General features: G+C 69.8%; 101 protein-coding genes, 1 tRNA gene and 1 pseudogene (1 of these 103 running past the window's edge). 45 read left to right on the forward strand and 58 right to left on the reverse strand.

Going from position 1 to position 102532, the window contains the following annotated elements:
- The 5 genes from BLQ61_RS10235 to BLQ61_RS10255 form a co-directional block, all read left to right on the forward strand.
- Positions 1-542 carry the 3' end of a response regulator gene (locus BLQ61_RS10235; protein ID WP_139182742.1) on the forward strand. 3130 nt of this gene lie to the left of the window's left edge, so only the last 542 of its 3672 coding nucleotides appear in the window; the start codon falls outside the window, past its left edge; its stop codon occupies positions 540-542.
- Positions 532-1515 (forward strand): diguanylate cyclase domain-containing protein, encoded by a 984-nt coding sequence (locus BLQ61_RS10240; protein WP_091569559.1) that lies wholly within the window; start codon positions 532-534, stop codon positions 1513-1515. The genes BLQ61_RS10235 and BLQ61_RS10240 overlap by 11 nt, the downstream gene beginning before the upstream one ends.
- A gap of 54 nt (positions 1516-1569) precedes the next feature.
- Positions 1570-2745, forward strand: a complete 1176-nt coding sequence (locus BLQ61_RS10245; RefSeq protein ID WP_091569562.1) for a metallophosphoesterase — start codon at positions 1570-1572, stop codon at positions 2743-2745.
- A 14-nt stretch (positions 2746-2759) separates the two neighbouring features.
- The gene (locus BLQ61_RS10250) at positions 2760-3974 is read left to right on the forward strand and encodes an MFS transporter (protein WP_091569565.1); all 1215 of its coding nucleotides are present in this window, start codon (positions 2760-2762) and stop codon (positions 3972-3974) included.
- 125 nt (positions 3975-4099) lie between these two features.
- Positions 4100-4705: a class I SAM-dependent methyltransferase gene (locus tag BLQ61_RS10255; protein ID WP_091569569.1), complete on the forward strand. Its 606-nt coding sequence runs from the start codon at positions 4100-4102 to the stop codon at positions 4703-4705.
- Between the two features lie 15 nt (positions 4706-4720).
- Here BLQ61_RS10255 and BLQ61_RS10260 read toward each other — a convergent pair whose 3' ends face one another.
- The 3 genes from BLQ61_RS10260 to betT all read right to left on the reverse strand — a co-directional run bounded on the left by BLQ61_RS10260 (position 4721) and on the right by betT (position 10916).
- Positions 4721-7387 (reverse strand): excinuclease ABC subunit UvrA, encoded by a 2667-nt coding sequence (locus BLQ61_RS10260; RefSeq protein ID WP_217629396.1) that lies wholly within the window; start codon positions 7385-7387, stop codon positions 4721-4723.
- A 103-nt stretch (positions 7388-7490) separates the two neighbouring features.
- Positions 7491-8498, reverse strand: coding sequence for a D-2-hydroxyacid dehydrogenase family protein (locus tag BLQ61_RS10265; RefSeq protein ID WP_091569574.1), 1008 nt, complete (start codon positions 8496-8498; stop codon positions 7491-7493).
- Between the two features lie 177 nt (positions 8499-8675).
- The gene (gene betT, locus BLQ61_RS10270) at positions 8676-10916 is read right to left on the reverse strand and encodes a choline BCCT transporter BetT (protein ID WP_091569576.1); all 2241 of its coding nucleotides are present in this window, start codon (positions 10914-10916) and stop codon (positions 8676-8678) included.
- A gap of 298 nt (positions 10917-11214) precedes the next feature.
- Here betT and BLQ61_RS10275 point away from each other — a divergent pair, with 298 nt between their 5' ends.
- Entirely contained in the window at positions 11215-12486 is a 1272-nt protein-coding gene (locus tag BLQ61_RS10275) for a YihY/virulence factor BrkB family protein (RefSeq protein ID WP_245703963.1), read from the forward strand.
- On the opposite strand, the gene BLQ61_RS10280 is transcribed toward BLQ61_RS10275, so the two are convergent.
- The 6 genes from BLQ61_RS10280 to cysS form a co-directional block, all read right to left on the reverse strand.
- Positions 12457-12549: transfer RNA gene (locus tag BLQ61_RS10280), tRNA-Ser, on the reverse strand. The two genes, BLQ61_RS10275 and BLQ61_RS10280, sit on opposite strands and share 30 nt — an antisense overlap.
- A gap of 43 nt (positions 12550-12592) precedes the next feature.
- A complete protein-coding gene (locus BLQ61_RS10285; RefSeq protein ID WP_091569580.1) occupies positions 12593-13867 on the reverse strand; it encodes an aspartate kinase in 1275 nt (424 codons plus the stop codon).
- A 44-nt stretch (positions 13868-13911) separates the two neighbouring features.
- Positions 13912-14994 carry a tRNA lysidine(34) synthetase TilS gene (tilS, locus tag BLQ61_RS10290; protein ID WP_091569582.1) on the reverse strand — a complete coding sequence of 361 codons (1083 nt, stop codon included), beginning with the start codon at positions 14992-14994 and terminating at the stop codon, positions 13912-13914.
- Positions 14995-15041: 47 nt separating this feature from the next.
- Entirely contained in the window at positions 15042-16019 is a 978-nt protein-coding gene (locus BLQ61_RS10295; RefSeq protein WP_091569585.1) for an acetyl-CoA carboxylase carboxyltransferase subunit alpha, read from the reverse strand.
- 125 nt (positions 16020-16144) lie between these two features.
- Positions 16145-16801, reverse strand: coding sequence for a DNA-3-methyladenine glycosylase family protein (locus BLQ61_RS10300; protein ID WP_425415616.1), 657 nt, complete (start codon positions 16799-16801; stop codon positions 16145-16147).
- Positions 16802-16849: 48 nt separating this feature from the next.
- Positions 16850-18232 (reverse strand): cysteine--tRNA ligase, encoded by a 1383-nt coding sequence (gene cysS, locus BLQ61_RS10305; protein WP_091569588.1) that lies wholly within the window; start codon positions 18230-18232, stop codon positions 16850-16852.
- 190 nt (positions 18233-18422) lie between these two features.
- On the opposite strand from cysS, the gene BLQ61_RS10310 reads away from it, so the two are divergent.
- The 5 genes from BLQ61_RS10310 (at position 18423) to BLQ61_RS10330 (ending at position 21892) form a co-directional block, all read left to right on the forward strand.
- On the forward strand, positions 18423-18983 hold the full coding sequence (locus BLQ61_RS10310) for a tetratricopeptide repeat protein (protein WP_091569590.1): 561 nt from the start codon (positions 18423-18425) through the stop codon (positions 18981-18983).
- A 67-nt stretch (positions 18984-19050) separates the two neighbouring features.
- Positions 19051-19647, forward strand: a complete 597-nt coding sequence (locus tag BLQ61_RS10315) for a peptidylprolyl isomerase (RefSeq protein ID WP_091569592.1) — start codon at positions 19051-19053, stop codon at positions 19645-19647.
- A 55-nt stretch (positions 19648-19702) separates the two neighbouring features.
- Positions 19703-20245 carry a peptidylprolyl isomerase gene (locus BLQ61_RS10320; RefSeq protein ID WP_091569595.1) on the forward strand — a complete coding sequence of 181 codons (543 nt, stop codon included), beginning with the start codon at positions 19703-19705 and terminating at the stop codon, positions 20243-20245.
- A gap of 20 nt (positions 20246-20265) precedes the next feature.
- Complete coding sequence (locus BLQ61_RS10325) at positions 20266-21048, forward strand: UDP-2,3-diacylglucosamine diphosphatase (RefSeq protein WP_091569598.1); 783 nt, start codon at positions 20266-20268, stop codon at positions 21046-21048.
- Positions 21049-21052: 4 nt separating this feature from the next.
- Entirely contained in the window at positions 21053-21892 is an 840-nt protein-coding gene (locus BLQ61_RS10330) for a M90 family metallopeptidase (RefSeq protein WP_091569881.1), read from the forward strand.
- Here BLQ61_RS10330 and BLQ61_RS10335 read toward each other — a convergent pair.
- The 5 genes from BLQ61_RS10335 to BLQ61_RS10355 all read right to left on the reverse strand — a co-directional run bounded on the left by BLQ61_RS10335 (position 21876) and on the right by BLQ61_RS10355 (position 25127).
- Positions 21876-22766 carry a DUF3014 domain-containing protein gene (locus BLQ61_RS10335; RefSeq protein ID WP_091569601.1) on the reverse strand — a complete coding sequence of 297 codons (891 nt, stop codon included), beginning with the start codon at positions 22764-22766 and terminating at the stop codon, positions 21876-21878. The genes BLQ61_RS10330 and BLQ61_RS10335 overlap by 17 nt on opposite strands.
- Before the next feature lie 167 nt (positions 22767-22933).
- The gene (arfB, locus tag BLQ61_RS10340) at positions 22934-23356 is read right to left on the reverse strand and encodes an alternative ribosome rescue aminoacyl-tRNA hydrolase ArfB (RefSeq protein WP_091569604.1); all 423 of its coding nucleotides are present in this window, start codon (positions 23354-23356) and stop codon (positions 22934-22936) included.
- Positions 23353-24231 carry an alpha/beta fold hydrolase gene (locus BLQ61_RS10345; protein ID WP_245703964.1) on the reverse strand — a complete coding sequence of 293 codons (879 nt, stop codon included), beginning with the start codon at positions 24229-24231 and terminating at the stop codon, positions 23353-23355. The genes arfB and BLQ61_RS10345 overlap by 4 nt, the downstream gene beginning before the upstream one ends.
- The gene (gene aroQ / locus BLQ61_RS10350; protein WP_091569607.1) at positions 24225-24674 is read right to left on the reverse strand and encodes a type II 3-dehydroquinate dehydratase; all 450 of its coding nucleotides are present in this window, start codon (positions 24672-24674) and stop codon (positions 24225-24227) included. The genes BLQ61_RS10345 and aroQ overlap by 7 nt, the downstream gene beginning before the upstream one ends.
- A gap of 108 nt (positions 24675-24782) precedes the next feature.
- Complete coding sequence (locus BLQ61_RS10355; RefSeq protein ID WP_091569610.1) at positions 24783-25127, reverse strand: hypothetical protein; 345 nt, start codon at positions 25125-25127, stop codon at positions 24783-24785.
- Positions 25128-25308: 181 nt separating this feature from the next.
- Here BLQ61_RS10355 and BLQ61_RS10360 point away from each other — a divergent pair, with 181 nt between their 5' ends.
- Together BLQ61_RS10360 and BLQ61_RS10365 are read left to right on the forward strand one after the other, a co-directional pair.
- Positions 25309-27105 carry a glutamine--tRNA ligase/YqeY domain fusion protein gene (locus BLQ61_RS10360; protein WP_091569612.1) on the forward strand — a complete coding sequence of 599 codons (1797 nt, stop codon included), beginning with the start codon at positions 25309-25311 and terminating at the stop codon, positions 27103-27105.
- A 162-nt stretch (positions 27106-27267) separates the two neighbouring features.
- Entirely contained in the window at positions 27268-28125 is an 858-nt protein-coding gene (locus BLQ61_RS10365) for a DUF4377 domain-containing protein (RefSeq protein ID WP_091569615.1), read from the forward strand.
- An 86-nt stretch (positions 28126-28211) separates the two neighbouring features.
- Here the strand turns inward: BLQ61_RS10365 and BLQ61_RS10370 are convergent, their stop codons facing one another.
- The gene (locus tag BLQ61_RS10370; RefSeq protein ID WP_091569617.1) at positions 28212-29615 is read right to left on the reverse strand and encodes an aspartate ammonia-lyase; all 1404 of its coding nucleotides are present in this window, start codon (positions 29613-29615) and stop codon (positions 28212-28214) included.
- Positions 29616-30009: 394 nt separating this feature from the next.
- Between BLQ61_RS10370 and BLQ61_RS10375 the strand changes: the two genes are divergently transcribed.
- Complete coding sequence (locus BLQ61_RS10375; protein ID WP_091569620.1) at positions 30010-30648, forward strand: pseudouridine synthase; 639 nt, start codon at positions 30010-30012, stop codon at positions 30646-30648.
- Between the two features lie 22 nt (positions 30649-30670).
- Here the strand turns inward: BLQ61_RS10375 and BLQ61_RS10380 are convergent, their stop codons facing one another.
- Genes BLQ61_RS10380 through BLQ61_RS10390 form a run of 3 tightly spaced genes read right to left on the reverse strand, consistent with a single transcriptional unit; the run spans position 30671 to position 31803 of the window.
- Positions 30671-30868 carry a YgaP family membrane protein gene (locus tag BLQ61_RS10380; RefSeq protein ID WP_091569623.1) on the reverse strand — a complete coding sequence of 66 codons (198 nt, stop codon included), beginning with the start codon at positions 30866-30868 and terminating at the stop codon, positions 30671-30673.
- Positions 30869-30910: 42 nt separating this feature from the next.
- Entirely contained in the window at positions 30911-31453 is a 543-nt protein-coding gene (locus BLQ61_RS10385) for a rhodanese family protein (protein WP_091569626.1), read from the reverse strand.
- A gap of 29 nt (positions 31454-31482) precedes the next feature.
- Entirely contained in the window at positions 31483-31803 is a 321-nt protein-coding gene (locus tag BLQ61_RS10390) for an ArsR/SmtB family transcription factor (RefSeq protein ID WP_091569628.1), read from the reverse strand.
- Positions 31804-31925: 122 nt separating this feature from the next.
- Here BLQ61_RS10390 and BLQ61_RS10395 point away from each other — a divergent pair, with 122 nt between their 5' ends.
- A complete protein-coding gene (locus BLQ61_RS10395; protein ID WP_091569631.1) occupies positions 31926-32276 on the forward strand; it encodes a carboxymuconolactone decarboxylase family protein in 351 nt (116 codons plus the stop codon).
- Positions 32277-32310: 34 nt separating this feature from the next.
- Here the strand turns inward: BLQ61_RS10395 and rarD are convergent, their stop codons facing one another.
- Positions 32311-33189, reverse strand: a complete 879-nt coding sequence (gene rarD, locus BLQ61_RS10400; protein ID WP_091569633.1) for an EamA family transporter RarD — start codon at positions 33187-33189, stop codon at positions 32311-32313.
- A gap of 314 nt (positions 33190-33503) precedes the next feature.
- Between rarD and BLQ61_RS10405 the strand changes: the two genes are divergently transcribed.
- Together BLQ61_RS10405 and BLQ61_RS10410 are read left to right on the forward strand one after the other, a co-directional pair.
- Entirely contained in the window at positions 33504-33935 is a 432-nt protein-coding gene (locus BLQ61_RS10405) for a thermonuclease family protein (protein WP_091569636.1), read from the forward strand.
- A gap of 35 nt (positions 33936-33970) precedes the next feature.
- Positions 33971-35272: an MFS transporter gene (locus BLQ61_RS10410; RefSeq protein WP_425415618.1), complete on the forward strand. Its 1302-nt coding sequence runs from the start codon at positions 33971-33973 to the stop codon at positions 35270-35272.
- A 165-nt stretch (positions 35273-35437) separates the two neighbouring features.
- Here the strand turns inward: BLQ61_RS10410 and BLQ61_RS10415 are convergent, their stop codons facing one another.
- The 3 genes from BLQ61_RS10415 to BLQ61_RS10425 all read right to left on the reverse strand — a co-directional run bounded on the left by BLQ61_RS10415 (position 35438) and on the right by BLQ61_RS10425 (position 38021).
- Positions 35438-36445: a diaminopimelate dehydrogenase gene (locus BLQ61_RS10415; protein ID WP_091569641.1), complete on the reverse strand. Its 1008-nt coding sequence runs from the start codon at positions 36443-36445 to the stop codon at positions 35438-35440.
- 130 nt (positions 36446-36575) lie between these two features.
- The gene (locus BLQ61_RS10420) at positions 36576-37505 is read right to left on the reverse strand and encodes a DHH family phosphoesterase (RefSeq protein WP_091569643.1); all 930 of its coding nucleotides are present in this window, start codon (positions 37503-37505) and stop codon (positions 36576-36578) included.
- Positions 37506-37748: 243 nt separating this feature from the next.
- On the reverse strand, positions 37749-38021 hold the full coding sequence (locus tag BLQ61_RS10425) for a hypothetical protein (protein ID WP_091569646.1): 273 nt from the start codon (positions 38019-38021) through the stop codon (positions 37749-37751).
- 203 nt (positions 38022-38224) lie between these two features.
- Between BLQ61_RS10425 and BLQ61_RS10430 the strand changes: the two genes are divergently transcribed.
- The 5 genes from BLQ61_RS10430 to BLQ61_RS10450 all read left to right on the forward strand — a co-directional run bounded on the left by BLQ61_RS10430 (position 38225) and on the right by BLQ61_RS10450 (position 42217).
- Positions 38225-38518, forward strand: coding sequence for a hypothetical protein (locus BLQ61_RS10430; protein WP_091569886.1), 294 nt, complete (start codon positions 38225-38227; stop codon positions 38516-38518).
- On the forward strand, positions 38519-39304 hold the full coding sequence (locus BLQ61_RS10435; protein WP_091569649.1) for a pseudouridine synthase: 786 nt from the start codon (positions 38519-38521) through the stop codon (positions 39302-39304).
- 258 nt (positions 39305-39562) lie between these two features.
- Positions 39563-40135 carry an MgtC/SapB family protein gene (locus BLQ61_RS10440; protein WP_091569653.1) on the forward strand — a complete coding sequence of 191 codons (573 nt, stop codon included), beginning with the start codon at positions 39563-39565 and terminating at the stop codon, positions 40133-40135.
- Positions 40132-40380 carry a hypothetical protein gene (locus BLQ61_RS10445; RefSeq protein ID WP_091569656.1) on the forward strand — a complete coding sequence of 83 codons (249 nt, stop codon included), beginning with the start codon at positions 40132-40134 and terminating at the stop codon, positions 40378-40380. Before BLQ61_RS10440 ends, BLQ61_RS10445 begins: the two co-directional genes overlap by 4 nt.
- A 31-nt stretch (positions 40381-40411) precedes the next feature.
- Entirely contained in the window at positions 40412-42217 is a 1806-nt protein-coding gene (locus BLQ61_RS10450) for a hypothetical protein (protein WP_245703966.1), read from the forward strand.
- A gap of 21 nt (positions 42218-42238) precedes the next feature.
- Here the strand turns inward: BLQ61_RS10450 and ylqF are convergent, their stop codons facing one another.
- Both ylqF and BLQ61_RS10460 read right to left on the reverse strand, forming a co-directional pair.
- Entirely contained in the window at positions 42239-43189 is a 951-nt protein-coding gene (gene ylqF, locus BLQ61_RS10455; protein WP_091569661.1) for a ribosome biogenesis GTPase YlqF, read from the reverse strand.
- Positions 43190-43258: 69 nt separating this feature from the next.
- Positions 43259-44164 carry a LysR family transcriptional regulator gene (locus BLQ61_RS10460; RefSeq protein ID WP_175488268.1) on the reverse strand — a complete coding sequence of 302 codons (906 nt, stop codon included), beginning with the start codon at positions 44162-44164 and terminating at the stop codon, positions 43259-43261.
- A 216-nt stretch (positions 44165-44380) separates the two neighbouring features.
- Between BLQ61_RS10460 and BLQ61_RS10465 the strand changes: the two genes are divergently transcribed.
- Positions 44381-45295 (forward strand): amino acid ABC transporter substrate-binding protein, encoded by a 915-nt coding sequence (locus tag BLQ61_RS10465; RefSeq protein WP_091569663.1) that lies wholly within the window; start codon positions 44381-44383, stop codon positions 45293-45295.
- 88 nt (positions 45296-45383) lie between these two features.
- Positions 45384-47108 carry a thiamine pyrophosphate-binding protein gene (locus BLQ61_RS10470; protein WP_091569666.1) on the forward strand — a complete coding sequence of 575 codons (1725 nt, stop codon included), beginning with the start codon at positions 45384-45386 and terminating at the stop codon, positions 47106-47108.
- A 15-nt stretch (positions 47109-47123) separates the two neighbouring features.
- On the opposite strand, the gene BLQ61_RS10475 is transcribed toward BLQ61_RS10470, so the two are convergent.
- The 5 genes from BLQ61_RS10475 to BLQ61_RS10495 all read right to left on the reverse strand — a co-directional run bounded on the left by BLQ61_RS10475 (position 47124) and on the right by BLQ61_RS10495 (position 51069).
- Positions 47124-48032 (reverse strand): SDR family oxidoreductase, encoded by a 909-nt coding sequence (locus BLQ61_RS10475; RefSeq protein ID WP_091569668.1) that lies wholly within the window; start codon positions 48030-48032, stop codon positions 47124-47126.
- A gap of 79 nt (positions 48033-48111) precedes the next feature.
- Positions 48112-48591, reverse strand: a complete 480-nt coding sequence (locus BLQ61_RS10480) for a GNAT family N-acetyltransferase (protein ID WP_091569672.1) — start codon at positions 48589-48591, stop codon at positions 48112-48114.
- Positions 48591-49607 (reverse strand): NADP-dependent oxidoreductase, encoded by a 1017-nt coding sequence (locus tag BLQ61_RS10485; RefSeq protein WP_091569891.1) that lies wholly within the window; start codon positions 49605-49607, stop codon positions 48591-48593. Before BLQ61_RS10485 ends, BLQ61_RS10480 begins: the two co-directional genes overlap by 1 nt.
- A gap of 102 nt (positions 49608-49709) precedes the next feature.
- On the reverse strand, positions 49710-50120 hold the full coding sequence (locus BLQ61_RS10490; RefSeq protein WP_091569675.1) for a PaaI family thioesterase: 411 nt from the start codon (positions 50118-50120) through the stop codon (positions 49710-49712).
- 160 nt (positions 50121-50280) lie between these two features.
- Positions 50281-51069 (reverse strand): SDR family oxidoreductase, encoded by a 789-nt coding sequence (locus BLQ61_RS10495; protein ID WP_091569678.1) that lies wholly within the window; start codon positions 51067-51069, stop codon positions 50281-50283.
- Between the two features lie 242 nt (positions 51070-51311).
- Between BLQ61_RS10495 and BLQ61_RS10500 the strand changes: the two genes are divergently transcribed.
- The 3 genes from BLQ61_RS10500 (at position 51312) to BLQ61_RS10510 (ending at position 54503) form a co-directional block, all read left to right on the forward strand.
- Positions 51312-52577 (forward strand): MFS transporter, encoded by a 1266-nt coding sequence (locus BLQ61_RS10500; protein WP_091569686.1) that lies wholly within the window; start codon positions 51312-51314, stop codon positions 52575-52577.
- Positions 52578-52798: 221 nt separating this feature from the next.
- Positions 52799-53269: a nucleoside deaminase gene (locus BLQ61_RS10505; protein WP_091569692.1), complete on the forward strand. Its 471-nt coding sequence runs from the start codon at positions 52799-52801 to the stop codon at positions 53267-53269.
- The gene (locus tag BLQ61_RS10510) at positions 53256-54503 is read left to right on the forward strand and encodes an MFS transporter (RefSeq protein WP_245703968.1); all 1248 of its coding nucleotides are present in this window, start codon (positions 53256-53258) and stop codon (positions 54501-54503) included. Before BLQ61_RS10505 ends, BLQ61_RS10510 begins: the two co-directional genes overlap by 14 nt.
- 102 nt (positions 54504-54605) lie before the next feature.
- Here BLQ61_RS10510 and BLQ61_RS10515 read toward each other — a convergent pair whose 3' ends face one another.
- Positions 54606-56444 carry an acyl-CoA dehydrogenase gene (locus BLQ61_RS10515; RefSeq protein WP_091569696.1) on the reverse strand — a complete coding sequence of 613 codons (1839 nt, stop codon included), beginning with the start codon at positions 56442-56444 and terminating at the stop codon, positions 54606-54608.
- Positions 56445-56960: 516 nt separating this feature from the next.
- Here BLQ61_RS10515 and BLQ61_RS10520 point away from each other — a divergent pair.
- Complete coding sequence (locus BLQ61_RS10520) at positions 56961-57374, forward strand: VOC family protein (protein WP_091569701.1); 414 nt, start codon at positions 56961-56963, stop codon at positions 57372-57374.
- A 190-nt stretch (positions 57375-57564) separates the two neighbouring features.
- Here BLQ61_RS10520 and BLQ61_RS10525 read toward each other — a convergent pair whose 3' ends face one another.
- The 11 genes from BLQ61_RS10525 to BLQ61_RS10575 all read right to left on the reverse strand — a co-directional run bounded on the left by BLQ61_RS10525 (position 57565) and on the right by BLQ61_RS10575 (position 69500).
- Positions 57565-58740: an acetyl-CoA C-acyltransferase gene (locus BLQ61_RS10525; protein WP_091569707.1), complete on the reverse strand. Its 1176-nt coding sequence runs from the start codon at positions 58738-58740 to the stop codon at positions 57565-57567.
- An 84-nt stretch (positions 58741-58824) separates the two neighbouring features.
- The gene (locus BLQ61_RS10530; RefSeq protein ID WP_091569712.1) at positions 58825-60924 is read right to left on the reverse strand and encodes a 3-hydroxyacyl-CoA dehydrogenase NAD-binding domain-containing protein; all 2100 of its coding nucleotides are present in this window, start codon (positions 60922-60924) and stop codon (positions 58825-58827) included.
- A 127-nt stretch (positions 60925-61051) separates the two neighbouring features.
- A complete protein-coding gene (gene maiA, locus BLQ61_RS10535) occupies positions 61052-61705 on the reverse strand; it encodes a maleylacetoacetate isomerase (protein ID WP_091569715.1) in 654 nt (217 codons plus the stop codon).
- Positions 61706-61746: 41 nt separating this feature from the next.
- Entirely contained in the window at positions 61747-63078 is a 1332-nt protein-coding gene (locus BLQ61_RS10540) for a TRAP transporter large permease (protein ID WP_175488269.1), read from the reverse strand.
- Positions 63075-63617, reverse strand: a complete 543-nt coding sequence (locus tag BLQ61_RS10545) for a TRAP transporter small permease (RefSeq protein WP_091569718.1) — start codon at positions 63615-63617, stop codon at positions 63075-63077. The genes BLQ61_RS10540 and BLQ61_RS10545 overlap by 4 nt, the downstream gene beginning before the upstream one ends.
- A 125-nt stretch (positions 63618-63742) precedes the next feature.
- Positions 63743-64759, reverse strand: a complete 1017-nt coding sequence (locus BLQ61_RS10550; protein WP_245703970.1) for a TRAP transporter substrate-binding protein — start codon at positions 64757-64759, stop codon at positions 63743-63745.
- Positions 64760-64798: 39 nt separating this feature from the next.
- The gene (locus tag BLQ61_RS10555; RefSeq protein ID WP_091569720.1) at positions 64799-65812 is read right to left on the reverse strand and encodes a fumarylacetoacetate hydrolase family protein; all 1014 of its coding nucleotides are present in this window, start codon (positions 65810-65812) and stop codon (positions 64799-64801) included.
- 88 nt (positions 65813-65900) lie between these two features.
- Positions 65901-66449 (reverse strand): VOC family protein, encoded by a 549-nt coding sequence (locus tag BLQ61_RS10560; protein ID WP_091569723.1) that lies wholly within the window; start codon positions 66447-66449, stop codon positions 65901-65903.
- A gap of 47 nt (positions 66450-66496) precedes the next feature.
- Positions 66497-66721, reverse strand: a complete 225-nt coding sequence (locus BLQ61_RS10565; protein WP_091569726.1) for a DUF2783 domain-containing protein — start codon at positions 66719-66721, stop codon at positions 66497-66499.
- A gap of 18 nt (positions 66722-66739) precedes the next feature.
- On the reverse strand, positions 66740-68455 hold the full coding sequence (locus tag BLQ61_RS10570) for an FAD-dependent oxidoreductase (protein ID WP_091569729.1): 1716 nt from the start codon (positions 68453-68455) through the stop codon (positions 66740-66742).
- A gap of 79 nt (positions 68456-68534) precedes the next feature.
- Positions 68535-69500, reverse strand: coding sequence for an MBL fold metallo-hydrolase (locus BLQ61_RS10575; protein ID WP_091569732.1), 966 nt, complete (start codon positions 69498-69500; stop codon positions 68535-68537).
- Between the two features lie 116 nt (positions 69501-69616).
- On the opposite strand from BLQ61_RS10575, the gene BLQ61_RS10580 reads away from it, so the two are divergent.
- Positions 69617-70522: a LysR family transcriptional regulator gene (locus BLQ61_RS10580; protein WP_091569734.1), complete on the forward strand. Its 906-nt coding sequence runs from the start codon at positions 69617-69619 to the stop codon at positions 70520-70522.
- Between the two features lie 32 nt (positions 70523-70554).
- On the opposite strand, the gene BLQ61_RS10585 is transcribed toward BLQ61_RS10580, so the two are convergent.
- The 6 genes from BLQ61_RS10585 to BLQ61_RS10610 all read right to left on the reverse strand — a co-directional run bounded on the left by BLQ61_RS10585 (position 70555) and on the right by BLQ61_RS10610 (position 77447).
- Positions 70555-71250 carry an ABC transporter ATP-binding protein gene (locus BLQ61_RS10585; protein WP_091569737.1) on the reverse strand — a complete coding sequence of 232 codons (696 nt, stop codon included), beginning with the start codon at positions 71248-71250 and terminating at the stop codon, positions 70555-70557.
- 1 nt (position 71251) lies between these two features.
- Entirely contained in the window at positions 71252-72040 is a 789-nt protein-coding gene (locus tag BLQ61_RS10590) for an ABC transporter ATP-binding protein (RefSeq protein WP_091569739.1), read from the reverse strand.
- A complete protein-coding gene (locus tag BLQ61_RS10595; RefSeq protein WP_091569742.1) occupies positions 72037-73377 on the reverse strand; it encodes a branched-chain amino acid ABC transporter permease in 1341 nt (446 codons plus the stop codon). Before BLQ61_RS10595 ends, BLQ61_RS10590 begins: the two co-directional genes overlap by 4 nt.
- Before the next feature lie 4 nt (positions 73378-73381).
- Positions 73382-74335, reverse strand: coding sequence for a branched-chain amino acid ABC transporter permease (locus BLQ61_RS10600; protein WP_091569744.1), 954 nt, complete (start codon positions 74333-74335; stop codon positions 73382-73384).
- 100 nt (positions 74336-74435) lie between these two features.
- Positions 74436-75677: a branched-chain amino acid ABC transporter substrate-binding protein gene (locus BLQ61_RS10605; protein ID WP_091569747.1), complete on the reverse strand. Its 1242-nt coding sequence runs from the start codon at positions 75675-75677 to the stop codon at positions 74436-74438.
- A gap of 132 nt (positions 75678-75809) precedes the next feature.
- Positions 75810-77447: a 3-(methylthio)propionyl-CoA ligase gene (locus BLQ61_RS10610; protein WP_091569750.1), complete on the reverse strand. Its 1638-nt coding sequence runs from the start codon at positions 77445-77447 to the stop codon at positions 75810-75812.
- Positions 77448-77611: 164 nt separating this feature from the next.
- Here BLQ61_RS10610 and BLQ61_RS10615 point away from each other — a divergent pair, with 164 nt between their 5' ends.
- From BLQ61_RS10615 to BLQ61_RS10635, 5 genes are all read left to right on the forward strand, one after another.
- Entirely contained in the window at positions 77612-79096 is a 1485-nt protein-coding gene (locus tag BLQ61_RS10615; protein WP_091569902.1) for a protein adenylyltransferase SelO, read from the forward strand.
- Complete coding sequence (gene msrB / locus BLQ61_RS10620; RefSeq protein WP_091569753.1) at positions 79093-79506, forward strand: peptide-methionine (R)-S-oxide reductase MsrB; 414 nt, start codon at positions 79093-79095, stop codon at positions 79504-79506. The genes BLQ61_RS10615 and msrB overlap by 4 nt, the downstream gene beginning before the upstream one ends.
- 16 nt (positions 79507-79522) lie before the next feature.
- A complete protein-coding gene (locus BLQ61_RS10625; RefSeq protein WP_091569755.1) occupies positions 79523-80092 on the forward strand; it encodes a septation protein A in 570 nt (189 codons plus the stop codon).
- A complete protein-coding gene (locus tag BLQ61_RS10630) occupies positions 80089-80367 on the forward strand; it encodes a BolA family protein (protein WP_091569758.1) in 279 nt (92 codons plus the stop codon). The genes BLQ61_RS10625 and BLQ61_RS10630 overlap by 4 nt, the downstream gene beginning before the upstream one ends.
- 64 nt (positions 80368-80431) lie before the next feature.
- Entirely contained in the window at positions 80432-81217 is a 786-nt protein-coding gene (locus BLQ61_RS10635) for a peptidylprolyl isomerase (protein ID WP_091569761.1), read from the forward strand.
- An 84-nt stretch (positions 81218-81301) separates the two neighbouring features.
- On the opposite strand, the gene BLQ61_RS10640 is transcribed toward BLQ61_RS10635, so the two are convergent.
- From BLQ61_RS10640 to BLQ61_RS10665, 6 genes are all read right to left on the reverse strand, one after another.
- Positions 81302-82066 carry a heparan-alpha-glucosaminide N-acetyltransferase gene (locus tag BLQ61_RS10640; RefSeq protein ID WP_281218502.1) on the reverse strand — a complete coding sequence of 255 codons (765 nt, stop codon included), beginning with the start codon at positions 82064-82066 and terminating at the stop codon, positions 81302-81304.
- A complete protein-coding gene (locus tag BLQ61_RS10645) occupies positions 82059-82691 on the reverse strand; it encodes a LysE family translocator (RefSeq protein WP_091569763.1) in 633 nt (210 codons plus the stop codon). Before BLQ61_RS10645 ends, BLQ61_RS10640 begins: the two co-directional genes overlap by 8 nt.
- Positions 82692-82716: 25 nt before the next feature.
- On the reverse strand, positions 82717-85320 hold the full coding sequence (gene acnB, locus BLQ61_RS10650; RefSeq protein WP_091569766.1) for a bifunctional aconitate hydratase 2/2-methylisocitrate dehydratase: 2604 nt from the start codon (positions 85318-85320) through the stop codon (positions 82717-82719).
- 152 nt (positions 85321-85472) lie between these two features.
- Entirely contained in the window at positions 85473-86093 is a 621-nt protein-coding gene (locus BLQ61_RS10655; protein WP_091569768.1) for a hypothetical protein, read from the reverse strand.
- 50 nt (positions 86094-86143) lie between these two features.
- Entirely contained in the window at positions 86144-87160 is a 1017-nt protein-coding gene (locus BLQ61_RS10660; RefSeq protein WP_091569770.1) for an HpcH/HpaI aldolase/citrate lyase family protein, read from the reverse strand.
- 97 nt (positions 87161-87257) lie between these two features.
- Positions 87258-88244: a malate dehydrogenase gene (locus BLQ61_RS10665; RefSeq protein WP_091569772.1), complete on the reverse strand. Its 987-nt coding sequence runs from the start codon at positions 88242-88244 to the stop codon at positions 87258-87260.
- Between the two features lie 208 nt (positions 88245-88452).
- On the opposite strand from BLQ61_RS10665, the gene BLQ61_RS10670 reads away from it, so the two are divergent.
- From BLQ61_RS10670 to fghA, 10 genes are all read left to right on the forward strand, one after another.
- The gene (locus BLQ61_RS10670; protein WP_091569774.1) at positions 88453-89235 is read left to right on the forward strand and encodes a GntR family transcriptional regulator; all 783 of its coding nucleotides are present in this window, start codon (positions 88453-88455) and stop codon (positions 89233-89235) included.
- A 150-nt stretch (positions 89236-89385) separates the two neighbouring features.
- A complete protein-coding gene (sdhC, locus tag BLQ61_RS10675; RefSeq protein WP_091569777.1) occupies positions 89386-89817 on the forward strand; it encodes a succinate dehydrogenase, cytochrome b556 subunit in 432 nt (143 codons plus the stop codon).
- Positions 89818-89843: 26 nt separating this feature from the next.
- Positions 89844-90209 carry a succinate dehydrogenase, hydrophobic membrane anchor protein gene (gene sdhD, locus BLQ61_RS10680; RefSeq protein ID WP_091569779.1) on the forward strand — a complete coding sequence of 122 codons (366 nt, stop codon included), beginning with the start codon at positions 89844-89846 and terminating at the stop codon, positions 90207-90209.
- Positions 90210-90258: 49 nt separating this feature from the next.
- Complete coding sequence (gene sdhA, locus BLQ61_RS10685; protein ID WP_091569782.1) at positions 90259-92064, forward strand: succinate dehydrogenase flavoprotein subunit; 1806 nt, start codon at positions 90259-90261, stop codon at positions 92062-92064.
- Positions 92065-92098: 34 nt separating this feature from the next.
- Entirely contained in the window at positions 92099-92803 is a 705-nt protein-coding gene (locus BLQ61_RS10690) for a succinate dehydrogenase iron-sulfur subunit (protein WP_091569784.1), read from the forward strand.
- 5 nt (positions 92804-92808) lie between these two features.
- Positions 92809-93087: an FAD assembly factor SdhE gene (locus BLQ61_RS10695; RefSeq protein ID WP_091569787.1), complete on the forward strand. Its 279-nt coding sequence runs from the start codon at positions 92809-92811 to the stop codon at positions 93085-93087.
- A 62-nt stretch (positions 93088-93149) separates the two neighbouring features.
- Positions 93150-94454 carry a citrate synthase gene (locus BLQ61_RS10700; protein ID WP_091569788.1) on the forward strand — a complete coding sequence of 435 codons (1305 nt, stop codon included), beginning with the start codon at positions 93150-93152 and terminating at the stop codon, positions 94452-94454.
- A 306-nt stretch (positions 94455-94760) separates the two neighbouring features.
- On the forward strand, positions 94761-95027 hold the full coding sequence (locus BLQ61_RS10705; RefSeq protein ID WP_091569791.1) for a metal/formaldehyde-sensitive transcriptional repressor: 267 nt from the start codon (positions 94761-94763) through the stop codon (positions 95025-95027).
- A gap of 37 nt (positions 95028-95064) precedes the next feature.
- On the forward strand, positions 95065-96180 hold the full coding sequence (locus tag BLQ61_RS10710; protein WP_091569793.1) for an S-(hydroxymethyl)glutathione dehydrogenase/class III alcohol dehydrogenase: 1116 nt from the start codon (positions 95065-95067) through the stop codon (positions 96178-96180).
- Between the two features lie 119 nt (positions 96181-96299).
- Positions 96300-97160, forward strand: a complete 861-nt coding sequence (gene fghA / locus BLQ61_RS10715; RefSeq protein ID WP_091569796.1) for an S-formylglutathione hydrolase — start codon at positions 96300-96302, stop codon at positions 97158-97160.
- A gap of 7 nt (positions 97161-97167) precedes the next feature.
- On the opposite strand, the gene BLQ61_RS10720 is transcribed toward fghA, so the two are convergent.
- A complete protein-coding gene (locus BLQ61_RS10720; RefSeq protein ID WP_091569799.1) occupies positions 97168-97467 on the reverse strand; it encodes a putative quinol monooxygenase in 300 nt (99 codons plus the stop codon).
- A 314-nt stretch (positions 97468-97781) separates the two neighbouring features.
- On the opposite strand from BLQ61_RS10720, the gene rnk reads away from it, so the two are divergent.
- Positions 97782-98189: a nucleoside diphosphate kinase regulator gene (gene rnk / locus BLQ61_RS10725; protein WP_091569802.1), complete on the forward strand. Its 408-nt coding sequence runs from the start codon at positions 97782-97784 to the stop codon at positions 98187-98189.
- A gap of 66 nt (positions 98190-98255) precedes the next feature.
- Here the strand turns inward: rnk and BLQ61_RS10730 are convergent, their stop codons facing one another.
- From BLQ61_RS10730 to BLQ61_RS17605, 4 genes and pseudogenes are all read right to left on the reverse strand, one after another.
- A complete protein-coding gene (locus BLQ61_RS10730) occupies positions 98256-99386 on the reverse strand; it encodes an acyltransferase family protein (RefSeq protein ID WP_091569804.1) in 1131 nt (376 codons plus the stop codon).
- Positions 99387-99498: 112 nt separating this feature from the next.
- Positions 99499-100452 carry an NAD(P)H-dependent flavin oxidoreductase gene (locus BLQ61_RS10735; RefSeq protein WP_091569807.1) on the reverse strand — a complete coding sequence of 318 codons (954 nt, stop codon included), beginning with the start codon at positions 100450-100452 and terminating at the stop codon, positions 99499-99501.
- Between the two features lie 97 nt (positions 100453-100549).
- Positions 100550-102340, reverse strand: a complete 1791-nt coding sequence (locus tag BLQ61_RS10740) for an acyl-CoA dehydrogenase C-terminal domain-containing protein (RefSeq protein ID WP_091569810.1) — start codon at positions 102338-102340, stop codon at positions 100550-100552.
- Between the two features lie 79 nt (positions 102341-102419).
- Positions 102420-102532 (reverse strand): annotated as a pseudogene (locus BLQ61_RS17605) (electron transfer flavoprotein subunit alpha/FixB family protein); the annotation flags it as partial.

Raw genomic sequence — 102532 nt, forward strand, 5'->3', positions numbered from 1 at the left:
TGTACACGCGGCTGCTGCACGACTTCGCGCACGGGCATGGCGACGCCGTGGTCCAGGTGCGCCAGCTGCTGGAGGCCGGCGAGCGCAACGGCGCGCGCCGCGGCCTGCACACGCTCAAGGGCCTGTGCGCGACCCTGGGCGCCACGGCGCTGGCGCAGCAGTGCGCGCAGCTGCAGGCGCAGGTCGAGCAGGACGCGCCAGCGCAGGCCCTGCACGCGCCGCTGCAGCGGCTGGATGCCGCCCTGGCCGAGGCTCTGGCGCTGCTGCAGCAGGCCGGCACGCAGCTGGTTACAGCGCAAGCGGCGCCGCCAGCCGATACTCCACGGCCCGCCGACACCGCCGTGCTGCGCCGCCGCCTGCAGGCGCTGGACGCGCTGCTGGCGGGGCACAGCATGGACGCGCTGGACGCGGCGCAGCAGTTGGCGACGCACGCCGGCGGCGATGCCCGCCTGGCCACGCTGCAGCAGCAGGTGCAACACCTGGACTTCGCCCAGGCGCGCAGCCTGGTTTCTTCCTGGCTTTCCGCCCTTCATGACGACTGACGCTAAGCAAGACGCATCCCCTTCCCCGCCGCAGGCGCGTCCGCGCCTGCTGGTGGTGGATGATCAGCCCATCAACATCCAGGCGCTGCACCGCGTGTTCCAGGCCGACTATGAGGTCTGCATGGCCACCAGCGGCGCGCAGGCGCTGGAGTTCTGCCGCCACCATCGCCTGCCGGACGTGATCCTGCTGGACGTGCTGATGCCGGGCATGGACGGGCTGCAGGTGTGCCGCCGGCTCAAGGCCGACCCGCTGACCGCCGACATTCCGGTCATCTTCGTCACCGGCCTGACCAGCCCGGAAGAGGAAACCGCCGCGCTGGAAGCCGGTGGCGTGGACTTCATCTCCAAGCCGGTGAACCCGGCCGTGGTGCGCGCGCGCGTGCGCACCCAGCTCACCATCAAGGCACAAAGCGACCACCTGCGCTCGCTCGCCTTCCTGGACGGGCTCACCGGCATCGCCAACCGCCGGCGCTTCGACGAGGCCCTGGCCACCGAATGGCGCAGCGCGCTGCGCTGCGGCGAGCCGCTGGCGCTGCTGATGATCGACATCGACCATTTCAAGCGCTACAACGACCACTACGGCCACCAGGCCGGCGATGCCTGCCTGCAGGCCGTGGCGCGCACCATCGAACGCCATGCTGCGCGCCCGCATGACCTGGCGGCGCGCTACGGTGGCGAGGAATTCGTTTGCCTGCTGGCCGGCAGCACTCTGGCCGGCGCTCAGGCCAAGGCCGAGGCCCTGCGCCAGGCCGTGGCCGACCTGCGCCAGGCGCACGCCGACTCGCCCGTGGCGCCGCACGTCACCGTCAGTGTCGGCGTCGCGGTGCAACTGCCGGCGCCGGGTGGCGAGGCCGACGCGCTGCTGGCCGCGGCCGACGCCGCGCTTTACCAGGCCAAGCACGCCGGGCGCGACCGCTGCATCACTGCCCCGCCGCCCGAGCGCTACCTGGCCTGGGAGCGCTCGCGCGCCTGACGCGCCAGCCCCTTCCGCTCCCCGTTTTCCGCCACCTCCGCAACGCCCTTCTCCATGCTCCAGCGCGCCGTCCTGCTCATCGTGGTTTTCAGCATCTGGCTGTGGGCGCCCGTCCACGGCCTGCCGCCGTGGCTGCGCGTGCTGGCGGCGCTGCTGACGGCGGCGGCCGGCTGCGCCCCGGTGCTGCTGCTGCAGGCGCTGCAGGGCGGACAGTGGGACTACGCCACTATCGCCCGGCTGCAGGTGCCCAGCGGCGGCGTGCTAGCGCTGCTGGGACTGCTGCTGCCGCTGGTGGCACTGCGCGACGTGCTGTGGCTGGGCGCGCGGCTTTCGGGCGCCGGCGGCGCGGCCGCCTGGCTGCACGGCGCCGCGCCGACGCTGGGCGCGCTGCTGGCCGCCGCGGCACTGGCCGGCTGGGGCGTGTGGACTGCGCTGCAGCCGGCCCGGGTACACGAGCAGGAAGTCGCCCTGCCCACCCTGCCCGCGGCGCTGGACGGCCTGCGCGTGGCGGTGCTGGCCGACATCCACGCCACGCCGGTGAACGACGCGCGCTTCGTGCGGACCGTGGTGCAACGCACCCTGGCCGCCCGACCCGACCTGATCGTGCTGCCGGGCGACCTGGTCGACGGCGACGTGGCCACCACCGGCCCGCACGTGGCACCGCTGGCCGAACTGCAGGCGCCGCTGGGCGTGTGGGTGACGCCGGGCAACCACGAGTACTACAGCGGCTATGGTGCATGGATGGAGCGCTTTCGCGGCCTGGGCCTGAACGTGCTGGAAAACCGCACCGCGCTGCTGGACGTGCGCGGCGCGCGCCTGGCGCTGTCAGGCATCGGCGACCCGGCGCACGCGCAGATGGCGCACCGGGGCGATGCCTCGCGACCGGCGGGCATCGCGCCCGACGTGGCCGCCGTGGCGCGCGCGGCACGTGCCGGCGGCGCCGATTTCCACCTGCTGCTGGCGCACCAGCCCAAGCTGGCGCGCGAGAACGCGGCACACGGCATCGGCCTGCAGATCTCCGGGCATACGCACGGCGGGCAGATCCTGGGGCTGGACCGCTGGCTGATCGCGCCGTTCAACCACGGCTTCGTGCGCGGGCTGTACGACGTGGGGGCGATGCGGCTGTTCGTCGCCAACGGCGCCGGGCTGTGGGCCGGCTTCGCGGTGCGCCTGGGCGTGCCGCCGCGCATCGACCTGCTGGTGCTGCGCCGCGCGGCTGCCGCTTCGTGAAACACGGCCCCGCCATGACCGACTCCGCCGCCACCCCCTCCACCAGCCTGCAACGGCGCAACCTGGGCCTGCTGGTGGCCACCCAATCGCTGGGTGGCGCGTCGCCGCCGATCATCATCTCGCTGGGCGGACTGGTCGGGCAGATGCTCTCCTCCACGCCCAGCGCCGCCACGCTCCCCGTCAGCCTCTACCAGCTGGGACTGGCGCTGTCCACGCTGCCTGCGGCGTGGCTGATGCAGCGCATCGGCCGGCGCCGGGCCTATCTGCTGGGGGCGCTGCTGGGCGTGCTGTCCGGGATGGTAGCGGCCTGGGGCATCTCGCGCTCGGACTTCGTGCTGTTCTGCCTGGGCACCTCACTGGCCGGCTTCTATGGCGCCTGCGTGCAGAGCTACCGCTTCGCCGCCATCGACACGGTGGCCGAGCCGGCGCAGCATGCCAGCGCCATCTCGCGCGTGATGGTCGGCGGGCTGGTAGCGGCCGTCATCGGCCCGCAGGTGGTGATCTGGACGCGCGACCTGCTGCCGGCCACGCCGTTCGCCGGCAGCTTCTACAGCCAAGCGCTGCTGGCCCTGCTGGCGCTGCCGCTGATCGCGCTGCTGCGCCTGCCGCCGCCGGCGCCGCGCACAGCGGGCGCCGGCGCGCGGCCGCTGGCCGAGATCGCGCGCTCGCCGCAGTTTCGCGTGGCGGCGCTGGCCGGCGTGGTCAGCTACGGGCTGATGGCTTTCCTGATGACCGCTGCGCCCATGGCCATGGTCGGCTGCGGGCACAGCGTGGGCGAGGCGGCGCTGGGCATCCAGTGGCACGTGCTGGCGATGTTCGCGCCCAGCTTCTTCACCGGCCGGCTGATCGCGCGCTTCGGCAAGCGCACCATCACCGGGCTGGGTCTGCTGCTCATCGCCGCCTCGGGCGCGCTGGCGCTGATGGGGCTGGCTCTGACGCATTTCTGGGGCGCACTGGTGCTGCTGGGGCTGGGCTGGAACTTCGGCTTCATCGGCGCCACCGCCCTGCTGACCGAGTGCCACCAGCCGGCGGAGCGCGCCAAGGTGCAGGCGCTGAACGACTTCCTGGTGTTCGGCACCGTGGCGCTGGCCTCGTTCGGCTCGGGCCAGCTGCTGTACAGCGTGGGCTGGGCCGGCATCAACGCCGGCATGCTGCCGCTGGTCGCGCTGGTGCTGGCGCTGCTGGCCTGGAGCGGCCGGCGCCCGCGCCAGACCGTGGCCCTGCCCTGAGCTGGATTGCTATTTTATTGATAGCTTTAGCCCCTTGATACACAAGGGCTAGAGGCCTAAAACACTTAAAATGGAGCGCCGCCGGCCGTACCGCTGGCGTTTTCCCCTTCAGGAGCCCGGCACCCATGCAATCCGCCAGCGAACACTGGTTCGACGAAGCCTATTACCGGCGCTACTACCTGGACCCAAAAACCAGCGTCGCCGACCCGCAGCACCTGGAGCGCCTGGCGGCCTTCGTCTGCCATTACCTGCGCTACCTGCGCCTGCCGGTGGAGCGGGTGCTGGACGTAGGCTGCGGCATCGGCCTGTGGCAACCACTGCTGGCGCGCCACCTGCCCGGCGCGCAGTACCAGGGCGTGGAGTTCAGCGAGCACCTGTGCGCGCGCCATGGCTGGCAGCAGGGCTCGGCGGTCGACTACGCGGCGCCCGAGCCGTTCGACTTCGTCATCTGCCAAGGCGTGCTGCCCTACCTGAACCCGCGCGACCTGCAGGCCGCGCTGGCCAACCTGGCGCGCTTGACACGCGGCGCGCTGTACCTGGAGGCCGTGACGCGCGAGGACTACGAGGCCGGCACCATCGACGAGGAGCTGACCGACCCGCGCCTGCACCGCCACCGCGCGCAGCTGTACCGGCGCGGTCTGGCGCCGCACTTCATCAACCTGGGCGGCGGCCTGTGGCTCAGGCGCGACGCCCAGGTGCCGCTGTTCGCGCTGGAGACGCTGGACGGCTGAGCCGCGCCGGAGTCATCACGGGCCGGCTGACAGCGCCCGCGCCAAGTACGGCGCGGTGCGGCTGCCTGGGGCCTGCGCCACCTGCGCCGGCGTGCCCGCCGCCACGATGCGCCCGCCCTCGGCGCCGGGGCCCGGGCCGATGTCGATCACCCAGTCGCAAGCCGCCACCACGCGCATGTCGTGCTCGACCAGCACCACGGTATTGCCGGCAGCGACCAGGCCATCGAGCTGCAGCACCAGCCGGTCCACGTCGGCCGGGTGCAGGCCGGTGGTCGGCTCGTCCAACACGTACAGCGTACCGCCGCGCGCATTCGGGCGCTGCAGCTCGGTGGCCAGCTTGATGCGCTGCGCCTCGCCGCCGCTGAGCTGCGTGGCCGGCTGGCCCAGACGCAGGTAGCCCAGGCCGATATCGCGCAGCACCGCCAGCGGGCGCAGCACCGGCGGCTCGTCCGCGAAGACCTGGCAGGCCGTGTCCACCGTCAGCTGCAGCACATCGGCGATGGACAGGCCATGCCACAGCACCTGCAGCGTCTCGGGGCTGTAGCGCGCGCCGTGGCAGGCAGGGCACGGCGCGTGGACGCTGGGCATGAACAGCAGCTCGACGCTGACGCTGCCCTCGCCCTCGCAGACCGGGCAGCGGCCCTTGGGCACGTTGAAGGAAAACTGCCCCGCGTCGTAGCCTCGCGCCTGCGCCTCGGGCGTGGCGGCGAATAGCTTGCGCACGGCATCGAACAGGCCGGTATAAGTTGCCAAGTTGGAGCGCGGCGTGCGGCCGATGGGTTTCTGGTCGATGGGCACCAGGCGGCGGATGTGTTCGCCCCCGGCGGCGATGTGGCCGGCGACGGGCGTCTCCAGTTCGTCGGCGTCGGACTCGTCGCCGGGCAGGGATTCCACCGGCGCTTCGTCCGCCACCGGCAGCGGCTGGCCCAGCCGCGCCGCCAGCAGCTCCAACAGCGCTTGGCTGACCAGGCTGGACTTGCCCGAGCCGGAAACGCCGGTCACCGCGTTCATGCAGCCCAGGGCAAACGCAGCGTCCACGCCCTGCAGGTTGTGGCGCACCACGCCCGCCACCCGCAGCCAGTCCAGCGGCTCGCGCGGCGCATGCGCCAGCGGCACACGCGGCGTGGCGCCTGCTGCAAGGTAGCGCCGCGTGACCGAGCGCGGCACCCCGGCCAGACCGGCCGGCGGGCCGCTGTAGAGCACTTCGCCGCCATGCTCGCCCGCGCCCGGGCCCACGTCCACCAGCCAGTCGGCACGCTGCATGGTGGCCAGGTCGTGCTCGACCACGAACAGCGAGTTGCCGGCAGCCTTCAGCCCCTGCAGCGCCGCCAGCAGCGCCTCGCCGTCGGCCGGGTGCAGGCCGGCGGACGGCTCGTCCAGCACGTACACCACGCCGAACAAATGCGACGCCAACTGGCCTGCCAGGCGCAGGCGCTGCAGCTCGCCGGGCGACAGCGTGGGCGTGCTGCGCTCCAGCGACAGATAGCCCAGGCCGAGGCCGATCAGCGCCAGCACGCGCCGGTGCAGCTCATCCGCCAGACGCTGCGCGGCCAGCACCTTTTCTTCGGACAGCCAGGCAGTGCGGTGCACGTCGGGGGCGGCCTCATGGTGCGTGCTGCCGGGCTCGCGCCGACGGCCTGGCCCGGCATCGGGCACGCCCTCCTCGCCAGCGCCCAGCCGACCCTCGGCGGCCGGACGCAGCAGTTCTGCCAGAGTGCTGAGCGGCAGGCGCGACAGGCTGGTGATGTCATGGCCGGCGAAGGTCACCGACAGCGCCTCTGGCTTGAGCCGCTTGCCGTGGCACACCGGGCAGACGGTGGCCACCAGGTACTGCGCGGCGCGCTTCTTCATCAGCGCGCTCGGGCTGTTGGCGAAGGTGTGCAGCACGTGTCGGCGCGCACTGCTGAAGGTGCCCATGTAGCCCGGTGGCTGGCCGCGCGCGATGGCGTCCTGTGCCTCGGCGACGTTCAGGCCAGGGTAGACAGGCACGGTGGGCTGCTCGTCGGTGAACAGGATCCAGTCGCGCAGTGCCTGCGGCAGCTCGCGCCAGGGGCGGTCCACGTCGTGGCCCAGCGTGGTCAGGATGTCGCGCAGGTTCTGCCCCTGCCAGGCGCCCGGCCACGCGGCCACGGCGCGCTGGCGGATGCTCAAGGAGTTGTCGGGCACCATCGAGGCTTCCGTGACCTCGTAGGTCCGGCCCTGGCCCTGGCAGTGCGGGCAGGCGCCCTGCAGGGTGTGGGGCGAGAAGTCCTCCGCGTACAGCATGGGCTGGCCCGCGGGATAGCGCCCAGCGCGCGAATACAGCATGCGCAGCGGCGTGGACAGCGCGGCGACGCTGGCCACCGACGAGCGCGTGCCCGGCGTGCCGCGCTGCTGCTGCAGCGCCACGGCCGGGGGCAGGCCCTCGAGGCTGTCCACCTGCGGCGTGCCGACCTGGGCGATCAGCCGGCGCGCGTACGGCGCGACCGATTCCAGATAGCGCCGCTGCGCCTCGGCGAACAGCGTGCCGAAGGCGAGCGACGACTTGCCCGAGCCGGAGATGCCGGTGAACACCACCAGCGCATTGCGCGGAATGTCCACATCGACGTTCTTCAGGTTGTGCTCGCGCGCGCCGCGCACGCGCACCATCGCGTGCGGGCCGTTCGGGTGGGAAGGCAAGGCAGAAGGATCGTCATTCGGCATCGCGCCAGCCTAGCCACACTGACGAAGTGCGCCAGTAGGCGGCGTGCGACCGGGCATGCCAGCGCGGCGCGCACGGCCCGCCCAGGCGCGGCCAGCCGCAACGTCAGCGGCGCACCTGCAGCGCGCCGGGGTTAACGATGTTGGTCGGTGTGCCGCGGATAAAGTTCACCACGTTCTCGAAGGCGGCGCCGAAATAGAGCTCGTAGCTGTCCTGCTCCACATAGCCGATGTGCGGCGTGCACACGCAGTTCTCCAGCCGCAGCAGCGCATGGCCCTGCAGCGTCGGCTCGGCCTCGAACACGTCCACGGCGGCCATGCCGGGGCGTCCCCGGTTCAGCGCGGCGATCAGCGCATCGGGCTGCAGCAGCTCGGCACGCGAGGTGTTCACGAACAGCGCCGTGGGCTTCATGGCCGACAGGTCGTCCAGCGTGATCAGGCCGCGCGTGGCGTCCGACAGGCGCAGGTGCACCGTCAGCACGTCGCATTCGGCGAAAAACTCGGCGCGCGTACGCGCCACCTGCAGCCCGTCGCCCAGCGCCTGCGCGCGCGAGGCCTCGCTGCCCCACACGCGCACGTTCATGCCGAAGGCGCGCGCGTAGCCAGCGACGATCTGGCCGATGCGGCCATAGCCCCAGATGCCCAGCGTCTTGCCGCGCAGCACCATGCCGACGCCGAAATTGGGCGGCATGGACGCGGCGCGCAGGCCCGACTGCTGCCAGGCGCCGTGCTTCAGGTTGGCGATGTACTGCGGCAGCCGGCGCATGGCGGCCATGATCAGCGCCCAGGTCAGCTCGGCGGGCGCCACCGGCGAGCTCACGCCCTCGGCCACGGCGATGCCGCGCTCGGTGCAGGCGGCCACGTCCACGTGCTCGCCGACGCGGCCGGTCTGGGCGATGAGCTTCAGGCGCGGCAGCTTGTCCACCAGCTGGCGCGTGATCTGCGTGCGGTCGCGAATCAGGACGATGACGTCGGCGTCGCGCAGGCGCACCGACAGCTGGCCGATGCCCTTGACGTTGTTGGTATAGACCTTGGCCACATAGCCGTCGAGCCGCGAGGCGCAGTGCAGCTTGCGCACTGCGTCCTGGTAGTCGTCAAGGATGACGATGTTCATGGTCTTCAAGAATCCCCTTTCCGCGCCAGGCCCGCGCCCCGCGCGCGGCCGCCGGCGCGGCGCCGGCACACGAAAAGAGCGGATTGTCGGCCATGCGCGGCCCATGGCCATGCGCCTCGGCGCCGCCGTCACACCTTGTTGCCCCGAAGGCCCGCCCGCGCCTGCCGGCCACGGCGGTCATTCCTGCGCCGGTGGGCGCGGCTGCAGCGGCGGGGTCAGCACCGAGGCGGTGTCGGTCTGGGTGGAGAAGGTCAGAAACGCCAGGTGTGCCTCGTAGCGCTCCAGCACGTCGTCGATGACCTGCTGGCGCGTCAGGCCCATCAGATCGTAGCCGCCCGAGCCGGTCTGCGTGAATACCTCCAGGCGGCAGTACACGTCGGTGTCGCGCGACATGCGGCCGCTGAAGGTGGGTACCGGAGCCTCCACGATGGCCACCTGGTACAGGAAGGCGCGCAGCGCCTCCATCGACACGCGCAGCAGCGGCCCTTGCACACCGTTGACGCTGGCGTCGTCGCTGCGCTCGACCTCGTAGCCCTGGCGACGGAACTCGGCGGCCACGTCGTCCAGCGCCGGGCGCACAGTGCGCTGCAGGAACTGCGTGACCTCGCGCCGCGACGGAAAGGTGACTAGCTGCTCCATGCGCTGCTTCCACGAGCGCTCGGGCAGGTGTCCGCCGCTGGGCGCGATGGAGGCCCGGCGCAGCACCTGGCCTTCGCGCTCGGCGCGCTCCATGCGCAGCACCTTGTGGAACGAGGCCATGACCAGATAGGCGATGGCGGTCACGGGCAGCGCGAAGATCAGCGTGGCATATTCCATGGTCACCACGCCGCCGGCCAGCAGCATGGCTACCGTGAGCACCGCCGTCAGGATCGCCCAGAAGATGCGCAGCCACTTCGGCCCGTCCTGTGCCGGATCGGGGATGTGGGCGGAGAAGTTGGACATGACCATGGCGCCCGAGTTGGCGCTGGTGATGTAGAACAGCAGGCCCGACAGCGTCGCCAGCCCGATCAGGAAGGTGGCACCGGGGAACAGCTCCAGGAGCGCATACCAGCCGCGCTCCGGGCTGTCGATGGCCAGCTGGGCGAACTCGGTGTTGCCCTGCAGCACCTGGAACAGCGCCGAGTTGCCGAACAGCGAGACGATGATGAAGTCGCACAGCACTGGCACGGTGATGGCGGCGATCACGAACTCGCGCAGCGTGCGCCCGCGCGAGATACGCGCCAGGAACACGCCGACGAACGGCCCCCAGGCGAGCCAGAAGGCCCAGAAGAACAGCGTCCAGCTGCCCATCCACTCGGCGCCATCGCCGCCCTGGTAGGCAAACGTCTGGAACATGCGCGACGGCAGCGTGACCAGGAAGCGCCCGACGTTCTCCACCAGCGCGTTCAGCAGGAACGCTGTCTCGCCCGCCACCAGGATGTACAGCATCATGGCCACGGCGCTCCACAGGTTCAGCTCCGAGATCAGCCGGATGCCCTTGTCCACGCCCGAGGTGGTGGCCGCCACGGTGATCAGCACCGCGCCCGCCACCAGCGCGATCTGCAGCGCCAGACCGTCCGGCAGGCCGAACAGGCGCGCGAAGCCCACGCTGAGCAGCACCACGCCGATGCCCATGGACGTGGCCACGCCGAACACCGTGCCGACCAGGGCGATGGTGCTGATGCCGTCGCCCACTGGCCCGCGCATGCGCCGGCCCAGCAGCGGGTACAGCGCCGCGCGGATCGACAGCGGCATGCCCCAGCGGTAGGCGAAGTAGCCCATGGCCATGCCGAGCAGCGCATACACCGACCAGCCGGCGATGCCGTAATGGAACATCGTCCAGACCACCGCGTCCTGCAGCGCGGCGGCGCTGGCGCCCGTGCCCGACGGCGGATGCAGGTACTGCACGATCGGGCCGGTGACGGAGAAGAACAGCAGATCGATGCCGACCCCGGCGGCGAACAGCATCGCCACCCAGGTGGCCAGACCGTACTGCGGGCGCGACTGGTCTGGCCCTAAGCGCACGTTGCCTTCTTTCGACAGCGCCACCCAGACGACGAAGCCAATGACCAGCGTCATGGTCAGCACGTAGAACCAGCCCAGGTTGGTGGCGATCCAGTCCACCGCCTGCTTCATGGACGCGCGTGCCAGGGACGGCGTGGCGATGGCCCACAGCGAGAACGCCAGGATGATCACCGACGCCACCAGCAGCACGCTCCAGCTGATGCGCGCCGTGGGCTGCTGGGCGCGCAGCTCCTGCGAGCCGCGGCTCAGCTCGCTGCGCGTGGCCGGGGCCTCGTCCTCATCGGCACGCGTGTGGCGGCGCTCGGTGCCGCCGAAGCGGCTGCGCTCGATGTGCCGCGGCAGCGGCGCCTGCGCAGCGGGATCGGGGCTGTCCGCGGCAGCGGAAGAATCAGGCTCGCGGGGCTCGGTGGGCATGGAAACGGTCCTTTTTCGTGCAACGCCGGTGCGGCGGGCGCTGGCGGGGGCAGCGTTGCGCTGCGCACCGCGGCTGCCAGCACTCTAGCCCGAGCCGGGCCGGACGACGGCGTCGGGTGCGCGCCAGCCACTGTAGGACGGCCGGGCCGCGGCTCTCGCCGCGCCCCCACGACTGGCATGCGGCCACCGTCCTGCCTCGGCTTTCCTACGCACGCTTGGTCTGGCTCCTGACGGCGCCCGACGGCCGCCGCATTCATGCTCGGGCCAGTTTTCGCACGCGGGCTTGCCCGGAATCGCCATGAAATTCGCGCATGTTTTCCAGCTCGGTAAGAAAGCAGTCACGGCCTGGATAGATGATTTCGCACCCAGCATGGGCGCGGCCATTTCGTACTACACGGTGTTCTCGCTGGCGCCACTGTTGGTGATCGTCATCGCTATCGCCGGGGCGCTGTTCGGCCGCGACGCGGTCATGGGACAGATCACCGGCCAGCTGACGGGGCTGATCGGGCGCGACGGCGCGCACTTGGTGCAGGGCTTGGTGGCCAACGCCAGCGACACCGACCGTGGCCTGGTGGCGGGCAGCATCAGCGTGGTGGTGCTGCTGGTCGGCGCGACGACGGTGTTTTCCGAATTGCAGAGCGCGCTGGACCGCATCTGGCACGTGCCCGAGCGCGAAAAGCCCCAGGGCATCTGGGCAGTGGTGCGCGCGCGGCTGCTGTCCTTCGGGCTCATCCTGGGCCTGGCCTTCATGCTGATGGTGTCGCTGGTGGTGGGTGCTGCCACGGCCGCGCTGGGCCACTGGGTGGGTGGATTGCTGCCGCAGTCCGAGATGCTGCTGTACGTGGTCAACATCGCCGTGTCGCTGGGCTTCACCACGGTGCTGTTCGCGATGATCTTCAAGCTCATGCCGACCACGCCGGTGGCCTGGCGCGACGTGTGGACGGGCGCCGTGGTGACCGCAGTGCTGTTCGAAGCTGGCAAGGTGCTGATCGGCCTGTACATCGGCAAGAGCGGCATCACCGAGTCATTCCAGGCGGCAGGCTCGCTGGTGGTGCTGCTGGCCTGGGTGTACTACGCGGCGCAAATCTTCCTGCTGGGCGCTGAGTTCACCAAGGTGTATGCCAACGAGCATGGCTCGGCCTCGGCCGCCCGCGCCGCCGATGCCACACAGGCCACGGCGGATGCCGGCACGCCACAGGAAGGCACCGGCACCGCCGGGAACGCGGATGAGGACGACGCCGAGCTGGCGCGTCTGCGGCCGCTGATCACCGCCTCGCACGCGGCGCAGGGTCTGCCGTCGGCGCCCATTACCGCGCCGCCGCAACCGGAACTGCAGCGCGCAGTGCTGGGCGCACAGTGGGGCGCTGCCGTCAGCCGCATCGCTTTCGAGGTCGGTGCGATTGCTGCCCTGCATCTGGCGGCTGGCCTGCTGGCGCGCCGGCGCCGTGCGGCACAGCAACAGGTCGGCCAGCTGTGGGCAGCGAAAGGCCAACCGCGAAAAGAAAAAAGCCCAAGTGAAAAATCACTTGGGCTTTCGTTCTGGCGGAGACGAAGGGATTCGAACCCTTGATGAGGCTCTACACCCCATACTCCCTTAGCAGGGGAGCACCTTCGGCCACTCGGTCACGTCTCCAGACCCACGATTATGCCCCAGTTTCAGGGCACAAAAAGAAAACTCAGGCGCCAGCGCCCGCCTGATCCAGGCCGAAGGCCTTGTGCAGCGCGCGCACGGCGAGTTCCACGTACTTATCGTCGATGACCACCGAGGTCTTGATTTCGGAGGTGGAGATCATCTTGATGTTGATGTTCTCCTCGGCCAGCGCACGGAACATGGTGCTGGCCACGCCGGCGTGGCTGCGCATGCCGATACCGACGATACTGACCTTGGCGATCTTGTCGTCGCCCACCACCTCTTCCGCTCCCAGCTTCGGCACCACCTGCTCGTTGAGCAGGTCCAGCGTGCGCTGGTAGTCGCCGCGGTTCACGGTGAAGCTGAAGTCGGTACGGCCTTCCTTACCGACGTTCTGGATGATCACGTCCACGTCGATGTTGGCCTGCGCCACGGCGCCCAGGATCTGGTGCGCGATACCCGGGGTGTCGGGCACGCCCAGCACGGAGACCTTGGCTTCGTCGCGCGCGAACGCGATGCCCGATACGACGGCTTTTTCCATTTGTTCGTCTTCCTCGAAGGTGATCAGGGTGCCGGACTTGGCTTCCTCGTTGATGTCGATGTCCCAAGGCGTGAAGCTGGACAGCACGCGCATGGGCACCTTGTACTTGCCGGCGAATTCCACCGAGCGGATCTGCAGCACCTTGCTGCCCAGGCTGGCCATCTCCAGCATCTCCTCGAAGCTGAGCGAGTGCAGGCGACGCGCCTCGGGCACCACGCGCGGATCGGTGGTGTAGACCCCGTCCACGTCGGTGTAGATCAGCACCTCGGCCGCCTTCATCGCCGCGGCGATGGCCACTGCGGACGTGTCCGACCCGCCCCGGCCCAGAGTGGTGATGTGGCCGTCACCGTCGATGCCCTGAAAGCCGGTCACGATAACCACGCGCCCGGCGTCCAGGTCGGCACGCACGCGCTTATCGTCAATGGACTCGATGCGCGCCTTGGTGTAGCTGGAATCGGTGCGCACCGGTACCTGCCAGCCGGTGTAGCTGATAGACGGCATGCCCTCGGCCTGCAGCGCCAGCGCCAGCAGCGCCGAAGAGGCCTGCTCGCCGGTGGCGGCCAGCATGTCCAGCTCACGGTGGTAAGCGGAATCCTTGCGCGAGGGGGCAAGCTCTTTGGCCAGGCCCAGCAGGCGATTGGTCTCGCCGCTCATGGCGCTGGGCACCACCACCATCTGGTGGCCGGCGCGCGCCCACTTGGCGACGCGCTTGGCGACGTTGCGGATGCGCTCGGGCGAGCCCATCGACGTACCGCCGTACTTGTGAACGATCAGTGCCATGTTCGTGTCTGTTCAGGCCCGCGAAGGGGCGAATCGGGAAGGGATCACTCCGGCTTGCATCCCTTGCCTCGGGCAAGTGGCGCACCACCGGCGCTTTGCCTGCCGCTGCCGCCCACGGGCGGCGCTGCATCGTGCCGCAGCGCAGGCATTGCGCCTGCGGGACCGGGCGGCAAAACCGCCGAATTGTAGCAACCGAGCAGCACGCCTTCGCGCACCACCAGCCCCTGCCCGACCTTGATGCGGATGCGGTGTCCGCGCGTGGTGCATGCCGCCAGCTGCGACTGCAGCTCGGCCAGTTGCGCGGCGCTGGGCGTGGTGCCGTGGCAGGTTTTCAGCCAGTGACGCAGCACGTTGGCCTGGCGCGCGTGGCTCAAGGCGCGCAGTGCATCGATGCGCGGCGGCGTGCCGACCGCAGCCAGATCGGCCTGTGCCAGCTCGCGCAGCAGTTCGTCGGCCTGCGCCGCGTGCGCCGCGCTGCGCGCCAGGGCGTCGCGGAAATGCGGGAAGGTCTCGGCCCAGGCCGGCAGCAGCCGCGCACGGATGCGGTTGCGCGTGTAGCGCTGGTCCTGATTGGTCGGGTCCTCGACCCAGCCCTCGCCCTGCGCCTGCAGCCAGGCGCGTACCTCGGCACACGCCACGCGCAGCAGCGGCCGGTGCCAGTCCAGGCCGGCGCGCTGCCAGTGCATTGGCATGGCCGCCAGCCCGGCGACCCCGGCGCCGCGCGACAGCGCCAGCAGCACCGTCTCCGCCTGGTCTTCGGCGTGCTGCGCTATCGCTACGCTTTTTATAGCTGCAGGCCCTGTATCCACATGGGCCAGGGCCGCCAAAGACCTGTAGCGGGCTTGCCGCGCGGCATCCTCCGGGCTTTGCCCGGGAGCCGGCCGGGCATCGACGTGGCGCACCGCCAGCGGCACGCGCAGCCGGTCACACAGGGCGCGGCAGTGGCGCTCGAAATCGTCGCCCGCCGCCTGCAGGCCGTGGTGCACGTGCAGCGCCTGCACCTGGCCGGGAAAGCGCCGCGCACAGGCCAGCAGCAACGCGCTGGAGTCGGCCCCGCCGCTGAGCGCCACGGCCAGCGGCAGGCGTGGCGCGAAGGCGGCGATGGCGGCGTCGAAGGCTTGCGTCATGCCGGCAGGCCGGGGCTGCGGCAGGCCGTGCGCCGCAGCCGGGGCGTTCAGCGCGCCTCGGCCTTGGTGTCGGTGAAGCGACCGTAGCTCTGCAGCCGCTCGTAGCGGCGCTCCAGCAGCTCCTTGGATTTCAGGTCGGCCAGCTGGCGCCAGGCGTCGCCCAGGGCGCGCTTGAGCAGCGTGGCCATCTGCTTGGGGTCGCGGTGCGCGCCGCCCACCGGCTCGCTGACGATCTTGTCCACCAGGCCCAGGGCCTTCAGCCGGTGCGCGGTGATGCCCATGGCCTCGGCCGCGTCCTGCGCGCGGTCGCTGGTCTTCCACAGGATGGAGGCGCAGCCCTCGGGGCTGATGACCGAGTACACCGAGTACTGCAGCATGATGACCTGGTCGGCCACCGAGATCGCCAGCGCGCCGCCCGAGCCACCCTCGCCGATCACCGTGGTGATGATCGGCACCTCCAGCTGCGCCATCTCGTAGATGTTGCGGCCGATCGCCTCGGACTGCCCGCGTTCCTCGGCGTCGATGCCTGGAAAAGCGCCGGGCGTGTCCACGAAGGTGAACACCGGCAGCTTGAATTTCTCGGCGGTCTTCATCAGGCGCAACGCCTTGCGGTAGCCCTCGGGGCGCGTCATGCCGAAGTTGCGCGCGGCGCGCTCCTTGGTGCCGCGGCCCTTCTGGTGGCCCACGATCATGCAGGCGTTGCCATTGAAACGCGCCAGCCCGCCGACGATGGACTGGTCGTCGGCGAAGTGCCGGTCGCCGTGCAGTTCGATGAAGTCGGTGAAGATCTCGCGCACGTAGTCCATGGTGTATGGACGTTCGGGATGACGGGCGATCTTCGTGATCTGCCAGGGCGACAGGTCGCTGTAGATGTCCTTGGTGAGCTGGTGACTCTTCTTGCTGAGCTGCTCGATCTCTTCGGAGATGTCGACGGCGCTTTCGCTTTGCACGTAGCGCAGCTCGTCGATTTTGCCTTCGAGCTCCGCGATGGGCTGCTCGAAGTCCAGGAAGGTTTTCTTTGCCAAGATGGGTTCTCCTCGTCTGGCCGTTTTCTTGAGGCCCCGGCGCGCTGCGGGAAGGGGGCAGCGGGCGCCGGGACTGTGGGCCACTTCAGTGGCCACCAGAAGCTGTACGCGGTCCAAGAGCTGTTTCAATAGCTGACCGGCAGGGGGTCCAGAGACCGCCAAATATACCAAGTGGCCACGCTGCACCAGGGTCGCCAGGCCTGCGCCACCTCGCGCGCGTCGCTGCGGCTGACGGGCTCGCCGGAGAAATAGTTGTGGCTGATGCCGCGGATCAGCCCCACGTCGTCCAGCGGCAGCACGTTGGGCCGCAGCAGGTGGAAGATCAGGAACATCTCCGCCGTCCAGCGACCGATGCCGCGGATCGCCACCAGCTCGGCGATGATGGCCTCGTCGTCCATGTCCTGCCAGCGCGCGGGCTCGAGCTTGCCGCCGTCGAAGTGCAGCGCCAGGTCGACCAGGTACTCCACCTTGCGCGCCGACAGGCCGGCCGCGCGCATGTCGTCCACGCGCAGGCGCAGCACCTCGGCCGGCGTCATGCTGGCGGGCAGCGCGGCAAAGCGGTCCCAGACGCTTTGCGCGGCCTTCACCGAGATCTGCTGGCCGACCACGCTGCGCGCCAGCGTCACGAAGGCGTCGCCGCGCGAGCTGAGCATGGCGTCGCCGTACTGCGGGATCAGCCGCTTCATCACCCGGTCCTTGCGCGCCAGGTGGCGGCAGGCCTCATGCCAATAGCCGGGCTGGCCGGGCAGCAGCGCCGGCGCTTCTTTTTTGATAGCTGCCACCGCTTATTCCACCAGGGCCAGCGGCCGATTTGACTGCAAACACCGCATTTACTGCGCTGCCTCCCAGGTAGTGCCTGCGGCGGAGTCCTTCAGCACGATGCCGCGCGCCGCCAGCTCGGCGCGGATACGGTCGGCCTCGGCGAAGTCCTTTGCTGCCTTGGCGGCGGCGCGGGCGGCGATGCGCTCCTGGATCGCCGCCTCATCCAGTTCGGCGCCGGCCTGCAGGAAGGCCTGCGGGTCGGCCTGCAGCAGCCCCAGCTGGCCGCCCAGGGCTTTCAGCAGACCCGCCAGGGCGCCCGAGCGGCCGCGGTTGACCTCGCCGGCCACCTCGAACAGCACGGCCACGGCCTCGGGCGTGCCGAAATCCTCGTCCATCGCCGCCTTGAAGCGCGCGGCGTGGGGATCGGACCAGTCGATCTGCTGCACGGGCGCCGGCGCCACCAGGCTCAGCGCGGTGTACAGCCGGCGCAGCGCGGCGCGGGCGTCGTCCAGGTGCACGTCGCTGTAGTTCAGCGGGCTGCGGTAGTGGCTGCGCACGACGAAGAAGCGCACCACCTCGGCGTCGTAGCGCTTGAGCACGTCACGGATGGTGAAGAAGTTGCCCAGCGACTTGGACATCTTCTCGTTGTCCACGTTGATGAAGCCGTTGTGCATCCACACCTGCGCGAACGGCTGGCCGGTGGCGCCCTCGCTCTGGGCGATCTCATTCTCGTGGTGCGGAAAGGCCAGGTCGGCACCGCCGCCGTGGATGTCGAAACTCTCGCCCAGCAGCTCGCAGCCCATGGCCGAGCACTCGATGTGCCAGCCCGGACGGCCCGTGCCCCAGGGGCTGGCCCATTTCACTTCGTCGGGCTCGGCGGGCTTGGCGCTCTTCCACAGCACGAAGTCCAGTGGGTCGTGCTTGCCATCCTGCACCGCCACGCGCTCGCCGGCGTTCAATTCGTCCAGCGACTTGCCCGACAGCCGGCCGTAGCCGGGAAACTTGCGCACGGCGAAGTTCACGTCGCCGCTGCCTGCCGCTTGGTAGGCCAGCCCGCGCTCTTGCAGCCGGGCGATCATGGCCTGCATCTGCGGCACGTATTCGGTGGCGCGCGGCTCGTGCGTCGGGCGCTCGATGCCCAAGGCACCGGCGTCCTGGTGCAGCGCGGCGACCATGCGGTCCGTCAGTTGGCGCACGCTCTCGCCGCCCTCGACGGCGCGGCGGATGATCTTGTCGTCGATATCGGTGATGTTGCGCACATAGGTCACGGCGTAGCCACTGGCGCGCAGCCAGCGCTGCACCACGTCGAAGGCGATCATCGAGCGCGCGTGGCCCAGGTGGCACAGGTCGTACACGGTCATGCCGCAGACGTACATGCGCACGTGGCCGGGCTGCAGGGGCGAAAAGTCCACGAGCGCACGCGACAGCGTGTTGTAGATACGCAAGCTCATGCGGAAAAAGGGAAAGGGAAAGGGAAGGCAGGAAGGTCGAATGGCCTGGCGGGCGGGGCCGGCAAGGGGTGGGCGGGTGCGGCCGCCGGGGCCGGCGGGCGGGGGCCCCTCGCTACAATCGCCGGCAGTATAAGCCTGCCCCCGCAGCCCGCGGCGCGCCGGTTTTCCTTTTGCCCGTGACTGGACCTGCATGACGTCTGCCCGCCGCCCCGCCCTGCTTTCCCTCGTCCGGCCGGCCCTGGCGGCGCTGCTGCTGGCCGCCGCCGGCACGCACGCCCAGCAAGCCGCGCCCACCACGTACAACGACGTGCAACAGCTGCTTTCGGCCGGCAAGCACGCGCAGGCGCTGACGCAGCTGGACGCGCGGCTTGAGCAGAACGGGCGCGACCCGCAGCTGCGCTTCCTGCGCGCCGTGGCGCTGACCCAGCTGGGCCGCCAGGACGAGGCCATCGCCGCTCTGGTCGACCTGACCGAGACCTACCCCGAGCTGCCCGAGCCCTACAACAACCTGGCGGTGCTGTACGCCGCCCGCAATGAGCTGGGCAAGGCGCGCGACGCGCTGGAGATGGCTGTGCGCGCCCGCCCCGACTACGCCGTGGCGCACGAGAACCTGGGCGACATCTACCTGCGGCTGGCGCTGCAGAGCTACCAGCGCGCCGGCCAGCTGGCCCCGGCCATGGCCAAGAGTGTGGCGCCGCGCGTGGACGCGCTGCGCGGCCTGCTCGACGCGCAGCCGGCGGCGGCGCGCTGATCCTTCCCTTCGCCTGCGCCGCCGCGCCGCGCCGCGCGGACCCTCTTCTTTCCCGGAGCCTCTTTCCATGTTCCTGAACATCCGACGCAACCTGCTGCTGGCCGGCGCCAGCCTGGCGCTGAGCGCCAGCGTTCTCGCCGCATCGCCCGCAGCCGCCGATGCCGCCCCCCAGGTGCGCCTGGCCACCTCGATGGGCGACATCGTGGTGCAGCTGGACCCGGCGCGCGCGCCGAAAACCGTGGAGAACTTCCTCACCTATGTGAAGGATGGCCACTACGACGGCACGGTGTTCCACCGCGTGATCGACGGCTTCATGATCCAGGGCGGCGGTTTCACCCCCGAGATGCAGCAAAAGCCCACCCGCGCGCCGATCGCGCTGGAGGCCGCCAACGGCCTGAAGAACGACAAATACACGATCGCCATGGCGCGCACCGGCAACCCGAACTCGGCCACGTCGCAGTTCTTCATCAACGTGGCCGACAACGCCATGCTGAACGCGCCCAACCCCGACGGCCATGGCTATGCCGTGTTCGGCAAGGTGGTCGAGGGCCAGGCGGTGGTGGACAAGATCAAGAACGTGGCCACCGGCAACCGCGGCGGCCACCAGAACGTGCCGCAGACGCCAGTGCTCATCCAGTCGGCCAAGGTGGTCGCGCCCAAGTAAACGACGGCGCCCCGCGCGCCTTCACCTTCCTCCCAACCCGAAAGGACCCTTTGCCATGAGCGATACCCGCAACCCGGAAGTCGAGCTGCACGTCACCATCACCGAGGGCGACACCGTCAGCCACGGCGTCATCACCCTGGAGCTGGACGCCCAGCGCGCGCCCAAGAGCACGCAGAACTTCATGAACTACGTGAACCAGGGCTTCTACGACGGCACGATCTTCCACCGCGTGATCAAGGGTTTCATGATCCAGGGTGGCGGCTTCACGCCCGACATGAAGCAAAAGACCACCGAGGCGCCGATCGAGAACGAGGCCCAGAACGGACTGCCCAACGCCAAGTACACCGTGGCCATGGCGCGCACCGGCGACCCGCACAGCGCCACCGCGCAGTTCTTCATCAACACCGTGGACAACACCTTCCTGAACCATACCTCGCCCACGCCGCAGGGCTGGGGCTATGCGGTGTTCGGCCGCGTGACCAAGGGCGAGGACGTCGTGGACGCCATCAAGAAGGTGCGCACCACGCGCAAGGGCTACCACGACGACGTGCCGTTCGATTCGGTGGTCATCGACAAGGCCGTGGCCGTCCAGGGCTGATCGCCTTTATCCCCACGCGCATGTCCACCGCCGCCCCGCCCATGGCCGAGCTGCACGCCCCGCCCGGCTGGCGCGCGGTGGACTGCCTGTCCGACCTACACCTGGAGCCGGGCAAGCCCGCCACCCTCGAGCGGCTGTTGGCTCATCTGCACGCCACATCGGCGGACGCGGTGTTCCTGTTGGGCGACCTGTTCGAGGTCTGGGTCGGCGACGACGCGCTGGACGAGCCCGGCAGCTTCGAGGCCGACTGCGCCGAGCGGCTGCGCGCCGCCGCCGCGCTGCGGCCCACCTACTGCATGCACGGCAACCGCGACTTTCTGCTGGGCGAGGGCTTCGCCCGGCGCACCGGCATCGCGCTGCTGGCCGACCCGACGGTGCTGCAGCTGGGTGACCGGCGCTGGCTGCTGACGCACGGCGACGCGCTGTGCCTGGACGACGTCGACTACCAGCGCTTTCGCGCCCAGGCGCGCGACCCGGCCTGGCAGGCGCGGCTGCTGGCTCGCCCGTTGGCTGAGCGCCGCGCCACCGGCCGCGCCGCACGCGAGCACAGCGAATCGCGCAAGCAGGGCGGCACGGCCGTCTATGCCGACGTGGATGCGCAGGCGGTGCAGGACTGGCTGCACGCCGCGCGCGCCGACGCGCTGGTGCATGGCCACACCCATCTGCCGGGCGACCACCGCCTGCCAAGCGGCGCCATGCGCCACGTGCTGACCGACTGGGACCTGGGCGCCACCCCGCCGCGCGCCGGCGTGCTGCGCCTGCATGCCGGCGGCGGCTGCGAGCGCCTGGCGCCGGCTGGCTGACGGCATGGGCTGGCTGGGACGGCTGTCGCAGGGCCTGCGCCGCAGGCTCGCGCCGGTGCCCGAGATCCCGGCCGCGCTGTGGCTGCAGACCATGCGCCGCTACCCGTTCATCGCCGTCCTGAGCCTGGAGGAACAGGCCCGGCTGCGCGCCTTGAGCGCGCAGTTCCTGCGCGCCAAGCAGTTCACCGGCGCGCACGGCCTGAAAGTCACCGACGCCATGGCGCTGGCGATTGCCGCACAGGCCTGCCTGCCCCTGCTGCACTGGGGCGCGCCGCGCCAGGCGCTGGCCTGGTACGACGACTTCGTGACCATCGTGCTGCACCCGGCCGAGGCCGTGGCGCGGCGCAGCGCCGTGGACGAGGCCGGCGTGGTGCACCAGTACGACGAGGTGCTGCTGGGCGAGGCCATGCAGGGCGGCCCGGTGATGCTCAGCTGGCCGGCGGTGGATGCCGCCAGCGGCGCCGGCCGCGAGCACGCCGCCAGCGTGGTGATCCACGAATTCGTGCACAAGATCGACATGTGCGGCGGAGAGGCCGACGGCTGCCCGCCGCTGCCCCCCGGCTTTATGGGGAGCACCAGCGCCCGTGAGGCGCGCGCGGTCTGGCGCGCAGCCTGGCAGCCGGCGTACGAGCAGTTCCGCGAGCAGATCATCATGGCTGAGCGCTTCGGCGGCGCCTGGCCCTGGCTGGACGCCTACGGCGCCACGGCGCCGGCCGAGTTCTTCGCCGTGGCCTGCGAGGCGTACTTCGTGCACCGCGCGCGCTTCCGTGAAGAATTCCCGACTCTGGCGCCGGTGCTGGACGCGTTCTTCCACCCGGCCGGCGCGATCACCCGGGCGCCTTGACGCCGGTGGCCACACGCTGGCGCACCTGGCGCAGCACGGCCTTCAGCCGCCGGGCGTTGTCCGGGCCCATGCGCAGCAGCAGCTTCTGGCCACTGCTCAAGGCCTGCAGCTGCGGGTCGGCGAACTCGTAGCGCACCCAGGGCTGCAGGGAAGGCACCTCGCCCTCCACCGGCGTCAGTTGCACCGCCAGCGGGCCGGCGGGCTCGGGCGTGGCCAGCAGGTGGTCCAGCACCTGCACCAGGCGGTCGTTGAAGTAGCCGTTGGGATAGCCCAGCTCGACGTATTCCGCCTGGAACAGCGGATACAGCCGCGCGTACAGCCGCACCGCCGCGTCCACCGGCACGCCTTCGGCGAAGGCGACAAAGGCACGGTAGCGGCCGGCGTTGTCGGCGGCGATGGTCTGGGTGTGCGCGTCGGCCGGCCCGTCCACGGTGAAGCGCCCGGGTGTGGGCTGCACCGGCCACAGCCGCGCGGAGGCCTGCGGCCGCGCCAGGTTGTCCACGGTGGCCACCGCGCGGCGCGCGAAGCCGTCCAGCTGCAGGAAGGTCGCCACCTGCCGCGCGCCCAGCAGTTGCGCCAGCCCGGCCTGCAGCTGCTGGTCCGCGTCGCCGGGTGCCGCCGGAGCCTCCTGCTCGGCCAGCGGCTCGATCGGGTGGTGCAGCGGCGGTTCGGGCACGGCGGGTGGCGCCGCCACGTCGGCGGCCGGCGTGCTGGCCACGGCCGGGGGCGGCGCCATGTGGGCCGGGCGCCACCAGAACCACCAGCCGGCGACACCCGCTGCCACCAGCGCCAGCGCGGCCAGCCAGCCGAACGCGGCCGAAGACGAGGCGCGCGGCGGCGCGAAGCGGTCACCTTGCGGGGCGGGGCGGGGCATGGTCGGTCCTTTCATGGCGGCAGACAGAAGGCGCGGCCGCGGCGCGCGCCACCGTCAGTGCGACAAGGAAACGCCGCCGACGTTCCATCCACTACATCTTTAATAGCTGCACGCCCTGTATCCATGAGGGCTAGAGGCCGATTTGAGCTGAAAACCGGCCAGGGCGCTCAAAAACTGCCCGGCCCGGGCCGCCCGCGCTGCGCCTTGACCTCTGCACGCCGGCTCTTGGCCTGCAGCCGGCGCTGCCTGGAGGCCAGCGTCGGCCGGGTGGCGCGGCGCACGCGCGGGGCGGTGGCCACGCTGTCCACCAGCGCCTGCAGGCGCTGCAGCGCGTCCTGGCGGTTCGCCTCCTGGGTGCGGTACTGCTGCGCCTTGAGCACCAGCACGCCGTCCCGGGTGATGCGCCCGTCGCGCAGTGCCAGCAGGCGCTCCTTCACGTCGGGCGGCAGCGACGAGGCCGCGATGCCAAAGCGCAGGTGCACGGCGCTGGCGACCTTGTTCACGTTCTGCCCGCCGGCTCCTTGCGCGCGCACCGCGCTGCACTCGACCTCGCCCGGATCGACCAGCACCGAGCGGGCGCCGGCCGTCATGGCGCGGGAACCCTACCGGCGCGCAGCGCGGCCAGCAGCGCCTGGTGGAAGGCTTGTGGGCGCTCGAACTGCACCCAGTGGCCGGCATCCTCGATCAGCGCCAGGCCGCGGAAGTCGGGCGCGGCTCGGGCGTAGGCGTCCTGCAGCGCGGTGATCCAGCTGCGGTACAGCGCATCGCCCCGGCCGTAGATGGCGTGCACCGGGCATGGCACGTGCGGCAGCGCGCGCGCCAGGGCATCGGTGTGCGCCAGGCGCCGGCGCGGCATGCGGTCGCGGTGCATGTTCTCCAGGTGCAGCGCCAGCGCCAGGCCGCCCTCGGCGTCGATCAGCGCCGGGTCGGCCAGCATCAGCGCGGCCAGGTTGAAGCGGTGCGCCACCTCCTGCTCGGCTGCCGGGAGATGCCGCCAGGCGCGCAGCTCGAACTGCCGCGCCGGCACCACACCCATCGCCGGCGCGCCTACCAGCACCAGCTGGCGCGCCAGCTGCGGGTGCACCGCCAGCAGCAGCCCGGCGGTGAGGCCGCCGAAGGAAAAACCGACCAGGTCGCAGGCCACATCGCCGAAAAGCTGCCCCATTGCCCGCGCCAGCGGCGCAACCAGTGCGTCGGCGTCCGAGCCGGCGGGCGGCGTGGCGGAGTCGCCAAAGCCCGGCAGGTCCACCGCCCAGACGCTGCGCCCGGCCGCCACCAGCGCGTCGATGTTGCGCACCCAGTGCGTCCAGCTGCCACTGCCGCCGTGCAGCAGCACCAGCGGCACCGGGTCCTGAGCGGTCGGCCCGCCCCAGGCATGCCAGACCATGTCGCCGCCCGGACCGGGCACCGCCACACGCCGCGCCTGGGCGCGCAAGTGCGCCACCAGGGGCGATTCGGTCACCACTGCGCCACCCCGTCGATGGCCAGCGCATAGCCCTGCACGCCAAAGCCGCACAGCACCGCGCGGGCGGCGGCCGACAGATAGGAATGGTGGCGGAAGGATTCGCGTGCGTGCACGTTGCTGATGTGCAACTCGACCAGCGGCACACCGGTGCCCTTGACCGCATCCAGCAGCGCCACGCTGGTGTGGGTGTAGGCGCCGGCGTTCAGGACCAGCCCGGCCAGCGCCCCCTGGCCGTGCAGGCGTCCGGCCTCGTGGATCCAGTCCACCAGCTCGCCCTCGTGGTTGCTCTGGCGAAACACCAGCCCCAGGCCATGGCGCTCGCAGGCCTGATGGCACAGCGCCTCGACGTCGGCCAGGGTGTGCGCGCCATAGATCTGCGGCTCGCGCGTGCCGAGCAGGTTCAGGTTGGGGCCGTTGAGGACAAAAACGGTCTTGTGGGTCATGGCGGGGGTAAAAGGACGTGTGACGAGGTCAAGGCCGCCGATTATCCGGGCGCCACAAGCACCACGGCCCGCGCGAGCGGGCCGTCAAAGGAAGCGGCAGGCGCAGCGTCAGCGCCAGTCGCGCCCGCCGTAGCGATGGTGATGATGGTGGTAATAGCCGCCACCGTAGTACGGCCGCGGCGCCACGTACACCGGCGCCGGCGGGCGGTAGTAGACCGGCGGCGGCGCGTAGTACACCGGCGCCGGCGGACGGTAATACACCGGCGGGGGCGGCGTGTAGTACACCGGCGCCGGCGGGGTGTAGTAGCCAGGCGCGGAAGCGCCGACCACCACGCCGGGCACGCCCACGCCGATCGACCATTGCACATCGCTGCGCGCCTGCGCCGCACCAGCGCCGGCCAGCAACGCCAGCGCCACGCCGGCCGAGGTGATCCAGGTACGGGTTGCAATCATGAGAACTCTCCTATAGCGGCGGCAATCCAGGCCGCGCAGTGGGTCCAGGGACCAGTGGCTGTGTTCACCACAACGCTCGAAGTAGCTGAACGGATGGCAGGAGTGTGCAGGTTTGTTGTTTCGGAACGTACGGCCCGGCGTCACCAGGCGTAACCAGGCGGCCATCCTAGAATCGCCTCCCATGAGCACCCCCGCCGAAAAAGAACCCGTCAAACCCAGCAATTTCCTGCGCCAGATCATCGAATCGGACCTGGACCGCGGCACCCATGCCGGCCTCCACTGGGGCGGCGCCCCAGGCGACGCGGCGCACCACGCGCAGGGCAGCGTGGACCCGGCGCGCATCCGCACGCGCTTCCCGCCCGAGCCCAACGGCTACCTGCACGTCGGCCATGCCAAGAGTATCTGCGTGAACTTCGGCTTGGCGCGCGACTATGGCGGCACCTGCCACCTGCGCTTCGACGACACCAATCCGGAGAAGGAAGACCAGGAGTTTGTGGACGGCATCATCGACGCCGTGCACTGGCTGGGCTTCGACTGGAAGGATGCCGACGGCCGCGAGAACCTGTATTGGGCCAGCAACTACTTCGACTTCATGTACCGCGCCGCCGAGTACCTGATCGAGCAGGGCCTGGCCTACGTGGACGAGCAGACGCCCGAGGAGATGCGCGCCAGCCGCGGCGACTTCACCCGCCCAGGAACCAACAGCCCCTACCGCGACCGCGCCGTGGCCGAGAACCTGGCGCGCTTTCGCGCGATGCGAGACGGCGAGCTGCCCGATGGCGCCGCCGTGCTGCGCGCGAAGATCGACATGGCCTCGCCCAACATCAACCTGCGCGACCCGGCCATCTATCGCATCAAGCATGCCGAGCACCACAACACCGGCAGCCAGTGGTGCATCTATCCGATGTACGCCTACGCGCATCCCATCGAGGACGCGCTGGAGCACATCACGCACTCCATCTGCACGCTGGAGTTCGAGGACCAGCGCCCGTTCTACGACTGGGTGCTGGACCGGCTGAGGGAGGGCGGCCTGATCGCCCCGCCGCAGCCGCGCCAGTACGAGTTCGCCCGGTTGAACCTGACCTACGTCGTCACCAGCAAGCGCAAGCTCAAGCACCTGGTGGACAGCGGCACCCTCACCGGCTGGGACGACCCGCGCATGCCCACGATCGTCGGCCTGCGCCGGCGCGGCTTCACGCCCGAGGCGATCCGTGACTTCTGCGAGCGCATCGGCATCACCAAGGACTACGCCTGGATCGACTACGCGCTGCTCGAAGCCTGCCTGCGCGACGACCTGGAGGGCCGCGCACACCGCGCCATGGTGGTGCTGGACCCGGTCAAGCTGGAGCTGACCAACTGGGCCGAGGTCTTCGGCAGTGCCGAGCACCTGGAAGACTGCACCCTGCCCGCCCTGCCCCACGCGGCCGACGGCGCCGCCGCGCCCGAGCGCCGCTTCACCCTGGGGCGCGAGGTGTGGATCGAGCGCGAGGACTTCGCCGAGGTGCCGCCCAAGGGCTACAAGCGCCTGTTCCCCGGCAACCGCGTCCGCCTCAAGGGCGGCTACGTCATCGAGTGCACCGGCTGCGAGAAGGATGCCGAGGGCCATGTGACGCGCGTGCTGGCCAGCGTCGTGCCCGACACCAAGAGCGGCACGCCCGGCGCCGACAGCGTCAAGGTCAAGGCGGCCATCACCTGGGTCGGCGCGGCGGATGCGCTGCAGGCCGAGGTGCGGCTGTATGACCGCCTGTTCACCGACCCGCAGCCGGACGCCGGCGGCAAGGACTACCTGGCGCTGCTGAACCCGGACAGCCTGAAGGTGGTCAACGCCTATGTCGAGCCGTCGTTGGCGGGGGCGCAGCCGGACGACAAGTTCCAGTTCGAGCGCTTCGGCTACTTCGTCGCCGACCGCGTGGAGCACACGGCGCAGCGCCCGGTGTTCAACCGCATCACCGGGCTGAAGGATTCCTGGGGCAAGTAAGCTGCTCGTCCTCCGCCGCCGCGCTTCCTCCGTGCGGCGGTGCTTCATGGGCCGCCTGCAGCGCGGCCCGTGCCCGATAAAGCGCTGGCTTCCTACTCCTGCCTGGCCCATGCCCGGCTACGCTCGCGCGTTTCTCACATTCCCCTTCACACAGGAGATTCCATGCGTGCGACGACCGCGTACAAGACCCTTTCCACCCTGGCGCTGGCGGCCCTGATGGCGGCCTGTGCCAGCGGCCCCGCGCCGTCCAGCCAGTCGCCGGTCCAGCCCGGCCAGGTGGCCACCACCCCGGCGTCCATGCCCGCAACTCCGCTGACCTCCAGCCAGCCTCCCAGCATCGCGGCCTTCGACTGGGAGCTGGTATCCATGGCCGACCGCCAGGGCAATGCCGACACGCGCTGGCGCATCCCCGGCCAGCGCGCTCCGCGCCTGCACTTCGAGGGCGGGCGCCTGACGGTGCACAACCTGTGCAACGTGGTCAGCAGCGGCTACCAGATCCAGGGCAGCACCATGCTGCTGCTGCCCGGCGCCGCCACCAAGCGCGCCTGCGCCAACCAGCAACTGACGGAGCTGGAGCAGAACATGGCGCTTTACCTGAGCGCGCCTGCCACCTACGAGCTGCGCGGCAACGCCGGCGGCCCGCCGCTGCTGGTACTGCACTTCGGCGACGGCACGCGCTGGGAGATGACCGGCACGGCCACGCCGCAGTCGCGCTACGGTGGCCCGGGCGAGCGGGTGTTTTTGGAAGTGGGGCCGCAGCGCGTGTCCTGCAGCCACCCCTTGATGCCTGGCGCGCAGTGCCTGCAGATACGCGAGGTGCGCTACGGCGACAACGGCGTGCGCCAGAGTACCGGCCAGTGGCAGCCCCTGCAGGGCGAGATCGAGGGCTTCGAATTCCAGCCCGGCATGCGCCAGGTGCTGCGCCTGCACCGTTTCACGCTGCGCCCGCCATTGCCGGCTGACGCAGCTCCCCACGCCTACGTGTTGGACACGGTGATCGAGTCCGAGCAGGTGCGCTGAACGCGCCAAGAATAAAGGGCTGAAGGCCAAAACAGCCTTCAGCCCTTTATTTATATAGGCGCTTAGCTCCTTTTTTTATAGCAAACTCAATGGGACGCGCTCAGCGCCCCGGCCTGCGTCAGGCGCTCGGCCACCAGCAGCTTGGCCATGTCGGCCTGGCTCATGATGCCCAGGTCTTCGGCCACCTGGGCGATGGGCTTGCCGCTGGCGATTGCCGCCTTGGCGATCGCCGCCGCCTTCTCGTAGCCGATCAGCGGGTTCAGCGCCGTCACCAGCGTCACCGACGAGGCGATGCGCTGGGTCAGCAGATCCTGGTTGGCGACGATGCCTTCGACGCAGTGGACCTGCAGCGTGTGACAGGCGCGGCTCAGGTGGTGCAGGCTCTTGTGCAGCGCCCAGGCGATCAGCGGCTCGAAGGCGTTGAGCTGCAGCTGCCCGGCCTCGCAGGCCATGGTGATGGCGGCGTCGTTGCCGATGACCTCGAAGCACACCTGGTTCATGACTTCCGGGATCACCGGGTTGACCTTGCCGGGCATGATGGACGAGCCGGCCTGGCGCGCCGGCAGCTGGATGTCGCCCACGCCGGCCTGCGGGCCCGAGGACAGCAGGCGCAGGTCGTTGCTGATCTTGGACAGCTTGGCGGCGATGCGCTTGAGCACACCGGAGATGTCGACAAAGGCGCCGGTGTCCGAGGTGGCGGCGATCAGGTTGCCGGCGGCCTTCACGGGCACGCCCGACAGCTCGGCCAGCTTCGGCGTGACCACGTCCACGTAGCCCACGGGCGCGTTGATGCCGGTGCCGATGGCCGTGCCGCCCATGTTGATCTCGCACATCAGGTAGGCCGACTCGCGCAGGCGGCGCTCGTCGTCGGCAATCATGGCGGCGAAGGCCTCGAACTCCTGGCCCAGCGTCATGGGCACGGCGTCCTGCAGCTGGGTGCGGCCGACTTTCAAAATCTTGGCGAACTCGCGCGCCTTGGCTTCGAAGGCGCCGCGCAGCGCGGCCAGGGACGACAGCAACGTCTGGATGCCGAAATACGTGGCGATCTTGACGGCGGTCGGATAGGTGTCGTTGGTGCTTTGCGAGGCGTTGACGTGGTCGTTCGGGTGGATCACGTCGTAGCGGCCCTTGTCCAGGCCCAGGTGCTCCAGGGCGCGGTTGGCGATGACCTCGTTGGCGTTCATGTTGGTCGAGGTGCCGGCGCCGCCCTGGATCACGTCGACGGCGAACTGCTCGTGCAGCTGCCCGGCGATCAGGTCGTCGCAGGCGCGCGAGATGGCATCCGCCTGGCGCTGGTCAATGGCGCCCAACTGCAGGTTGGCGTGCGCCGCGGCCTTCTTGACGAAGGCGAAGGCCCGGACCAGCTCGGGCATCTGGGCCACGCTGTGGCCGGTGATGGGGAAGTTCTCCACGGCGCGGGCCGTGTGCACGCCCCAGTAGGCGTCGGGAGGAATGGTCTTGATGCCGAGGAAGTCTTTTTCTTGGCGCATGGTGGTCGGAAGGAAAGAAAACAAGAAGGAAAAAAGGAATGTGGCTGGCACGAACGGCTGCACCGCCGCGGGCGGACGCCGGATCGTGCGGCCGGTGCGGCAACCGCTGCCGGCCGGGTGGCCATGGGACCGGCGCGCACCTTGTGGGCAGCGCATGTACCACGGCCCGGCGGCGCGCAGGCACGCCGGTGCCAAACGTGGCAATGCCCTGTCGGCGAGTCGCGCGGATGGCGCGGCGCCGCACAGGGCATGGCGGTGGATTATGACCCAATGCGCGGAGCGCGCATGGCTTCATCCCCAAACCGCATAACCCGCCCAGGCGGCGCATCCAGGCTGCGGCTTTCCTACACTGCGCACCGGGCGTTCGTGCTCCCTTTGCCTTCGCCCCCACATCATGCCCTCCGCCCCGCCGCCCCTTTTGCCCCCTGCCTCCACGCTCTCCGGCCGGCGCCTGCTGCGCTTCTACAAGCCCTACGGCGTGCTCAGCCAGTTCACCGCCGAGGGCCGCTGGCGTGGCCTGAAGGATTTCATCGACGTGCCGGGTGTGTATGTGGCCGGCCGGCTGGATGCCGACAGCGAGGGCCTGCTGCTGCTGACCAACGACGGGCAGTTGCAGGCGCTCATCAGCGATCCGCGGCACAAGATGCCCAAGACCTACTGGGTGCAGATCGAGGGTGTGCCGGATGATGCGGCGCTGGCGCGCCTGCGCGCCGGCGTGCTGCTGAACGACGGCCCCACCCTGCCCGCCCAGGCGCGCCTGCTGGACACGGCGCCGCCGCTGGCGCCGCGCGAGCCGCCGATCCGCGTGCGCCAGAGCGTGCCCGACAGCTGGATCGAGCTGGTCATCCGCGAGGGGCGCAACCGCCAGGTGCGGCGCATGACCGCCGCCGTCGGCCACCCCACGCTGCGCCTGGTGCGCGCGGCGGTCGGGCCCTACGCGCTGCAGGGCCTGGCGCCAGGCACCTGGGACGACGTGCCGCCGCCCGAGGGATACCGCAGGCGCCCCGCGCCACCCAAGGCGCGCAGGATCTGACCGCGGGCACGGCGGCGCCGGTTCAGCGCGGCTTGCGCAGCCCGCAGGTGTTCATGCCCAGCAGGCCATAGGCCGGGCAGAAGCGGAACATTCCCGTGAGCAGGGGCACCACGCCCAGCCAGCCCCACCAACCCACGGTGCCGGTTGCGGCCAGGGCGATCAGTACCAGTCCGAACACGACGCGCAGGATGCGGTCGATGCCGCCTACGTTGAATTGCATGGTGTTTTCTCCCTCGACGGTTGGATGAACGAATGTGGCCCGTCAGGCCGCGGCAGCCCTGCGGTTCCAGGGCATCCTCAGCAGCAGGCGCGCCATGCCGCAAAAGCCCGACACGCCTGCAAACACCAGCCCGCAGCCGACAAACGCCGGCAGCAGCAAAAACCAGGGCGACAGCCCGGCGCCCAGCGCCGTGCCCAGGGCCACCAGCGTCCCGGCGGTGATCTGCACCTGACGCTGCAACTCCAGCGGTTGCGCGGCGTCGCGCAGCACCGGCAGGCCGGCGCGCTTCCAACCGTCCAGCCCACCCTCCAGCACATACGCCGGGCACGGCGCGCAGCCGGCCAGCCAGGCCGCGTATTGCGCGGTGCGCTGGCCCGAGCGGCAGTGGAAGACCACCGCCGGCGCGCCGGCCAGCAGGCTGCCGGCATCCGGTGCCTGGGCGCGCAGGCGGTCCAGCGGCAGGCTGCGCGCGCCGGCGATGCGCTCGCGCGCATGCTCGTCGGGGCCGCGCACGTCGACGAGCACGGCGCCCCGGGTGTCGATCAGGTGGCGCGCGGCCAGGGCGTCCAGGGGTTGCAGGGTCATGGCGGGTCGGTGCTTTCAGGGCAGAAGGGTCACGGACAGAAGATGTCCTTGAGCGTGGCCACCAGGGTGGCCACGTGCGGGTGGTCGATGCGGTAGTACAGCGTCTGCGCCTCGCGGCGGAAGGCCACCAAGCCTTCGTCGCGCATGCGCGAGAGGTGCTGCGACAGCGCCGAGGGGCTGAGCGCCACGAACTCGTTCAGCGCGCCCACGCTCATCTCGCCATGCTCGATCAACAGGCACAGCACCAGCAGGCGGTTCGGGTTGCCCACCGCCTGCAGCAGCGCGGCCGCCTGCGTGGCGCTGCGCTGCAACTGGGCAAAGCTGTCGGATGGAGCGTGGGAGTCGTTCATGGCGTGCTCGGGATTGTAATTCAGTAATTTCTAAATTAGACTTCGCTAAACAAAGCGCCCGTTTACCGCGTGGCCTTTGTTCTCATCGTCTGTTCCACCGGCATTTTCCAGGGAGTGTTTCCATGACCGTCGCCTCGTACCAGCAACTCACCCAGACCATCTCCGGCAACCTCGCGCCGCTGCGCAAGAGCGTGCCGGGTGTGATGGCCGGCTTTCACGAGATGGGCAAGGCCGCCATCGCCGACGGCGCGCTGGACGCAAAGACCAAGGAGCTGATCGCCCTGGCGGTCGGCGTGGCCGCGCGCTGCGAGGGCTGCATCGGCTTTCACACCAAGGCCCTGGCGCGCCTGGGCGCCACGCAGGCGGAGGTGCACGAGGCGCTGGGCGTGGCGATCTACATGGGCGGCGGTCCGGTGGCGATGTATGCCGCCAGCGCCGTGCAGGCGTTCGACGAGTTCAAGCCGGCGGCCTGACGGGTCGCCGCCTGCGCCGGGCAGCGCCTGTTCGTCAGGCGCGCGCCTGGCGCAGGCGCAGCCCTCCGTCCAGCACCAGCAGCGCCACGGCGGCGAAGATCGGGCCGTAGGTCGCCCACTGCGTATGGTCAATGCTCTCGCCCAGCACCAGCGCCACCAGCGCCAGCAGCACCGGTTCGACATAGCTCAGCAGACCGAACAGCGTCAGCGGCAGCCAGCGGGCGGACATCATGTACAGCGCCAGCGCCACCGCGCTGACCAGGCCCATCAGCGGCACCATCGCCCACAGGTGCGGGCTGCCCGTCACCAGCGGCAGCGACGACGGTGCACGCAGCACGAACCACAGCGCCGCCGGCAGCAGTAGCAGCATGTCCAGCCAGTGCCCGCCCAGGCTGTCGCTGCGCAGCCAGCGGCGCCAGACGAAATAGACCGTGTAGCCCACCGAGACCAGCCAGGTCTCCCACGACAGTCCGCCCGAATGCAGTACCTCGTGCGCCACGCCGGCCGCGGCCAGCAGGGTCGCCACCCACTGCAGCCGCGTCAGGCGCTCGCCATACAGCACCCGCCCGGTCAGCACCATCATCAGCGGCAGCAGAAAGTAGCCCAGCGACACCGGCAGCGCCCGCCCGTGCAGCGGCGCCCACAGGAAGAGCCACAGCTGCACTCCCAGCATCGCCGCGCTGGCCAGCAGGCCCAGCGCCAGCCATGGCGCGCGCCGCATGCGCAGCAGCAGCAGGCGCACGCGCGCGCCCTGGCGCAGGCCGAGCAGCAGCGCGGTGGTGAAGGGCAGCGTGCTGAGCACGCGCCAGCCGAAGATCTGCTCACCGTCCAGCGGCACGAGAAACGGCGCCATGAAATACATGGCGCCAAACAGCACGGATGCGGCGACGGACGCCGCCAGGCCTTTGAACACGAAAGCAACCGGAAAGGATAAGAGGAAGGGAAAGCAAAGCGGCAGGAAGGCGCGGCCCCTGCGCGGTCCTGGATTGTCCGCCATGCGCTGCGCACGGCTGCGGGCGCAGTGCATTGGCGTTGGCCTTGGTGGTGGTGGCGTTGACGGCGGCAGCGGTGGCGTCAGGGCGCCTCGCAGCATGTGGTCGCTCCGGGCGCGTTCTCAGGCATGCGCCGCCGGGGCCATGCAGCCGTGCATCGGCATCACCGCCCTGCTTCCACCCGCCGTCCGGGCGGACATCTTCTATATTCGCCGCTTTTATCCCTGTCCCGCCCATGCCTGCCGCCGTCCTGCTGTGTTTGGTCATCGCCGTCGGCGATGGCGACTCGCTGTCGGCGCGCTGCGACGCCAGCCAGCGGCCGCTGCAGGTGCGCCTTGCCACCATCGACGCCCCCGAGCTGCGCCAGGCCTTTGGCCAGGCAGCGCGCAGCGGCCTGCAGGGCCTGTGCCTGCACCAGCGCGCGCAGATGCACACCCTGGGGCACGACGCCTACGGCCGCACGCTGGCCCATGTGCGCTGCCGTGGCCAGGACGCGGCGGCTGCGCAGGTGGGCGCCGGCCTGGCCTGGGTACCGTCGCGGCAGGCTGCCAGCCAGCCGCAGCTGTACCGGCTGCAGCAGCAGGCGCGCGCCAGCGGTGCCGGCCTGTGGGCGCAAAGGCGTCCGATGCCGCCATGGGACTATCGGCGCCGCCACGGGCAGCCCTGAAGGCCGGGCGCTAGCATCGCGCCTTCTCGCCCTGCCTGCCCGCCGCCGTGGATTCCTCGCCTCCCCCTTCGTCCCCTTCCTCCGCATCGCCCGCTGCCGCGCCGCCGGGCACCAGCACCAGCGTCTATCGCCACGGTGGCTTCCTGTCGTTCCTGACGGCGCGCCTGGTGGCGGTCATCGCCACCCAGGTGCAGGCGGTGGTAGTGGCTTGGCAGGTCTATGACCTGACGCGCCAGCCGCTGGCGCTGGCCTGGGTCGGGCTGGCGCAGTTCTTGCCGATGCTGGTGCTGTTGCTGCCGGCCGGCGATCTGATCGACCGCGTCTCGCGCAAGCCCATCCTGGCGTGCAGCTGGGCCTTGGGTGCGGTGTGCAGCGCACTGCTGTGGTGGTTGTCGGGGCATGGCCACGCGGGGGTGAACGGCATCTACGCGGTGCTGGTGCTGTTCGGCTGCTCGCGCGCGTTCTCCGGCCCGGCGCTGCAAAGCCTGCTGCCGCAGATCGTGCCGCGCGCGCAACTGGCGCAGGCCGTGGCGGCCAACAGCATGCTGATGCGCGGTGCCGCCATCGGGGGGCCATTCGTTGGCGGCGTGCTGTATGCGCTGGGCGGCGGCGAGCTGACCTATGCGCTGTGCGCCGTGTGCTTCGCCCTGGGCACGCTGCTGCTGGCGCGGGTGGCGGTGGCCTACGCCGCGCCGCGGCCGCAGCACCCGGCGCCGATGTGGCAGCGCTTCGGCGCGGGCATCGGCTTCATCCGCTCGCGTCCGATCGTGCTGGGCACCATCTCGCTGGACCTGTTCGCCGTGCTGCTGGGCGGTGTGGTGGCGCTGCTGCCGATCTACGCACAGGAGGTGCTGCACGTCGGCCCGCAGGGCCTGGGCGCGCTGCGCAGCGCCATGGCCATCGGCGAGGTGGGCGCCGGGCTGTACCTGAGCCTGCGACCCTTCGACCGGCACGTGGGGCGCACCATGTTCGCGGCGGTGGCGGTGTTCGGCGTGGCCAACCTGGTGTTCTCGCTGTCCACGCTGTTCTGGCTGTCGTTCGCGGCGCTGCTGGTGGCGGGGGCGGCGGACATGGTCAGCGTCTACATCCGCGGCGCGCTGGTGCAGTTCTCGACGCCCGACGAGATGCGCGGGCGGGTGAACGCGGTGAACATGCTGTTCATCGGCTCGTCCAACGAGCTGGGCGAGTTCCGCGCGGGGACCAGCGCTGCGTGGCTGGGGGCGGTGCCGGCGGCGGTGCTGGGCAGTGTGTGCACGCTGGCGGTGGTGGCGGGGTGGATGGCGTGGTTCCGGCCGCTGCGGGAGGTGGATCGGTTCGAGGATGCGACGGGGGGGTAGTTTTTTTGATAGCTGCTCGGCCTTTATTGATATGGGCTTGGGGCTGTTTTGATTAGTGTTCTGGTTTTGAGTGTGGGGGCCGGGACTCGCCCCGGCAATCAAAGCCAAAACAACAATCAAAACAGCCTCAAGCCCATATAAACAAAGGGCCGGAAGCTATCGAAACTACAGCAAATCCGCCCGCAACTCCTGCGCACTGCGGGGCGACAGCAGCCCCGGCGCCACGTCGAACACCGTCTTGCACCCGTACTGCCGCGCCACCCGCATGCGGTGCACCGCCCGCGCATACGCCACCAGCACACTGGCGGTGAACTCTGGGTTGCTGTCCAGCTGCAGCCGGTACTCGACGACCTGCGACACGCCGTCGCTGGTGCTGCCGCTGCGGATGACGAAGCCGCCATGCGGCATCGCCGTGTGGTCGCGCGCCAGTTCCTCGGCGCTGATGAAGTGCACCGTGGTGTCGTACTGGTCAAAGTAGTGCGGCATCTCGACGATGCTGCGGCGCACGGCGTCGGCGTCGGCGCCTTCGGCCAGGACCACATGGCACTCGCGGCGGTGCTTCTGGCGCGTGGTCAGATCAGGCCGGGTGCCGCTGCGCACCTGCTCGACGGCCTCGTCGACAGGAATGGTGTACTGCACGCCGCCGGCCACACCGGGCACGCGGCGGATGGCGTCGGAATGGCCCTGGCTCAGGCCCTTGCCCCAGAAGGTGTAGGTCACGCCATCGGGCAGCAGCGCCTCGCCCATCAGGCGGTTCAGCGAGAACATGCCCGGGTCCCAGCCGGCCGAGATCAGCGCCGTGGTCTGGCCGCCCTGGGCGGCGGCATCGACGGCGGCGAAGTGCTCGGGGATGCGGGCATGGGTGTCGAAGCTGTCCACCAGGCTGAACTGCGCCGCCAGCTGCGGGCTTTGCACGGGCAGGTCGTCCTTGGAGCCGCCGCACAGGATCAGCACGTCCACGCGGTCCTGGTGCTGCGCCAGCGCGTCCATGCGGTGCACGGGCGTGCCGGCGTGCAGCGGCTGCAGCTGCGCCGGGTCGCGCCGGGTGTAGATGCCGACGACCTGCAGGTCGGGGTTCTTGGCGATGGCCGCCTCGACGCCCCGGCCCAGGTTGCCGTAGCCGACGATGCCGATGCGGATCGGGGAAGTGCTGCTGCTGTGTGCTTGTGCCATTGGAGGGTGGTGCCGCTGCCCGGGGGCAGCAGGAAAGAGTGAAACGAAAAAAGAAAACTGCTTGGCCCGGGTCCATCACCAGCCCGACCGCGCAGACAAAAAAATCATAGCTGCATGCCGGCAGCGCGGTTCAGCAGGCCTGGAAGCTGCCCGACAGCAACTCAGGCAGGCGCGCCGCGTCCATACGAAAGCCGCAGGCCTGGGCATGCCCGCCGCCGCCCATGCTGACGGCCAGCGGCGAGCAGTCGTAGCCGCGCTGCGAGCGCAGACCGACCTTGACCTGGCCCTCGCTGCCCACGGCCCACATCAGCGCGAAGCTGCCGCTCTCGCGCGACAGCAGCTCGCCCACCAAGCTATGGAAGGCGCCGGGCGCGTTCACCATCAGCCCGGCCTCGCCGTTGAACACCAGCGGCCGCGCGCCGCGCGCCACGTCCTGCGCCAGGTGGCGAAACTTCTCGTCCATGGCCTGGCCGCGCGCCACGAAGGCCTGCACCTGGGTGGCGTCGAAATCGGCGATGGCGCTCCAGCGGTCGAAGTCGAAAGGCTCCATGTCCAGCGCGGCGACGAAGCCGGCGGTCTCGGGGTGCTGCCAGCGCCACAGGTCGCGGTCCTCGACGAAGCGCACCAAGTCGGGCGGCGGCACATCGGGGAAGAAATAGTCCCAGGCCAGCCGCGCGCCGGACTTGTCCATGTCGAAATGCACCGCGCCGCAGCGGCACTCGAAGCCGGCCAGCTGTGCGGCGGCGCTTTTGTGGTGATCCAGCAACAGCAGCCGCGCGGCCTGGGCGTCGATCTGCGCCAGCAGGTCGGGCGCAAAGGCGAAGTCCAGCACATACACCTGGCGCCCCGTCAGCGGCGGCAGGTCCTGCAGGCCCGACACCTGGCCATGCGACAGGCCGATGCACTCCACCGCCCCGCCATAGAAGCGCCACGCCGCCAGCGCGGCGCCAAAGCCGTCGGCGCAGCGGCCGTGGTACAGCACCAGCGGCTGAGGATCGTCAACGGAAGGGGGGGCCAGCAGGGACAGCGGCAGCAGGGTGGAGCGTGGGGACAGCGTCATGCGCGCGGATTGTGCTGCAGCCCTGGCAGCCCGCGCCGCCGTGGGTGAACGCGGCAATGCGCCCGGCTCCTACAGCCGGTTACACGTCCCGCTCCGAAGATGGCCGGGCCGGTGCACTGCGCGACGGCCCATGACCAGCAGGATCACGATGCGCCATGCCTTCCCATCCAATACTCTGCAGACACCTGCCGGCGCCCGCCGCCGCGCCTTGCGACGACGGGCGGCATTGCAAGCGACCGGCGTTCAGGGCGTCACCACGATGCGGCTGCGCGGCCTGGCCTGCGGCTCGCGCGTCCACTTGCGCAGCCCGTCGCGCCCGGCGGCCGAGCGCGCCAGCAGCGCCCCGCCCACCACCGCGTGCAGCACCGATCGGGTACGCGAGGAGGTGAGGAAGGCACAGGCGATCAGCCCCACCCCCGTCAGCAGGGCGATCTCGTGCTCGAACGGGGCGCTTTCGCGGGCATCGTCGTAGGCGATGACATCCCGCACGGTTTCACGCACATCGGAGGTGTTCATGTCAGAGCTTCCTTTGATTCAGGTGCAGGCCGCGCACCGCGCGCGGCCCGGGGCTGCAAGCCCGGCCCCTGACCGTAGGACCGCGCTCGGCAGCCCCGCGCCATCGGTCAGGCACTGGCGTTGTAGGAATGCCGCGCACTCTTTCATGACTGGATGCATATCCAGTTACCATCCACTCCCATCCTGATTTGGAGGCTTTCATCATGGGAATCGACCAGATCGCCATGGCCTTGCTCGGCGCCTGTGCCGCGTGGCTGTCGCAGGCCCGCACGGTGCGCGCGCGCCGCTGGGCCTGTGTCCTGGGGCTGCTGGGCCAGCCCTTTTGGTTCTACGTCTTCTGGTCTACGCAGCAGTGGGGCCTGCTGGTCGTCGCCGGGCTGTACTTGTGCGCCTGGCTGCGCGGGCTGTGGGTGTACTGGCTGGCGCCGCAGCCCGAGGGCGAGGTGCAAGGCTCGCGCCTGGGCACCATCCAGCTGACGCCGGGCAGCGGCCTGTAAGTGGCAGCGCACGCGCCGCTGCCGCTGCTGTGGCAGGACGAGCACCTGGTGGCTGTGGCCAAGCCCGCTGGCTGGCTGGTGCACCGCACCGGCCTGGACGCGGGCGAGACGCGCTTCGTGCTGCAGGCGCTGCGCGACCAGCTGGGCCGCCATCTCTATCCCGTGCACCGGCTGGACAAGGGCACCTGCGGCGTGCTGGTGATGGCGCTGCACCCGGCGGCGGCGCGCGCGCTGTCCGAGTCCTTCGCCACGCAGGCGGTGGCCAAGCGCTACCTGGCGCTGGTGCGCGGCTGGGCTGCGCCACTGGTCGAGGTGGACCACCCCTTGCGCCCCGACGACGCACCGCCCGATGCTCCGGTGCAGGACGCGCGCACCCGCCTGCGCTGCCTGGCACGGCTGGAGCTGCCGGCGGCCAGCGACGCGCACTTCGCCACCACCCGCGCCTCGCTGGTGCAGGCCGAGCCCGCCACCGGCCGGCGCCACCAGATCCGCCGCCACCTCAAGCATGTCGCCCATCCCATCATCGGCGACGCCACCCACGGCAAGGGGCCGCTGAACCGCTGGTGGGCGCACCAGTTGGGCCAGGCCCGGCTGTGGCTGCATGCCTGGCAGCTGCAGCTGCCGCATCCTGTCGACGGCCGACTGCTAACGCTGGACAGCGGCCTGCGCTGGCCGCCGGACGGCGCTGCACCGGCGCATGTGCAGGACTGGCAGCAAATCCTGAGCCTGCCATGGCAACCCACCGCCAGCGCGAACCCAACCGCGGGCCCCGCCATTTCTGCCTGATCTGCGAGGCGCGCCCGCGCACGGCCTTCAACTATCAAAATAATAGCTGCAGGCCCTTGTATATCATGGGCTGGAGGCATTTTTCTGCCACATCACCGGCGCCTGCCTGCGTGCGCCCCGTCCTACCCATGAATCCGGCCAGGACTGCCGGCACCGGCGCGCATCCGTGGCGAGACTGCGCCGCATGCCGTCAACCGCATCCATCGTCCGCCACATGCGGCGCTTCTTCCCGGCCGCCCGCCGCGCCGGCCGACAGACATGAGCAGCTGGTGGGACCAAGCCCTGGCCACCGCCAGCCAGGAATTCGCCAGCACCACCGACCCGGAGCTGGTCACGCGCGTCGTGCTGCGCCTGGGCGTGGCGGCGGTGCTGGGCGGCCTGCTGGGCTGGGAGCGCGAGCGCGCCGGCAAGGCCGCAGGGCTGCGTACGCACATGCTGGTGTCGATGGGCGCGGCGCTGTTCGTGCTGGCCGCCGAGCAGGCGGGCATCGAACCGGCCGACAACAGCCGGGTGCTGCAGGGCGTGACCGCCGGCGTGGGCTTCCTGGGTGCGGGCACCATCCTCAAGCGCGAGGACCCGGACACCGTCAAGGGTCTGACCACCGCCGCCGGCATCTGGTTCACCGCCGCCATCGGCACCGCCGCCGGGCTGGGCCAGGAAGGCATGGCCCTGCTCAGCGGCCTGATGGGGCTGGTTGTGCTGTGGGCCATACCGCTGGCCCACCAGACGCTGGCGCCTGGCCATACCCCCAGCCCGGCGGCGGCACCGATCCGGCACGATCGCCAAGACCCACCCTTCCTGCCACCCTCTTCACCACCCGCCGACCCATGAGCCAGCACGACACCACGCCTGCCCCGCGCCACGCCACCGTCCACGGCCACGTGACCTACCGCGTGGGCGACGGCCCGGACCTGCCCATCCCTGAAGGCCGGGTCGAGCTGCTGCCAGCACCCGACAGCGTCACGCTGAGCTGGACCGCCGCCAACGGCGCCGCCGGCCGCGCCGCGTTGCCGCGTTCGCAGTACGAGCAGTACGTGCAGCGCGGCGGCATCGTCCCGGACGACGGCCCGCATTGACCGCCCGGCGCGGGCTACCATGCCCGCAGCCATGCCTCAACCCACCGTTCCACCCGCCAGCAGCCCCCCGCGCCCGCCCGACGCCGCGCAGCTGCGGCGCCTGCTGCAGCTGGCGCTGCCCGACAAGGGCCACGGCAAGGCCGCCGGGTGGTGGCAGCAAACCGACTTCCTGCTGACCCGCAGCCATGTGGACGCGGATGGCGACGTGTTCCTGGATGGGGTGTTCCTCAGCATCTGGAAACGCTGGGACTTCTGGCTGGCGCTGCCGGGCAGCGCGCCGCGCGCGCCGGACGAGGGCTGGCTGGCGCGCGCCAGCGCCTGGGCGCGGTCGGTACGTATGCCAGCAGCGGCGCAGGGCGTGGTGCGCCAGTACCGTGCCTGCGACCCGCACGGCGAGCCTGGCGCTTGGCAGCTGCTGGACGCCGCCAGAGCGCCCGCCGCTTGGGCGGCCTTTTCGCGGGCCTGGGAAGCGCTGCTGGCGTATTGGGACGCCGCGGAAGACGAGCGCCGCCAGGGCCGGCCGGCGCGCGCCGCCCTGCACGCCGCACTGCAGCCCACGCACATTGCTGCGCTGGTGGCGCTGCCGCTGTTCACCGAGCAATACAACGACTGGAGCGACCCGGACCGAGCCGGACTGTGGCTGGGCGATGTCTGGGCAGGCGCGCACGCCGGCGGCGTGCAGGGCGGCGCGCGCCACCCGGCCGCGCTCAAGCTGAGCTGGCGCAACGGCCAGGAGATGCCCGGCGACCCCGAGGACGACGCCCACGCCAGCTACCAGATCGAGGTGCTGCCGCCCGGCGCGCCGCCGCCGGCCGGCACCGCGCACCCGCCAGGGCTGGCCGTCAGCTACCGTCAGCGCCAGGGCGACGCGCGCCAGCCGCTGCCGGCGCACGCGGTGGCGCACCTGCGGCGGCTGGCGCAGCTGTTCCTGCAGGTGCAGGCCGCGCTGCTGGCGCTCGATGCGCGCGCGCGCCGCCAGGACGACGAGGTGCTCCTGGACCGCACCCCCGCCCCGGCGCTGGCCCGGCTGCCCCCCTACGCCGCACCGCAGTCCGACGCCGAGGCGCTGGGCGCGGGCGTGCTGGCGCTGTCGCACGCCTGGCAGGACGCCGCGCGCGCCCATGCCGCCGCCCTGCGCGCCCGGTGGGAAACCGATGCCGCGTCAGATACCTCTGCCCCGGCGCGCGACGCCCGCGCGCGCCAGGCTGGCGCCGTGCTGCGGCTGATGCGGCAGGCGCAGCAGCTGGGCGATGCCGGACTGTCCGAGCGCCTGCACCACCGCTTCGCCTTCGCGCCCACGGTGTTCGCGGCGCACGCCGCGCAGCATGGTCAGGCGGTGGCGGCGCTGGCCTGGCAGCCAGACGGCGGGCTGCGCGCCTGGGTGCGCGCGCCGCAGGGCCCGCGCTGCTGGCAGCTGCCCGCCGGCGGCTGGCAGGTCTGGCCTGACGGCGCTGCCTCAGGCCATTCACCAGGCGGCGCTGGCGGCCTCGTTCCGGCGCACGACGGGGCTGGCCCTGCGATCCTTTCCACCCCCGAGCCGAGCCCGGCCCGGGTGTGGCTGCACGGCGTGGATATCGGAGGCGATGTGAACGGGGACCTGCACGGTGTGTCCGAGGATGGCGCGCCGCTGTGGCGCCACCACTTGGGCGGGGCCATCGTGTGCCTGAGGCCGGCGCCGCACGACTCCGACCTGCTGGCCGTGGGCACGGCCGCCGGCTACCTGGTGCTGCTGCGCAAGGGCGCCGCGCCGCTGGCGCACCAGCCCGCTACCTCGCGCTGGCACGAACTGCGCCGCGTGCTGTTCTGGGACGACTTGCCAGCGCCGCTGGTCTGGTGACGCGGCCGGCGCGCGCCAGCGTCAGTCGCCCTGGTTGCGCGCACGGCGCTCGTCGCGCTTCTTCTGCTCGGCGCGGCGCTCGACGCGCTCGGCCTCGCGCAGCTGCGCGGCCGCCGTCCAGGCGGCGTACTCGTCCACGGTCTCCAGCGTCATGCGGCCCATGGCGCCGGCGCGGAAGTCGGTCAACACGATCTCGGCGGCCTTCTGCAGGTTCAGGCGTCCGCCGCTCATCACCGCGCCGCGCTTGCGCGCGATGCGCTCGAGCAGTTCGTCGTCGTGCAGCGCGGCGATGTCGGCTGCCGCCATGCCCAGCTTGTAGCGCGCGTCCAGCAGCGGCGCGTAGTGCTGCCTGCAGTAGCCCAGCAGGGCCAGCGCCACCTCCTCCTCGTCGTAGGCGTTGCGGCCCACCGCGCCGCTGGCAGCCAGGCGCTCGCCGCTTTCGGGCACGACGATGCGCGGCCAGAGCATGCCGGGCGTATCCCACAGGTAGAAGTCGTCCTCCAGCACGATGCGCTGCTCCTGCCGGGTGACACCGGCCTCGTCGCCCGTCTTGGCCTCGCGCTTGGCCGACAGGGTGTTGATCAGCGTGGATTTGCCGACGTTGGGCACGCCGACGATCAGCACCCGCATCGGCCGGGCCATGCCGCGGCGGTTCGGCGCCAGCTGGCGGCAGCCTTCGATCAGCCGGCGCGCCGGCGCGCTGTCCGAGGCATCGAGCGCGATGGCGCGGGTGCCGGCGCGGGCGTTGTACCAGTCCAGCCAGGCAGGCGTGCGGCTCGCGTCGGCCAGGTCCTGCTTGTTCAGCACCTTCAGCGTCGGGCGGTTGCCGGTCAGCTCGGCCAGCAGCGGGTTGGCGCTGGAGGCCGGCAGGCGCGCGTCCAGCAGCTCGATGACCACGTCGATGTCCTTGATGCGCTGCGCTATGGCCTTGCGCGTCAGGTGCATGTGACCGGGGAACCACTGGATGGACATGGGGCGGGCTGCTTTCTCGTCGGGCGCGGGGGAAACGGGGCGCCAAGGATACCGCCCGCCACGGGCGCTTCAGGCGCCGGCGGCGCATTCGCGCACCAGCCAGTCGCGCAGCGCCACCACCAGCGGCGTGTGCGCGCGCGCCTCGGGGTACACCAGGTGGTAGGCGCCAGCGCTGGCCAGGGCCTGCGGCGCCAGCTGCACCAAGCTGCCGGCGGCCAGTTCCTGCTCGATCAGGAAGCGCGGCAGCAGCGCCGCGCCCAGGCCGCTGACCGCCGCCTGCGCCAGCATCGAGAAGTGCTCGCAGCGCGCGCCGCGCAGCGCCACCGTGGTGGCCACGCCGGCCTGCTCGAACCACTCGGACCACTGCGTCGGCCGAGTGCTTTGCTGCAGCAGCGCCACGCGCGTCAGATCGTGGGCGGTGGCGATGTCGTGTGCGGCGCGGAACGCCGGGCTGGCCACCGGCACCACCTCCTCGCGCATCAAGAAGCGGCACACCGCGCCCGGCCAGCTGGGCGCGCCGAAGTGGATCGCCGCGTCGAACGGCGTACCGGCGAAGTCGAAGGGCTCGGTGCGCGCCGCCAGGTTCACCGTCGCCTGCGGATGCAGCGCCAGGAACCTGGGCAGGCGCGGCACCAGCCAGCGCGTGCCCAGGGTGGGCAGCACCGCCAGGTTCAGCAGGCCGCCGGCGTGCGAGAAGGCCATGGCCTGTTGCGTGCTGGCCGACAGCTGCTGCAGCGCGACGCGCACGTCGGCGGCGTAGACCCGGCCGGCGTCGGTCAGCACGATGCGCTGGCGCACGCGGTGGAACAGCGCCATGCCCAGCTGGCGCTCGAGCTGGCGGATCTGGCGCGAGACGGCGCTCTGCGTCAGGTGCAGCTCCTGCGCGGCGCGCGAGATGCTGGCGTGGCGCGCCGCGGCCTCGAAGGCAAGCAGGTCGGAGATGGGCGGCAGGAAGGTCTTGCGCAGCAGGGTCATGCGGTCAGGGAATGAAGCGGGCCATGCGGGTTTTCCCGCTATCGGGCCACGGCCTTTGCTTGGAGCGGGCCAGGGGCCAATGGCGGCTGGAGTCGGCCACCGGCACTTCATTCTCTCCCGACATCAAGTCGTTCCGCTTTTTCGCTATTCACCGCGCCAGCGCGCGGTGATAGTGCGGCGAGGACAGTTCCCACAACGCAGAAAAAGGAGACCCCCATGGCACCCTTCCGTCGCACCCTGGCAGCGCTGGGCGCCGCCCTGGCGCTGTGCTGCGCACTGCCGGCCGCCCAGGCGCAGCCCGCCGCAGCCTCCGGCACGCTGGACAAAATCAAGGCCTCGGGCAAGGCCGTGCTGGGGGTGCGCGAGGCCTCGCCGCCCATGGCCTATGCGCTGGGCGCGCACGACCGCTTCGTCGGCTACCACGTCGAGCTGTGCGAGCGCGTGTTGCGCGAAGTGGCGCCCGGCGCGCAGCTGGAATACATGGCGATCACCGCGCAGAGCACGCTGCCGCTGGTCAGCAACGGGACGGTGGACATCGGCTGCGGCCCGACCACCAACAACCTCGCACGCCAGCAGCAGGTGGCCTTCGCCGTGACCAGCTACGTCAGCGAGGTGCGCATGGCGGTGCGCAAGGACTCCGACCTGAGCTCCATCGCCCAGCTGGGCGGGCGCACGGTGGCCGCCTCCGCCGGCACCACGGCGGTGCAGCTGCTGCGCAAGCAGGAGCGCGCGGTGGGCACGCCCATCAAGACGGTGCTGGGCAAGGACCACCACGAGTCGTTCATGCTGCTGGAGTCGGGCCGCGCCGATGCCTTCGTGCTGGACGACAACCTGCTGGCCGGCCTGATCGCCGCCTCGCGCGATCCGCAGGCCTACCGCATCGTCGGCGAGCCGCTGGGCGCCGAGCCGATCGCGCTGCTGTTCCGCAAGGACGACCCGGCCTTCAAGGCGGCGGTGGACGGCGTGCTCACGCGCTTGATGCAATCGGGCGAGATGGAGAAGATCTACGCCAAATGGTTCGTACAGCCGATCCCGCCCAAGAACGTCAGTCTGAACCTGCCGCTGGGCGGCACGCTGCGCGCGCTGTTCGCCAACCCCAACGACAAGCCGCTGGAAAGCTACCAGCAGTGAGAACGTGTGAATGAACCCGCCGGCGCGCCGCCACCGCGCGGCGCGCCGGCCTTTTCGGCCTGAACCGCAGCCGCGCCCCATGCCCGATATGACTTCTGCCCCCGCTCCTTCCCCTTCTTCTGCCCCCCACGCCGTGCCGTTGCGCACCGGCGGGCGGATCCTGGTCGACCAGCTGCTGCTGCACGGCGTCCAGCAGCTGTTCTGCGTGCCCGGCGAAAGCTACCTCGCGGTGCTGGACGCGCTGCACGACGCCCACATCGCCGTCACCGTCTGCCGGCAGGAGGGCGGCGCGGCCATCATGGCCGAGGCGCAGGGCAAGCTGACCGGGCGCCCGGGCATCTGCTTCGTCACGCGCGGGCCGGGAGTGACGAATGCGTCGGCCGGCATCCACATCGCGCACCAGGACTCGACGCCGCTGATCGTCTTCGTCGGCCAGGTGGCGCGCGGCGCGCTGGGGCGCGAGGCGTTCCAGGAACTGGACTACCGCGCCGTCTTCGGCACCATGGCCAAGTGGGTGGTGCAGATCGACGACGCGCGCCGCCTGCCCGAACTGGTGGCGCGCGCCTTCCAGGTCGCCACTTCGGGCCGCCCCGGCCCGGTGGTGGTGGCCCTGCCCGAGGACATGCTGACCGACACCGTGCAGACGGCCGACGCCCTGCCCTACGCCGCGCCCGAGACCTACCCCGGCGCCCCCGCGCTGCAGGAGCTGGCGGCGCGGCTGCAGGCGGCCGAGCAGCCGGTGGTCATCCTGGGCGGCAGCCGCTGGTCGGCGCAGGCGGTGCAGGACGTGACGGCCTTCGCCAGCGCCTGGCAGCTGCCGGTGTACTGCTCGTTCCGCCGGCAGATGCTATTCCCGGCCAGCCACGACAGCTACGCCGGCGATCTGGGCCTGGGCGCCAATCCGCGGCTGCTGGCGCGCATCCGCGCCAGCGACCTGGTCTTGGTGCTGGGCGGGCGCCTGTCCGAGGTGCCGTCGCAGGGCTACGAGCTGCTGGACATTCCCGTGCCGGCGCAGCCGCTGGTGCACGCCCATGCCGACGCCGACGAGCTGGGCCGCGTCTACCAGCCGGTGCAGGCGCTGCACGCCACGCCCCAGCCGCTGGCCGCCGCGCTGGCGCAGCTGCACCCGCCAGGGCCGGTGCGCTGGGCCGCGCACACCCGGGCGGCGCGCGCCGAATACTTGGCCTGGAGCGACCCCTCGCCGATCCGCATCCCCGGCCCGCTGCAGATGGGCCAGGTGATGCAGCACCTGCGCCAGGTGCTGCCAGCCGACACCATCTTCTGCAACGGCGCCGGCAACTTCGCCACCTGGGTGCACCGCTTCTGGCCGTTCACCGCCTACGGCAGCCAGCTGGCGCCGACCAGCGGCTCGATGGGCTACGGCCTGCCGGCGGCGGTGGGCGCCAAGCGGCTGTGGCCGCAGCGCGAGGTGGTGGTGGTCTCGGGCGACGGCGACTTCCTGATGCACGGGCAGGAATTCGCCACCGCCGTGCAGTACGGTCTGCCGCTGGTGGTGGTGCTGCTGGACAACGCCATGTACGGCACCATCCGCATGCACCAGGAGCGCGAGTACCCCGGCCGCATCAGCGCCACGCATCTGCAGAACCCCGACTTCCGTGCCTACGCCCAGGCCTTCGGCGGGCACGGCGAGCGGGTGGAGCGCACCGAAGACTTCGCGCCGGCCATGGCACGCGCGCGCGCCAGCGGCCTGCCCAGCGTGCTGCACTGCCTGATCGACCCGCAGGCCATCACGCCCACCGGGACGCTGGACGGCATCCGCCAGGCGGCGCTGGCGCGCGGCGTCGGCGCCTGAAGGGCAGCTGCCGGATCAGCCCGCCGCGCGCAGCGCCGCGCGCAATTGCTCGCCCAGCTGGGGTCGCTCGGCGAATGGGTCGGGCGGGTTGCCGCCGGCGGCGATGCCCTCCAGCCGGCTGCGCACGCCGCCCAGCGCCTGCGGGTGGCTGAAGACATAGAAGCGGCCGCAGGCCACCGCATCGAAGACCTGGCGCGCCACCTCGGCGGCACTGACCCGGCCGCTGTCCACGGCCTTGGCGGTCATGGCCTGGCTGATGCGCTGGCTGGCGGTGGGCGCCACGCCGGTCGCGGCCGGCGGACGGTTGCGCTCGCTGGCGCCAATGCCGGTGGGCACGAAGTACGGGCACAGCACGCTGGCGCCGACCTGGGTGGTGACCAGCGACAGGTCGTGGTACAGGGTTTCGCTCAAGGCGACCACGGCGTGCTTGCTGACGTTGTACACGCCCATGTTGGGCGCGTTCACCAGCCCGGCCATGCTGGCCGTGTTGACGATGTGGCCGCGCCAGGCCGGGTCGGCGCGCGCTGCCTCCAGCATCAACGGCGTGAACAGGCGCACGCCGTGGACCACGCCCCACAGGTTCACGCCCAGCACCCACTGCCAGTCGGCCACGCTGTTTTCCCAGATCAGCCCACCGGCGCCCACGCCGGCGTTGTTGAAGACGAAGTGCGGCGCGCCAAACTGCGCGTACACGTCGCGTGCCAGCTGCTCCATCTGCGCGGCGTCGGCCACGTCCACATGCCGCGCCAGCACCTCGCAGCCGGCAGCGCGGGCCTCGGCGGCGGCCGCGTCCAGCGCTCCCGGCTGCACGTCCACCAACACCAGGCGCATGCCGCGCTGCGCGGCGATGCGCGCGCATTCCCGGCCGAAGCCCGATCCGGCGCCCGTCAGCACCGCCGTTTTGCCGTGGAAGTCTTCGATCATGGTGGCTCCTGGGAGGTAGGGGCGGTCTGCCGCGCGGGTCGCATGCCGCCGGCGGACCGCGGGAAAGGAGGAAGGTTGCTCAGCGCCCCGCGCCTGGCCAACGCCAGAGCATGTCCACGTGGGGGATGCCATCCTCCACGTACGCCTGGGAAACGGCCACGAAGCCCAGCGCGCCGTAGAAGCGCTGCAGGTGCGCCTGCGCGCTGATGCGGATGTCCTGCCCCGGCCAGGCCGTCTGGCAGCGCGCCAGGCCCTCGCGCATGAGGGCCTGGCCCGTGCCGCCGCCGCGTGCCTGCGGCGCGATGACGACGCGGCCGATGGACGGCCCGGCGCCCTTGCCGTCCGGGTCCACCACGCGCAGCGTGGCCAGCAGCGGCCCGCCGGGCGCGGCGCGGCCCAGCAGGTGCCAGGCGCGGGTGTCGGCCTCGTCCACTTCCTGGTAGGCGCAGGCCTGTTCGACCACGAACACGCGGCAGCGCAGCACCAGGGCTTCGTGCAGCGCGTGCACGCCCAAGTCGTCGAACCGGGCCCAGGTCCAGTGCAGCGGGACTGTCGCCATCAGACCAGCCGGACCAGCTGCTTGCCGAAGTTCTGGCCCTTGAGCATGCCCAGGAAGGCCGCCGGCGCGGCGGCCAGGCCCTGGGCAATGCTCTCGCGCGGGCGCAACTTGCCCTGGGCGACCAGGCCGCCGAGCTCCTTGAGCGCCGGCGGCCAGGCGTCCATGTGCTCGCTGACGATGAAGCCTTCGATGCGCATGCGGTTGACGAGCAGCAGCGCCGGGTTTTGCAGCGGCAGCGGCTGGCCGTCGTAGCCGGCGATCATCCCGCACAGCGCCACGCGCGCAAACGTGTTGGCGCGCAGCAGCACCGCGTCCAGGATGTGCCCGCCGACGTTCTCGAAGTGCCCGTCGATGCCCTGCGGGCAGGCGGCCTTGAGCGCCGCCGACATGGATTTCAGATCGGTGTGCTGGCGGTGGTCGATGCAGGCGTCGAAGCCCAGTTCCTCGACCGCATAGCGGCATTTCTCCGGCCCGCCGGCGATGCCCACCACGCGGCAGCCGCGCGCCTTGGCCAGCGCGACGAAGGCGCTGCCCACCGCGCCGGTGGCGGCGCTGACGGTGACCGTCTGGCCGGGCTTGGGATCGATGATGCGCACCAGCCCATACCAAGCGGTGACGCCCGGCATGCCCACCGCGCCCAGGTAGTAGGACAGCGGCACGTGCGTCGTGTCCACTTTGCGCAGCAGGCCGGGCTGGCGGGCGTCGACCACGCTCCATTCCTGCCAGCCGCCCATGCCGACGACCTGGTCGCCCGGCTGGTAGTCCGGGTGGCGGCTTTCCACCACCTCGCCCACGGTGCCGCCGATCATCACCTCGCCCAGCGGCTGGGCGGCGGCGTAGCTCTTGCTGTCGTTCATGCGCCCGCGCATGTAGGGGTCCAGGCTGAGGTAGTGGTGGCGCACCAGCACCTGGCCGTCCTGCAGCGGCGGGGTGTCGGTGGTGACCAGGCGGAAGTTGGCCTCGGTGGCCTCGCCCTCGGGGCGGTTGTCGAGCAGGATCTGCTGGTTGCGTGGCATGGCGGGCTCCTTCATCAGTGAACGTTGGACTCTGTTTTTGATAGCTGCCGGCCCTTGCATATCAAGGGCCAGGGGCCGTTTTTATCTAAAAACCGGCCGGCTTCAATCGGTGGCGATGGGCGCGATGCTGTCGGCGCGCGGCACGTAGCGGAAGGTGCCGCTGGCCTGGCTGCACAGCCGGCCCTCGGCATCGTGCACCGTCGCCTCGGCGAAGGCCATGGAGCGCGTGCGGTGCAGCAGCCGCCCGTGCGCCGTCAGCGCGCCGCGCGCGGGCTGCATGAAGCTGGTCTTCATCTCGATGGTGACCACCCCCAGGTCGAAGGCCACGCTGCGCGCCGCGGTGGCCATGGCCACATCCAGCAGCGTCATGCTGACGCCGCCGTGCGCCACGGCGTAGGAATTGGTGTGGCGTGGCTGCACCTCGTAGAACAGCTCGGACTGGCCATCGGCCATGCGGCGCAGCTGCAGGCCGAGTTCCCGGAAGAACGGCACGTCGGCGCCCAGGTCGGGCACGTCGGCGGCGGGGCTGAAAAGGTCGTGTGGAGTGGGTTGCATGTGGCTTGTCGGTTGGCCCTGATCGCCGGGCACGGGGCGCATGGAACTGGCGCTGCCCTGCCCGCGGGGCGCGGCCGTGCGGGAGCGGGCGCAGGCCGCACGGGCGGCAGGGTGCGTTTCAGCCTACCAGCGCGCTCACGCCGCCGTCCACCGCCAGCCACTGGCCGGTGATGTGCTTGCCGGCGTCGCTGGCGTACAGCAGGGTGATGCCCTTCAGGTCTTCGTCGTCGCCCAGGCGGCGCAGCGGCGCCTGGGCGGCCATCTTTTCCTCGCCCAGCGTCTCGATCAGCACGCTGGCCATCTTGGTCTTGAAGAAGCCCGGGCAGATGGCGTTGACGGTGATGCCGTGCACGCCCCACTCGCCGGCCAGCGCGCGCGTGAAGTTCAGCACCGCGCCCTTGGAGGTGTTGTAGGCGATGGTGCGCATCTCCACCGGGTTGCCGCCCAGACCGGCGATGGAGGCGATGTTGAGGATGCGCCCGCTGCCGCGCGGGATCATGTCGGCGCGGGCGACGGCCTGCGACAGCAGAAAGTAGCCGCGCACGTTCAGGTTCATGACCTTGTCCCAGGCGGCGACGGGGTGCTCCTCGGCCGGCGCGCCCCAGCTGGCGCCGGCGTTGTTCACCAGGATGTCCACGCGGCCCAGGCGCGCCAGCGCGTCCGAGGCCAGGCGCTGGATGTCGGCCTCGTGCGCGCAGTCGGCGGCGATCCACTGCGCGTCGATGCCCGCGGCCTGCAGCTGCGCGGCCGCCTGCTCCAGGTCGGCCGCTTTGCGCGAGCTGATCAGCACGCGCGCACCGGCCTCGCCCAGCGCCTGCGCCATTTGCAGCCCCAGGCCGCGCGAGCCGCCGGTGACGAGGGCGGTCCTGCCCGAGAGGTCGAAGAGTTGCTGCACGCTGCGCGCCATGGGGTGGGATCTCCTGTCGAAAAGGGCTTGGGGCGGCGACCGGCACCGCACGGGCGCGGCCGGCCGCGATGGTGGATTGTGTGCAGCAGCTGGCGCCGCCCGCTGTCACGCGCGCGATTGGCACCCGGCGGCAGCGGGTGCGCGCCGCCGCAGCGCCGGCGCGCGGCCGATGCCCGACGCGCGCGCTCGGCCAGCGCCCACCTGGCCAGCGCGGCCTTGGCGCATCGCTTACAACCGGGCCCATGCACCCGCCCTCCACCTCCCCGTCCCGCTGGTACTTCGGCTGGAACATCGTCGCCGCCGCCACCGTCGTCACCCTGCTCACCGTCGGCATGCGCCTGGGGATCGGCCCGCTGTTCCTGCCGATGGCCGAGGACCTGGGCTTTTCGCGCAGCCTGCTGTCGTCCATCGTCGCCGTGGGCATGCTGTGCTATGGCCTGGCGATGCCGCTGGCCGGCTGGCTGGTGGCGCGGCGCGGCACGCGCTTCGTGCTGCTGGCGGGCACCGCCATCCTGGTGCTGGCGACGCTGTGGGCGGTGAACACGCGCACGCCCGCAGGGCTGCTGCTGAGCTTCGGCATCCTGATGAGCATCGGCGCGGGCTTCACCAGCCCGATCGCGCTTACCCCGGTCATCAGCCGCTGGTTCCAGCGCCGGCGCGGCATGGCGCTGTTCTTCCTGTCCACCGGCTCGATGGCCGGCATCGCCTTCATGACGCCGGCGCTGGGCCTGGCGCTGCAGCACCTGTCGTGGCAGACCACGCTGCTGGCCTTCGCCGCGCTGTTCACGCTGGTCACCGTGCCGGTGGCGCTGTGGGTGGTGCGCGACCAGGCGCCCGACGGCGGCGACGCGCCCCTGCCCGGCGCGCGCGCCGGCAGCGCGCCGACGGTGGCGCCGTGCGCGCACTTCAGCATCGCGCAGGCGATGCGCACCGCCACCTTCGCCAAGGTGTCGCTGGGCCTGTTCGCCTGCGGCTTCAGCATGAACCTGCTGGGCACGCACGGCATGCCGATGCTGATGGACCACGGCTTCGACGCCACCACCAGCGCGCTGGGCATCGGGCTGATCGGCCTGGTGGCGATTCCCAGCACCGTGTTCCTCGGCCGGCTGGCCGACCGGCTGCCGCGGCGACTGCTGCTGGCCGCCATCTACTGCGTGCGCGGCATCGGCTTCTTCGCGCTGCTGCTGGCGGGCGACCGGCTGCAGCTGTACGGCACCTCGGTGGTCGGCGGTATCGTCTGGGCCGGCAGCATCGCGCTGTCCTCGGCCATCCTGGCCGACGTGTACGGCGTGCGGCTGGTGGGCGTGCTCTACGGCTGGGCCTATCTGTCGCACCAGGTGGGCGCCATGGCCAGCGCCTGGCTGGGCGGCTGGGGCTACGAGCACCTGGGCACGCACTGGCTGGCCTTCGGGCTGGCGGGGGCGCTGCTGCTGGTGGCCTCGGGCGTTGCGCTGGCGCTGCCGGGGCGCGTCGTGGCGGGCGGCGCGCGGGCGGCGTCCGGCGCCTGAAATGGCTGTTTTCAGATGAAAAACGCCTCCAACCCATATGCGCTATGGGCCCCCAGCTATTGAAAACATAGCAATTGCAGAAAGGCGCTCCCGCCCGGCGGCGGCGCCATGACCCCAATGCAGGGTTCTCCCGGGGGCCTGCCTAGAATCGCCGGCTTCGCCCGCGCCCCGGCCCTGCCCTGCCGCGCGGCCCGTGCGCCCCACAACCAGGAGACATTGCCATGACCGATCTTGAACTCTTGCGCCAGGCCGTGGAGCTGGCGCGCGACAACCGCGCGCGCGGCTTCCACCCCTACGGCGCCGTGCTCGCCAGGGACGGCCAGGTGGTCGCCACCGGCGTGAACGAGATGGTGCAGACCTGCGACCCCAGCACCCACGCCGAGATGCAGGCGATTCGCGCCGGCACGCGCGCGCAGGGCAGCGCCAGCCTGGCCGGCCACACGATGTATGCCAGCGGCATGCCCTGCCCGATGTGCCTGGCGGCGCTGCTGAACGCCGGCACCGCGCGCGTGGTGTATGCCTTCGACAACCAGGATGCCGAGCCGTACGGCGAATCCAGCGAGGGCACCTACCGCCGCCTGGGCATCACGCTGCAGCCGCCGCCGCTGCCGATGGACAAGCTCGATACCGGCATCACCCCCGCGCAGATGTACGGCGACGCCCCCTGGCCGCACGACCGTGCCGGTGGCTGAGGCGCACGCCTCGGCCGCGCAGCCCGCGGGCGGCACCGCACTGCTGTGGATTGCCACGGTGGTGCTGGTTACCCTGAACCTGCGCCCCTTCATCACCGCCATCGGCCCGCTCGCGCCCACCCTGGAGGCGCAGACCGGCATGGGCCTGGAGGCGCTGTCCGGCCTGACGCTGCTGCCCATGGTGCTGATGGGCGTCGGCACCTGGGCCGCGCCCACGGCGCTGCGCCGCCTGGGCGCGCGCCGGTGCATCGCCGCGGCGCTGGCGACCATCGCCCTGGGCAACCTGCTGCGCCTGGGCGCGCACGGCGCGCCACTGCTGCTGGCCAGCGCGGCGCTGTGCGGCGCCGGCGTGGCGCTGGTGCAGGGCGTGCTGCCGGGGCTGATCAAGCAGCGCTCGCCCGGCGGCGTGGCGCGGATGATGGGCATCTACTCGGCCTCGCTGATGGGCGGCGGCGCTTTGGGCGCACAGCTGTCGCCGCTGGCGCTGCAGTGGGGCGCATCGTGGCAGATGGCGCTGGGGTTGTGGGCCGTGCCGGTGCTGCCGGCGCTGGCGCTGGCTTGGCACACGCTGCGCGAACGCCGGCCGGCAGTCGTAGCCGCCTCTGGTGCGGTGCACGACCAGAACACCGGCTGGCTGGTGCACCGCGCGCGCACCTGGCTGCTGATCCTGACCTTCGGACTGCTCAACGGCGGCTACGCGTCGATGGTGGCCTGGCTGGCGCCGTTCTACCAGTCGCTGGGCTGGAGCGCGCCGGCCAGCGGGTTGCTGGTGGCGGTGCTGTCGGTGGCGCAGGCGGCGGCGGCGCTGGGCCTGCCGGCGCTGATCGGCCACCGGCCCGACCGCCGGCCCTGGATCTGGCTGACGCTGGCGCTGCAGGTGCTGGGCTTTGCCAGCCTGGCCTGGTGGCCCGAGGTCTCGCCGATGGGCACCGTCATCGTGCTGGGCATGGGCCTGGGCGGGTGCTTCGCGATGATCATGGTGGTGCCGCTGGACCACCTGCGCTCGCCCGTGCAGGCCGGCGCCTTGAGCGCGCTGATGCAGGGCGGAGGCTTCATCCTGGCCGCCATGGCGCCGTGGGTGGTAGCGCTGCTGCACGAGAGCTCGGGCGGTTTTCGCGCCGGCTGGCTGGCGCAGCTGCTGGCGGTGCTGGCGGTGGCGCTGCTGGTGACGCGGCTGGCGCCGCAGCACTATGCGCGGGCCATGCGCGCGCCGGGCGCGGCGGCGCACGGCTGACACCCGCGCGAGCGCGGGCGTGAGCTACGCGCTGCTGGACTACTGCAAGCGCTTCGGCTGACACCCGCGCGGGCGCGGGCGTGAGCGACCCGGCCCGCGCGGTCAGAACGCCTCGGGCGGCGTGTCGGCGCAGGTCATGTCGCGCCGCGCCACCACTGCCAGCCAGGGTCCGATGCGCGGCAGCTCATAGTGATAGAAATAGGCTGCAGCCCTTGTTCTTCCACGGTTTGCAGCTCCTGAAAGCATAGCATCGGCACGCCGCACGGCACAGGCCACGTCCAGCCACTTCCAGGCCAGCACCACGTGCCCGAAGGCCTGCAGGTACGGCACGGCGTTGGCCAGCGCCTGCTGCGCATCGCCCGTCGCCCAGGTGGCCTGCGTGGCGGCCTGCAGTTGCTGCAGCGCCTGCGCCAGCGCATCGGCCCAGGCGGCCAGCTCGGCATGGCCCGAATCCTGCGCGCGCTGGATGGTCTGGCCCACGGTGCGCCCCAGCAGCCGCAGCCCGGCGCCCTCCTGCATCACCACCTTGCGCCCCAGCAGGTCCTGCGCCTGGATGCCGTGCGTGCCCTCGTGGATCATGTTCAGGCGGTTGTCGCGCCAGTACTGCTCGACAGGAAAGTCGCGCGTGTAGCCGTAGCCGCCGTGGATCTGGATGGCCAGGCTGTTGGCCTCCAGGCAGTTCTCGCTCGGCCAGCTTTTGGCGATGGGGGTCAGCACCTCCAGCAGCAGGCGCGCGTCGGCGGCCGCCTGGGCGCCGCCCGTGCGCGCCTCGTCCACCAGCCGCGCGCAGTACAGGTTCAGCGCCAGCGCGCCTTCGCAATAACTCTTTTGCGCCAGCAGCATGCGCTTGATGTCGGCGTGCTCGATCAGCGGCACGGGCGGCTGCGCGGCTTCCTTGCCGCCGGCGCCCACCGGCCGGCCCTGCAGACGCGTGCGGGCGTAGTCCAGGCTGGCGTAGTAGCCGGCCAGGCCCAGCATGGTCGCGGCCATGCCGATGGCGATGCGCGCCTCGTTCATCATGTGGAACATGCACCGCAGGCCCTCGCCCGGCTGGCCCACCAGGTAGCCGATGGCGCCCGCGTCGCCACGCACCGGGTAACGCCCCTCGCCGAAGTTCAGCAGCGTGTTCACCGTGCCGCACCAGCCCAGCTTGTGGTTCAGCCCGGCCAGGGCGATGTCGTTGTGCTCACCGGTCAGGCGGCCGCCCTCGTCCACCAGATGCTTCGGGCAGATGAACAGCGAAATGCCCTTGACGCCCGGCACCAGCCGCCCATCCGGCCCAGGAATCTTGGCCAGCACCAGGTGCACGATGTTCTCGGCCAGTTCGTGGTCGCCGCCGCTGATCCACATCTTGTGGCCGGTGAGGCGGTAGCGCGGCCCCAGCGGGTCGGCCTCGAAACCCGCGCCATCGGGCACGGCGCGCGTGGCGATGTCCGACAGCGACGAGCCCGCCTGCGGCTCGGACAGGCACATGGTGCCGGTCCAGCGGCCGTTGAACTCGTTGGCGGCGAACACCTGCTGCTGCACGGCCGTGCCGTGCGCCAGGATGGCGTTGCCGGTGGTCAGCAGGTTGGCGCCGATGCCGATCGAGGCCACGCCGAAGAAGGCGTTGGCCGCCGACTCGACCACGTAGGGCAGCTGCATGCCGCCCATCTCGTAGTCCTGCGCGGCGGCCAGCATGCCGCTGTGCGCGTAGGCCAGCCGGGCGTCGTGGGTGCACTGCGGCAGGATGACCTTGTCGCCGTCGAACCGGGGCTCTTGCATGTCCACCGTGCGGTTGAAGGGCGCGTATTGCTCGCGCGCGATGCGCTCGCAGGTGTCCAGCACGGCATCGAAGGTCTCGCGCGAGTGGTCGCTGAAGCGCTCGCGCGCGGTGAGCGAACCGGCCTGCAGCCAGTCGTGCAGCAGGAAGTCGAGGGTGGCGCGCAAGGGACTGGTCATGCGGCAAATTATGAAAGGCCCCGCGCCTGCCGGCCTGTCCGCTGGGTGACGACCGAGCCGTTCGCCTGCTTCCCCACCTCGGCAAACACGACGGCGCTGCACGCCACCCATCGCGCGCCGCGCAGCGCCGAAAGGCGGGCTTGCTGCCGCTGGCCATCGGGCTATTTCGCGGCCTCCAGCGCCACGGCGGTCCGCGCCCGACGGCGGAGTGGCTGCGCGTGGGCGACACCGACGCGGCGGTGTGCGGACACAGGTGATGGGCCCATGGCGGCCGGCACACCGGCCTGAGCAGTCGCCAGAAAGCGCGCCTGCGTGCCGGCGGTGCGTGCAGGGAACGGCCTGTTCGATCGCAACCGGCCTGGACCGGGCGCGCGCCCGCCCCGCCCTGTCACACCGCATACCGTACCTCGCACACCGCGTAGCGGCGCAGCATGCGAAATGCTGCATGCGAATACTGTTGTTATATACAGATTGGCACTATATTCCCGGCCCCCTATCACTACCTCCGAGGAGCCCATGCTCGACCACATGACCTTCCGCGTGACCGACATCCAGCGTGCCAAGGCGTTCTACAGCGCGGCGCTCGAGCCGTTGGGCTACAGCCTCTTTTTCGAGGGCAACTACGGCAGCAACATGCTGGGCTACGCCTACCCCGACCCGGCCGAGCCGGACGGCAAGAAGGCCGACGTGTGGTTCATCGACGGCCCTTCGCCCTATGGCGGGCCAGCAACCAGCACGGGTTGCCACCTGGCATGGCGGGCCAGCAGCCGCGCGCAGGTGGATGCTTTCTACCGGGCCGCCCTGGCCGCCGGCGGCCAGGACAACGGCGCGCCGGGCCTGCGCCCCGACTACCACGCGCACTACTACGGGGCGTTCGTCATCGACCCCGAGGGCAACAACATCGAAGCGGTGTGCCACCTGCCTGAATAAGGGCCGGCGCGCACGGGTGGCTGCCGGGTTGGCCGGCGCGCTTTTGAGGTTTTTTTGGCCTTCCGCCCATACTGGACAAGCGCGGGCAGCTATCAAAAGCAAAGCAAAACAAACGCCCCGCGCAGGCATCCAGCCTGCGCGGGGCGTGGGGAGCGCCGGGCAAGGCGCCCGCCGGTTCAGGCCGGTGTGCTCACAGCACTTCGAACACGCCGGCGGCGCCCATGCCGCCGCCGATGCACATCGTCACGCACACGCGCTTCGCACCGCGGCGCTTGCCTTCGATGAGCGCATGGCCCGTCAGGCGCTGGCCGCTCACGCCATAAGGATGGCCCAGGGCGATGGCGCCGCCGTTGACGTTCAGGCGGTCTGCGGGAATGCCCAGCTTGTCGCGGCAATACAGCACCTGCACCGCGAAGGCCTCGTTCAGCTCCCACAGGTCGATGTCCTGCACCGTCAGGCCCAGCCTTTTCAGCACCTTCGGCACCGCGAACACCGGGCCGATGCCCATCTCGTCCGGCTCGCAGCCGGCCACCGCGAAGCCCAGGAAGCGGCCCAGCGGCTGGAGGTTGTGCTGGCTGGCGTACTCCTCGCTCACCACGACGCAGGCGCCCGCGCCGTCGCTGAACTGGCTGGCGTTGCCCGCGGCGATCACGCCGCCGGGCATGGCGGGCTTGATGCCGGCGATGCCTTCCTTGGTCGTGCCTTCGCGCGTGCCCTCGTCCTTGGTGACTGTCACCTGCTTGGTGATCAGGCCGCGCACCTTGTCCACCACGCCCGCCGTCACGGTGATGGGCACGATCTCGTCGTCGAACAGGCCGGCGGCCTGCGCCGCGCAGGCCTTTTGCTGGCTGGCGGCGCCGTATGCGTCCATGGCGTCGCGGCCGATGCCGTAGCGCTGGGCGACCTGCTCGGCGGTCTGCAGCATGCTCCAGTAGATCTCGGGCTTTTTCTTCCGCAGGTTCGGGTCGTGCAGCATGTGCGTGTTCAGCTCCTGCTGCACGCACGAGATGTTCTCCACCCCGCCGGCCACGTACACCTCGCCCTCGCCGGCAATGATGCGCTGGCTGACGGTGGCGATGGTCTGCAGGCCCGACGAGCAGAAGCGGTTGATGGTCATGCCCGAGGTGGTGATGGGCAGGTCGGCCATCAGCGCGATCTGGCGCGCGATGTTCATGCCGTCCGCGCCCTCGGGGAAGGCGCAGCCCATGACCACATCCTCGACGTGCGCAGGGTCGATGCCGGCGCGCTCGACGGCGGCGCGCACCACGTGGCCGCCGAGGGTGGCGCCATGGGTCATGTTGAAGGCGCCCTTCCAGCTCTTGGCGAGCGGCGTGCGGGCGGTGGAGACGATCACGGCGGAGGTCATGTGCGGATTCCTGTGGTGCGTTGTGCGTTGTGCGTTTAGCGGGCTGGCGTGAAGCGCAAAACGCTCAACGCCGAACGCTCAAGCTCAAAATTGCCGGCCCTCGGCCACCAGGCGCTCGAGCAGCGGCGCCGGCTGCCAGAAGGCGGCATCGTCCAGCGGGTTCTGCGCGAAGCGGCGCATGGCCTGGGCGACGTTGAACAGGCCCACTTCGCTGGCGTAGTGCAGCGGCCCGCCGCGGTGCACCGGAAAGCCGTAGCCGAAGACATAGACCACGTCGATGTCACTGGCCTTGTTGGCGATGCCCTCCTCCAGGATGTGCGCGGCCTCGTTGACCAGCGAATACACCAGGCGCTGCACGATTTCCTCGTCGCTGATCTTGCGCGGCGTGATGCCCAGGCTCTGCCGGTGCTCGGCCACCATCTGCTCGACCTCGGCGTTCGGGATGGCGTCGCGCTTGCCGGGCACGTAGTCGTACCAGCCGGCGCCGGTCTTCTGGCCGAAGCGGCCGCGCTCGCACAGCAGGTCGGCCGTCTTGCTGTACTTCATGCCGGGCTGCTCGACGGCCCGGCGCTTGCGGATGGCCCAGCCGATGTCGTTGCCGGCCAGGTCGCCCATGCGAAACGGGCCCATGGCGAAGCCGAATTTCTCGATCGCCCGGTCCACCTGCTGCGGTGTGCAGCCCTCGTCCAGCAAAAAGCCCGCCTGGCGGCCGTACTGCTCGATCATGCGGTTGCCGATGAAGCCGTCGCACACGCCCGAGACCACCGCCACCTTCTTGATCTTCTTGGCCACGGCCATGACGGTGGCCAGCACCTCGGGCGCCGTTGCGTCGCCGCGCACCACCTCCAGCAGTTTCATGACGTTGGCCGGGCTGAAGAAATGCAGACCCACCACGTCCTGAGGGCGCTGCGTGAAGCCGGCGATGCGGTTCAGGTCCAGCGTCGAGGTGTTGGAGGCCAGGATGGCGCCGGGCTTCATGACCGCGTCGAGCTGTTTGAACACCTGCTCCTTCACGCCCATGTCCTCGAACACCGCCTCGATGACCAGATCGGCGTCGGCCAACGCGGCGTAGTCCAGCGTGGTGGACAGCAGCGCCATGCGCTGCTCGTACTTGTCCTGCTTGAGCTTGCCCTTCTTGACCTGCGCCTCGTAGTTCTTGCGCATCGTGCCCGTTCCGCGGTCCAGCGCCTCCTGCTTCGTCTCCAGCATGACCACGGGGATGCCGGCGTTCAGGAAGTTCATGGCGATGCCGCCGCCCATGGTGCCGGCGCCGATCACGGCGACCTTGCGGATGTCGCGCTTCGGAGTGTCGGCCGGCACGTCCGGGATCTTGCTGGCCGCGCGCTCGGCGAAGAACAGGTGGCGCAGTGCGCGCGACTCCGGGGTCCACATCAGCTGGATGAACAGCTCGCGCTCCACTTTCAGGCCGTCGTCGATGCGGCGGTGCTGGGTCGCGGCCTCGACCGCGTCCACGCACTTGAGCGGCGCCGGAAAGTGCTTCGACATGCCCTTGACCATGTTGCGCGCGAACTGGAAGTAGGCGTCGCCCTGCGGGTGCGCACATGGCAGGTCGCGCACGCGCGGCAGCGGGCGCACGTCCGCCACGCCGCGCGCGAACGCCAAGGCGCCCTCCAGCAGGCCATCCCGTGAATCGACCAGCTTGTCGATCAGCTTCTGGCCGGGCTGGGCGGCGATGAACTCGCTCGGCACCGCTTCGCCACTGACGATCAGGTTCAGCGCCGCCTCCACGCCGAGCACGCGCGGCAGGCGCTGCGTGCCACCGGCGCCGGGCAGCAGGCCCAGCTTGACCTCGGGCAGCGCGATGCTGCAGCCGGGCGCGGCCACACGGTAGTGGCAGCCCAGCGCCAGCTCCAGCCCGCCGCCCATGCACACGCTGTGCAGCGCGGCGACCACCGGCTTGGTCAATTGCTCGGCAGCGGCGATCACGGTGTGCAGGTTGGGCTCGGCCAGGGCCTTGTCGGTGCCGAACTCGGTGATGTCCGCGCCACCCGAGAACGCGGCGCCGGCGCCGGTGATGACGATGGCCCGCACCGCCGCGTCCTGCTGCGCCCGCTGCAGCCCGTCGGTGATGCCGCGCCTTGTGGCCAGCCCCAGGCCGTTGACGGGCGGGTTGTGGAGGGTGATCACGGCCACGTCGCCGTGGACCTGGTAGTCAGCGCTCATGCGGGCTTCCTCGTTGCGGGGTGAAAAAGAACGGTCGTGCGATTTTCCATTCTAGGCAGGCGCCGCGCGGGCGCCAGGGGCGCTTGTCCCAGGCGGGACAAGCGCGGCGGCACGCACCGCCTGCCGGTCAGGCAGCGTCGGGCTGGCGCTCGGGCGCGGCCTGCTGGAATGCCGGCAGCGCGTTGCATGCGGCCACGATGCGGCCGATGGTCGGGTAGGCGTCCAGCGGACAGCCGAAGCGCTGCGCGTTGTAGATCTGCGGCACCAGGCAGCAGTCGGCCAGGCCGGGCGCTTCGCCGTGGCAGAAGCGCCCGGTGTCCGGGCTGCCGGCCAGCATCTGCTCGACCGCGCCCAGGCCCAGCGCCACCCAGTGCGCGTACCAGGCGTTCTTCTGCTCGTCGCTCACGCCCAGGTCGCGCTTGAGGTAGCGCAGCACGCGCAGGTTGTTCAGCGGGTGCAGGTCGCAGGCGACGGCCTGGGCCAGGGCGCGCACGCGGGCGCGCGCCAGGGGCGCGGCAGGCAGCAGCGGCGGGCCGCCGTGCGCCTCGTCCAGGTACTCGATGATGGCCAGCGACTGCGTGAGCAGCGGGCCGCCGTCCTCGGTCTGCAGCGCCGGCACCAGCGCCTGCGGGTTGGCGGCGCGGTAGGCGGCCCCGTGCTGCTCGCCACCGTCCCGCAGCAGGTGCACCGGCACCGTTTCGTAGGGCAGGCCCTTCAGGGCCAGGGCGATGCGCACGCGGTAGGCGGCGGAGCTGCGGAAGTACGAATAGAGCTTGGGCATGGACAGCGCTTGGAAACAAAGAAGGGATGGGAGGTGACCGATCAGTTCAGGGCGTGCACCAGCCACAGCGACAGACCGGGCACCAGCACCAGCACCGCCGTGCGCAGCAGGTCGGACACGATAAAGGGCACCGTGCCGCGGTAGGTCTCCTTCATGGGCACGTCGCGCGCCAGGCTGTTGATGATGAACAGGTTCATGCCCACCGGCGGGGTGATCAGGCCGATCTCCACCACCATCAGCGCCAGCACGCCGAACCAGATGGCCTTATCGGTCTGGTTCAGGCCCCAATACTCCATGCCCATGACGATGGGCAGGAAGATGGGAATGGTCAGCAGGATCATGGACAGGCTGTCCATCACGCAGCCCAGCACCAGGTAGATGGCGATGATGGCCAGCAGCACCAGCATCGGCGGCAGGCCGGCATTCAGCACCCACTGCGCCACGGCGGTGGGCATCTGCGACAGCGCGAAGAAGGCATTCAGCAGGTCGGCGCCCAGCAGGATCAGGAAGATCATCGCCGTGGCCGAGGCGGTGTCGAACGCCGCCTGGAGAAAGCCGCGCCAGGTCAGCTCGCGCGTGACCAGCGCCAGCGCGCCAGTGGCCAGGGTGCCGATGGCCGCCGCCTCGGTGGGCGTGAAGATGCCGCCGTAGATGCCGCCGATAACGGTGACGAACACCGCCACGATGGGCCACACGTCGCGCAGCGTCTTCCAGCGCCCCGGCCAGTCCATGCGCGGCGCGGCCGGGCCGCTGCCGGGCACCACGCGCACGTAGAGGGCGATGGCGGCCATGTAGCCCGCCATGGCCAGCAGGCCGGGCAGCAGCGCGGCCATGAACATGGCGGCGACGTTTTGCTCGGCCAGCACGGCGTAGATGACCAGCACTACCGACGGCGGGATCAGGATGCCCAGCGTGCCGCCGGCGGCCAGCGCCCCGGTGGCCAGCGCGGGCGAGTAGTGGTAGCGGCGCAGCTCGGGCAGCGCCACCTGCCCCATGGTGGCGGCGGTGGCCAGCGACGAGCCGCAGATGGCGCCGAAGCCCGCGCAGGCACCCACCGCGCTCATGGCCACGCCGCCGCGCCAGTGGCCCAAAAACGCGTTGGTCGCCTGGAACAGCCGGCGCGACAGCCCGCCGCGCGAGGCGATATTGCCCATCAGCAGGAACAGCGGCACCACCGACAGGTCATACACCGAGTAGCGCGCGAACGCCATGGTCTTGACGTAGTTGGCCAGCGGCGACCAGCCCGCCACCAGCGCGTAGCCGATGCCCCCGGCCAGCAGCATGGCCATGGCGATGTGCACGCGCAGCACCAACAGCACCAGCACCAGCCCGCCCATCAGGAAGCCGATGGTCTCGGCGCTCACGCCCGTCATGCCGGCCTCCGCGCGCGGCCGAACTGCACCCGGGCCGTGTACAGCGCCGTCAGCGCCAGCAGCGCGAAACCGGGCGCGATGGTGATGTGCGCCCACCACTGCGGCCAGCCCAGGATCATTGAGGTCTCCAGCGTGTGGTAGGTGTCCCAGGCGCCGACGGCGCTGCGCCAGGCCAGCCATGCCGCCACCGCCGCCAGCAGCAGTGCCGCCAGCGCGTCCAGCCAGGCGCGCAGGCGCGGGCCGGCGCTGTGCGTGAAGAAGTCCACGATGACATGGGCGCCGCGCATCTGCGCGTAGGGCAGGAACGAGGCAATGGCCAGCGAGCAGGCCACCTGCACCATCTCCACGTCGCCCAGCACCGGGGCGTCGAAGAACGCGCGCCCGACCACGCTCCAGGTGGACAGCAGGCACACCGCCACCAGCAGCGCCACGCCACCCAGGGCGGACAGCTGTGACCAGGCCAGCAGGAAGCGCCCCACCGCGTCCTGCGGTGCAGCGGGATCGGGCGCGCCGTCCGGCGCGCTGAAAACTTCGGCCATCGTGTCAGCCTTGCAAGGAAAGCAAAAAGAAAGGCACCGCCTGCCCGCTCCTGCACACCGGGAACGAGCAGGCGGCCGGATGGCTGCCGGGCGCGCCAGGGCAGCGCCCGCAGCGCGTCGGCGCCTTATTTGGCCGACAGCGTGCGCGCCATCTCCAGCATGCCCTTGCCGTCGTAGCCCTTGGCCGTGACTTCCTTGACCCAGCGGTCGGCCACCGAGGCCGTGGCCTTCTGGAAGCCCTCGACCTCGGCCGCGCCGATGGTGTTGAACTGGTTGCCGTGCTCGATCGCCTGCTTGCGCGCGGGCGGCGCCGACTCGTCCCAGGCGCGGCCGATGGACGCGGAGAAATCCGCGCCCGAGTTGGCGTCGATCACCTTCTTCAGGTGCGGCGGCAGGCTGTCGTACTTCGCCTGGTTCATGGCGATGGTGAACAGGGTGGTGTACAGGCCCGGCTGCGGCGGATTGATTTCGGAGTGGTACTTGGTCATCTCGTGCAGCTTCATGGTCGGGATGACCTCCCAGGGCAGCACGTAGCCGTCCACCACACCCTTGGAGACCGCGTCGGGCGTCTGCGGCATGGGCATGGCCACGGGCGTGGCACCCAGGGCGGCGACCATCATGTTGGTCAGGCGCGTGGGCGCGCGCATCTTCAGGCCCTTGAGGTCCGAGACCTTGGTGATGGGCCGCTTGTTGTTGTGGATCTGGCCGCGGTCGTGCACGTGGAACGCCAGCGGCTTGACGCCGGCGAAGTCCTTCTGGCCGTATTTTTCATAGATCGCCCAGGCGGCGCGGCTGCCGCCCTCGGCGTCCTTGGTGAGGAACGGCAGCTCCATCACCTCCATGGAAGGGAAGCGCCCGGCGGTGTAGCCGGGCAGCGTCCAGACGATGTCGGCCACGCCGTCGATGGCCTGCTGGATCAGCTGCGCCGGCGTGCCGCCCAGCTGCATGGCCGGGTAGATCTGGCACTGCAGCTCGTTGTTGGACTCCTTGGCGATCTTCGCGCACCACGGCTCCAGCACCTTCTGCTGCGACAGCGCGGTGGGTGGCCAGAAATGCGCCACTTTCAGCACGACGGGCTGCTGCGCCTGGGCTGCCATGGCGCCGGCGGCCAGCGCCAGGGCGGTAAGGATCTTCTTGTGCACGGTGTTGTCTCCTGGTTGTCGTTGTGAAAAAGAGGCGCTTCAGGGCGCGCTGGCGGTGTCCACCCGGTTTTCGATGGTGCCGAAGATGCTGCGCCCCTCGCCGTCGCGCATCTCGATGCGCACCACGTCGCCGTGGCGCATGAAGGGCGTGGCCGGCTGGCCCTGCTCGATGGTCTCGTAGGTGCGCAGCTCCGCCAGACAGGCATAACCCACCCCCCCGTTGGCGACGGTCGAGCCCCACAGGCTGCCCTGCTTGTTGGACACCGTGCCCGAGCCGATGACCGAGCCGGCGCACAGGGTACGCGTCTTGGCCACGTGGGCGATCAGGCGGCCGAAGTCGAACGTCATGTCCACGCCGGCGTTGGGCTGGCCGAACAGCTCGCCGTTCAGGTGCACGACCAGCGGCAGGTGCACCTTGGCGTCCTGCCACGCGTCGCCCAGCTCGTCGGGTGTGACGGCCACCGGGCTGAAGGCGCTGGCCGGCTTGCTCTGGAAGAAGCCGAAGCCCTTGGCGAGTTCGGCCGGGATCAGGTTGCGCAGCGACACGTCATTGACCAGCATTACCAAGCGGATGGCACGCGCGGCTTCCTCCGGCGTGGCACCCATGGGCACGTCGCCGGTGGCCACCGTGACCTCGGCCTCGAAGTCGATGCCCCACTCCTCGCGCGCCACCACCGGTGCGCGCGGCGGGATGAAGCCGTCGCTACCGCCCTGGTACATCAGCGGGTCGCTGTAGAAGCTCTCGGGCACCTCGGCGCCGCGCGCGCGGCGCACCAGCTCGACGTGGTTGATGTAGGCCGAACCGTCGGCCCACTGCCAAGTGCGCGGCAGCGGCGAGTGGCAGGCCGCCTCGTCGAACGGCTCACCCGCGATGGCGCCGCTGTTCAGCGCTTCGTACACCTGGCGCAGCTGCGGCTCGGCGGCCTCCCAGTCGTCCAGCGCCGCCAGCAGGGTGTGGGCGATGGCAGGCACGGCGCGCTGGCGCGTGAGGTCGCGGCTGACGACGACCAAGGTGCCGTCGCGGCCGCCCTGCTGCAGGGTGGCAAGTTTCATGGATCAGGGCTCTTTCAAGGCAAAAATGGCCACGGGCCCATATGGATAAAGGGCCTGCAGCTATCAAATATGAAGCAAAAGGCGCGCCTCAGGTGGGCGTGCCACTGCCGTCGTGCATCCAGCGCGCATGCTGCGGGGCCTGCTTGGTGCGGTCCCACTCGTCGAGCATGTCCCACTTGACCTGCTCCAGCGCCGCGCTCATTTGCGGCGTGGTGGTGTCGGCGGCCAGCTCCAGGCGGTGGCCGGACGGGTCGCGGAAGTAGATCGACTGGAACAGCGTGTGGTCCGTAGGGCCCACGACCTGGATGCCGTCGGCCTCCATGCGCGCCTTGGCGGCCATCATGGCCTCTACCGAGTCCACCTTCAGCGCCAGGTGCTGCGTCCAGGCGGGGGTGTTGGCGTCCGACGGGGCGATCATCTCGGGCTTGGTCGGCAGCTCGAAGAAGGCCAGGATGTTGCCGCCGCCCACGTCCAGGAAGATGTGCATGTAGGGGTCGGGCTCCTTGGTGGAGGGCACCTGGTTTTCGGCGATGGCCAGGATGAAGTCCATGTCGAGGTATTTCTTGTACCACTCGACGGTCTGCTTGGCATTCTTGCAGCGGTAGGCGACATGGTGGACGCCGCGAACGAGGGACATGGCGGTTCTCCTTGAGAGGGTTGCGGACAGACGGGTGGGAGGGACGCTCACAGGCTGCCACGGGCGATGCGCAGCGCCTCGCGCAGCACGCCGATGTCGCCGATGTGGTTGGCCAGCAGCAGTATCAGGCGCGCGTTCACGTGGGCGCTCTGCGCGTCGCTCAGGCCCTGGTGCGTCTCGATCAGGGCTTCGTAGAAATCGTCGCCCGGCGTGTAGGCCTGGAAGTAGCGCCGGCCGGGCTCGTGCAGGTGGGGCTGGGTGATCAGGGGCATGGCGGACCTCTCGGCGCATCAGGCGGTGACGGCGGCCCGGGCCTCAGCGCGGGCCTCGGTGGGGGCGGCATCGGCATTGGCCGTGGCGCGGGCCAGCGCGGCGCGCACCCGGGCGGCGTCGAACGCGCGCCAGCGCGCGGCCACGTGCTGGTCCGGGCGCAGCAAATAGCAGCTACCGGGGCGCAGGTCGTAGCGCTGGCGGATGGCGTCCTGTGCGTCCAGCAGCGTGGCCAGCGGCGCCGGCGCGCGCCCGCGCCGCGCCACCACCAGGGCCTGCACGGGGATGGGGCCCTCGGCCAGCGCCGCCAGCCTGTCGGCCTGGCCGGCATCCAGTGCGTCGGCGTCGTCCACGTAGTGCAGCAGCTGGAACTGCCCGCCCACATGGCCCAGCAGCCAGTCGGTGCGGCCGCCCGCCACCGGCGCGTCGTCCATGGGCGCGCCGGGCAGCATGTCGCCGGCGAAGGCGTCGGCGTCGGGCGTGTTCAGCGGCGAATCCACCAGCCAGGTGGGTACTGACAGCCGGCCCGAATTGACCAGCGCGCGGGCGAACGGGTAGTCCTGCGCCAGCTCCAGCACGGCATCGCGGAACGCCCGGCTGGCGGCGCTCTTGGGCGTGATGAAGTCGGTGGAGCGGGTGGAGTTGCGCAGGTTCTCGTCGGCGGCCGCGCAGCGCTCGCGGCTGTAGCTATCCAGCAGCGCTGGCGGGGCCTTGCCGTCGAGGACCAGCTTGAGCTTCCAGGCCAGGTTGTCGGCGTCCTGGATGCCGCTGTTGGCGCCGCGCGCACCGAACGGCGACACTTGGTGCGCCGCGTCGCCCACGAACAGCACCCGGCGGTGGTTGAAGCTGCCCATGCGCCGGCACTGGAAGGTGTAGACGCTGACCCACTCCAGCGTGAAGTCGCGCCCGTCGCCCAGCATCGCCTGGATGCGCGGGATGACGCGCTCGGGGCGCTTCTCGGCCTCCGGGTCGGCGTCCCAGCCAAGCTGGAAGTCGATGCGCCAGACGTTGTCGGCCTGCTTGTGCAGCAGCACCGACTGGCCGGGGTGAAACGGCGGGTCGAACCAGAACCAGCGCTCGGCCGGGTAGTCAGCGGCCATGACCACGTCGGCGATCAGGAAGCGGTCACGGAAGACCTTGCCGTCGATGTCCAGGCCCAGCATCCGGCGGATGGGCGAGCGCGCACCGTCGGCGGCGACCAGCCAGTCGCAGGTGAGGGTGTAGGCGCCGTCGGGCGTTTCCACGCGCAGCGTGGCGCTTTCGTCGTCCTGGTGGACGGCGGTGACGTTGTTCTTGAAGCGCAGCTCCAGGTGCGGCAGCTGGCGCGCGCGCTCGACCAGGTACTGCTCCAGGTAGTACTGCTGCAGGTTGACCATGCCCGGGCGCCGGTGGCCGTCTTGCGGGCGCAGGTTGAAGCTGAACACCTCGCCTTCGCGGAAGAAAGTGCGCCCGACGTTCCACGACGTGCCCTTGGCCACGCACGGGTCGCCGCAGCCCAGCCGGTCCAGCACCTCGAGCGCGCGCTTGGCGTAGCACACGCCGCGCGAGCCGATGGAGACGGTGTCGTCATTGTCCAGCAGCAGCACGGGCTGGCCCTGCGCGGCCAGGTCGATGGCCATGGCCAGGCCCACCGGCCCGGCGCCGACGACGATCACCGGGTAGTGACCGGCGCCCTGGCCGTCCAGCTCGGGCGGGCGCCGGTACTCGAAGCGCGGGTAGGTATAGGTGCCGAGCATGGCGTCTCCTGCGTCTTTAGATCAAATCGACCTCTAGCCCTTGTTCTTCAACGGCCTACAGCTATCGTTTTTGTAGTTATCAGCCCTGCTGCAGCGCATGCCACATCTGCTGGTCGCGCTCGGCGGTCCAGATGCGCGGGTCGTGGATGCCGCTGGCCTCGTCGTGCGCGCGCGTCACGTCGAAGGGCAGGCAGTGTTCGTAGATGAAGACATGGCCGAACTTCGGGTCCATGGCGCGCCGCGTGTGGGCCATGGTGGCCTTCAGGTCCATGCCCTGGGCCACGGCTTCCTGGGCGCTGGCGTACAGCGTGCTGACGAAGTCGCGCGTGTAGGCCAGGCCCTTACGCACCGCCTCGGGTGTCGTCAGGGCCGGGCCACGCCCAGGCACCAGCTTGTCGAAGTTCATTGCCGCCAGGCGGTCCAGCGTCTGCGGCCAGTCGGCCAGGTAGGCGTCGCCGGTGTAGCACGCGGCGTCGGCCTCCACCAGGTCGCCGGAAAAGCAGATGTTCTGGCCCGGCAGATAAACGATGGTGTCGCCCTTGGTGTGGCCGCGGCCGATCTGCTGGATCTTCACTTCCAACTCGCCCATCCACAGCGTCATCTCGCCCTGGAACGTCATCGTGGGCCAGGTCAGCCCGGGCACGCTTTCCACGGCCTGGAACAGACGCGGGAAGCGGCCGATCTCCGAGTCCATGTCCTGCTGGCCGCGCTCGACGATCAGGTCGTAGGTGTCGTGGCTGGCGATGATCTGCTGCAGGCCCTCGGTGCGGTAGCCGCTGGCGCCCAGCACCCGCACCGCGTGGTAGTGCGTCAGCACCACGTACTTGATCGGCTTGTCGGTGATCTCGCGGATCTTGCGGATGACGCCCTGCGCCGCCACCGGGGTGGCGGTGGCGTCGATGATCATCACGCCGTCGTCGCCGATGATCACGCCGGTGTTCGGATCGCCCTCGGCGGTATACGCGTAGGCGTTGTCGCTGAGCTTGTCCCAGCTGATCTTCTTTTCTTCCAGGTCGGCCTGGGAGGCAAATTGCTTGTCGGTCACGGCGCTTGGGTCTCCGGTGGGGTCGCGGGGCACGGGGCACGGGGCACGGGGGCATTAGACGGCGGGCATATTTATCAGACAAACGATTTTTAGTAATCCATTCACAAATTGAACTTATGAATGTCACGCTGCGCCAGCTCTCGGCCTTTCTGGCGGTGGCCGATACCGGCAGCTTCACGCTGGCGGCCGAGCGGCTGTTCGTCACCCAGTCTGCCCTGAGCGCGCTGATCAAGGAACTGGAGCTGTCCCTGGGACTGCGGCTGTTCGACCGCAGCACGCGGCGGCTGCGCCTGTCGGAGACCGGCCGCGAGCTGTACCCGCAGATCGAGAAGATCCTGAACGACCTGCAGGGCGTGATCAGCGAGGCCGGCAACCTGAAGGCGCTGGCGCGCGGCAGCGTGCGCGTGGCCGTCCCGCAGCTGCTGGCGTGCACGCTGCTGCCGCAGGTGATGGCGGGCTTTCACGCGCTGCACCCGGGCGTGCACCTGCGGTTGGTGGACTGCGCGGTGGAGAGCGTGATGGCGCGCGTGTTCTCAGGCGAGGTGGACATCGGCCTGGGCCCGGAGCGCGAGGCCAACTCTGACATCGACGCCGCGCCGCTGTTCACCCTGCCCTTCATGGCGGTGCTGCCGCCGCAGCATCCGCTGGCGCGGCGCGAGTGCCTGCAGTGGGACGACCTGAGCGGCCAGCCGCTGATCACCCTGCAGGGCCAGTTCACCGACCTGCTGGTCAGCGACGTGGGCGAGGCCGCGCGCGACCTGCCCAAGGAGGCCTTCACCCAGGTCACCTTCATGACCACGGCGCTGGCGCTGGTCGCCGCCGGCCTGGGCCTGACGCTGTGCATGCCCTATGCCAGCGCGCTGGTGCGCCAGTACGGCCTGGTGATGCGGCCCATTGGCGACCCGGTGGTCGAGCGTTCTTTCTGGATCTTCACGCGCCGCGGGCGTTCGCTGTCGCCAGCGGCGCAGGGATTTCTGGAGTATTTGCGCCAGCGGCTGCAGCAGCCGCAGGCGTTTGGCTGAACTGACCGGGCCGGCATGGGCCGGTACGGGGCTTACACCTCCAGCCACTCCTTGCGCACGGCCGCATCGGCCCGCAGCTCGGCGGGCGTGCCCGAGAACACGATGCGCCCATGGCCCATGACCAGCGCCCGGTCGGAGATCGTCAGCGCGATGGTGAGTTTTTGCTCGATCAGCAGCACCGACACGCCGCGGCTTTTCAGCAGCGTCAGGTACTGCGCCACCTGCTCGACGATCTTCGGCGCCAGGCCCTCGGTGGGCTCGTCGACCAGCACCAGCTGCGGGTCGCCCATCAGCGTGCGGCACAGCGTCAGCATCTGCTGCTCGCCGCCCGACAGCACGCCGGCCTGCACGTTGCGCCGCTCGCCCAGGCGCGGGAACAGCGCGTACATGTCGTCCTCGCTCCAGCGCCCGGCGCGGGCGCCGCCCTTGCGGCCCAGCAGCAGGTTCTGCTGCACGGTGAGCTGCGGGAACACGTCGCGGCTCTCGGGCACGTAGCCCAGGCCCAGGTGGGCGATCTCGTAGGCCTTGCGCCCGGCCAGCGGCGTGCCGTTCCAGGCGACGCGGCCCTGCCAGTCGACCATCCCCATGACGGCCTTGGCGGCGGTGGAGCGGCCCGAGCCGTTGCGCCCCAGCAGCGCGACGATCTCGCCGGGATGCACTTCCAGATCCACGCCGTGCAGCACGTGGCTCTTGCCGTACCAGGCGTGCAGGTTCTCGACGTTCAGCATGTCAGCCCTCCCCCGCCTGCTGCGCGGCGATGACCGAGCCCAGGTAAGCCTCCTGCACGCGCGGGTTGGCGCGCACCGCCTCGGGCGTGTCGAAGGCGATGACCTCGCCATACACCACCACGGCGATGCGGTCGGCCAGGCCAAAGACTACGCCCATGTCGTGCTCCACGGTCAGCAGCGTGCGGCCCTCGGTCACCTCGCGGATCAGGCGGATGAAGCGCGCGGTTTCGGTGGTGCTCATGCCGGCCGTGGGCTCGTCCAGCAGGATGACGCTGGCGCCGCCGGCGATGGTGATGCCGATCTCCAGCGCGCGCTGCTCGGCATAGGTCAGGTTCATGGCCAGCTCGTCGCGCTTGGGCGCCAGGTGGATCATCGCCATCAGTTGCGCGGCGCGCTCGTTGGCGTCGCGCAGGCTGGCCAGGCGACGCCAGAAGGCGTAGCCATACCCCAGGCTCCACAGCACGCTGGCGCGCAGGTTCTCGAACACCGACAGGCGCGGGAAGATGTTCGTGATCTGGAAGCTGCGCGACAGGCCCAGGCGGTTGATCTCGAACGGCGCGCGGCCGTCGATGCGCGTGCCGTGCAGCAGCACCTGGCCGCTGGTGGGCGCGAAACGTCCGCTGATCAGGTTGAACAGCGTGGACTTGCCCGCGCCGTTGGGCCCGATGATGGCCACGCGCTCGCCGGCGTGCACCGCCAGGTCGGCGCCGCGGATGATCTCGGTCTTGCCAAAGCTCTTGCGCAGGGCGCGCAGCTCCAGGGCGGCAGGCGTGGCGGGGGGCTGCGTCATGGCGTCGCCCCCTGGCGCTGCAGCTGGCGCTCGATCTCGTCCTGCACCGCGTCCCAGCGGCGCACGAAGTGGCGCCGGCTGCACTCGAACAGCACCGCACCGATGGCGAACACCGCGCCAGCGCCCAGCCACGCCGCCGTGCCGCGCGCGTCCAGCGTCAGGCCGAGGAAGGACAGCTCACCGCCCAGCGCGGCGTTGAGCTGCAGGTGATAGACCATCTCCACCAGGGCCGCCGCACCCAGCAGCGCTGGCAGGCCGCTGGCCAGCAGCGCCGCATACGGCCAGGCCAGCGCGCGCCATTGCCCGAAACGCACCACGCGCAGGTTCATCAGGATCAGGCTGGCGATCCCGCCGGGCGCGAACATGACCATCAACAGAAAGATCAGGCCCAGGTACAGCAACCAGGCCATGGACAGCTCGGACAGCAGCACCGATGCCAGCACCAGCAGGACCGCGCCGATGATCGGCCCGAAGAAAAACCCGGCCCCGCCCAGGAAGGTGAACAGCAGGTAACCGCCCGAGCGCACAGTGCTGACGCTGTCGGCGCCGGTGACGATCTCGAAGTTGATCGCCGCCAGCGCCCCGCCCACCCCGGCGAAGAAGCCGGCGATGGTGAAGGCGAACCAGCGCACGCGCTGGGTGTTGTAGCCGATGAACTCCACCCGCTCGGGGTTGTCGCGCACGGCATTCAGGATGCGCCCCAGGGGCGTACCGGTGAAGGCAAACATCAGCGCCGTGCAGGCGAAACAGTAGGCGGCGATCAGGTAGTACACCTGGATCGCCGGGCCGAAGGTGATGCCCAGGAAGCCGCTGCCATAGACCCGGTCGGTGGTGATGCCGCCCTCGCCGCCGAAGAACTCGGGGAACATCAGCGCCATGGCGGCGACCAGCTCGCCGATGCCCAGGGTGATCATGGCGAACGTGGTGCCGGCCTTGCGCGTGGTCACGAAGCCCAGCAGCAGCGCAAAGAATGCCCCGGCCAGCCCTCCCACTACCGGCATCAGCACCAGCGGAATCGGCAGCACGCCGCGTCCAGCCAGGTTGATGGCATGGATGGTGATGAACGAGCCGAGCCCGGTATAGACCGCGTGGCCGAAGCTCAGCATGCCACCCTGCCCCAGTAGGATGTTGTAGGACAGGCAGATGACGATGACATAGCCCATCTGCGAGAGCATGGTCAGCGCCAGGCTGCTGGTGAAGATGTGCGGCGCGGCCAGCAGCGCCAGCGCGAACAGCGTCCACACGGCGATGCGGCCGACGTTCAGGGGGTGGAAGCGGTAGACAGCAGGCGGGGGCGCGGCCGACGAAGTGGACGGAGACGAGAGTGTGGCGGTCATGGGGTCAATCCTCCCGCGTGCCGAGCAGCCCGCGCGGGCGCAGGATCAGCATCAGCACCAGCAGCAAATACGGCAGGATGGGTGCTACCTGCGAGACAGTGAGCTTCAATACCGGCCAGCCGAAGGTCTGCTCGCCCGTGGCCAGGCCAAAGTGTCCCAGCGCCCCGGCCACCGACCAGTCCAGCGCCACGGCAAAGGTCTGCACGATGCCGATGAGCAGCGATGCGAGGAACGCCCCGGCCAGCGAGCCCATGCCGCCGACCACGACCACCACGAAGATGATCGAGCCGACCGACGCGGCCATGGCCGGCTCGGTGATGTAGGTATTGCCGCCGATCACACCCGCCAGCCCGGCCAGCGCGCAGCCGCCGCCGAACACCAGCATGAACACGCGCGGCACGTTGTGTCCCAGCGCCTCGACCATCTGCGGGTGCTTGAGCGCCGCCTGGATGACCAGCCCGATGCGCGTGCGCGTCAGCACCAGCCACACGCTCAGCAGCATCAGCAGCGCCACCAGCATGATGAACGAGCGCGACTTCGGGAACTGCGTGCCGTACAGCGTGAACAGCGGCCCCTGCAATGCCGGCGGAAGGCCGTAGGGCACCGTCGAGCGCCCCCACACCAGCTGCACCACTTCCAGGATCAGGTAGGACAGGCCGAAGGTGATCAGCAGCTCGGGCACGTGCCCGAAACGGTGCACGCGCCGCAGGCACCAGCGCTCGAACGCCGCGCCCAGGGCGCCCACCAGCAGCGGCGCCAGCACCAGCGCCGGCCAGAAGCCCAGCACGCCCGACAGCGTATAGGCGAAGTAGGCGCCCAGCATGTAGAAACTGGTGTGCGCGAAATTGAGCACACCCATCATGCTGAAGATCAGGGTCAGCCCCGAGCTGAGCATGAACAGCAGCAGCCCGTAGCTGACGCCGTTGAGCAGCGAGATGACGAAGAATTCCAGGTTCATCCGGCAACGCGCGGACAGCCGCGCCTTGTGCAATGGTCAAAAAAAGGGCCCGAGCGTACTCGGGCCCATGCAATGCCCCCTCCAGGCCCCTCAAGAATCGTCAGCTTGGCCGTTTCATCTGGCACGACGTGGGCGTGCTGGCCACATAGGGTTCGTAGTACTTCACCGGCACGAACGTGTAGCCGGTGTTCTCCTGGTCGTACGGGTGCTGGCCGCCGGCCTTTTCCCAACGGGTGATGAACAGGCCCTGCTGCAGCTGGTGGTCGGTTTTGCGCATCTCGACCTCGCCGTTGAAGCTCTTGAACTTCATGCCCTCCATGACCTTGGCGACCTTGGCCGGGTCGGTCGAGCCGGCCTTGGCGAAGGCCGCGTCCAGCAGCGCAAAGCCGTGGTACACGGCCGAGGTGTACATGTCGTCGTTGAACTTCTGCTTGTAGCTGGCCACCAGCTTTTGCATCTCGCCCGGCAGGTTCATGTGGCCGTACGAGACCATGTACACCCGCTTATCGGCGCCCGCACCCATGGCCGTGGGGCTGCCCGTGACGCCGCCGTAGTAGGTGTAGAAGTTGACGTTGTTCAGGCCGGCGTCGTTGGCCGCCTTGATCAAGAGCGCCAGGTCCGAGCCCCAGTTGCCGGTGATCACCGTGTCCGCGCCCGACTGCTTGATCTTGGCGATGTAGGGCGAGAAATCGCGCACCTGGGCCAGCGGCGCGAAGTCGTCGCCGACGATTTCCACATCAGGACGCTTGTGCTTGAGCATCTCCTTGGCGTACTTGGAGACCTGCTGGCCGTGCGAGTAGTTCTGGTTGATCAGGTAGACCTTCTTGACCTCGGGATGGTCCTTCATGAAGGTGGTGATGGCCTCCATCTTCATGGAGGTGTCGGCATCCAGGCGGAAGTGCCAGTAGCTGCACTTGCTGTTGGTGAGATCGGGGTCCACGGCGGCGTAGTTCAGGAACACCACCTCCTTGCCGGGGTTGCGCGCGTTGTGCTTTTCCAGCGCGTCCATGATGGCCAGCGCCGGGCCCGAGCCGTTGCCCTGCGCCACGTAGCGCGCACCCTGGTCGATCGCCGAGCGCAGCGCGCTGGTGGTCTCCTGCGGGCTGAGCTTGTTGTCGATGCCGATGATCTCGAACTTCACGCCCGAGGCGTTCTTCTTGCTGAACTCCTCGGCCAGGAATTGCCAGGTCTTCAGCTGGTTGGTGCCCACCGCCGCCATCAGGCCCGACAGTGGGTCCAGCCAGGCGATCTTCACGGTCTCGCCCTTCTGCGCCAGCGCGCTGGTGGCGCCGCAAGTGAGCAAAACGGCGCCGGCCAATGCCCTGATGGTGCGTGGTTGCATGTCGGGGGTCTCCTTGGATGCAAATGGTTCCTGGAACGTGACCCGTGCAGCGTACAAGCCGCGCTGCGCGGGCCATTCAGGGATTGCCCCTAACGCCTATCGCCCAGGCGACTGGGGCACTGCGCCGCCCTATCACAGGCCCGGCAGGCGGTAGCCCGCCAGCTGCTCGCGCAGCCGCGTCTTGAGCATCTTGCCGGTGGCGCCCAGCGGGATGGCGTCGACGAACACCACGTCGTCCGGGATCTGCCACTTGGCCGTCTTGCCCTCGTAGAAGGCGAGCAGCTCCTCGCGCGTCAGCTCGGCGCCGGGCTTCCTGACCACCGCCACGACGGGCCGCTCGTCCCACTTCGGATGCGGCATGCCCACGCAGGCCGCCATGGCCACGGCCGGGTGCGCCATCGCGATGTTCTCGATGTCGATGGAGCTGATCCATTCGCCGCCGGACTTGATCACGTCCTTGCTGCGGTCGGTGATCTGCATGAAGCCGTCGGCATCGATGGTCGCCACGTCGCCCGTGGGGAACCAGCCGCGGCCCTGCGCGTCGTGCACCAGCGGGTTCTCGCCCTTGTAGTAGCTGTCCACGATCCATGGGCCGCGCACCAGCAGATCGCCGAAGGTCTTGCCGTCCCAGGGCATCTCGCGCCCCTGGCCATCGACGATCTTCATGTCCACGCCGTAAATGGCCCGGCCCTGCTTCTGGCGGATCTTCATCTGCTCCTCGGGCGGCAGGTCCAGCTGCTGGTTCTTCAGCGTGCACAGCGTGCCCAGCGGACTCATTTCGGTCATGCCCCAGGCGTGCAACACCTCCACGCCAAAGTCGTCCTGGAAGGAGGCGATCATGGCCGGAGGGCAGGCCGAGCCGCCGATCACCGTGCGCTTGAGCGTCGAGAATTTCAGGCCCGCCGGCTTGAGGTAGCCCAGCAGCATCTGCCAGACCGTGGGCACGCCGGCAGCGTAGGTGACGTGCTCGGCCTCCATCAGCTCGTACAGTGACTTGCCGTCCAGCGCCGGGCCGGGGAAGACGAGCTTGCAGCCCGTGAGCGCCGCCGAGTACGGGATGCCCCAGGCGTTGACGTGGAACATCGGCACCACCGGCAGCACCGAGTCGCGCGCCGACAGGCACATCACGTCGGGCAGCGCCGCCGCGTAGGCGTGCAGCACGGTGGAGCGGTGGCTGTAGAGCGCCGCCTTCGGGTGGCCCGTGGTGCCACTGGTGTAGCACATGCTGGACGCCGTGTTCTCGTCGAACTGCGGCCAGGCGTACTGGTCGGAGGCGCCACCGATCCACTCCTCGTAGCTGGCCAGGCCCGGAATGCCCGAGTCCTGCGGCAGCCGGTCGGCATCGCACAGCGCCACCCACTTCCGCACCGTCGGGCATTTGCCCTGCACCGCCTGCACCAGCGGCAGGAAAGTGAGGTCGAAGCACAGCACCTGGTCCTCGGCGTGGTTCACGATCCAGGCGATCTGTTCCGGGTGCAGGCGTGGGTTCAGCGTGTGCAGCACCCGGCCCGAGCCCGACACGCCGAAATACGCCTCCATGTGCCGGTAGCCGTTCCAGGCCAGCGTGGCGACGCGATCGCTGAATGCCAATCCCAGCCCGTCCAGCGCGTTGGCCAGCTGGCGCGAGCGCCGTGCCAGATCGCGGTAGGTATAGCGGTGGATGTCGCCCTCGACCCGGCGCGAGACGATCTGTCCGTCTCCATGGTGGCGCTCGGCGAATTCGATCAGCGACGAGATCAGCAGCGGTTGGCTTTGCATCTGGCCCAGCATGGGAGGCATCTCCTTGGAGAAGGGTTGGTCGGGACGATCGCGGCATGGTAGCGGCGCAAGGGCCGGCTGCTGTCGCCCATTCGTCAGGGCAAATCCCAGGGCACCGATGCGGCTCAAGGCCCCGTCCGACCTGGGGGATGGCGGCGGCGCCGACAATGCCGCGCATGCACAGCCCGACCCTGGACCACCCCGCAACCGCGCCCTGGCGCCCCGACTGGCAGCCCGGCTTCGCCGCGCTGGGGCCGGCCTTCGTGCGCGAGGTGCTGCCCACCCCCCTGCCCGCGCCGCACTGGGTCGGCACCAGTCCGGAGGTGGGCGTGCTGCTGGGCCTGCCGCCGGACTGGCAGCAATCGGATGCGCTGCTGCAAGCGTTCACCGGCAACGCGCTGCTGCCGGGCAGCCGGCCGCTGGCCAGCGTCTACAGCGGACACCAGTTCGGCGTGTGGGCCGGGCAGCTGGGCGACGGGCGCGCACTGCTGCTAGGCGAGGTGAATGGCCAGGAAATCCAGCTCAAGGGCAGCGGCCGCACGCCGTACTCGCGCATGGGCGATGGCCGCGCGGTGCTGCGCTCGTCGATCCGTGAGTTCCTGTGCAGCGAGGCCATGCACGCGCTGGGCGTGCCGACCACGCGCGCGCTGTGCGTGACCGGCTCGCCGGCGCTGGTGCCGCGCGAGGAGATCGAGAGCGCCGCCGTGGTCACGCGTGTGGCGCCGAGCTTCATCCGCTTCGGGCATTTCGAGCACTTCGCCGCGCGCCGGCAGTACGACGACCTGCGCCGGCTGGCCGATTTCGCCATCGACTGCTGGTACCCGCAGTGCCGCGTTGCTGGAGACACGACCGGGCGCGCCACCTACGCCGCCTTCCTGCAGGCGGTCAGCCAGCGCACGGCACGGCTGGTGGCGCACTGGCAGGCAGTGGGTTTCTGCCACGGCGTGCTGAACACAGACAACATGAGCATCCTGGGCCTGACGCTGGACTACGGGCCATTCCAGTTCCTGGACGGGTTCGATCCCGGCCACATCTGCAACCACAGCGACAACCAGGGCCGCTACGCCTTCGACCGCCAGCCGGCCGTGTGCTGGTGGAACCTGCACTGCCTGGCGCAGGCGCTGATGCCGCTGATCGACGACGCCCAGGCGGCCGAGGGCGCGTTGGCCGGCTACGAGGCCGATTTCACCGCCGCCTATCTGGAGCTGATGCGCGCCAAGCTGGGCTTGGCGCAACCGCGTGAGGGCGACGCGGCGCTGGTGCAGCGTGTGCTGTCCGTGCTGGCCGACGAGGAGGTGGACTGGACCATCTTCTGGCGCCGCCTGTCGCACGCCACGGCCACGCAGGACTTTGAGCCCGTGCGCGACCTCTTCGTGCAGCGCAGCGGCATAGACGCCTGGTTGCTATCTTTTCAAGAGCTTCATGCCCATATGGATAAAGGGCTGGCGGCCGATTTGATGCTGAAAAGCAACCCAAAATTCGTGCTGCGCAACTACCTGGCCGAGCAGGCCATCGCCGAGGCGAAACTTGGGCGCCTGGGCGAACTCCAAACCCTGCAGACGCTGCTGGCGCGGCCCTTCGACGAGCATCCCGGCTTCGAGGGCCACGCCGGCTTTCCGCCCGACTGGGCTTCCCGCATCTCCATCAGCTGTTCCTCATGACCTACCCCATCCAGAAGTCCGACGAACAATGGCAGGCGCACCTGCAGGAGCGCGGCGCCGAGCCGCGCGCCTTCGAGGTCACGCGCCGCGCCGCCACCGAGCGTCCCTACACCGGCAAGTACGAGCGCCACTGGGCCGACGGCAGCTACCACTGCATCTGCTGCGGCGCCAAGCTGTTCGACTCGGGTACCAAGTTCGACGCCGGCTGCGGCTGGCCGAGCTTCTCACAGGCCGTGCCCGGCGCGATTCGCGAAATCCGCGACACCAGCCATGGCATGGTGCGCACCGAGACGGTGTGTGCACAATGCGGCGCCCACCTGGGCCACGTCTTCCCGGACGGGCCGACCGAGACCGGGCTGCGCTACTGCATGAACTCCGCCTCGCTCGACTTCGAGCCGCCCGCCACCTGATGCCTTTCGCTCCCTCATGAAGCTGCTGATCGACTTCTTCCCCATCATCCTGTTCTTCGCGGCGTTCAAGCTGTGGGGCATCTACGCGGCCACCGGCGTCGCCATGGCGGCCACGGTGGCGCAGATCGCCTGGCTGCGCCTGCGCCACGGCAAGGTCGAGCCCATGCAGTGGCTCAGCCTGGGCGTGATCGTGCTGTTCGGCGGCGCCACGCTGCTGGCGCACAGCGAGACCTTCATCAAGTGGAAACCCACCGTGCTGTACTGGCTGATGGGCAGCGCGCTGATGTTCGGCCAGCTGGTGCTGCGGCGCAACTTCATCAAGAGCCTGATGGGTGCGCAGCTGCAGCTGCCCGACGCCGCCTGGCGCCAGCTGAACTGGGCCTGGACCGGCTTCTTCGCCGCCATGGGCGTGCTGAACCTGTGGGTGGCCTACACCTTCGATACCGACACCTGGGTGAACTTCAAGCTGTTTGGCGGGATCGGACTGATGCTGGCATTTGTCGTCGCCCAGGCGCTGTTCCTGTCGCGGCACATGAAGGACCCCGACCCTGCTTCCCCCACCCTGCCCAAGGACGCCCAGCCATGACCACCGACGCTCCCATCGCCATCACCGCGGAAGCCATGCAGGCGCACCTGCAGGAGCGACTGCAGCCGACTTTCCTGGAAGTTCTGGACGAGAGCTGGCAGCACGAGGGCCACGCCGGCGCCAACGGCACGGGGTTCGGCACGCACTTTCGGGTGCGCGTGGCTTCGCCGCTGTTCGCCGGCAAGCGCCGCGTGGCGCAGCACCGCCTTGTGTATGATGCGCTGCGCATTTTCATCGACCATGGCGCGCACGCCATCGCCATCGAAACCCTCTGATACCGCCCCGCGCGAGGGCGCCGTTTCTTTCTCTTTCCCCTCTTTCCAACCCCCTGGATTTTTCATGAAGCAAAAGCTCCTGTCCGGCCTGGTGGCCGCAGCCATGCTGGGCGCGTTGGCGCTGCCCGCCGTCGCGCAGAACATCGCCGTGGTCAACGGCAAGCCCGTTCCCAAGGAACGCGCCGACGCGCTGAAGCAGCAGCTGGAGCGCTCGGGCCGCCCGGTGACGCCGGAGGTCGAGCAGCAGATCAAGGAAGAGGTCATCGCCCGCGAAGTCTTCATGCAGGAAGCGCAAAAGCGCGGCCTGGAAGCCTCGGCCGACTACAAGGCACAGATGGAACTGGCTCGCCAGGCCATCCTGATCCGCGAGCTGTTCGCCGACTACCAGAAGAAGCACCCGGTCACCGACGAGGAAATCAAGGCCGAGTACGACAAGTTCGCCGCGGCCAACGCCGGCAAGGAATACAAGGCCAGCCACATCCTGGTCGAGAAGGAAGACGAGGCCAAGGCCATCATTGCCCAGCTGAAGAAGGGCGGCAAATTCGACGAGATCGCCAAGAAGCAGTCCAAGGACCCTGGATCCGGCGCCCGCGGCGGCGACCTGGGCTGGGCCAATCCGAGCAGCTATGTGCCCGAGTTCACCGAGGCCCTGATCAAGCTGGACAAGGGCAAGGTCACGCAGACCCCGGTGAAGAGCCAGTTCGGCTGGCACGTCATTCGCCTGGACGACACGCGTGAGGCCGAGCTGCCCAAGCTGGAGGACGTCAAGCCGCAGGTGGCGCAGCAGCTGCAGCAGCAAAAGCTGATGAAGTTCCAGGAAGAACTGCGCGCCAAGGCCAAGGTCGAGTAAACGCTCTCTTGCACGGTGCGGCGGCTGCCGCACCCCTCGCACGCAACGCGGCTTCGGCCGCGTTGTGCGTTGACAGCCAGCCGCTCAGCGCACCAGCCAGGTCACAAGGACCAATGCGCCGATCAGCACCGGCTGGTGCAGCAGGTAGTAACTGAGCGAGTGCCGCCCCAGCCAGGCCAGCGGCACGGCGAAGCCAGCAACCGGGCCGGCCAGCGGCCGCGACGGACGCTGCAGCAGCCAGCGTCCCAGCGCCAGACCCCACCACACCACGCCCAGCCAGGGAAACAGCGGCACATAGTCCTCGGTGAACGGTTTGCGCGTGACCAGGCCCAGCCAGTTCAGCGCTCGCCCATTGAAGGCCGGCGCCAGCTCCGCCAGCGGCCCGCCCAGTGTCCAGCCGGCCAGCCACGGCAGCGCCAGCGCCAGCGCGCCGGCCAGCCACAGCCGCCAAGCGCGCCAGTCCGCAGTGGCACGCGCCACCAGCAGCATCACGGCCACGCCATGCAGCACGCCGAAGTGAATGAAGCTGCGCGGGAACATCAGGTAGGAGCCCGCGCTGACCAGCAACGCGCCGCCGGCAATCTGCGCCCAGCGCCGCGCAAACCGCGTCAGGGGCACGCCCTGCCGCCAGGCCAGCGCCTGCCCCAGGCCGACGCACAACAGGAACAGGCTGACGATGGCCGTGCGCTGCCAGGTCCAGAAAGGGTCGTGCAGGAAGTCCTGGCGCCACCAGCCGAAGTGCGCCAGGTCGAAGCCCAGGTGGAAGGCGGTCATCCAGACCATCGCCACACCGCGCAGCACATCCAGCCGGGCGTGGCGCGTGCCACCCGGCGGCAGCCCTTCAGCCACCCAGCAACTCGTAGGCGGCGTGCCCGAAGCCGCCGATGCCAATCGCGAGCAACAGCACGGCGGAGGTGAGCAGCAGCTGGCGCTCGCGCGCCGGGCTGACCGCGCGGCGCATGGCAAACGCCAGCAGGCCCAGCGTGGCGAAGTCCAGCACGATCCACAGCCCGGTGAGCAGGCCGATGCTCCGGTCGGGCGACGGCAGCACGGCGATGAACTGCGGCAGGAACGAGGCGAAGAACACGATGTCCTTCGGGTTGGAGATCGCCAGCGTGAAGCCGCCCACGAAGCCCGCACGCGCGGTCGTCTGCACGGCCGACGCCGTCCCCGGCGCGGCGCGCGCCTCGCGCACCATGGCCAGGGCGATCCAGGCGATGTACAAGCAGCCCGCCAGGCGCACCAGCGAGAAGACCCGCTCATCGACAACGAGCAGGCCCTTGATCAGCAGCGCCGAGACGAAGATCAGGATCAGCGATGCGGCGTTGCTGCCGCAGATCGTGACGAACGCATGCCGCATGCCGCCGGCCAGGCCGGCGCGCAGCACCAGCAGCGTCACCGGCCCGGGCGTCACCAGCAGCGACACCACGGACGCGGCGTACAGCGCCACGAGGCTCAGGTCGAGGCCGGCCATCGCAGCGCCGTATGGACCGCTCGCGTCAAACGGCCACGGCGTCCGCCGCGCCGCGTGCCACGTCCGCGTACTCCTCGATCTGGTCGAAGTTCATGTAGCGGTAGACGCTGGCCTTGTCCTGGTCGATCACGCCCATTTCGGCCAGGTACTCGTCCTTGGTCGGCAGCTTGCCCAGGCGCGAGGCGATGGCCGCCAGTTCGGCCGAGCCCAGGAACACGTTGGTGTTCTTGCCCAGGCGGTTGGGGAAGTTGCGCGTGCTGGTGGAGATCACCGTCGCGCCTTCGCGCACCTGCGCCTGGTTGCCCATACACAGCGAGCAGCCGGGCATCTCGGTGCGCGCACCGGCGGTGCCGAAGGCGGCATAGTGCCCTTCCTTGATCAGCTCGGCCTCGTCCATCTTGGTCGGCGGCGCGACCCACAGCTTGACCGGGATGTCGCGCTGGCCACCCAGCAGCTTGGCCGCGGCGCGGAAGTGGCCGATGTTGGTCATGCACGATCCGATGAAGGCCTCGTCGATCTTGGTGCCGGCGACCTCGGACAGGAACTTGGCGTCGTCCGGGTCGTTCGGGCAGCAGACGATGGGCTCGGTGATCTCGCCCATGTCGATCTCGATCACCGCGGCGTACTCGGCGTCCTTGTCGGCCTCGAGCAGCTGCGAGTCGGCCAGCCAGGCCTGCACTTTCTCGATGCGGCGCGCCAGCGTCTTCGCGTCCTGGTAGCCCTGCGCGATCATGTTCTGCATGAGCACGACGTTGGACTTCAGGTACTCGACCACCGGCTCTTGGTTCAGCTTGATGGTGCAGCCCGCGGCGCTGCGCTCGGCCGAGGCGTCGGACAGCTCGAATGCCTGCTCCACCTTCAGATCCGGCAGGCCCTCGATCTCCAGGATGCGGCCCGAGAACACGTTCTTCTTGCCGGCCTTGGCCACGGTGAGCAGCCCGGCCTTGATGGCGAACAGCGGGATGGCGTGCACCAGGTCGCGCAGCGTCACGCCCGGCTGCATCTCGCCTTTGAAGCGCACCAGCACCGACTCGGGCATGTCCAGCGGCATGACGCCGGTGGCAGCACCGAAGGCCACCAGGCCGGAGCCCGCCGGGAAGCTGATGCCGATCGGAAAGCGCGTGTGAGAGTCGCCGCCAGTGCCCACGGTGTCGGGCAGCAGCAGGCGGTTCAGCCAGCTGTGGATCACGCCGTCGCCCGGGCGCAGCGCCACGCCGCCGCGGTTGCTGATGAACTGGGGCAGCTCGCGGTGTGTCTTCACGTCCACGGGCTTGGGGTAGGCCGCGGTGTGGCAGAACGACTGCATGACCATGTCGGCCGAGAAGCCCAGGCAGGCCAAGTCCTTCAATTCGTCACGCGTCATCGGGCCGGTGGTGTCCTGGCTGCCGACGGTGGTCATCTTCGGCTCGCAGTAGGTGCCGGGGCGGATGCCCTGGCCTTCGGGCAGGCCGCAGGCACGGCCGACCATCTTCTGCGCCAGGGTGAAGCCGGCGCTGGACTGCGCCGGCGCCTGGGGCAGACGGAAGGCGGTCGAGGCGGCCTGACCCAGGAATTCGCGGGCGCGCGCGGTGAGCGAGCGGCCGATGATCAGGTTGATGCGGCCGCCGGCGCGCACCTCGTCGAGCAGCACGTCGCTTTTCAGCTGGAAGTCAGCGATCTTCTCGCCGTTCTTCTCGATGCGGCCCTCGTAGGGGTAGATGTCGATGGCGTCGCCCATCTCCATGCGCGAGACGTCCACCTCGATCGGCAGCGCACCCGAGTCTTCCTGCGTGTTGAAGAAGATCGGCGCGATCTTGCCGCCCAGCGTGACGCCGCCGAAGCGCTTGTTCGGCACGTAGGGGATGTCCTGGCCAGTGGCCCAGATGACGCTGTTGGTCGCCGACTTGCGCGACGAGCCGGTGCCGACCACGTCACCCACGTAGGCCACCAGGTGGCCTTTGGCCTTCAGGTCCTCGATGAACTGCATCGGGCCGCGCTTACCGTCCTCCTCGGGCACGAAGGCCGCGTCCGGACGCGTGTTCTTCAGCATCGCCAGGTAGTGCAGCGGGATGTCCGGGCGGCTCCAGGCGTCGGGCGCCGGCGACAGGTCGTCGGTGTTGGTCTCGCCCGGCACCTTGAAGACCGTGACGGTGATCTTCTTCTCGACCTCGGGACGGCTGGTGAACCATTCCGCATCGGCCCAGCTGTGCATGACCTCCAGCGCGCGCGCATTGCCAGCCTTGGCCTTGGCGGCGACATCGTTGAAGAAGTCGAACATCAGCAGCGTCTTCTTCAGCGCCTCGGCGGCCTGCGCCGACACCTCGGCGTCGTCCAGCAGTTCGATCAGCGGGTGCACGTTGTAGCCGCCGACCATGGTGCCGAGCAGCTCAGTGGCCTTGGCACGCGAGATCAGGCCCACCACCAGGTCGCCGTGCGCCACGGCGGCCAGGAACGAGGCCTTGACCTTGGCTGCGTCGTCCACGCCCGGCGGCACACGATGCGTCAGCAAATCGAGCAGGAACTCGGCCTCGCCCTCGGGCGGGTTCTTGATCAGCTCGATCAGCTCGGCCGTCTGCTTGGCGTCCAGCGGCAGCGGCGGGATGCCCAGGGCGGCGCGCTCGGCAACGTGGTCACGGTAGGCTTTCAACATGGGGGGTTCTCCAGGGAAGATGAAGGAAATCTTGCAGGGCTTGTCGAGTGGCCGGGCATGCCGCAGCCAGCGCGCGCCGCGATGGCGACGCGCTGGCCGGGTGTCCTGCCCGCACAGCGGGCCAGGCGAATCAGCGTGAAATCAGCAGGGGCTCAGGGGTTGGCCGGGCCGTCCAGCAGGCTGCGCGGTGGGGCTTTCTTGAAACCCTCGGCCACGGCGAACTGCTGCGGGCTCATGCACTCGTCGGCCATGCGCTGGCCGAGCTTCTGGTTCATGAGCATGGATTTGTTGGCGATCTGCAGCCACACCGCGCCGGCGCTTGCATCCTCCAGGCGCACCGCACCGGTCGAGGTGGCCACGGGCGCCATGTGGTACTTGAAGCCCTTGCCCTGCACGTGGAAGCGGCCGGGCGACTGGGCGTCGGGCTGGATGTCCACCGATGCGCCCAGCTCGCATGCGATGTGGCCGGTATGCACTAGCTGGGCGATCTGCAGTTCTTCCGGAGTCAGCGCCGCCTCGGCGGCTGCCAGGCCGGCCGCCACCTGCGCCGCGCCGCTGCGCAGCTGGGTGCGGCTGCTGGGCGGCGAGGCCTTGGCAACGGTGGTCTTGTCCTTTTTCGTTGCCTTGGGCTTGGCCACGGTCTTTGCCGGCGCCGCCTTGGGCGCGGCCTTGGCGGAGGCCTTCGCCGCCGGCTTGACCAGTGTTGCAGCCGGGTTGGACCAGGCCAGCGCGGGAGCCAGCAGCATCAGGGCGGAAGCGACGAGGGTCTTCATGGAAAGTCCTGCAACAAGGTAGGCGTGGTGAAACGAAGGCACCGGGTGGATCAGGCGCTGGGCGCCATTGTCGCCGCGTCGGAAAACCAGACCTGCGCCGCGGGTGGCAGGGCCTGGCCAGTCTGGTGCGCGCGCTCCAGCACCTGCCAGTAGTAACGGTAGCTGGCGCGGTCGTGCAGCACACCGCCGTCGCTGATGGGCGCCCACTGCGCCGCCTGCGCCGCAGCCAGGATGCGCGCGGCCTGGCTCACTTCCTGCGCAGCAGGGGCAAAGGCGGCCAGGATGGGGCGGATCTGCGCCGGGTGGATGCTCCACATGCGCGTGTAGCCGAACTGCCGTGCCGCCCGCGTGGCCGCGGCCTGCAGCGCGTCGGCGTCGTTGAACTCGGTCACCACGCAGTGCGAAGGCACCTTGCCGTGGGCATGGCAGGCGGCGGCTATCTCCAGCTTGGCGCGCACCACCAGCGGGTGCTCGAACTGGCCGTCAGAGCCCATGGCGGATGCCGGGATGGCGCCGCCGTGCGCCGAGACGAAGTCCATCAGACCGAAGCTCAGGCTTTGCACGCGCGGGTGCGCGGCGATCTCGAAGGCCCGGTGCACGGCGGCCGAGGACTCGATCAGCACATGCAGCGGCAGCTGGCGCGCGCCGGCGGCATCCAGCGCCCGCTCGGCGCGCAGCACGTCGTCCACCGACTCGACCTTGGGCACCATGAGGTGGCACAGCCGCTGGCCGGCTTGGCCGGCGATGGTGTCCACGTCGGCCACGAAAGCCGGGTGGTCCACCGTGTGCACCCGCGCCGCGACGCGCGCGCCGGGTGCAGCCTGCAGCGCCAGGCGCGCCACCAGCTCGGCATGCGCCCGCTCGGCACCCACCGGGGCGCCGTCCTCGCAGTCCAGCGTCACGTCGAAGACGCAGTGGCCGAACTCCTGCGCCATCTCCTGCTGCAGCTGCAGGCTCTTGCGCATGCGCTGCTCCACCCCGCTGTAGTGGTCGCATACCGGCAGCACCGGCACTGCGGCCTGGGCGTCCAGCAGGACTTGGCGGGGATGGGCGCTGACAGGGGTCATGGCAGGATTGTGAATGAAAAGTGGCGTTAGCCCTTTGAATACAAGGGCCTGCAGCTATCGAAAAAGAAGCATCGACCGCTGCGGCCCCGGGGCCGGCTTACAGCAGGTGCTTGACGCCGTCCTGCTCACCCTGCAGTTCGGCCAGGGTGGCGTCGATGCGTTCCTGCGAGAAGGCGTCGATGTCCAGGCCCTCGACGATCTTGTACTTGCCGTTCTCGGTCGTCACCGGGAAGCCAAAGACGATGTCCTTGGGAATACCGTACTCGCCGTTGGAGGGCACGCCCATGGTCACCCACTCGCCCTTGGAGCCCAGTGCCCAGTCGCGCATGTGGTCGATGGCGGCGTTGGCGGCCGAGGCGGCAGAGGACAGGCCGCGCGCGGCGATGATGGCCGCGCCGCGCTTGCCCACGGTGGGCAGGAACACATCCTTGTTCCAGGCCTGGTCGTTGATCTTGTCCTTGACACTCTCGCCATTGACAGTGGCGAAGCGGTAGTCGGCATACATCGTGGGCGAGTGGTTGCCCCACACCGTCAGGTGCTTGATGTCGCCCACCTTGAAGCCGCCCTTGGCCGCCAGCTGCGAGGCTGCGCGGTTGTGGTCCAGGCGCAGCATGGCGGTGAAGTTCTCGCGCGGCAGGTCGGGAGCGCTCTTCATGGCGATGTGGGCATTGGTGTTGGCCGGGTTGCCCACCACCAGCACCTTCACGTCGCGCGAGGCCACGGCGTTCAGCGCCTTGCCCTGGGCGGTGAAAATCTGCGCGTTGGCGGCCAGCAGGTCGGCGCGCTCCATGCCGGGGCCGCGCGGACGCGCGCCCACCAGCAGGGCGTAGTCGGTGTCCTTGAAGGCGGTCATGGGGTCGCTGTGCGCCTCGATGCCGGCCAGCAGCGGGAAGGCGCAGTCCTCGAGTTCCATGATCACGCCCTTGAGCGCGTTCTGTGCCTTCTCGTCCGGGATCTCCAGCAGCTGCAGGATGACCGGCTGGTCCTTGCCCAGCATTTCGCCGGATGCGATGCGAAACAGCAGGGCATAACCGATCTGGCCGGCGGCACCGGTGACTGCAACGCGGACGGGCTTCTTGTTCATGCGAAAACTCCAGATGACACAACGAGGAAGTAAAAGAGGGGTGCAAGGCAGCACCAGCGCGTCGTCATCGGCAGCCTTCATGCCCTGCAAGCAGCGCCGGATTTTACGGGCGAAATTCGCCCCCGGTCAATTTGTCTTATGTCTTATATAAGATTATGATGCAGCATTCACACAGCCCCGCGCCGACCGCACAGCGCGAGTCGCCCCGATGTCCGCCATGCCTCCCCCCCTCCCCTCCACTGCCGACGGCCCTGGCCTGTCGCAGGCACCCGCCTTCAGCCCGCTGTACCAGCAGATCAAGGGCCTGATCCTGCACAGCCTGCAGCACGGCGAATGGAAGCCGGGCGAGGCCATTCCCAGCGAGATAGAGTTGGCCGGGCGCTTTCGCGTCAGCCAAGGCACGGTGCGCAAGGCCATCGACGAGCTGGCGGGAGAGAACCTGCTGCTGCGCCGCCAGGGCAAGGGCACCTTCGTGGCCACGCATGCCGAGCGCCAGGTGCAATACCGCTTCCTGAAACTCGTGCCCGACAGCGGAGATGTGCGTGGCGAGGCGCGGGCGCAGCGCACCATTCTCGAATGCCGAAGGCTGCGCGCCAGCGCCGACGTGGCGCGCGCGCTGGCGCTGCGCACCGGCGACCCGGTGCTGCAGGCGCGCCGCGTGCTGTCGTTTTCCGGCGTGCCGACCATCCTGGAGGACATCTGGCTGCCCGGCCATACCTTCAAGGGCCTGAGCGCCGAGCAGATGGCCGGCTACCAGGGACCGACCTACGCCATGTTCGAGATGGATTTCGGCGTGCGCATGGTGCGCGCCGATGAAAAGCTGCGCGCCGTGCTGCCCGACGAGCAGCAGGCACACTGGCTGGCCATCACCACGTCCACGCCGGTGCTCAGTGTCGAGCGACTGGCCTATACCTACAACGACGTGCCGATGGAACTGCGCCGCGGCCTGTACCGCACCGATACCCATCACTATCACAACCAACTGAGCTGAGCCTGCCGACAGCACCCTGTCCCAGCGCGACAACGCGTAGCGCCACGTAAGCAATTGTCGCAATGGCACCGATGCTGCATTGCAATAGAATTTTGGGCTGTCCGCCTGCGCGCGATTACCAAGCAGTTACATCCACCGAGGACCCACGCCATGAACGAGACCGCCAAGAAACGGCCTGAATTTCGCAACATCAACGTCTTCAGCGACGTGAGCACCTACCGCCTGCCGCTGGCGGCGCTGGTGTCCATCCTGCACCGCGTGAGCGGCCTGCTGATGCTGTTGTTGCTGCCCTTGATCATCTGGCTGTTCGACAAGTCGGTGACCTCGGAGATCTCGTTCGGCACCTTCCGCTCGGCGTTCGACGCCGGCGTGGGCTTCATTCCCGCCTGGCTGCTCAAGCTGGTCGTGCTGGCGCTGATCTGGTCCTACCTGCACCACCTGTTCGCCGGCGTGCGCCACCTGTGGATGGACGTGACGCACAACACCACCAAGGAATTCGGCCGCCAGTCGGCCCTGGTCACCCTGGTGGCCGCCGTCGTCCTGACGCTGGTGCTCGGCGCCAAGCTGTTCGGTCTGTACTGATACCCCCGCGAAACAAGGAGAACCCCATGGCCACTACCTATGGCTACAAGCGCACCGCCGTCGGTGCCCACTATGGCTGGCGCGATTTCCTGGTGCAGCGCATCACCGCCGTGCTGATGGCCGTCTTCACCCTGCTGCTGCTGACCAAGGTGCTGCTGGTGTCCGGGCCCATCGGATACGACACCTGGGCCGGCATCTTCGCGCCGCAGTGGATGAAGGCCCTGACCTTCGCCGTCATCGTGGCGCTGATCTGGCACGCCTGGGTGGGCGCCTGCAGCATCTGGTACGACTACGGCAAGCCCGCCGGCATGCGCCTGCTGCTGCAGGCCGTCACCGCCATCTGGCTGATCGCCTGCGGTGGCTGGGCCGTGCAGGTGCTGTGGCGCCTGTGAAACCGCCGCGTCTCTTCTCCAGATCCACCCGCACACCGCTCCCACGACCATGAGTTACACCCAAAAAGATATCGCCAAGCGCAAGTTCGACGTCGTCATCGTCGGCGCCGGCGGCTCCGGCATGCGTGCCTCGCTTGAACTGGCGCGCGCCGGCCTGTCGGTGGCCTGCCTGTCCAAGGTCTTCCCCACCCGTTCGCACACCGTCGCCGCACAGGGCGGCGTGTCGGCGTCGCTCGGCAACATGAGCGAGGACAACTGGCACTACCACTTCTACGACACCATCAAGGGCGGCGACTGGCTGAGCGACCAGGACGCCGTGGAGTTCATGTGCCGCGAGGCACCGAACGTGGTGATCGAGCTGGAGCACTTCGGCATGCCGTTCGACCGCAACCCGGACGGCACCATCTACCAGCGCCCCTTCGGCGGCCATACCGCCAACTACGGCGAAAAGCCCGTGCAGCGCGCCTGCGCCGCGGCCGACCGCACCGGCCACGCCATGCTGCACACGCTGTACCAGCAGAACGTCGAGTCCAAGACCAACTTCTTCGTCGAGTGGATGGCGCTGGACCTGATCCGCAACAGCGCCGGCGACGTGGTCGGCGTGACGGCCATCGAGCTGGAAACCGGCGACCTGTACGAGCTGCACGCCAAGGCCGTGCTGCTGGCCACCGGCGGCGCGGGCCGCATCTTCGCCGCCTCGACCAACGCCTTCATCAACACCGGCGACGGCCTGGGGATGGCGGCGCGCGCCGGCATTCCGCTGCAGGACATGGAGTTCTGGCAGTTCCACCCCACCGGCGTGGCCGGCGCGGGCGTGCTGCTGACCGAGGGCTGCCGCGGCGAGGGCGCTATCCTGCTCAACAGCAATGGCGAGCGCTTCATGGAGCGCTACGCGCCCACGCTGAAGGACCTGGCGCCGCGCGACTTCGTCTCGCGCTCCATGGACCAGGAGATCAAGGAAGGTCGCGGCTGCGGTCCGAACAAGGACTATATCCTGATGAAGCTCGACCATCTGGGCGCGGACACGATCCGCAAGCGCCTGCCGTCGGTCGAGGAGATCGGCCACAACTTCGCCAACGTGGACATCACCAAGGAGCCGATCCCCGTGGTGCCCACCATCCACTACCAGATGGGCGGCATCCCGACCAACATCCACGGCCAGGTGGTGAGCTGGGACGGCCAGCAGAACAACGTCGTGGGCGGCCTGTACGCGGTGGGCGAATGCTCGGCGGTGTCGGTGCACGGCGCCAACCGCCTGGGCACCAACTCGCTGCTGGACCTGCTGGTGTTCGGCAAGGCCGCGGGCAAGCACATCGTGCAGTTCGTGCGCGATTTCGGCGACCACCATGCCGTGCCGGCCGATGCCAGCGAGCGCACCCTGGCGCGCCTGAACCAGATCGAGGGCAACGCCGGCGGCCTGTACGCGCAGGACGTGGCCAATGAGATCCGCCAGACCATGCAGCAGCACGCCGGCGTGTTCCGCACGCAAAAGAGCATGGACGAAGGCGTGGCCAAGATCGCCGAGATCCGCCGCAAGGTCGAGGCCATCGGCCTGAGGGACGACTCCAAGGTCTGGAACACGGCGCGCATGGAGGCGCTGGAGGTGGACAACCTGATCGAGGCCGCGCAGGCCACGATGGTGTCGGCCGCCGCGCGCCACGAATGCCGCGGCGCCCACACCGTGGACGACTACGAGCACCCGGCCGACCACCCCACCGCGCCGCTGGGCCGCGACGACGCCAACTGGCTCAAGCACACGCTGTGGCACAGCCAGTCCAACAGCCTGACCTACAAGCCGGTGACCATGCAGCCCCTGACGGTGGACAGCGTCCCGCCCAAGGTCCGCACGTTCTGACCCCAGCTGCCGCTGCCCACGAAAGAAACAAGCCATGCAACGCACTTTCAAGATTTACCGCTACGACCCGGACAAGGACGCCAAGCCCTACATGCAGACCATGCAGGTGGAGCTGGACGGCCATGAACGCATGCTGCTGGATGCCCTGGTCAAACTCAAGGCGCAAGACCCGTCGCTGTCGTTCCGCCGCTCGTGCCGCGAGGGCGTGTGCGGCTCGGACGCCATGAACATCAACGGCAAGAATGGCCTGGCCTGCCTGACCAACATGAAGACGCTGACCGGCGACATCGTGCTGAAACCCCTGCCCGGCCTGCCCGTGATCCGCGACCTGATCGTGGACATGACGCAGTTCTTCAACCAGTACCACTCGATCAAGCCTTACCTGCAGAACGACGAGCCGGTCTCGCCGTCCAAGGAGCGGCTGCAGTCGCCCGAGGAGCGCGAGGAGCTCAACAGCCTGTACGAATGCATCCTGTGCGCCAGCTGCTCCACGGCCTGCCCCAGCTTCTGGTGGAACCCGGACAAGTTCGTCGGCCCGGCCGGTCTGCTGCAGGCCTACCGCTTCATCGCCGACAGCCGCGACAAGGCCACCAGCGAGCGCCTGGACAACCTGGAAGACCCGTACCGCCTGTTCCGCTGCCACACCATCATGAACTGCGTGGACGTGTGCCCCAAGGGCCTGAAGCCGGCCGCCGCCATCAGCAAGATCAGGGAGCTGATGGTGCGCCGCGCCATCTGACCACCATGGCCGAGCATGACGAAGCCTGGCTCGACGAACGCGAGGCATCCGTGCTGCGCTGGCGCTGCCGGCGCGGGCTGGTCGAGAACGACCTGTTCATCGAGCGCTTCTTCAAGAACCACGGCGCGCGCCTGAGCCGCGCCCAGGCGCGCGGCCTGGGCCAGCTCATGGACCTGTCCGACAACGACCTGCTGGACCTGCTGCTGGCCCGCACCGAGCCCGCCGGCGCGCTGGATACCCCCGAGGTGCGGCAGGTGCTGGCGCAGATGCGCGCCCGCACCTGACCTGGCACAGCGCTCCGCGCTGGCCCTCCGTACAACGCCATCCCAACCCAAGGAAACCGGAAATGAAACTCGCAGACAACAAGGCGACGCTATCGTTCAGCAACGGCGCCCCGAGCATGGAGCTGCCTGTCTACCAGGGCACCATCGGCCCGGATGTCATCGACATCCGCAAGCTGTACGGCCAGACGGGCATGTTCACCTACGATCCGGGCTTCCTGTCCACCGCCGCCTGCCAGTCGTCGATCACCTACATCGACGGCGACAAGGGCGAGTTGCTGTACCGCGGCTACCCGATCGAGCAGCTGGCGACCAAGTGCGACTACCTGGACACCTGCTACCTGCTGCTCAACGGCGAGCTGCCCAACGCTGAGGAGCGCAGCGGCTTCCACAAGCTGGTCACCAAGCACACCATGGTGAACGAGCAGATGCAGTTCTTCCTGCGCGGCTTCCGCCGCGATGCGCACCCGATGGCGGTGCTGACCGGCCTGGTGGGCGCGCTGTCGGCCTTCTATCACGACAGCACCGACATCAACAACCCGGCGCACCGCGAGATCGCCGCCATCCGCCTGATCTCCAAGATGCCGACGCTGGTCGCCATGGCCTACAAGTACGGCAAGGGCGAGCCATACATGTACCCGCGCAACGACCTGTCGTACGCCGGCAATTTCCTGCGCATGATGTTCGGCACGCCGTGCGAGGAGTACCAGGTCAATCCGGTCATTGAAAAGGCGATGGACCGCATCTTCATCCTGCACGCCGACCACGAGCAGAACGCCTCCACCTCCACCGTGCGCCTGTGCGGCAGCTCGGGCACCAACCCGTTCGCGGCCATCGCCGCCGGCGTGGCCTGCCTGTGGGGCCCGGCGCACGGCGGCGCCAACGAGGCCTGCCTGAACATGCTCGAGAACATCCAGGCCAACGGCGGTATCGCCAAGGTCGGCGAGTTCATGGAGCAGGTCAAGGACAAGAACTCGGGCGTGCGCCTGATGGGCTTCGGCCACCGCGTGTACAAGAACTACGACCCGCGCGCCAAGCTGATGCAGGAGACCACCAACGAGGTGCTGGAAGCCCTGGGCCTGCACAACGACCCGCTGTTCGCCCTGGCCAAGAAGCTCGAGCAGATCGCGCTGGAAGACGACTACTTCGTGCAGCGCAAGCTGTACCCGAACGTGGACTTCTACTCGGGCATCGTGCAGCGCGCCATCGGCATCCCGGTGAACCTGTTCACCGGCATCTTCGCCCTGGCCCGCACCGTGGGCTGGATCGCCCAGCTCAACGAGATGATCGCCGACCCCGAGTACAAGATCGGCCGCCCGCGCCAGCTGTTCGTCGGCTCGCCGCGCCGCGACGTGCCCGACATGGCCTGAAGCGCCACACGGTCATCCCGGGGCCTGCCTGGTCCCCTGGCCTCCCAAGCCCGCAGGTATGTGCCTGCGGGCTTTTTTCATGCCCGCATGCCATGCCTGGCCTGCATGGCTTGCGAGACCGGCAGCGGCAAGCGGACTGCCTTGTCGTCATCCCGCATGGGTAGATTGCTTCTGGACTGGAATACTGCCCTCTAGTAACCACAAAATCTCAAGCTCTTGCCCTTTACCTGCAAGCACCAGCTTTTTATACTCCCCTCCAGTACCTAAATTTCAGGTCTTAGCCGTACTCTCCTCCCGCATCGACCCATGCCCCATTCCGCTGAAGACAAGCAACGCGCCATCACCCGCCTGCGCCGCATTCGCGGCCAGGCCGAGGCACTGGAGCGCGCGGTGGAGGCCGGCAGCGACTGCGCCCCCATCCTGCAGCAGCTGGCCGCCATGCGCGGTGCCGTGCACGGGCTGATGGCCGACCTGCTGGACGGCCATGTACGCGAGACGCTGGTGGCGCAGCCGGGCGCATCGCCCGAGGCACTGGATCAAACCCTGTCGCTGATCCGCTCGTACCTGAAGTAGTTTTCTCCTCCTCTCACCGCCCACACAAGGAAGCCCCATGAAATCCCGCGCCGCCGTCGCCTTCGCCCCCGGACAACCCCTGCAGATCGTCGAGATCGACGTCGCGCCACCGAAGGCCGGCGAGGTGCTGGTCAAGATCACCCACACCGGCGTGTGCCACACCGACGCTTTCACGCTCTCCGGCGACGACCCGGAGGGCGTGTTCCCGGCGGTGCTCGGCCACGAGGGTGCGGGTATCGTGGTGGAGGTGGGCGAAGGCGTGACCAGCGTGAAACCTGGCGACCATGTCATCCCGCTGTACACCGCCGAGTGCGGCGAGTGTCTGTTCTGCAAGAGCGGCAAGACCAACCTGTGCGTGGCCGTGCGCGCCACGCAAGGCAAGGGCCTGATGCCCGACGGCACCACCCGCTTTTCGTACGACGGCGAGCCGATCTACCACTACATGGGCTGCTCGACGTTTTCCGAGTACACCGTGGTGGCCGAGGTGTCGCTGGCCAAGGTCGACCCCGACGCCAACCCCGAGCAGGTGTGTCTGCTGGGCTGCGGCGTAACCACCGGCCTAGGCGCCGTCAAGAACACTGCCAAGGTGCAGCCGGGCGACAGCGTGGCGGTGTTCGGCCTGGGCGGCATCGGCTTGGCCGTGGTGCAGGGCGCAAAGCTGGCGGGTGCCGGGCGCATCATCGCGGTGGACACCAACCCGGCCAAGTTCGAGCTGGCGCGCACCTTCGGCGCCACCGACTGCGTCAACCCCAAGGACTTCGACAAGCCGATCCAGCAGGTCATCGTCGAGATGACCGGCTGGGGCGTGGACCACAGCTTCGAGTGCATCGGCAACGTGCAGGTGATGCGCGCCGCGCTGGAATGCGCGCACCGCGGCTGGGGCCAGAGCGTGGTCATCGGCGTAGCCGGCAGCGGGCAGGAGATCAGCACCCGGCCGTTCCAGCTGGTCACCGGCCGCAAGTGGCTGGGCACGGCGTTCGGCGGCGTCAAGGGCCGCAGCGAGTTGCCGGGCATGGTGCACGACGCCATGGCCGGGCGCATCGACCTGGCGCCCTTCGTCACGCACACCATGCCCCTCACGGGCATCAACGATGCGTTCGACCTGATGCACCGGGGCGAGTCGATCCGCTCGGTGGTGCACTACGCCGACTGAACGGTTGGCGCCGCACTATCAAAAAAATAGCTGGAAGCCTTTGAAACACAAGGGCTGAAGGCCAATTTCGCCATAAACAGGCGCTGCGGGCTGCCGGCCCGCGCCGAAGGAGCCCTCGCATGACGCCACCCCTTGAACTGCTCAGCACCCACGCCTGCTTCGGCGGCGAGCAGCGCTTTTATCGCCAGGACTCGGTCGAGATCGGCCTGCCGATGCGGCTGGCCGTGTACCTGCCGCCCAGGGCGCTGGCCGGCACGCCGGTGCCGGCGCTGCTGTACCTGGCCGGGCTGACCTGCACCGAGGAAACCTTCCCGACCAAGGCCGGCGCCCAGCGCTTGGCGGCCGAACTGGGCCTGGCGCTGGTGGCGCCCGACACCAGCCCGCGCGGCGCGGATGTGCCGGGCGAGGCCGATGCCTGGGACTTCGGCGTCGGCGCGGGCTTCTACCTGGACGCCACGCAGGCGCCCTGGAAGCCGCACTGGCGCATGGAAAGCTGGCTGATCGCCGAGCTGCTGCCGCTGCTGGCCCAGCAGCTGCCCATCGACGGCCAGCGTCTGGGACTGTTCGGCCACAGCATGGGCGGGCACGGCGCTTTGAGCCTGGCGCTGCGGCACCCGGGGCGCTTCCAGAGCCTGTCGGCCTTCGCGCCGATCTGCGCGCCCACGCGCTGCCCCTGGGGCGAGAAGGCCTTCACCGGCTACTTGGGCGCCGATCGCGCCACCTGGAGCGCGCACGACGCCACGGAGCTGATGAGCGCACAGGCCAGCGCGCCCTACCCCGGCGGCATCCTGATCGACCAGGGCCTGGACGACAAATTCCTGGCCGAACAGCTGCACCCGCACCTGTTCGAGGCCGCCTGCGAGACCGCCGGCCAGCCTTTGACGCTGCGCCGCCACGCCGGCTACGACCACGGCTACTACTTCGTGCAGAGCTTCATCGACGATCACCTGCGCCACCACGCGCGCCAGCTGATCGGCTGATCGAGACTCAGGTCGGCTGCGCCGCCCCGACCTCGTAGCGGCGCAGGTCGCGTTCGCCAATGCCCAACGCCGGCCACGCCGCGCGCCAGCGGGCGATGTGCGGCGACGCGAAGTGCGCCTCCAGCGCCTGCGCGTCCTGCCACCGTTCCTGGACGTGGATCAGGCCGGGGTCGAACAGGTCCTGTGCATAGCTGTACTGCAGGCAGCCAGGCTCCGCGCGTGAGGCCTGCACCATGGCCAGCATGGCGGGCAGCGCGCTTTCCAGGCGCGCAGCGGGCAGGCGCACGGTTCCGACGATCAGCAGCATGTCAGGGGCTCCAGAAAAAGCCGGTCATGCTACGCAGGTTCTGGCGGCACACTCCACCTACGCCGTTTGACCCGGCTTGGCAAGCCACGGCCAATTCGCAGCACCGCTGTGCGAGATTCCTTGGCAAGGGTGCTGCTTGCCCGCACAATCCGGCCCATGCGCTCGCGCCAAGCGGTGCGCCCTGCGCAAGAAGACGCCCCGGCCCGGACAACCCCGTTGCCCGGGCTTTTGTCCGTCTGGCCCCTGGCCGCCCGAGAGGGCGCCCCGGCGCCATCCGACCAACCTGAACAACTCCCTCCGAAAGGCAGTCCGACATGCTGCAAAAGCCCGCCATCACCCTGTCGTCGCTGGACCTGGAGCGCATCGAGGCGCTGCTGGACAAGACCACCACGGCATTTCCCGGCCGCGACCAACTCGAAGCGGAGCTGGACCGCGCCGACGTGCTCGACCCCCAGAACATGCCACCCAACGTGGTGACCATGAACTCCACCGTGCAGTTCACCATCCTGGAAACCGGAAAGGCCAGCACGCTGACACTGGTCTATCCGCGCGAGATGGATGGCGGCGGCGACAAGGTGTCGGTATTCGCGCCAGTGGGCATCGCCCTGCTGGGCCTGACCGTGGGCGACGAGATCCAGATGCCCAGCCCCACCGGCCAGGTGACGGTGCGTGTGGACGCCATCACCTTCCAGCCGGAAAGCGCTGGCGAGCTGCACCGCTGAGCCTGCGCCGCTTCGGCTTCCAGGCAGCCCGCGGGCTGCCTTTTTTTGTGTGCCCTCCGGGGGCGTTCAGCGCAGCGCCGCCAGCAGCGCCGTCGCCAGCCCGGTGCCGACCAGCCCGGCCTGCCAGCGCAGCGCGCTGTGCCAGGTCGGCACATGCCGCTCGACGCGCCGGTACAGCCAGCCGCCGGCCGCCAGCGACAGCGCAAAACCGCCCACCAGGGCCAGCACGCCCGCCGTTACTGACTGCGGCCACCACTGCGCCACTGCGGCGTTGACCAGCAGGCACACCGCGAAGTGCACCAGGAACACCGAGTACGACACCTGCCCCAGCCAGCGCAGCGGCGCCAGGCCCTGCCAGGCCGCAACCGCCGGAACGCGCATCAGCAGCCCCAGGGCCAGCGCCGTGCCACCGGACAGCGCGATGCGCGCACGCCAGTCCAGCGCCAGGGCGCACAGCACCAGCAGCGCGATGACGCCCTGCCAGCATCGCGCTTCATGGTCGTCCGCGGCGTGCGCCGCCCACCAGGCCAGCATGCCCAACCCGTAGGCGCCGAAGAAGTACGGCGCCCAGGCGTCCCAGTCCGGGTCGCGGTTGAAGCCCAGCAGCGAGGCGGCGGCCAGCAGCAGCACCAATGCCTGCGCGCCGCGCGCGCGCCATGCCGCGGGCACCAGCCGGCGCACACCGGCCAGCAGCAACACCGTGAGCGCGAACAGCTGGAAGTCGATGGCCACGTACCAGACGCCCGCCGACAGCGACTCCTCGCCCAGCACGCCGTGCAGCAGCAGCGCGTGCGCCAGCAGCTGGGACAGGTCCGGGTCGGCTGACACCATGGCGTCGTCCAGCCACGGACGCACCGCCGCCGACACCACGATCACCAGCGCCAGCGCCACCGCGTAGGGCACGACCAGGCGCACGAAGCGCTGGCCGATCTTGGCGCCCGGCCGCGCGAAACGCGCGCTGCCCTGCGGCGCCAGGCTGGCGGCGGCCAGGTAGCCGGCCAGCACCAGGAACACCTGCACCGCGATGCGCGCATGCTCGGCCAGCCAGTCGATGGCCAGCGGCGCCGCCTCGTGCGCCAGCGCCGACACCGGACCGTAGAAGGCCAGGTGGTGCAGCACGATGGCCGCGCAGGCCAGGGCCTTGGCACAGTCGATGAGCGCGCTGCGCGGCGTGGCGGCGGGGGCGATGGAAGGCATGGGGGATCAGGCAAGCCGGCGCCCGAAGCAGCCGGCCGACAGCGGAAAAAGTGCGGGCCGCGACGCGGCCCGGGCGGTATTGTGCGCTTTTGCCGGCGCGGCTGCAGGCGGCTCAGGCCAGCGCCAGGCGGCGCCGGGCGGCGGCGTATTCGCGCCGCAGCCGCGCCACCAGCTCGGCCGCCGGCAGCACCGCGTCCACCGCGCCGATGCCCTGGCCACAGCCCCAGATGTCCTTCCAGGCCTTGGTCGAGCCTTCAGCGAAATTCATCTTGCTCGGGTCGGACTCGGGCAGGTGCTGCGGGTCCAGCCCGGCGGCGCGGATCGACGGCGCGAGGTAGTTGCCATGCACGCCGGTGAACAGGTTGCTGTAGACGATGTCGTCGGAATTGCACTCGACGATGGCCTGCTTGTAGGCGTCGCTGGCGCGCGCCTCGTGCGTGGCGATGAAGGCCGAGCCAATGTAGGCCAGGTCGGCCCCCATGGCCTGCGCCGCCAGCACCGCATCGCCGGTGGCGATGGCGCCAGACAGCACCAGCGGCCCATCGAACCACTGCCGGATTTCCTGGATCAGCGCGAACGGGCTTTTCACGCCCGCGTGGCCGCCGGCGCCGGCCGCTACGGCGATCAGGCCGTCGGCGCCCTTCTCGACGGCCTTGCGGGCGAAGGCGTTGTTGATGATGTCGTGCAGCACCACTCCGCCCCAGCCGTGCACGGCCTGGTTCACGTCCTCGCGCGCGCCCAGGCTGGTGATGACGATGGGCACGCGGTACTTGGCGCAGACCTGCATGTCGTGCTCCAGCCGGGCGTTGCTCTTGTGCACGATCTGGTTGATGGCGAACGGCGCAGCGGGCGACTCGGGATGGGCGCGGTCCCAGGCGGCCAGGGTCTCGGTGATCTCGGCCAGCCAGTCGTCCAGCTGCTCGGCCGGGCGCGCGTTCAGCGACGGCATCGAGCCGACGATGCCGGCCTGGCACTGGGCGATGACCAGCTGCGGGTTGCTGACGATGAACAGCGGCGAGCCGATGACCGGCAGCGACAGCTTTTGCAGTACGGGTGGCAGGGCCATGGAGTCTCCCTCAACGGGTTCGGTGATGATTTTTAAACCAAAAGCGGCCTCAGCCCTTATGCAATAAGGGCCCGCAGCTATTTTTTCAGTAGCGCGTTCAAAAGGCCTCGGGGGCCAGCGCCATCACGCTGGCGGCGCCGTGCACGATCTCGTCCTTCAGCGCCGGCACGCGCACCAGGATGTGCTCGCCGTAGAAGCGCGCGGTGGCGATCTTGGCCTGCAGGAAGGCCTCGTCCTGTCCCTGGCCCGACAGCTGCTGCGCCGCCAGCAGCGCCCGGCCCATCTGCCAGCCGGCAACCAGGTTGCCGGCCAGCATCAGGTACGGCACGCTGCCGGCATAGGCGGCGTTGGGGTCCTCCTTGGCATGGCTGGCGATGAAGTCCACCACCTCCAGGAAGGCCGTGCGCGCCGCGCCCAGGCGCGTGGCGAGGCTGGCGGCGGCGTCGCCACCGGCGGTACGCAGCGCGTCTTCGGTCTGCGCGATGTGCGCGGCGATGGCGCGTGCAAGCTGACCGCCGTCGCGCGCCGTCTTGCGGCCGACCAGATCGTTGGCCTGGATGGCGGTCGTGCCCTCGTAGATGGTCAGGATGCGCGCGTCGCGCAGGTACTGCGCGGCGCCGGTTTCCTCGATGAAGCCCATGCCGCCGTGCACCTGCACGCCCAGGCTGGTCACCTCCTGGCTCATCTCGGTGGCGAAGCCCTTGACCAGCGGCACCAGGAATTCGTAGAAGGCGGCGCTTTCCTGGCGCGCCTGTGCGTCCGGGTGGTGGTGCGCCGCGTCGTAGGCGGCGGCGGCCACGCTGGCCATGGCGCGGCAGCCCTCGGTGAGCGCGCGCATGGTCATCAGCATGCGGCGCACGTCGGGGTGCTGGATGATCGGCACGCTGGCGCGCGCGCTGCCGTCCACCGGGCGGCTCTGCACGCGCTCGCGGGCGTACTGCACGGCCTTCTGGTAGGCGCGCTCGGCAATCGCGATGCCCTGCACGCCCACGGCGTAGCGCGCGGCGTTCATCATGATGAACATGTACTCCAGGCCGCGGTTCTCCTCGCCGACCAGCCAGCCCGTCGCCCCCCTGTGGTCGCCGAACTGCAGCACCGCCGTGGGCGAGGCCTTGATGCCCAGCTTGTGCTCGATGGACACGCAGTGCACGTCGTTGCGCGCGCCAAGGCTGCCATCGGCGTTCACCAGGAACTTCGGCACCACGAACAGGCTGATGCCCTTGACGCCCTCGGGCGCCCCTGCCACCCGCGCCAGCACCAGGTGGACGATGTTGTCCGCCATGTCGTGCTCGCCGTAGGTGATGTAGATCTTGGTGCCAAAGACCTTGTAGCTGCCGTCGCCCTGCGGCTCGGCGCGCGTGCGCACCAGCGCCAGGTCCGAGCCGGCCTGCGGCTCGGTCAGGTTCATGGTGCCGGTCCACTCACCCGACACCAGCTTGTCCAGGTAGGTGGCCTTCAGCGCCTCGCTGCCGGCGGTCAGCAGCGCCTCGATGGCACCGTCGGTCAGCAGCGGGCACAGCGCGAAGCTCAGGTTGGCGCTGTTGAGCATTTCCACGCAGGCTGCGCCGATGGTCTTGGGCAGGCCCTGGCCGCCGTGGTCGACCGGGTGCTGCAGGCCCTGCCAGCCGCCCTGGGTGAACTGCGCGTAGGCCTCTTTGAAGCCGGGCGTGGTGTGCACCGCGCCGTCCTGCCAGCGCGACGGCTGCTGGTCGCCGATGACGTTCAGCGGCGCAACCACGCCCTCGTTGAAGCGCGCGCATTCCTCGAGCACGGCGGCGGCGGTGTCCCGCCCGGCGTCCTCGAAACCGGGCAGCTGCGCGACCTGCTCGATGCCGGCCAGGTGCTCAATGGCGAACAGCATGTCCTTCAAGGGGGCGGTGTAACTCATGGGATCCTCGGCTGCGACTGGGAGAAGAAGGTGAAAAAAAAGGCACCGCAAGCGATGCCTGGGTGCCGGCGCTGCGGCTTTACAGCGCCTGGATGAGCTCCGGCACGGCCTGGAACAGATCCGCCTCCAGCCCGTAGTCGGCCACCGAGAAGATCGGCGCCTCCGCGTCCTTGTTGATGGCCACGATCACCT

The organism is Oryzisolibacter propanilivorax (assembly GCF_900103645.1).
In the GTDB taxonomy this organism is placed as follows: Bacteria; Pseudomonadota; Gammaproteobacteria; order Burkholderiales; family Burkholderiaceae_C; genus Melaminivora; species Melaminivora propanilivorax.

What these genes read in the sequence shown, in the direction of transcription:
- BLQ61_RS10240 (WP_091569559.1), top strand. Translation starts at nt 532, where the DNA reads ATGACGACTGACGCTAAGCAAGACGCATCCCCTTCCCCGCCGCAGGCG.
- BLQ61_RS10245 (WP_091569562.1), top strand. Translation starts at nt 1,570, where the DNA reads ATGCTCCAGCGCGCCGTCCTGCTCATCGTGGTTTTCAGCATCTGGCTG.
- BLQ61_RS10250 (WP_091569565.1), top strand. Translation starts at nt 2,760, where the DNA reads ATGACCGACTCCGCCGCCACCCCCTCCACCAGCCTGCAACGGCGCAAC.
- BLQ61_RS10255 (WP_091569569.1), top strand. Translation starts at nt 4,100, where the DNA reads ATGCAATCCGCCAGCGAACACTGGTTCGACGAAGCCTATTACCGGCGC.
- BLQ61_RS10260 (WP_217629396.1), bottom strand. Translation starts at nt 7,387, where the DNA reads ATGCCGAATGACGATCCTTCTGCCTTGCCTTCCCACCCGAACGGCCCG.
- BLQ61_RS10265 (WP_091569574.1), bottom strand. Translation starts at nt 8,498, where the DNA reads ATGAACATCGTCATCCTTGACGACTACCAGGACGCAGTGCGCAAGCTG.
- betT (WP_091569576.1), bottom strand. Translation starts at nt 10,916, where the DNA reads ATGCCCACCGAGCCCCGCGAGCCTGATTCTTCCGCTGCCGCGGACAGC.
- BLQ61_RS10275 (WP_245703963.1), top strand. Translation starts at nt 11,215, where the DNA reads ATGAAATTCGCGCATGTTTTCCAGCTCGGTAAGAAAGCAGTCACGGCC.
- BLQ61_RS10285 (WP_091569580.1), bottom strand. Translation starts at nt 13,867, where the DNA reads ATGGCACTGATCGTTCACAAGTACGGCGGTACGTCGATGGGCTCGCCC.
- tilS (WP_091569582.1), bottom strand. Translation starts at nt 14,994, where the DNA reads ATGACGCAAGCCTTCGACGCCGCCATCGCCGCCTTCGCGCCACGCCTG.
- cysS (WP_091569588.1), bottom strand. Translation starts at nt 18,232, where the DNA reads ATGAGCTTGCGTATCTACAACACGCTGTCGCGTGCGCTCGTGGACTTT.
- BLQ61_RS10310 (WP_091569590.1), top strand. Translation starts at nt 18,423, where the DNA reads ATGACGTCTGCCCGCCGCCCCGCCCTGCTTTCCCTCGTCCGGCCGGCC.
- BLQ61_RS10315 (WP_091569592.1), top strand. Translation starts at nt 19,051, where the DNA reads ATGTTCCTGAACATCCGACGCAACCTGCTGCTGGCCGGCGCCAGCCTG.
- BLQ61_RS10320 (WP_091569595.1), top strand. Translation starts at nt 19,703, where the DNA reads ATGAGCGATACCCGCAACCCGGAAGTCGAGCTGCACGTCACCATCACC.
- BLQ61_RS10325 (WP_091569598.1), top strand. Translation starts at nt 20,266, where the DNA reads ATGTCCACCGCCGCCCCGCCCATGGCCGAGCTGCACGCCCCGCCCGGC.
- BLQ61_RS10330 (WP_091569881.1), top strand. Translation starts at nt 21,053, where the DNA reads ATGGGCTGGCTGGGACGGCTGTCGCAGGGCCTGCGCCGCAGGCTCGCG.
- BLQ61_RS10335 (WP_091569601.1), bottom strand. Translation starts at nt 22,766, where the DNA reads ATGCCCCGCCCCGCCCCGCAAGGTGACCGCTTCGCGCCGCCGCGCGCC.
- arfB (WP_091569604.1), bottom strand. Translation starts at nt 23,356, where the DNA reads ATGACGGCCGGCGCCCGCTCGGTGCTGGTCGATCCGGGCGAGGTCGAG.
- aroQ (WP_091569607.1), bottom strand. Translation starts at nt 24,674, where the DNA reads ATGACCCACAAGACCGTTTTTGTCCTCAACGGCCCCAACCTGAACCTG.
- BLQ61_RS10355 (WP_091569610.1), bottom strand. Translation starts at nt 25,127, where the DNA reads ATGATTGCAACCCGTACCTGGATCACCTCGGCCGGCGTGGCGCTGGCG.
- BLQ61_RS10360 (WP_091569612.1), top strand. Translation starts at nt 25,309, where the DNA reads ATGAGCACCCCCGCCGAAAAAGAACCCGTCAAACCCAGCAATTTCCTG.
- BLQ61_RS10365 (WP_091569615.1), top strand. Translation starts at nt 27,268, where the DNA reads ATGCGTGCGACGACCGCGTACAAGACCCTTTCCACCCTGGCGCTGGCG.
- BLQ61_RS10370 (WP_091569617.1), bottom strand. Translation starts at nt 29,615, where the DNA reads ATGCGCCAAGAAAAAGACTTCCTCGGCATCAAGACCATTCCTCCCGAC.
- BLQ61_RS10375 (WP_091569620.1), top strand. Translation starts at nt 30,010, where the DNA reads ATGCCCTCCGCCCCGCCGCCCCTTTTGCCCCCTGCCTCCACGCTCTCC.
- BLQ61_RS10380 (WP_091569623.1), bottom strand. Translation starts at nt 30,868, where the DNA reads ATGCAATTCAACGTAGGCGGCATCGACCGCATCCTGCGCGTCGTGTTC.
- BLQ61_RS10385 (WP_091569626.1), bottom strand. Translation starts at nt 31,453, where the DNA reads ATGACCCTGCAACCCCTGGACGCCCTGGCCGCGCGCCACCTGATCGAC.
- BLQ61_RS10390 (WP_091569628.1), bottom strand. Translation starts at nt 31,803, where the DNA reads ATGAACGACTCCCACGCTCCATCCGACAGCTTTGCCCAGTTGCAGCGC.
- BLQ61_RS10395 (WP_091569631.1), top strand. Translation starts at nt 31,926, where the DNA reads ATGACCGTCGCCTCGTACCAGCAACTCACCCAGACCATCTCCGGCAAC.
- BLQ61_RS10405 (WP_091569636.1), top strand. Translation starts at nt 33,504, where the DNA reads ATGCCTGCCGCCGTCCTGCTGTGTTTGGTCATCGCCGTCGGCGATGGC.
- BLQ61_RS10415 (WP_091569641.1), bottom strand. Translation starts at nt 36,445, where the DNA reads ATGGCACAAGCACACAGCAGCAGCACTTCCCCGATCCGCATCGGCATC.
- BLQ61_RS10420 (WP_091569643.1), bottom strand. Translation starts at nt 37,505, where the DNA reads ATGACGCTGTCCCCACGCTCCACCCTGCTGCCGCTGTCCCTGCTGGCC.
- BLQ61_RS10425 (WP_091569646.1), bottom strand. Translation starts at nt 38,021, where the DNA reads ATGAACACCTCCGATGTGCGTGAAACCGTGCGGGATGTCATCGCCTAC.
- BLQ61_RS10430 (WP_091569886.1), top strand. Translation starts at nt 38,225, where the DNA reads ATGGGAATCGACCAGATCGCCATGGCCTTGCTCGGCGCCTGTGCCGCG.
- BLQ61_RS10440 (WP_091569653.1), top strand. Translation starts at nt 39,563, where the DNA reads ATGAGCAGCTGGTGGGACCAAGCCCTGGCCACCGCCAGCCAGGAATTC.
- BLQ61_RS10445 (WP_091569656.1), top strand. Translation starts at nt 40,132, where the DNA reads ATGAGCCAGCACGACACCACGCCTGCCCCGCGCCACGCCACCGTCCAC.
- BLQ61_RS10450 (WP_245703966.1), top strand. Translation starts at nt 40,412, where the DNA reads ATGCCTCAACCCACCGTTCCACCCGCCAGCAGCCCCCCGCGCCCGCCC.
- ylqF (WP_091569661.1), bottom strand. Translation starts at nt 43,189, where the DNA reads ATGTCCATCCAGTGGTTCCCCGGTCACATGCACCTGACGCGCAAGGCC.
- BLQ61_RS10460 (WP_175488268.1), bottom strand. Translation starts at nt 44,164, where the DNA reads ATGACCCTGCTGCGCAAGACCTTCCTGCCGCCCATCTCCGACCTGCTT.
- BLQ61_RS10465 (WP_091569663.1), top strand. Translation starts at nt 44,381, where the DNA reads ATGGCACCCTTCCGTCGCACCCTGGCAGCGCTGGGCGCCGCCCTGGCG.
- BLQ61_RS10470 (WP_091569666.1), top strand. Translation starts at nt 45,384, where the DNA reads ATGACTTCTGCCCCCGCTCCTTCCCCTTCTTCTGCCCCCCACGCCGTG.
- BLQ61_RS10475 (WP_091569668.1), bottom strand. Translation starts at nt 48,032, where the DNA reads ATGATCGAAGACTTCCACGGCAAAACGGCGGTGCTGACGGGCGCCGGA.
- BLQ61_RS10480 (WP_091569672.1), bottom strand. Translation starts at nt 48,591, where the DNA reads ATGGCGACAGTCCCGCTGCACTGGACCTGGGCCCGGTTCGACGACTTG.
- BLQ61_RS10485 (WP_091569891.1), bottom strand. Translation starts at nt 49,607, where the DNA reads ATGCCACGCAACCAGCAGATCCTGCTCGACAACCGCCCCGAGGGCGAG.
- BLQ61_RS10495 (WP_091569678.1), bottom strand. Translation starts at nt 51,069, where the DNA reads ATGGCGCGCAGCGTGCAGCAACTCTTCGACCTCTCGGGCAGGACCGCC.
- BLQ61_RS10500 (WP_091569686.1), top strand. Translation starts at nt 51,312, where the DNA reads ATGCACCCGCCCTCCACCTCCCCGTCCCGCTGGTACTTCGGCTGGAAC.
- BLQ61_RS10505 (WP_091569692.1), top strand. Translation starts at nt 52,799, where the DNA reads ATGACCGATCTTGAACTCTTGCGCCAGGCCGTGGAGCTGGCGCGCGAC.
- BLQ61_RS10515 (WP_091569696.1), bottom strand. Translation starts at nt 56,444, where the DNA reads ATGACCAGTCCCTTGCGCGCCACCCTCGACTTCCTGCTGCACGACTGG.
- BLQ61_RS10520 (WP_091569701.1), top strand. Translation starts at nt 56,961, where the DNA reads ATGCTCGACCACATGACCTTCCGCGTGACCGACATCCAGCGTGCCAAG.
- BLQ61_RS10525 (WP_091569707.1), bottom strand. Translation starts at nt 58,740, where the DNA reads ATGACCTCCGCCGTGATCGTCTCCACCGCCCGCACGCCGCTCGCCAAG.
- BLQ61_RS10530 (WP_091569712.1), bottom strand. Translation starts at nt 60,924, where the DNA reads ATGAGCGCTGACTACCAGGTCCACGGCGACGTGGCCGTGATCACCCTC.
- maiA (WP_091569715.1), bottom strand. Translation starts at nt 61,705, where the DNA reads ATGCCCAAGCTCTATTCGTACTTCCGCAGCTCCGCCGCCTACCGCGTG.
- BLQ61_RS10540 (WP_175488269.1), bottom strand. Translation starts at nt 63,078, where the DNA reads ATGACGGGCGTGAGCGCCGAGACCATCGGCTTCCTGATGGGCGGGCTG.
- BLQ61_RS10545 (WP_091569718.1), bottom strand. Translation starts at nt 63,617, where the DNA reads ATGGCCGAAGTTTTCAGCGCGCCGGACGGCGCGCCCGATCCCGCTGCA.
- BLQ61_RS10555 (WP_091569720.1), bottom strand. Translation starts at nt 65,812, where the DNA reads ATGAAACTTGCCACCCTGCAGCAGGGCGGCCGCGACGGCACCTTGGTC.
- BLQ61_RS10560 (WP_091569723.1), bottom strand. Translation starts at nt 66,449, where the DNA reads ATGTCCCTCGTTCGCGGCGTCCACCATGTCGCCTACCGCTGCAAGAAT.
- BLQ61_RS10565 (WP_091569726.1), bottom strand. Translation starts at nt 66,721, where the DNA reads ATGCCCCTGATCACCCAGCCCCACCTGCACGAGCCCGGCCGGCGCTAC.
- BLQ61_RS10570 (WP_091569729.1), bottom strand. Translation starts at nt 68,455, where the DNA reads ATGCTCGGCACCTATACCTACCCGCGCTTCGAGTACCGGCGCCCGCCC.
- BLQ61_RS10580 (WP_091569734.1), top strand. Translation starts at nt 69,617, where the DNA reads ATGAATGTCACGCTGCGCCAGCTCTCGGCCTTTCTGGCGGTGGCCGAT.
- BLQ61_RS10585 (WP_091569737.1), bottom strand. Translation starts at nt 71,250, where the DNA reads ATGCTGAACGTCGAGAACCTGCACGCCTGGTACGGCAAGAGCCACGTG.
- BLQ61_RS10590 (WP_091569739.1), bottom strand. Translation starts at nt 72,040, where the DNA reads ATGACGCAGCCCCCCGCCACGCCTGCCGCCCTGGAGCTGCGCGCCCTG.
- BLQ61_RS10595 (WP_091569742.1), bottom strand. Translation starts at nt 73,377, where the DNA reads ATGACCGCCACACTCTCGTCTCCGTCCACTTCGTCGGCCGCGCCCCCG.
- BLQ61_RS10600 (WP_091569744.1), bottom strand. Translation starts at nt 74,335, where the DNA reads ATGAACCTGGAATTCTTCGTCATCTCGCTGCTCAACGGCGTCAGCTAC.
- BLQ61_RS10605 (WP_091569747.1), bottom strand. Translation starts at nt 75,677, where the DNA reads ATGCAACCACGCACCATCAGGGCATTGGCCGGCGCCGTTTTGCTCACT.
- BLQ61_RS10610 (WP_091569750.1), bottom strand. Translation starts at nt 77,447, where the DNA reads ATGCTGGGCCAGATGCAAAGCCAACCGCTGCTGATCTCGTCGCTGATC.
- BLQ61_RS10615 (WP_091569902.1), top strand. Translation starts at nt 77,612, where the DNA reads ATGCACAGCCCGACCCTGGACCACCCCGCAACCGCGCCCTGGCGCCCC.
- msrB (WP_091569753.1), top strand. Translation starts at nt 79,093, where the DNA reads ATGACCTACCCCATCCAGAAGTCCGACGAACAATGGCAGGCGCACCTG.
- BLQ61_RS10625 (WP_091569755.1), top strand. Translation starts at nt 79,523, where the DNA reads ATGAAGCTGCTGATCGACTTCTTCCCCATCATCCTGTTCTTCGCGGCG.
- BLQ61_RS10630 (WP_091569758.1), top strand. Translation starts at nt 80,089, where the DNA reads ATGACCACCGACGCTCCCATCGCCATCACCGCGGAAGCCATGCAGGCG.
- BLQ61_RS10635 (WP_091569761.1), top strand. Translation starts at nt 80,432, where the DNA reads ATGAAGCAAAAGCTCCTGTCCGGCCTGGTGGCCGCAGCCATGCTGGGC.
- BLQ61_RS10645 (WP_091569763.1), bottom strand. Translation starts at nt 82,691, where the DNA reads ATGGCCGGCCTCGACCTGAGCCTCGTGGCGCTGTACGCCGCGTCCGTG.
- acnB (WP_091569766.1), bottom strand. Translation starts at nt 85,320, where the DNA reads ATGTTGAAAGCCTACCGTGACCACGTTGCCGAGCGCGCCGCCCTGGGC.
- BLQ61_RS10655 (WP_091569768.1), bottom strand. Translation starts at nt 86,093, where the DNA reads ATGAAGACCCTCGTCGCTTCCGCCCTGATGCTGCTGGCTCCCGCGCTG.
- BLQ61_RS10660 (WP_091569770.1), bottom strand. Translation starts at nt 87,160, where the DNA reads ATGACCCCTGTCAGCGCCCATCCCCGCCAAGTCCTGCTGGACGCCCAG.
- BLQ61_RS10665 (WP_091569772.1), bottom strand. Translation starts at nt 88,244, where the DNA reads ATGAACAAGAAGCCCGTCCGCGTTGCAGTCACCGGTGCCGCCGGCCAG.
- BLQ61_RS10670 (WP_091569774.1), top strand. Translation starts at nt 88,453, where the DNA reads ATGTCCGCCATGCCTCCCCCCCTCCCCTCCACTGCCGACGGCCCTGGC.
- sdhC (WP_091569777.1), top strand. Translation starts at nt 89,386, where the DNA reads ATGAACGAGACCGCCAAGAAACGGCCTGAATTTCGCAACATCAACGTC.
- sdhD (WP_091569779.1), top strand. Translation starts at nt 89,844, where the DNA reads ATGGCCACTACCTATGGCTACAAGCGCACCGCCGTCGGTGCCCACTAT.
- sdhA (WP_091569782.1), top strand. Translation starts at nt 90,259, where the DNA reads ATGAGTTACACCCAAAAAGATATCGCCAAGCGCAAGTTCGACGTCGTC.
- BLQ61_RS10690 (WP_091569784.1), top strand. Translation starts at nt 92,099, where the DNA reads ATGCAACGCACTTTCAAGATTTACCGCTACGACCCGGACAAGGACGCC.
- BLQ61_RS10695 (WP_091569787.1), top strand. Translation starts at nt 92,809, where the DNA reads ATGGCCGAGCATGACGAAGCCTGGCTCGACGAACGCGAGGCATCCGTG.
- BLQ61_RS10700 (WP_091569788.1), top strand. Translation starts at nt 93,150, where the DNA reads ATGAAACTCGCAGACAACAAGGCGACGCTATCGTTCAGCAACGGCGCC.
- BLQ61_RS10705 (WP_091569791.1), top strand. Translation starts at nt 94,761, where the DNA reads ATGCCCCATTCCGCTGAAGACAAGCAACGCGCCATCACCCGCCTGCGC.
- BLQ61_RS10710 (WP_091569793.1), top strand. Translation starts at nt 95,065, where the DNA reads ATGAAATCCCGCGCCGCCGTCGCCTTCGCCCCCGGACAACCCCTGCAG.
- fghA (WP_091569796.1), top strand. Translation starts at nt 96,300, where the DNA reads ATGACGCCACCCCTTGAACTGCTCAGCACCCACGCCTGCTTCGGCGGC.
- BLQ61_RS10720 (WP_091569799.1), bottom strand. Translation starts at nt 97,467, where the DNA reads ATGCTGCTGATCGTCGGAACCGTGCGCCTGCCCGCTGCGCGCCTGGAA.
- rnk (WP_091569802.1), top strand. Translation starts at nt 97,782, where the DNA reads ATGCTGCAAAAGCCCGCCATCACCCTGTCGTCGCTGGACCTGGAGCGC.
- BLQ61_RS10730 (WP_091569804.1), bottom strand. Translation starts at nt 99,386, where the DNA reads ATGCCTTCCATCGCCCCCGCCGCCACGCCGCGCAGCGCGCTCATCGAC.
- BLQ61_RS10735 (WP_091569807.1), bottom strand. Translation starts at nt 100,452, where the DNA reads ATGGCCCTGCCACCCGTACTGCAAAAGCTGTCGCTGCCGGTCATCGGC.
- BLQ61_RS10740 (WP_091569810.1), bottom strand. Translation starts at nt 102,340, where the DNA reads ATGAGTTACACCGCCCCCTTGAAGGACATGCTGTTCGCCATTGAGCAC.